Source organism: Burkholderia sp. E168m22 (assembly GCF_001319805.1).
In the GTDB taxonomy this organism is placed as follows: domain Bacteria; phylum Pseudomonadota; class Gammaproteobacteria; order Burkholderiales; family Burkholderiaceae; genus Burkholderia; species Burkholderia orbicola.
This window is the reverse complement of record NZ_BBSK01000107.1, coordinates 1-111,855: the sequence shown is the minus strand read 5'-3', so window position 1 is coordinate 111,855 and position 111,855 is coordinate 1. Positions and strand designations below refer to the sequence as shown.

The window sequence follows — 111,855 nt, the reverse complement described above, 5'->3', positions numbered from 1 at the left end:
GCCGCCGCTCGAATACGCGACGACGGCGATTCGCACGACCTTGGGCGCGTCTTGCGCGTGGGCGGCGGGCGTGACGAATGATGCGACGGCCAATGGCAGCGCGGCGAGCAGCGCGCGCAGCGGGCGATGCAGCGACGCGAGGGAGAGTGTGGGTTTCATGATGGTCCGGAGCAGTGAACGTGAAAGGGGCTCACGCGCGCTTCTGCAACGACGGCCGCAGCACGTCGGCGAGCGGGCGCGGATCGATCCAGTCGGCGACGTCGAAATCGGCTTCCAGAAAACCGTGGTCGTGCAGGAACGTCTTGAACTCGTCGAGCGCGGCGACCGATTCGTCGTCGAGATTGATGCCGAGATGCCGGTGCAACTGGTTGCCGTACGCGGCGCGTACCCAGTCGATCGACGACGCGGTTTCGCCGGCCACGTAGTGCGCGGTTTCGTCGGGATGCGTGCCGGCCCATTCGCCGGCGGCGACCACGAGTTTCAGGAAGCCGGCGACGATGTCGGGGTGGTTCGCGAGCACGTCCGCGTTGACGGTCAGCGGGCGCGGCGTGCCGTTGTTGTTGCGGATCGAGCGCTCCGGATGAAAGCCGATGTCGATCACGACGTGCGCGCCGATCAGTTGCGCGATCTCGAGGCCCGTCGAGCCCTTCACGTAGATCGCATCGACTTCGCCGCGCAGCAGCGCGCCGGCTTCGGCCGCATACAGCGCACGGCTCGAAAAGCCTTGCGGTGACGCGAACAGGCTCGCCGCGCGCGCCGGGCCGACGGCTTGCAGCGTGCGGGCGCGCACGTCGACGCGTTCGACGTCGCCGAGCGTCAGCCCGTCGAGGCTCAGCGCATTGACGAAGCCGCGCAGCGCCGACGCGCGAAAGATGTCGATGCGATCGTCGGGGCGGCTCGGAATCGCGATCCGGCGCCCGCGCAACGCCTTCACGGAGCGGATGCCCGACTCGGGGCGCGCGAGGATCAGCTGCGATTCGTCGACCCACGACAACCCGATCACGCGTGTGTTCGCGTCGTTCGAGCGCGCCCACATCGCGGGGATGCTGCCGCCCTGGCGAAACGACTGCGCGAGCGTGTGGTCGCTGATCGACGACACGTCGTGCCGCGTGGCGCCGCGTGGCGAGCGGATCGCGACGCCGTCGGCCGACGTCTCGCCGTTGAGCCAGCCGAGGTGCACGGCGATGCCGAGCGGCGTCGGCACCGGCGATCGGGCGTACCAGAACGTCTGCTGCTTGTCCGATGACGAATCGGGCCTGTCTGTCATGTGTGAGATTCCCCTGTCTGGGTAAGCGTGGTCGAGGCGCGGTGTCGCCCGCGCGGGCCGTTCCACGTTGCAAGTTCCGGGCCAGTGAACGGCAACCGCCGTGCGGCCGCTGCCGCGGGCCGCGCGGGCGATGCGCGGCATGGCGGCAGTTCCCTGCGTTGTTGCGTGAGCAACAGTCGGGTCGGGCGCTGTTGCGCGCGCAGCACCGGTGCGGCGGAAGCAGCAGCGGCACGGGTGCGTGTCGCGACATGTCCGGCGGCACCCGGCGCACATGATTCGAATCGTCGCGCACGCCCGACCCGCAAGGCGCCGCGCGCATTCGCCGGCGGCTTCGCGCATGTCGCGGCGAACCCGTTGGCACACCGCGTGCTTTACAGCGCTGCAAACGCGCGGCACGCCGGTGCCGCACGCAATCCGAACGGGCCGACAAGGAGAATCCCGATGGCTGTTGAATTTCTGTGGCGCCTGCCGATGCACGGCGACGGCCGGCGCGCACACGATCTGCATACGCGCGGCGAATGGAATCGCCAGCGCGCGTCGCGCGTCGCACCGAAAGTCGACGACGACGCGTTCGGCTACATCGACTATCTGTCGCAGGTCGCGCGCGCGGCCGATATCGCCGGCTTCCACGGCGCGCTGATTCCGATCTTCCGCTTCACCGAGGAACCGTGGGTCGTGGCGGCCGCGCTGGCGCGCGAGACGCGCCGGCTGCGCTTGCTGATCGCGCTGCAGCCGCATTTCGTGCATCCGGTCTATGCGGCGCAGATGGCCGCGAGCCTGCAGCGGATCAGCCGCGGCCGCGTCGAATGGAACGTCGTCACGGGCGGCGGCGGGCCGGACCAGCGTGCGTACGGCGACTTCATCGATCACGACAGCCGCTATGCGCGCACCGACGAATTCCTCGACGTCGTGAAGGGCGTCGCGGCCGGCGCGCCGTTCACGTTCGACGGCCGCTTCTATCGCGTCGAGGAGGGCGGCCTGCTGCCGCCGCTGAGCGGCCAGAAACCGCCGCGGATCTATCTGGCCGGCGCGAGCGACGCGGCGCTCGCGGTCGCCGCGAAGCACGGCGACGTGCACCTGAGCTGGGGCGAGCCGCTCGCGAAGCAGAAGGAAGTGATCGATGCGGCGCGCCGCGCGCTCGACCGGCAGAACGCCGAGCGCGATCTGCGCTTCGGCATGCGCATCGACATCCTGGCGCGCGAGACCGAGGAGCAGGCGTGGGCCGAGCTGCGGCAGATGTTCGCGACGGTGGGCGACACGACGCGCAACGGCTTCGGCGGGCGCGGCGCAGCGTCGGAATCGGTCGGCGCGAAACGCCAGTTCGCGCTGCACCAGGGCAACACGCAGCACTTCGACGACCTGATCGTCGGCCCGAACCTGTGGGCCGGGATGTCGCAGATCCGTGGCGGCCCCGGCTGCGTGATCGTCGGCAGCCACGAGCAGGTGGCCGAGCGGCTCGCGGAGTACGTCGAGATCGGCGTGTCGACGTTCATCCTCGCGAGCAACCCGCATCTCGAAGAAGCGTACCGCGTGGGCGAGGAAGTGCTGCCGCTCGTCGACGGCGCGCTGAACGCGCGCGGCACGCAGGCGGCGCTGCGCGTGGCCGGCGCCTGAGCGCGGCGGCCCGCCGCCACGCACCCATGACAACGACAAGGACACTCACCATGACGACACTCGCTGCGCAGGCCACGGCTTGCGACGCACTCTGGTACACGCGCTGCCCGGTGCCGACCGCGCTCGGCATCGCCGTGCATCGCGGCTGGTTCGACGAGGAGTTCGGGCCGGACGGCATCGCACTCCATTCGCTGCAGGAGACGGCCGACGCCGACAAGCGCGAATCGCACTTCGATCACAGCCTGCCGCACTCGTTCCGGCAGGGCGGCAACATTCCCGCGCTGTGGGCGCGGGCCCGCGGCGCCGATACGCGCGTGATCGGCCTGTCGTGGACCAACGAATTCCAGGCGATCGTCACGCTGCCCGAGCGCGGCATCCGCACCGCGCGCGACCTGCGCGGCCGGCGGCTCGGCTTGCCGCGCCATCCGATCAGCATCGACTTCTGGCGCGCGGCCGCGCTGAAGGGGTTCCTGAGCGCGCTCGAGCTGGAAGGGCTCGGCCACGGCGACGCCGAATGGGTCGACCTGCCCGACACGCGCGAGCGCCACACCGGGCCCGCGTCGTTCACGCGCGGCCCGCACGAATACGGGCTCGAAATCGCGGCGCTCGTGCGCGGCGACGTCGACGCGGTGTTCGTGAAGGGCGTGGCCGGGCTGGAAACCGTGCATCTGATCGACGCGCAGGTCGTCATCGATCTCGGCGCGCATCCCGATCCGCTGGTGCGGATCGGCAACGGCACGCCGCGCACGCTGACCGTCGACCGCGCGCTGATCGACGCGCGCCCCGATCTCGTGAGCCGCTTCCTGTCGGTCGTGGTCGGCGCGGGCGACTGGGCCGCGCGCCATCCGGCGGAGACGGTCGCGTATATCGGCCGTGAAACGCGTGCATCCGACGAGTGGGTGCGCTACGCGTATGGCGCGGACGTGCATCGCCATCTGGAAACCGGGCTCGCGCCGACGTCGATCGACGGGCTGGTCGCGTTCAAGGATTTTCTCGTCGAGTGGGGCTTTCTCGAACACGATTTCGACGCGCGCGCGTGGATCGATCCGGCGCCGTTCACGCAGATCGACCGGCACCGCCATGCGTGGGTCGCGTAGCGCGCCGCGGCGTGTCATTGCAAGGAGTCGAACATGACAGGGCTGACGATCGAATACGGCGTGCCGCCCGCGCGCCGGCATGCGGCACGTGCGGCGCCGCGCACGGTGGCGGCGGTTGCGCGTCCGCCGTCGCTGCCGCCGTCCGCGCAGGTCGACGCACGGGCCGCACCGGCGAACGGATGGCGTGGCGCGGCGGCGATTGCGCTGGCGATCGCGGCGCTGCATGCGGGCGTCGCGCTGCTGGCCGCGCGCGTGCCTGCCGCACCGCCCGTGCAGCCGCCGCGGCCGTTGCCGATGACGGTCGAGCTGACGCGGCCGCCCGAACCGCTGCCGCAGGCCGCGCACCCGCCGCCGCCGGTCGTGTCGCCGAAGCCGTTGAAGCAGGCGCCGACCCCGCCGAAGCCGCGCGCGGCCGTACCGCGTCCGGCGCCGGCTGCCACGCCGCAGGCGACGCGCGAAGCCGCACCTGCACCCGCGCCGGCGACGCCGGCCGTCGCCGCGCCCGCTGCCCCGGTTCAGGCGCCCGCGCCCGCACCCGCCGTACCCGTGCGCGAAACCGCGCCGATCGGCGACGCGGCGTACCTGCGCAACCCGGCGCCCGACTATCCGGCGTTCGCGCAGGACCAGGGCTGGGAAGGGCGCGTCGTGCTGCGCGTGCACGTGCTCGCGAGTGGCACGCCCGATTCGGTCGAGGTCCGCACGAGCAGCGGCCGCCGCCTGCTCGACAGCGCGGCGGTGGCTGCCGTGAAGCGCTGGACCTTCGTCCCCGCGAAGCGCGGCGACGAAGCGGTCGACGGCTGGGTGAACGTGCCGATCGATTTCAAGCTGGGCTGACCCGCCGGGCCGCCCGCCACATTTTTCAAGGAGCTCACATCATGAACGCTATCCCGACCACCTTCATCGTCCAGGGCGCGCTCTGGCTGCTCGTCGTTTTCTCCGTCGTCACGTGGACGCTGATCGTCGTGAAGGCCATCCAGAGCCTGCGCTCGAGCGCGCGCAACCGGCGTTACGTCAGCGCGTTCTGGGCCGCGAACAGCTTCCACGACGCGGCCACGCTCGACGGCGCGAACAGCCCGGTGGGCGAACTCGCCGCGACGGGCTTCGACGCACTGCGACGCGCCGACGAGAGCAGCGCGCACGATCTCGAACACAGCTGGAGCCGTCATGACCTGCTCGAACGCCATCTGCGCCAGCAGATCCACAACGCGCGCCGGCGCGAGGAAGCGGGGCTCGCGGTGCTCGCGTCGATCGGCAGCACCGCGCCGTTCGTCGGGCTGTTCGGCACCGTGTTCGGCATCATCCATGCGCTGACCGCGATCACGCACAGCGCGTCGGCGAGCATCGACGTCGTGGCCGGGCCGATCGGCGAGGCGCTGGTCGCGACCGGCATCGGCATCGCGGTCGCGGTGCCGGCCGTGCTCGCGTACAACTTCTTCGTGCGCCGCGTGAAGGCCGCGTCGGCCGATCTCGACGCGTTCGCGACCGACTTCGTCACGCTCGCGCAGAAAGCCGGCTTCCGCGTGCCGGCCGCCGTGCCCGCCGCCACGCCGGCGCGCCGTTCCGACGACACCCGCCAGGAGGCGTTCGCATAATGGCCTTCTCGTCCTCCTCCGACAACGACGACGTGCTCAGCGAAATCAACATCACGCCGCTCGTCGACGTGATGCTCGTGCTGCTGGTCGCCTTCATCGTCACCGCACCGCTGCTGAACAACGCGGTGCACGTGAATCTGCCGAACACCGTCGCCACCGCGCCGGCCGACCGCAAGCCGAACGTGACCGTGAGCGTCGACGGCAAGGGCGTCGTGTACCTCGACAAGCGCGCGGTCGCGCTCGACACGGTGCCGGCCGAGCTGGCCGCGCTGAAGGCCGGCCGGCCCGACGTCGCGCTCGACCTGCAGGCCGACGAGCACGTGCCGTACGGCACCGTCGCGAAGCTGATGGCCGCGATCGAGCACGCCGGTATCACGCGATTGTCGGTGCTCACCGCGCCGCGCGGCTGACGCGCGTTTCACGACTCCTTTTTTGCGAACGCATTCATGAGCACCACGGCTTCACACAACGTTCAGTCGATCTGGTACACGCGCTGTCCGGTGCCGACACCGCTCGGCATCGCCGCGCATCTCGGCTGGCTGGATCACGAATTCGCCGGCGACGGCATCACCGTGCGCGCGCTGCAGGAAAGCCAGCACGCGGCGCTGCATCACGCGCACGTCGACCATTCGCTCGACAACGCGTTCCGGCAGGGCGGCAGCATTCCGGCGCTGTGGGCGCGTGCGTCCGGCGCCGACACGCGCGTGGTCGCGCTGACCTGGGTCGACGAGGCCCAGGCGATCGTCGCGCTGCCGGAAGCCGGCCTCGCGCGGCCGAAGGACCTGCGTGGGCGCCGCATCGGCCTGCCGCGCCGCGACGGCGAGCGGATCGACATCTTCCGCGCGGCGGCGCTGCGCGGCTTCGTGAGTGCGCTGTCGCTCGACGGGCTCGGCCCCGGCGACGTCGAATGGGTCGACGTACCGGCATCGAACCTGCGCGCGCCGGTGGCGACGCCCGCGACCCGCGACGCGGCGTTCAGCCATCCGGCGAGCCTGTCGAGCCGGCGGCTCTATGCGGCCGAGGCGGCCGCGCTGGTGCGCGGCGACGTCGACGCGATCTACGTGAAGGGTTCGCTCGGGCTCGAAACCGCGCACCTGATCGGCGCGCAACCGGTGGTCGACATCGGCTTTCATCCCGATCCGCAGATCCGCATCAACAACGGCTCGCCGCGCCCGCTGACCGTCAATGCGTCGACGCTCGAACGCCATCCCGACATCGTCAGCCGCTTTCTCGCACGCGTGACCGACGTCGAAGGGTGGGCGCGCGAGCACGAGCACGAAGTGCTCGGCTATCTCGGCCGCGAGACGGGGTCGGGCCACGACTCGCTGCGGCTCGCGTACGGCGTGGACGTGCACCGGCGGCTGCGCACGGATCTCGACGAAGCGTCGATCGCCGCGCTCGATGATTTCAAGCGCTTTCTGGTCGACTGGCGGTTCCTGCCCGCCGACTTCGACGTGCGCGCGTGGATCGACCGGCGCGCGCTCGACGGCATCGCGACGCTGTCGCGGTGAGCACGCCGGCACGCGTCGCCGACGCATGGCGGCGCGAGCGCTTCACCGGCGGCTTCATGCTGCTCGCGCTCGCGAGCGGCACGACGATCAGCATGGCGCAGCTCGCGACGACGCTGTATGCGCTGGCGCTCGGCGTCGACGACGCGCGGCTCGGCATCATCGCCGCGATGGAGCCGCTCGGCATCGCGCTGATGACGTTGCCGGCCGGGCTGCTGGTCGCGCGCTACGGTGCGCGCCGCGTGTACTTCGCCGCCAGCATGGGGCCGATGCTGCTCAATCTCGTCGTGCCGTTCACGGGCGCGTGGCCGCTGATCGCGCTCACGCAGGGGCTGATCGGGCTGTGCATCCCGTTCCGGATCGTGTCGATCAACGGCGTGTTTCTCGCGCGGCTCGCGCAGATCGGCCTCGCCCGCGCGGGCTGGTATCGCGCGGCGATGTCGATCGGCACCGGGATGGTGGGGCCGTGGCTCGCGAGCGGGCTGATCGGCACGCACGGTGCGGTCGCGACGTTCTGCGTGGCGTCGGCGAGCTTCGCGGGGATGGCGCTGTTCAGCCGCGGGTTGCTCGGCGAGGCGGCGCCACCGTCTCCCGGCGCGTCACGTCGAACCGGCGGCCTGCGCGCGCTGTTCGCGCTCGCGTGGAGCCGCGGCATCCGCGAGCAGCTCGTCGTGGAAGCGGTGAACAGCGCGACGCGCGCGCTCGTCGGCACCTATACGGTGGTGCTCGCGATCCAGTCGCTCGGCCTCACGCAGACGCGTGCCGTCGCACTGCTGACATTGCAGGGCGCGGTCGCGGTGATCGCGCTGTTCGGGCTCGGGCACGTCGCGCAGCGCATGACCGAGCGCCGCTGTCATGCACTCGGCCTCGCGGGCGGCATGGCCGGGCTGCTCGCGCTCGGCCTCGGGCGCGATCCGTGGATCGTCGGTGCAGGGCTCGCCGCGCTGTGCGCCGGCTCGTCGCTGCTGCATCTCGTCAACATGCAGCATCTCGGCCGTCATCCGGCCGACAAGAGCCAGGTATCGAGCCTCTACAACCTCGCGTCGATGACCGGCGCGTTCTGCGGCCCGCTGGTCGGCAGCGCGCTCGCGCCGCTCGTCGGGTTGCGGGCCGTATTTCTGTGCTGGCTGCCGGTCGTCGTGCTGGTCGCACTCGCGCTGCGGCTCGCACATGGGCGTCGCGGCGCGACGCAAGCGCTGCCTGCGAAGCTGTCCTAACGAATTCGGCATCGTGCGGTGTTGCGTGACCAGCAATTTTCCGCTTACACAGATGCGCATGCAGCAACACGGGCGCAGCAGGCCCGCCGCGCGCCCCGTGCGACGGGCCTGTCGATGCTGGCATCCGAATTGCATGAGAGAACCCGTGCGTCGCGCACGCACTGCGTTCAACCGATCAAACAGGATGACTCATCGATGTTCAGGAAAAAACTAATCGTCACCGCGCTGGGGGGACTGCTGACGGGCGGCGTCGTATCGTCGCCCGCATGGGCGGAAGATGGCGCGGCGACGGCGGGGGCGCCGGACGCGAAGCCGGCGCAACAGGCATCGGACGATGCGGCCGCGGCCGCACCGAAGGCGGTGCGTGCGGACCGCGGTACGGCCGTACGCGAAACGAACCTCGGCACGGTGACCGTGACGGCGCGCCGGCGCAAGGAGCGCATCCAGGACGTGCCGGTCGCGGTCAGCGCGCTGAGCGGCGATGCGATCAAGAACAACGAGCTGCGCGTGATCAACGACGTGACGAAGTACGTGCCGAACTTCACCGGGCAATCGACCGAGGGCCGCGAACGGCCGCGCTGGTTCCTGCGCGGCGTCGGCAGCAACGATCCGTCGGACCTGTCGCTGAGCCCGATCGGCGTGTACTTCGACGACGTGTACATCAACAGCGTGTTCGGGCAGGGCTTTCCGCTGTTCGACCTCGACCACATCGAAGTGCTGCGCGGGCCGCAGGGCACGCTGTGGGGCAAGAATACGGTCGGCGGCGCGCTCAACATCACGTCGCAGAAGCCGACGTTCGACGTGAGCGGCTACGGCAAGCTCGGCTTCGGCCAGTACAACAGCCGGCTCGCGGAAGCGGCGATCGGCGGGCCGATCGGCAAGAACGACGTGCTGGCCGCGCGCGTGTCGGTGTATCACGAGAATGCCGACAGCTTCTACACGAACACGGTGCAGCAGGGGCGCTTCGGCGGCTTCCACGACAACGCGGTGCGCTTCCAGGTGCTCGCCGTGCCGACGTCGGACACCGATTTCCTGTTCAACATCCATGGCCGCAACTACACGGGCGGCGGCAACGCATGGCACGCGGAAGGCGCGGGGCGCGGCGGCACGAACCAGTTCGGCTTCGTCGGGTCGAGCGATCCGTATACGGTGTCGCTCAATGCGCCGTCGAGCGATCACATCTCGACGTGGGGCACGTCGCTGACCGCGCACTGGCGCATCAACCCGGCGGTGTCGCTGACGTCGATCACCGCGTTCGAAGGGCTGCACCGCTGGTACCAGGACGACGAGGACTATTCGCCGTTCGATGCGGCGCGCTCGCACGACCGCCTGTCGAGCCGGCAGTTTTCGCAGGAATTCCGGCTCGAATCGCCGCAGAGCGACCGCCTGAGCTGGATCGTCGGCACGCATCTGTTTACCGAGCAACTGGCCGAGCAGGGCGCCGGCGGCGGGCTGCCGGGCTCGCCGTCGCCCGCGTACTACCACCTGACGGATCTCACGCAGCACACGCAGAGCGCGGCGATCTTCGGCAGCGTCAAGTACCGGTTCACCGACCGCTTCAACGTGACGGGCGGGCTGCGTTACACGATCGAGCGCAAGACCATCAACCTGACCGGGCTGCAGGATACCGGCAACGTGACGTTCAGCGATCCGAACAGCTGGTGGTCGCCGTCGTCGGTGTCGTCGCCGCTCGCGGTCAGCGCGCGGCAGAACCAGACCAACACCTGGCGCGCGCCGACCTGGGACCTCACGCCCGAATATGCGCTCAGCAGCAACGTGCGCGCGTATTTCCGCTATGCGCGCGGCTTCCGCTCGGGCGGCTACAACGGCAACGCCTATACGCAGAGCACGGTGTCGACCGTGTCGCCGGAGTACCTGACCGATTACGAGGTCGGCATCAAGAGCGAATGGTTCGACAAGCGGCTGATCGTCAACGCGAGCGTGTTCCACTACGACTATCGCGACATCCAGGTGTTCGCGCTGGCGCCGAACCCGTTCGGCGGGCCGCCGGTGTCGACGCTGTCGAATGCGGGGCAGGGGCGCGCGGACGGCTTCGAGCTGGAGCTGAAGGCGCAGCCGGTCAACAGCCTGTACCTGTTCGCGAACCTCGGGATGCTGAACACGCGCTACACGGAATTCCGCAACGTGCCGACGGCCGTGGGCAACTCGTTCGCACGTTCGCCGCATACGACGCTGAACGCGGGCTTCGACTATCGCGTACCGGTGTCGTTCGGCACGCTGACGGCGGGCGGCGACGTGAACTACCGCAGCCGCGAGTACTTCAGCGCGACGCGGCAGACGATGCCGCAGCTGTGGCAGGGCGGCTATACGGTGCTGAACGCGCATGTGTCGTACACGACGCCGAACCAGAAGTACATCGTGACCGGCTACGTGACGAACCTGACGAACAAGGTCTACAAGAAGCTCGAGCTGTTGCCGTCGTATGGCGCGTATCCGACGCTGTACGGCGATCCGCGCACGGTCGGGATCACGCTGACCGCGAAGATCTGACGCTGACGGGAGACGCCTGCCGCGGCGCCGGCGCCTGGCGCGTCGAGCCGCGGTACGTCGTCCCTGCACGCATCACGACGCGACGCGAATCACCACCTTGCCGAAGTGCTGCCCCGATTGCAGGTGCGCATACGCTTGCGGCGCTTCGTCGAAGCCGAACACGCGATCGACCACCGGCTTGATCCGCTTCGCGTCGACGAGCCGGACGACGTCGTCGAGCATCGCGCGGCTGCCGACCATGAAGCCGTGCAGTTGCTTGACGCCGCCGATCAGCGGCAGCAGATCGAGTACCGGCCCGCCGAAGCTGCTGAGGCCCCCGATGATCGACACGATGCCGCCGAGCTTCGTCGCGGCGATCGAGCGCGGCAGCGTATCGCGGCCGCCGACTTCGACGACGAGATCCGCGCCCGCGCCGCCGGTGAGCCGCAATACTTCATGTTGCCATTCGGGCGTCGTCCGATAGTTGATCGTTGCGTCCGCACCGAGTGCGCGGGCGCGTTCGAGCTTCGCATCGCTCGACGACGTGACGATCGTGCGCAACCCCGTGGCCTGCGCGAGCTGCAGCGCGATGATCGATACGCCGCCCGTGCCGAGCAGCACGACGGTCGCGCCCGGCTTCAATCCGCCGCCGACGAACAGCGCGTTCCACGCGGTGATGCCCGCGCACGACAGCGTCGCCGCTTCGTCGTAGTCGAGATGCGGGGGAATCGCGACCAGCGCGGTTTCGTCGGCGACGAAGCGTTCGGCCAGCACGCCGTCGAATTGCGCGCCGGGCGAACCCGACACTTTGTGCGGCGTCGGCGGCCCGTCGATCCAGCGCGGGAAGTAGGTGTTGATCACGCGGTCGCCCGGCCTGAAGCGCGTGACGTCGCGGCCGGTCTCGACCACTTCGCCGGCGCCGTCGGCGACCGGGATCAGCGCTTCCTTGCCGATACCCAGATAGTCGCCGCGCGCGAACATCAGGTCGCGATAGTTCAGCGCGGCCGAGTGGATCTTCACGACGATGTCGGTCGGCCCGACCGCGCGCGGCGTCGCGTCGATACGCCCGAGCCCGGCAATGCCGTCGCCCGGTTTGAGGTGCCATGCATGCATGTCGACTCCTTTTCGAGATAGTCCGGACTATCATAGTGTTGCGCAGGTAGACGCATTGGCGAGAATTCGGCCAACGATTGTCGCCGGCATGGAAACAACCCTGTCATCGCACCGGAGCGGAGCGGCATGGATGAACGGCTGAGAGGTGTCGCCGAATTCGTCGACGTGGTGGAATCGGGCAGCTTCGCAGCGGCGGCGCTGCGCCTCGGCATGACGCGCTCGGCCGTCGCGAAGATCGTCGCGCGGCTCGAACTGCGTCTCGGCGCGCGGCTCCTGCAGCGCACGACACGCCAGCTCGGCCTGACCGACGAAGGGCTCGTCTATTACGAGCAGTGCCGGCGGCTGCTGGCCGAACTCGGCGAAACGGAAGCCGCGCTCGACGCGGGCCGTCGCGAGCCGGCCGGGCGCGTGCGCGTCAGCGTGCCCGTGCTGTTCGGGCGGCAGTGCGTGGCGCCCGTCGTGCGGCGTCTCGTCGAGCGCCATCCGCGGCTCGAAATCGACATGTCGTTCAGCGATCGCGTGGCCGACCTCGTCAACGACGGTTTCGACCTGGCCGTGCGCATCGGCGAGCTGGCCGATACGAGCGCGCTGGTCGGCCGCAAGCTCGGCGTGCAGCGCATGGGCATCTGCGCATCGCCCGCGTATCTCGCGCGTCACGGCCGGCCGTCGGGGCTCGACGAACTGGCGTCACACGTCGGCATCGCGTATTCGCGCGGCGGACAGCCGACACCATGGCGAGTCATCGGCGCGGACGGCGCGGTGCACGACCATCGCGCGGCCGGCCGCCTGCGGTTCGACGACCTGCAGGCGATCGCCGATGCGGCCGCCGCCGGCGCGGGCCTGGCGTGGCTGCCGTGCTGGCTGATGGCGCCGTACTTGCGCGACGGCCGTCTCGCGCTCGTGATGGACAGCAACAGCGTGTCGGGCGCCGAGGTGTTCGCGGTGCGGCCGGCGGCGCGCCACGTGCCGTCGAAGGTGCGGGCCGTCGTCGATGCGCTGGTCGACGAGATTCCGCACATGCTGGCGTCCGACGACGCAAACGGGGTACGCGCATGACGACGGCGCGACAACCCGGTTGGCCGCGCATCGCGCCCGCTCGTGTCTCATATATCGAGAACACATCCCGGTAATTGACGCGAATTTCACGGGGCTCCTAGACTGGCCTGCATGACGCCGCGCCTCACGCGAGACGATCCAGGAGACATGCCGATGACCGCCACCGCCCCGCAGTTGCACGCCGCGACGATGCGACGCCTGAACCTGCGCCTGATTCCGTTCCTGATGCTGCTGTACCTCGTCGCGTATATCGACCGCTCGAACATCTCGGTCGCGGCGTTGCAGATGAATGCCGACCTCGGTCTCAGCGCCGAAATGTACGGGCTCGGCGCGGGGTTGTTCTACGTGACCTACATCCTGTTCGAGGTGCCGAGCAACCTGTTCCTCGCGCGGGTCGGCGCACGCCGCTGGATCGCGCGGATCATGATCACGTGGGGCATCGTCGCGGCCGCGATGAGCGCGGTGCATACACCGGGGCAGCTCTACGCGATGCGCCTGCTGCTCGGCGCGGCCGAAGCCGGCTTCACGCCGGGCATCATCTACTACCTGTCCGCGTGGTATCCGCAGAGCGACCGGGCGCGTGCGATGTCGTTCTTCTACATCGGCGCGACGCTCGCGTCGGTGATCGGGCTGCCGCTGTCCGGCGCGCTGCTGAACCTGAACGGCGTGCTCGGCGTCGAGGGCTGGCGCTGGCTGTTCCTGCTCGAAGGCGTGCCCGCACTGCTGCTCGGGTTCGTCGTGCTGCGCCGCCTGCCCGATACGCCCGCGCACGCGCGCTGGCTGCCGGCCGACGAGCGCGCGTGGCTCGAAGCGACGCTGCGCGACGGCGCGCCGCGCGAGCATCTGTCGCATGGCGTCGCATTGCGGCGTGCGTTCGGCGACGGCAAGGTGTGGGCGCTCGCCGCGTTCTGGTTGTTGCAGGCGTTCGGCACGATCGGCCTGACGTTGTTCCTGCCGCTGCTCGTGAAGAGTCTGTCGGGGCAGTCGAGTTTCGCGGTCGGCAGCCTGTCCGCGCTGCCGTTCCTGTTCGCATGCGTCGCGATGTATCTAAATGGCCGGCATTCAGATCTCGGCGGAGAACGCGCGCTGCATCTCGGCGTGCCGATGCTGTTGGCCGGTGCGTTGCTGGTCGCGGCGATCTACACGCCGGTGCTGCCCGTCGCGTATGCGCTGCTGGTGTTCGCGGTCGGCTTGAATTGGGCCGCGACGCCGGTGTTCTGGGCCGTGACGACCGAATACGTGTCGGGCCTCACGGCGGCCGCGTCGATCGCGCTGATCAACGCGGTCGCGAACATCGCGGGGCTCGCGCTGCCGCCGGTGATGGGGCGGATCAAGGACGTCACGCATTCGTACGATCTCGCGCTGCTGCTCGTCGCGGTCGCGTTGCTGGCGGGCGGTGTGCTCGCATTGCGGATCGCGTCGCGGCGCGCGATGCCGGTGGCGGCGGGGCGGGTTGGGTGAGCGACTGGCGAGTGTGAGGGTGACGCATCGAACGCGACGAGAAGGCATCGACCGTACGCGTTTCTCGTCGCTGCGGCACAATCGGGCGGAGCACGCGCGCGCCGGGTGACCACAAGGCGCGTTGCGCCATTTCCTCCGGATTCCTTCCCAAGGGCACGCCCATGTCATCCCGCACTTATCTCGTCACCGGCGCATCACGCGGCATCGGCCTCGCGATCAGCACCACGCTCGCCCGACGCGGCCATCGCGTCGTCGGTCTCGCGCGGCACGCGCAGGGCATCGACTTCCCCGGCGAATTGCTCGCGTGCGATCTCGCCGATATCGAACAGACCGCCGCGACGCTCGCGCGGATCGGCGAACGCCACCATGTCGACGGCATCGTCAACAACGCGGGCATCGTGCTGCCGCAACCACTCGGAAAGATCGATTTCCAGTCGTTGCAGACCGTGTTCGATCTCAACGTGCGGGCCGCGATCCAGGTCACGCAGCATTTTGCCGATGCGATGAAGGCGCGCGGCTACGGGCGCATCGTCAACATCTGCAGCCGCGCGATCTTCGGCAGCCTCGACCGCACCGCGTATTCCGCCGCGAAGAACGCGCTGGTCGGCTGCACGCGCACGTGGGCGCTCGAACTCGCCGAACACGGCGTGACCGTCAACGCGGTGGCGCCGGGCCCGATCGAGACGGAACTGTTCCGCCAGACGCGGCCGGTCGGCAGCGAAGCCGAGCGCAAGGTGCTCGCGACGATTCCCGCGCGCCGGCTCGGCACGGCCGACGACGTCGCGGCCGCCACCGTGTTTTTCTTGTCGGACGAAGCCGGTTTCGTCACCGGGCAGGTGCTATCGGTGGACGGCGGCGGCAGCCTCGGCGGGCGCAGTTGATGCACGGCTGCGCGACGCGTGGCGGACGATACGCGCCGCATATTCCCCCACCCCGTTAGCATGTGACGAATCCGACTTTGGGCGCCGCACGAGCGACGCTAAGATCGCCGATCCCGTAGATCGAGCGTCAACAATAATGAAAAAGTCCGCGTCGCCGTTGCATGCTTTTCGTTTCCGTGTCGTCTGCGCCGCGATTGCCGGCGCGGTGTCGCTCGCGTCGTGCGGCGGCGTCGACAGCGACGCGCCGCCGTCGCAGGCCGGCGTCACGCCGACGCCCACCCCGACCCAGGCCGCGAAACGCCCGAACATCCTGTACATCATGGCCGACGATCTCGGCTATTCCGACATCCATGCGTTCGGCGGCGAGATCAACACGCCGAACCTCGACGCGCTCGTCGCATCGGGCCGCATCCTGTCGAACCATCACACGGGCACCGTCTGCGCGATCACGCGCGCGATGCTGGTGTCCGGCACCGATCACCATCTCGTCGGCGAAGGCACGATGGGCGTGCCGACCGACGAGCGGCGCGGGCTGCCCGGCTACGAGGGCTACCTGAACGATCGCGCGCTGTCGTTCGCGCAACTGCTGAAGGACGCCGGCTATCACACGTATATCGCGGGCAAGTGGCACATCGGCTCGGGCATCGTCGGCAGTGCGACGGGCAGCGGGCAGACGCCCGACCAGTGGGGCTTCGAGCGCAGCTACGTGCTGCTCGGCGGCGCGGCGACGAACCACTTCGCGCACGAGCCGGCCGGCTCGTCGAACTACACGGAAGACGGCCGCTACGTGCAGCCGGGCCAGCCCGGGCAGCCGGGCGGCACGGGCGGCAGCCCGGCCGTGTTCTATTCGACCGATTTCTATACGCAGAAGCTGATCTCGTACATCGATGCGAACAAGCAGGACGGCAAGCCGTTCTTCGCGTACGCGGCCTACACGTCGCCGCACTGGCCGCTGCAGGTGCCCGATCCGTGGCTGCACAAGTACGCGGGCGTGTACGACGCCGGCTACGATGCGATCCGCAACGCGCGGATCGCGCGGCAGAAGGCGCTCGGCCTGATTCCGGCCGATTTCAAGCCGTTCGACGGGCTGCCCGAGACGACGGTCGCCTCGCCCGCGACCGCGAACAACGGCACGGCCAGCGCGAAGTACATCAACGCGGTGCATTCGGCCGCCGACGGCTACAGCGACTACGGCCCCGGCAAGGTCGACAAGCTGTGGTCGAGCCTGTCGCCGGCCGAGCGCAAGGCGCAGGCGCGCTACATGGAGATCTACGCGGGGATGGTCGAGAACCTCGACTACAACATCGGCCTGCTGATCCAGCACCTGAAGGACATCGGCGAATACGACAACACGTTCATCATGTTCCAGTCGGACAACGGCGCGGAAGGCTGGCCGATCGATTCCGGCGCCGACCCGACCGCGACCGACACCGCGAACGCGCAGGAGCCGACCTATTCGGCGCTCGGCACCGACAACGGCAAGCAGAATGCGCAGCGCCTGCAGTACGGGCTGCGCTGGGCCGAAGTGAGCGCGGCGCCGTTCCGGCTCACGAAGGGCTATTCGGGCGAAGGCGGCGTATCGACGCCGACGATCGTGCACCTGCCGGGCCAGTCGCAATCGTTGCCGACGCTGCGCGCGTTCACGCACGTGACCGACAACACGGCGACGTTCCTCGCGGTCGCGGGCGTCACGCCGCCGTCGCAGCCGGCGCCGCCGCTGGTGAACACGCTGACGGGCGTCGATCAGAACAAGGGCAAGGTGATCTACAACAACCGCTATGTGTATCCGGTCACGGGCCAGTCGCTGCTGCCGGTGCTCACCGGTTCGGCGACGGGCGAAGTGCACACGACGCCGTTCGGCGACGAAGCGTACGGCCGCGCGTATCTGCGCAGCGCCGACGGCCGCTGGAAGGCATTGTGGACCGAGCCGCCGCTCGGCCCGCTCGACGGTCACTGGCAGCTGTACGACCTCGCGTCGGATCGCGGCGAGACGACCGACGTGTCCGCGCAGAACCCGTCGGTGATCGGCACGCTGGTCGACCAGTGGAAGACCTACATGGGCAACGTCGGCGGCGTCGAACCGCTGCGTCCGCGCGGCTACTACTGATCGCGGGGCGATACGATGCGGTTGCGTTTCTGGACGATCGGCGCGGCGCTGGCCGCCACGCTGTTCGCCGCCGCGTTCGCGGCGGGCTATGCGAATCCGGCGGCGCCGGCGGACGGCGCGTTCGACGACCTGAATCGCGGCCGCGCGCTCGCGCCACTCGGTTCGGAGCGCCAGTGCGAACGCTATTCGGGGCTGCCGTCGAAGTGGCGTGACGATCCGCAGGCCGGGATGGTGCACCTGCGCGGCGGCGCGTTCGTGTTCGGCAGCACGCGCGGCTATGCGGACGAGCGCCCGGTCGGCGACGGCAAGACGCGCGTCGGCGGCTTCTGGATCGACCAGACCGACGTGACGATCGCGCAGTTCGCCGCGTTCGTGCAGGCCACCGGATACGTGACCGAGGCCGAGCAGCAGGGCGGCGCGGCGGTGTTTCATGTGCCGACCCGCGACGAGTTGAACGCGCGCGACCTCGCATGGTGGTCGTGGGTGAAGGGCGCGTCGTGGCGACATCCGCACGGTCCGGGCAGCGACGTGGAAGGGCTCGGCAACCTGCCGGTGACGCTCGTCACGCAGCGCGATGCGCTCGCGTATGCGCGCTGGCTCGGCCGCGACCTGCCGACCGAGGCCGAATGGGAATACGCGGGCAAGGCGGGCCGCGACGACGCATCGCTCGATGCGGCGCCGCGCGATGCGCAGGGCAAGCCGGCCGCGAACTACTGGCAGGGCGCGTTTCCGGTGCTCGACTCGGCCGAGGATGGCCACGCCGGATTGGCGCCCGTCGGCTGCTATGCGGCGAACGGCTTTCGTCTTTACGACATGATCGGCAACGCATGGGAATGGACGAAGGACGCGTACACGGGCCCGCATCAGTCGCACACGAACGGCGATACGGCGGCCGTCGCACCGCCGACGCGCCGGCACGATACGCCGATGGTGATCAAGGGCGGTTCGTTCCTGTGCTCGCGAGACTACTGCGTGCGTTATCGCGCATCGTCGCGCGAACAGCAGGAAGCCGATCTCGGCGCGTCGCACATCGGATTTCGCACGATCCTGAGGGACGCGTCATGACGGCGCGCATCGGGCGTTTCATGGCGGCGTGGCTGCTGGCTGCATGCGGCGTCGTGCTTCACGGCGCGGCAGTGGCTGCCGAAGCCGCGGCGCCGGCCGTGCGCGTCGGCGTCACGCGTGGCGTGCATGCGCAGATCCTCGACGAAGTGAAGCGGGTGGCGGCCGCGCGCGGGCTGAGCGTCGACGTCGTCGAATTCGACAATGCGTCGCGCATCGACACGGCGCTGGCGGACGGGCGGATCGACGCGGCCAGCTTCGAGGATGCGCAACAGCTTGCCGCGACCCGTGCGCGCAAGCGTTACGCGCTGACCGAAGTCGCGCCGACCGTCACGCTGCCGATGGCGTTCTATTCGCGCCAGCTGAAGAACCTGAACGAACTGCAACCCGGCGCGACGGTTGCGCTTCCCGCCGATCCGCGCGGGATGGCGCGTGCGCTCGTGCTGTTGCAGAACGACACGCTGGTGACGTTGCGCGAAAAAGCCGGCCTGCATGCGACGCTGCGCGACGTGACGGGCAACCGGCTCGGGCTGAAATTCGTCGCGCTGCGCCGCGACCGGCTTTACGCGGCGCTCGATACGGCCGCGTTCGTCGCGATCGACAGCGACGACGCGGCTCGTTTCGGACTGCAGCCCGCGCGCGACAGCATCAGCCTCGAGGACGCCCGCTCGCCGTATGCGAACGTGCTCACGGTGCGCGACGCCGATCGCGCGAAGCCGTGGGTCGCGCAGCTCGTCGCCGCGTATCACTCGGATGACGTCGCGCGCTTCATCCTCACGCGCTACCAGGATTCGGTGCGGCGGCCGTGGTAGACACCTACTTGCTCGCGTGCAACGCGTGCGGCCGCTGCTGCAACAGCGCGCCGACGCTGTCGTTGCGCGAGCTGTTCCGGCATCGGCATCGCTTCGTCGGCGCGTTGACGATTCGCCGTGTGCCGAAGCGGCGGATCGGCGAACGCTGGCAGGCGGGCGGGCGCGAGCATGTGCTCGACGCGGACGACGTCGCCGCGATCGATGCGCTGGCGGACCGGCTGTTCCATCGCGGCGGCGGCGTGCAGGGCGAATGGCTCGCGCTGACGCTGCAAGGCTACGACTATCCGTCGCTGGGCCGTTGCGCGGCGCTGGCCGACGACGGCCGTTGCAGCGTGCATGCGAACAAGCCTTCGATCTGCGGTGCGGTGCCGCTCGATCCGATGCTGCCCGACCGGTTGCAGGCACGCGTGCTCGCGGCACGGCGCGACGATGCGGCGTGGCTGGGCGCGAACTGCATCGTCGAAGCGGGGCATGCGCGGTCTGCCGATGAATCGGTGTTCCCGATTCCGCTGGTGACGGCCGGGCAGGTCGCGGATCGCGCGGCGCTCGACGCGCATCGCGAGGCACTCGTGTTCGAGCGCGCGGTGTGGCGCGACGCCGTGTTCGCGTCGCTGGCCGACGGCGGGCCGGGCGTGAGCCGTGCGCTGTCGCGGCTGGCGCCCGGCGGCTACCTGACCGTGTCGATCGTGCCGGTCCTGCTGGCCGTCGCGCAGGTTTCCGCGCATTGCCGCGCGCTGTGCGTCGACTTCATCGACGCCCAACTGACCTTGATCGGCGCGAACGTCGAAGCGGCACTCGCGCGCCGACAGGCCGCCGACCGGCCCGCGACGCACGAATTGCGCGGCTTCGCGCAGGCGCTGGGACGGGCGCGACAAGCGCTCGCGGCGATGCCGGCACCGGCAGCCACCGCGCATGAAGATGCGTCGCGCATCGACGCGTGGCTCGACGATCGCGCCGACGCCGCGCCGCTCGCCGCCTGACGCTCGCGGTACGCCGCGTGTGCCGTACACTTGGCGCTCTTTCAATCGTGGCAGAGCGAGCAGGCATGTACGCATCGACCTTCATTTTTCGTGCCGGGCAGTACGACGACGAATTCCACCGGCTCGACCGGCAGATCGCCGACATGGCGCGCGCGACGCCCGGTTATCTCGGCGAGGAAACGTGGGAGAACGCGGAAGCTGGCCTGATTCAGAACGTCTACTACTGGGAATCCGAGGCGGCGCTGCGGCAGTTGATGCAGCATCCCGCGCATCTCGAGGCCAAGGCGAAGCAGGCGCGCTGGCTGGACGGGTATCGCGTCGTGATTTCGCAGGTGCTTCGCGAGTATGGCGACGGCAAGCTGACGCCGCCGCATGCGGGGCCATCCGCGTAACGGTTGCCGGTCGGTCAGGCGGTCGCGCCGGTTTCTCCCGGCGTGGCAGGTTCTCCCGCCGCGCGGGCCCAGATCGGGAACGTCGCGTTCTGGATCGACGTCTGCGCGTCGATGACCTTGCGGTGATCGATGCCGGGCAGGTCGAGCAGCCGGTCGACCGCCGCCTTCGCGCCTTCGGCATCCTGCGGAAAGGCACACGCGAACTGCTTGTTCGTATCGAACAGAATCCACCAGATATCCGACGCGAACGGCCCCTGGTCGTTGGTCTCGATCACGATCGCGCCGAGGTCGGACAGCGCGATGCCGCGCATCGCCCCGGTCCCGTCGGTCGCTTCGATGCGCGTATCGGTTGCCGTCACGGTCCAGCCGCTTTGCCGGGCAGGCGGTCGGGGCGATGACGGCGCGGCATGCGGTCGGGCCGGGCTGCCGGTGACTGCGCCGGTGCCGGTGCCGGTGCCGGTGCCGGTGCCGGTGCCGGTGCCGGTCGGCACGGCCCCAGCCGCGGTACCGACGCCGAGGCTCGGCGCACCGTCATCCTGCGAACCGCGCCCATCGATCCACGGCAGCGCGGCGGCGCCCACCATCACCGCCATCCATAAGTAGTACCCGGCCCCGAACGTACGGATCGTTTCGTAGTTCGCGTCGGTCGGGATCGTATGCCACCCGAGCGCGAAGACCACGACCACGGCCAGCAGCGCGGATACGGTACGGCTCGGCCTGAGCAGCGCGACGACGAGCAGCGGGTTGCCGAGCCATGCGAATTGCAGGTCGAGGATCGCGAGCGGGCCGAGCACGAGCACGGTGTAGCCATGCCACCAGCTCACCGCGCCGGCCGCGTTCGGCGGTTCGGCTGCGACGGGCAGCAGCAGCGACGCGACATACAGCGCGACGATCACGACGCGTGCGAGGTTCAGGCGGGGCGAAGCGGAACGAATCTGCATGTTGCCTTCTCGTGGTGCACGATCATGCGAAGCGACGAATGCCGGGCGGCCGGGCCGTCATTCACGGTGCGCGGCGCCGATGCGGCGACGCGTCGAACGCGATTGTGGGCGATTCATGCGGCGATGTCGAACGGGCGTCGTCCGCCGCTGCAAGGTCAAAGCGCTTCGACCAGCAACCGCGTGCTCTTCTCGCAATACTCGTGACATGCCGCGCGCGCCGCGATCGATGCGCCGTGCACGAACCGCGGCGCGTCCGCCCGCCGCGACATCGACACGACGATCGACGGCGGCGACGGCTGCAGCGGCAGCTCGACGACTTCGCCGCTTTCGATCAGCGCATCGACGAACAGCACCGGAATCGCGGCGACGCCGAAACCGTCACGCACCAGTTGCACGATCACCGAGATCGATGGCGAACCGGTGATGCGCGTCTCCGACAGCGGCACGCCGTGCGCATGCGCGAGCGTGCGGACGATGTCCTCCAGCGCGCGATGGGGCGCGGTGCCGCGGCCGTAGGTGAGGATCGGCTGGCGCAACACCTGCCGCGCGACGCCCGCGCGGGTATTCGGCAGCAGGCCGGCGCGCGCGATCCAGCGCACCGGGTAGTTCGCGAGCGCGTCGCACACGACCGACGCCTCGTCGCTGCCTTCCACACGGATGATCAGGTCGAGCTCGCCGGCCATCAGCCGGCGCTGCAGCACGACGCTGACGTCGACGGTCAGGTCGATCTCGAGCTCAGGATAGTCGGCCGCGAGCCGCCGCATGTAGTGCGGCAGCCAGCTGTGCACGACCGTCTCGATCACGCCGAGCCGCAGCTTGCCGCGCAGCGCACTCTCGCCGGACGCGGCGGCCTGCAGTTCCTGCGTTGCCTCGACCACGGCTTTCGCATAGCCGAGCAGGTATTCGCCGTTCGGCGTGAGCCGGAATTCGCGACTGTCGCGATCGACGAGTACCGTATGCAGTTCGTCCTCGAGCGCCTTCAGGCGCTGCGAGATCGCGGCCGGCGTCGCGTGCAGCGCCGCCGCGGTCGTGCGGAAGTTGCGCAGCTTCGCGAGCGTGACGAAAGTTTCGAGAAAACGCGTGTTCATGGCAGTCGGGCGAGGCAGTGGATGCGCAGCTTGCCGGCGACGAAAAGTGAACGGGACCGGGGAAAACCCGCAGGTCCGTTAAGAAATTCTATACAACAGGCGCAAAAAAACTCGTTGGCGACAAAATTTTTTCCTTTCTATTCTTCGCCCTATCCGATGACACATCACCGTCATCGCCACGCCATCCCGATCTGCGACCGACTCTCATGACGCCTTCCGAATTCCGTCAATCCGTGCGCCGCGGCGCGTTCCGCGGCCCGACCGCCGGCCATTGCGGCCCGTTTGCCCAGGCGAACCTGGCGATCCTGCCCGACGCGTACGCGCACGATTTCCTGCGCTTCTGCCAGGCGAACCCGAAGGCCTGCCCGCTGCTGGGCGTCGGCGAACCGGGCGCGTTCCGGATCGACGCGCTCGGCGACGATCTCGACATCCGCACCGACGTGCCGAGCTACAACGTCTATCGGGACGGCCGCCTGACCGAGCGCGTCGAGTCGCTCGACGCGCTGTGGCGCGACGATTTCGTCGTATTTGCGATCGGCTGCTCGTTCTCGTTCGAGGACATGCTCGCCCGCGAAGGGATCGGGCTGCGCCACGTCGAGGAGGGTTGCAACGTGCCGATGTACCGCACGTCGATCGCGAACCGCCGCGCGGGCATCTTCGGCGGCCAGCTGGTCGTGTCGATGCGGCCGCTGCGCGGCGCCGACGCGATCCGCGCGGTGCAGATCACGAGCCGGTTCCCGGGCGTGCACGGCGCGCCGATCCATATCGGCGATCCGCGGGCGCTCGGCATCGAGGATCTGAACGCGCCCGAATTCGGCGACGCGGTGACGATCCGCGACGGCGAGCTGCCGGTGTTCTGGGCATGCGGCGTGACGCCGCAAACCGCGCTGATGGACGCGAAGCTGCCGATCGCGATCGCGCATACGCCCGGCCACATGCTGATGACCGACATCACGAATGCCTCGCTGGCCGTGTTCTGACCCGGCCGGCCCACCCGTAAGCGACGTACAGACGACACACCGCACCCCACGCCATTGGATCGGCGCATAACGACAGGAGTACCACCATGGAAAGCAAGACCCTCGCGGCGCCCGCCGCCGAGCCCGCGAGCCGCGAGCGCACCGGCCTGTTCTCGTGGTACGCGGATGCGCAGCCGCGCGAGCGCCGCGCGTTCTGGAGCTGCAAGGTCGGCTACATGCTCGACGGGATGGACACACAGATGCTGTCGTTCGTGATCCCGACGCTCGTCGCGACCTGGGGCATCTCGCTCGCCGACGCGGGCTTCATCGGCACGATCACGCTGCTCGCGTCGGCGCTCGGCGGCTGGATCGCCGGCATCCTGTCCGACCGGATCGGCCGCGTGCGCACGCTGCAGCTCACGGTGCTGTGGTTCGCGGTGTTCACCGCGCTGTGCGGGCTCGCGCAGAACTACCACCAGCTGGTCGCGGCGCGCGCGCTGATGGGCTTCGGCTTCGGCGGCGAATGGACGGCCGGCGCGGTGCTGATCGGCGAAGTGATCCGCGCGCGCGACCGCGGCAGGGCGGTCGGCCTCGTGCAGTCGGGCTGGGCGATCGGCTGGGGGCTGTGCGCGCTGCTGTATGCGCTGCTGTTCTCGGTGCTGCCGGCCGAGCAGGCGTGGCGCGCGCTGTTCCTGGTCGGGCTCGCGCCCGCGCTGCTGGTCGTCGCGATCCGCCGCTACGTGAAGGAGCCGGACGTCTACGAGAAGGAGAAGGCCGCGCAGGCGAAAGTGGCCGATGCGCCGCGCCTCACCGAGATCTTCGCGCCGAAGCTGATCACGACGACGCTGCGCGCGGCGCTGCTGACGACCGGCGCGCAGGGCGGCTACTACGCGATCACGACGTGGCTGCCGACCTTCCTGAAGACCGAGCGGCACCTGACGGTGATGGGCACCGGCGGCTATCTCGCGATGATCATCTTCGGCTCGTGGGTCGGCTACCTGACGAGCGCGTACCTGACCGACCGCCTCGGCCGCAAGCCGAACTTCATCCTGTTCGCGGTCGGCTCGATGGTGATCGCGTTCGCGTACACGTCGCTGAACCTGACCAACGCGTCGATGCTGTGGCTCGGCTTCCCGCTCGGCTTCTTCGCATCGGGCATCTTCTCGGGGATGGGCGCGTTCCTCACCGAGCTGTTCCCGACCCGCGTGCGCGGTTCCGGCCAGGGCTTCTGCTACAACGTGGGCCGCGCGATCGGTGCGCTGTTCCCGTTCCTGATCGGCGCGCTGTCGAAGCAATACGGGCTCGGCACGAGCATCGGCATCTTCGCGGTCGCCGCCTACGGCGTGGTGATCGTCGCCGCGCTGACGCTGCCCGAGACCCGCGGCCGCGAACTCGACGCCGCCTGACCGGCGGCAGCGGCGGGGCCGCCGGCCCCGCGTGTTTCTTCCCCTTTCATCGACACCGTGACACGGCGCGCGACGCGCGCCGTGCGGCGGCGCTCGTCCTCGAATCAACGACGCATCGACCGACATCATGACTGACCGACACCTTTCTCCCGTTCCCTCCGACACCGCGCGCTGGCAATTCTGGATCGACCGCGGCGGCACGTTCACCGACATCGTCGCGCGGCGGCCCGACGGCACGCTCGTCACGCACAAGCTGCTGTCGGAGAACCCCGAGCAGTACCGCGACGCGGCCGTGGCCGGCATTCGCCACCTGCTCGGTCTCGCGGCCGACGAGCCGATCACGCCCGCGCAGGTCGACATGGTGAAGATGGGCACGACGGTCGCGACCAACGCGTTGCTCGAACGCAAGGGCGAACGTACCGCGCTGGCCACGACGCGCGGTTTTCGCGACGTGCTGCGCATCGCTTACCAGAACCGGCCGCGCCTGTTCGATCTCGACATCGTGCTGCCCGACGCGCTGTACGAGACGGTCGTCGAGATCGACGAGCGCGTCGGCGCGCATGGCGACGTGGTCGTGCCGCTCGACGTTCAGGGTGCCGAAGCGTCGTTGCGCCGCGTGTTCGACAGCGGGGTGCGTGCGCTCGCGATCGTGCTGATCCACGGCTACCGCTACACCGCGCACGAACGGATGCTGGCGGAACTCGCACGCCGCATCGGCTTCACGCAGGTATCGGTGTCGCACGAGGTGTCGCCGCTGATGAAGATGGTGTCGCGCGGCGATACGACCGTGGTCGACGCGTACCTGTCGCCGATCCTGCGCCGCTACGTCGAGCAGGTCGCGCACGAGATGCCGGGCGTGAACCTGCAGTTCATGCAGAGCAGCGGCGGCCTCACGCGCGCCGATGCGTTCCAGGGCAAGGACGCGATCCTGTCAGGCCCGGCCGGCGGCATCGTCGGGATGGTGCGTGCGGCGCGCGCGGCCGGCTTCGGCCAGGTGATCGGCTTCGACATGGGCGGCACGTCGACCGACGTGTCGCACTACAACGGCGAATTCGAGCGCGAGTTCGAGACGCAGGTGGCCGGCGTGCGGATGCGCGCGCCGATGATGAGCATCCACACGGTCGCGGCCGGCGGCGGCTCGGTGCTCGGCTTCGACGGCGCGCGGCTGCGCGTCGGGCCCGAATCGGCCGGCGCGAACCCGGGGCCGGCCGCGTACCGGCGCGGCGGCCCGCTGACGGTGACCGACTGCAACGTGATGCTCGGCAAGATCCAGCCCGATCATTTCCCGCGCGTGTTCGGCCCGCATGCGGACCAGCCGCTCGACCGCGACGGCGTGGTCGCGAAGTTCGCGGCGCTCGCCGACGAGATCCACGCGGCGACCGGCCGGCGCGAGACGCCCGAGGCGCTCGCCGAAGGGTTCCTGGAGATCGCGATCGGCAGCATGGCGAACGCGATCAAGAAGATTTCCGTGCAGCGCGGCCACGACGTGTCGCGCTACGTGCTGACGACGTTCGGCGGCGCGGGCGGCCAGCACGCGTGCGGCGTGGCCGATGCGCTCGGGATGACGCAGGTGTTCGCGCATCCGCTCGCGGGCGTGCTGTCCGCGTACGGGATGGGGCTGGCCGACCAGACCGCGATGCGCGAGCGCGCGGTGGAAGCCGTGTTGTCCGACGCATCGCTGCCGGCGCTGAACGCGGCGCTCGACCGGCTCGCCGACGAGGCCATCGGCGCGCTGCTCGAACAGGGCGTGCCGCCGGAGCGGATCGCGACCGAGCGGCGCGTGCACCTGCGCTACCAGGGCACCGATTCGGCGCTCGACGTGCCGGCCGGCAGCGTCGCCGCGATGCAGCAGGCGTTCGAGGCCGCGTACCGGCAGCGCTACGCGTTCCTGATGCCGGGCACGCCGCTGGTGGCCGAACTCGCGTCGGTCGAGGCGATCGGCCGCTCGGACGCGCCGGTCGACATCGCGCCGCTCGCGCCGCGCGAGGCGGGCGCGGCGCCGCAAGCGCACGCGGCCGTGCGCTTTTATTCCGGCGGCCAGTGGCACGATGCGGCGCTGGTCGTGCGCGACACGCTGCGCGCCGGCGACACGATCGACGGCCCGGCGATCGTCGCGGAGCAGAACGGCACGACCGTCGTCGAGCCCGGCTGGCGCGCCGCGATGACCGCCCAGGGCAACCTCGTGCTGACGCGCACGACGCCGCTGCCGACGCGCCGCTCGCTCGGCACCGATGCCGACCCGGTGCGGCTCGAGATCTTCAACAACCTGTTCATGTCGATCGCCGAGCAGATGGGGCTGCGGCTGCAGAACACCGCGTACTCGGTGAACATCAAGGAGCGGCTCGACTTCTCGTGCGCGATCTTCGACGGTGACGGCAACCTGATCGCGAACGCGCCGCACATGCCCGTGCACCTCGGCTCGATGGGCGAGAGCATCCGCACGGTGATCGAGCGCAACCGCGGCCGCATGCGCGACGGCGACGTGTTCATGCTGAACGATCCGTACCACGGCGGCACGCATCTGCCGGACGTGACCGTCATCACGCCGGTGTTCGCGGACGGCTCGGACGCGCCGCTGTTCTACGTCGGCTCGCGCGGCCACCACGCGGACATCGGCGGCACGACGCCGGGCTCGATGCCGCCCGACTCGACGCACATCGACGAGGAAGGCGTGCTGATCGACAACTGGCAGCTCGTGTCGGCCGGCGTGCTGCGCGACGCCGACACGCGCGCGCTGCTCGCATCGGGCCGCTACCCGGCGCGCAACGTCGAGCAGAACATGGCCGACCTGCGCGCGCAGGTCGCCGCGAACCAGAAGGGCGTCGACGAGCTGCGCCGGATGGTCGCGCAGTTCGGCCGCGACGTCGTGCTCGCGTTCATGGGGCACGTGCAGGACAACGCGGAAGAAGCCGTGCGGCGCGTGATCGGTGCACTGCAGGATGGCGCGTACCGCTATCCGCTCGACAACGGCGCGGAGATTCGCGTCGCGATCCGCGTGGATCGCGCGGCCCGCCGCGCGGAGATCGATTTCACCGGCACGTCCGCGCAGCTCGACAACAACTTCAACGCGCCGAAGGCCGTCTGCATGGCGGCGGTGCTGTACGTGTTCCGCACGCTGGTCGGCGACGACATCCCGCTGAACGCCGGCTGCCTGAAGCCGCTGACCGTGATCGTGCCGGCCCGCTCGATGCTGAATCCCGAGTACCCGGCGGCCGTCGTGTCGGGCAACGTCGAGACGTCGTCGGCGATCACCAACGCGCTGTACGGCGCGCTTGGCTGCGTCGCGTCGAGCCAGGGAACGATGAACAACTTCACATTCGGTAACGATCAATACCAGTACTACGAGACGATCGCCGGCGGCAGCGGCGCGGGCGACGGCTTCGCGGGCGTCGGCGCGGTGCAGACGCACATGACGAACTCGCGGCTCACCGATCCGGAGGTGCTCGAATGGCGCTACCCGGTGCGGCTCGATTCGCACGTGATCCGCGCCGGCTCGGGCGGCGGCGGGCGCTGGCGCGGCGGCGACGGCGCGGTGCGGCGGGTCCGCTTCCTCGAGCCGATGACGGCGTCGATCCTGTCGAACAACCGGATTCACGCGCCGTTCGGCGCGGCGGGCGGCGCGGCCGGCGCGCTCGGCCGCAACACGATCGAGCGGGCGGACGGCACGGTCGAGGTGCTCGACCATATCGGCCGCGCACAGATGGCGCCCGGTGACGTGTTCGTCGTCGAAACGCCGGGCGGCGGCGGCTACGGCGCGGCGGACTGAGCCGCGCATCCGGCTCCCGGCGCGGATGCCCCGCGCCGGGGCGGGCAGAGGATATTGCAACGAACTGTGGAATAAAGCCCGGCATTCACGCGCGAATGGAATCAAAAATGACAAAAAACCGGCGCGCGATCCGCAATTCGACCCCGCCGCGGCGACGCGTTCGAGTATCCGGCCCCTTATCCGTGGATCGGTCGTAAACGCCCGCCCGGCAGGGCTTCCGGGCCGTCTGGCCGCCCCGGATGCGCGCCGCGTCACCTGCGCATTCGCCGCTGCCAATCATGAAAAATCCGGCTTGCCAATCGAGTCCCGATTCCTTGACACTCTGCTCTAAATGTGAGTGCCAATCCTCATCGTCATTTGATAAGATGGCTCTCATCATTCGTAAGGTGGAACCTGCGCATCACGCGCGAACGCCGGTCGCATCAGCTGGAAACAAGTAACGGGACGAGGCCCGCCGTCACGGCAATCACGGCAGCCCTGCCGGGCACGCGCACTGCGTGGCCCGGGAAGGCGGTCGGCCCACTCGCCTCCGTCTACACTATGCGTTTTTTTCTGGATCGGGGCGTGTCCATGGATGACGAAAACGATAGCGCGGTGCTCGAGGCGCATGTCGGTACGCGCAGCCCCTGCTGGCGTCTCGGCAGCGACAGCAATGCGCTCGAACTGGCCGCGGTCCGCGGCCTGACCAACGTCGCGGTCGCGCTGACGGTCGAGCAGGCCGCGCGCATCCGCGCGCTGACCGGCGTCACGTCGCACCTCGTGCTCGACATCGTGCTGTTCGGCAACCCGGTCAGCCTCCATCTCGTCGGCAGGAAGGTCAATACGGTCGACTGGGCCGGCACGGCGTCCGCCTATTGCGATACCGAGTCCGTCGCCGGTGACCTGGCGCACGGGCTCGCGTTCGCCGAGCAGGTCGTGTCCGAAGTGAATTCACTCGTCGTGATCCTCGACCGCAACGGGATGGTGCAGCGCTTCAACCGCCTGTGCGAGGAAGTGACGGGCAAGCGCGAGGTCGACGTGATCGGCCGCAGCGCGTTCGAGCTGTTCATGAGCCCCGAGCAGGGCGCGCAGTCGCGCAGCAACATCACGGGCTTCTTCGCGAGCAACCAGTCGTTCGCGGTCGAGCGCTACATCAACACGGTCAACGGGCCGCGCCTGTTCCAGTTCCGCAACAAGTTCGTGCAGAGCGGCAGCGGCGTCGACGAGCAGTACCTGATCTGCTCGGGCATCGACATCACCGAGGAGCGCAACGCGCAGCAGCGGCTCACCGAGCTCGCGAACACCGACGTGCTCACCGGGCTGCCGAACCGCCATGCGATCAGCGAGCGCATCCACGCGGCGATCGCGGAGGAAGACGCCAATACGCGCGGCCACGTCGGCATCCTGTTCCTCGATCTCGACAACTTCAAGCGCGTCAACGATCACTACGGGCACATCACCGGCGACCGGCTGCTGCAGGACGTGTCGGCGATCATCAGCGGCTGCCTGCCGTCCGGCGCGACGCTCGCGCGGCTCGGCGGCGACGAATTCCTCGTGCTGTTCGAACACGCCACGCGGCCGCTGCTCGAAGCGACCGCGCAGATCATCCTCGAACGGCTGCGCACGCCGATCCATCTCGGACTGATGGAGGTCTACACGAGCTGTTCGATCGGCATCGCGATGCATCCGCAGCACGGCGATTCGCTCGAGACGCTGATCCGCAGCGCCGACACCGCGATGTACGTCGCGAAGGAAGAGGGCAAGCATACGTATCGCGTGTTCTCGCTGGAGATGAACCAGAAGGTCGCGAAGTACATGTGGCTCGACACGAACCTGCGCAAGGCGCTCGAGGAAGAGCAGTTCGTGCTGCACTACCAGCCGGTCGTCGACATCGCGACGGGCGACGTGCATGCCGTCGAGGCGCTGATCCGCTGGCAGTCGCCCGATCGCGGGCTCGTCGCGCCGGTCGAGTTCATCCGCTTCGCGGAAGAGTCGGGGCTGATCGCGCCGCTCGGGCGCTGGGTGATGCGCACCGCGGCCGCGCAGGCGGCCGCGTGGAAGGCGAAGGGGCTCGGCGTCCGGATCGCGGTGAACCTGTCCGCGCGGCAGTTGCAGGACATGAACATCGTGCACCAGTTCGCGTCGATTCTCGACGGCGCGGGGCTGAAGCCCGGCCTGCTCGACATCGAGCTGACCGAGAGCTGCTTCATCGAGGACGAGGAGGCGGCCAACGGGCTGATGCGGCAGTTCCGCCAGCTCGGCGCGGAGATCCATCTCGACGATTTCGGCACCGGCTATTCGTCGCTGTCGCAGTTGTCGCGCCTGCCGCTCGACGCGATCAAGCTCGACCGCACCTTCATCACGGCGATCGACCGCAATCCGCGCTCGCAGGCGCTGGTGCGCTCGGTCGTGTCGCTCGCGAAGGCGCTGAATTTCGCGGTGGTCGCGGAAGGCGTCGAAACGCATGCGGAAGCCGAATTCCTCAAGCAGCTCGACGTCGATCACGCGCAGGGCTACTACTACGCGCGGCCGATGCCGGCGCAGGCGTTCGAGGCGTGGCTCGCGGAGACGAGAAAGCTCAGGCTGATCGCCTGAGCATCGTTCCGGAAAAAGGCGCCGCCGGCCCCGGCGGCGCCCGTCGCATTACACCGTGCGCAGCTTCGACACGCGCCGGTTCTGCAGCATCACCAGGCGTTCCATGTACGCGAGATCCTTCGGCTCGATCGTGAACGCCGCATGCACCCACGCTTCCGTGATGTCCATCAGCTCCGAGCGCGACAGCTGGAACACGCGTTCGCGGGCGCGCAGCATCGCCCGGATGCCGTTCAGCTTGGGCTTCGTCACGTCGATGAAGGTGCGCGTCGCCAGATACGCGTCACCGGCGTCGAACGTCTCGTCGATCAGCCCCTGATCTTCGTACCATTCGGCCGCATGCGCTTCGCCGGTCGCGATCAGCGATTCCGCGAGGCCGCGGTTCGCCTTGCGTGCGACCAGCGAATAGCCGCCCATGCCCGGGAACAGATTGAACGCGATCTCGGGGAAGCCGAGTTTCACGCCCTTCTGCGCGAGCACGTAGTGATGCGCGAGCGCGGCCTCGAAGCCGCCGCCGAGCGCGCTGCCCTCGACCATCGCGATCGAGATCGCGCCGGTGCCGAAGCCCGTGTAGATCTCGTACACGCCGTCGATGCACGAGCGCGCGTACGCCATCAACTGGTCGCGCCGGCCGCTGCGGATCGCGTCGACGAAGAAGCTCAGGTCCCCGCCGACGTTGAACAGCTCGGGGACGAGCGAGCCCGTCACCCAGAAGTCGAACTTGAGGCCCGAGTCGCGTGCGACGCGCGCGAGATGGATGATGTCGGTGACGAGTTGTTGGTTGAAGCACGGTCGCGGCTCCGATCGCAGCATCATCCACATGACGTTACGGCCTTCTTCGTAGAAGGCCGTCAGTTGGGAGAGTTCGCCGGCTTCGTAAAACGGACGGCAAGCCGGATGGGATTGGAGTTGCATGGTATGTCCTCGTGAGATGTGGTTTTAAAGACCGCCGCGCCAGGCGCCAGGCGGGCATCGGGTTGCCCGTCTGGCGCCTGGCGCGAGGCATCGCCATTGTTGCGCGCGCACAAATGTCGAATTGCGGGGAACAACGCACGACCGGGACACCGGTGCGGCTTGCGTTCGGGCGAAAGGACGGGTGACGACGGACGGAGGGACGAGGGGCTGAGGTCGGTGGGTGGGGAGGGGACTCGAGTGGAGCGGGCGCACCGGCGGTGACGCAGCCTGCGTTGCCGCCGCTTACGCGCTGAAAGCGACGCTAGGACGCCGATCCGCTGTTGCGGGTCGGGCCGGCGTGCGGGCGGTTCACCTCACCTCACCGTGAGCGAGAGGGAATGCGCGGCGCGCATGGCCGCTCGGCGTCGATCGGTTTCGGATGCCGCCGTTCGAGATGCAGCACCGTCGGCAGCGTGCCTGACAGGATCACGCGCAGCCACGCGAACGCCATCACGCGGTCACCGGTTTCGAAAGCGTCGCCGATCGGCGTGAGGTGTCCTTCCCGCTGGCGCGGCTTGACGCTCGCCAGCCCGTCGCCCACACTGGGCCGCACGACGGCCACGCGTGCGGGTGCGCGCGAGCGGCCTGTCATGCGCGCGTCATGCGGTACGACTTCCGCTCCGGCGCGCGGCGCTGACGTCCGGTAACGAACGCGCGGAGAGCTTCGACGTGGTGCGTTTTCATTCCCGATGGACCGGCTGCCTGCTCGTGTGCGCCGTGGCGCTCGGCGCGGGTAGGGCCGTGGCCGATACGCGCGACTCACACGACACGCCAGACGCTCGCGACGCGGCCGATATGGCGCCCGTCACGCTCGTCAGCGACGTCCACGAATTCGTGATCCAGCACGACGGTTCGCTCGACGAGCACGACGATTCGACGCTGCGCGCGAACGACGCGAACGGCATCGATGCCGTTGCGCAGCGCTACGTATGGTTCGACAAGCATCTCGAGAAGGTGGAGCTGCTCGCGGCCGAGACGATCGACCGCGACGGCGTCGCGCATCCGGTCGGCGCGGACGGCATTCGCGACGTGCAGGAGCCGCGCTCGGCCGGCGCGCCGACGTTCCAGGACGGCCTGCTGCGCACCGTCGTGTTCCCCGGCGTCGAAGCCGGGTCAAGCACCCGCGTCGCGTTCCGCAAGACCCGCACGAAGCCGGTCAATCGCGGCTACTTCGGCTACACCGTCGAGCCGTCTCGCGAGCCGGTCGACAGCCAGCGGCTGATCTTCGACGTGCCGGCCGACATGCCGCTGTACGCGGACGCGCGCGGCTACGTCGCGCTGCCGCCCGTCACGGCGAACGGCCGCACGCGCTACGAATTCGACTACCGGCACGGCGCGTACGATCGCATCGAGAGCGGCTCGGTCGGCTATCCGACCTACGGCGACCGGCTCGTCGTGTCGACGCTGCCCGACTACGCGGCGTTCGCCGCGCGCTACCGCAACGCGGCCGTTGACCCGAGCGCGAACGATGCGGCCGTCGTGCAGCTGGCGCGTGCGCTCACGGCGAATGCCGCCGATCCGCGCGACAAGGCGCGCATCCTGTACGACTGGGTGCAGGCGAACGTGCGTTACGTCGGGTTGTTTCTCGGCGAGACGGCCGCCGCGCCGCATCGCGTGACCGACATCCTGCGCAACCGCTACGGCGACTGCAAGGATCATGTCGCGCTGTTCGGCGCGTTGCTCGCGGCGGTCGGCATTCGCAGCGAACCGGTGCTGATCAATCTCGGCGCCGTGTACACGCTGCCGTCGGTGCCCGGCTACGGCGCCGGCGCGATCAATCACGCGATCACGTGGCTGCCCGATCTCGCGCTCTACGCGGATACGACGACGGCCGGCATCGCGTTCGGCTACCTGCCGCCGATCGTGATGGATCGCCCGGCGCTGCTGGTCGATACGGGCGTGCTGTCGCGCACGCCGGCCACGCAGCCGCGCGCCCGCACCGCGCGGATCTCGATCGATGCCGCGCAGCCGGGCGCCGCGCGTGTTCAGGCTTATGTCGAGGACGACGGCTGGACGGCCGAACTCGAACGCAACCTGTTTCGCCGCGCGTCACGCGAGCGCATCGCGCAACTCGCGACCGAGCGCCTGCGGCAAAGCGGCCTGCGCGGCCGCGCGCAACTGTCGACCAGCGACCGGCGCGCGACGGACGGGCCGTTCGACGTGACCGTGACCGGCACGCTCGATCATTTCGTCTGGCCGGACGGCACGACCGCGTTGCCCGCGCTGTCGAGCGTCACGGGCGGTATCGCGACCCAGGTCGAAACCTGGCTGGCCGAGCCGGTGCGCACGCAGCCGTGGGGCTGCATCGGCGGCGCATTCGACGAGACCGGCCAGATCGCGCTGCCGACGGGCGTGGTCGTGACCGACCTGCCGGCCGATACGGCCGTGCACGACCGCTTCGTCGATTTCACGTCGCATTACGTGTTCGATGCGGCCGCGCGCGTCGTGCAGGTCACGCGGCGGATGAACGCGGATTTCGGGCGGCAGGTCTGCACGCCGGACGAATTCGCGGCGCTGCGCGCGTCGCTCGAGCGCATCGAGCGCGACACGCAGGCGCAGATCGTCGTGCGGGCGAAGCAGCGTTGAGCGGCGCGGGCACGGCATTCGCTCCGGACGGGCGAATCACCGCAATCGCCGACGCGCAGGAGGGACATCATGACGGAACGGGATCACGAGATCGCCGAACTCTCGAAGGAATTGCTGGGCCGGATCGTGCAGGGCACGGTCGCGACCGGCGCGGCCGTCGACGTGGAGCAGTGCGCGGCGCTCGCCGTGCAGTGCGCGACGGCGCTGATCGACCGGCTCGATGCATTGAAGTGACGGCCTGCGGGCCGGCACCGCCGCCAGCCCTGCGCGCCGCGCGTTACGCTTCGGCGGGCACGTCGCCGTCCGCACGCACGGCGCCCGGCGGCTTGCCGACCACGCGCTTGAACGCACGACTGAACGCCGCGAGCGAACCGTAGCCCAGCCGGTACGCGACCGCTTCGATCGTCTCGCGGTCGCGGGCGATCCATTGCGCGGCGAGCCGCATCCGCAGCTCGGTGAGGTAGCGCACGGGCGTCATCCCGGTGGCCGCGAGGAAGCGTTCGGCGAACACCGAGCGCGACACGCCTGCCTCGGTCGCGAGCTCCGCGACGCTCCAGTTGCGGCCCGGGTCGCGATGCAGTGCGACGATCGCGCGGCCGAGCTTCGGCTCGCGCAGCGCCTGCACCCAGCCGGTCGCATCGCCGCACCCGCACTCGACCCAGCCGCGCACGATGAACGCCGCGACCACGTCCGCGAGCCGCGCGAGGATGCCCGCGAAGCCCGCGCGCGCCGTGCACGCCTCGCGCTCCATCGCATCGAGCATCGGGCGGATTTCCGGGTAGCGCGCGAGCAGCGTGCCCACGTGCATGAACGCGGGCATCGTGCCGACCAGCGGCTGCATGCCGCCGAGGTCGAGTTCCATGCAGGCGCTGAAGATCAACGCATCGCCGGCGCCGGGTTCCTTCGTCGCGCAGCTCGTAGGCGACACGCCGGCCGACGCCACCGACGCGACCGTATCGCAGATCTTCGCGACCTCGAAGCCGTCGATCTCGCGGCACGGCACATCCGGATCGGACACCAGCGCGTGCATGCCGCCGTGCGGCAACAGGATCGCGTCGCCGGCCTCGAGCCGCATCGTCTCGCCCGTCGCGTCGCGCAGCAGCACGGGTCCGCGCACGATGAAATGGAACTGCGCGCGGCCCGTCCCGTGGCCGAAACTCAGTCCGAACGGCCGCGCGACCTGGATGCGGCGGTACTGGACGCCGCTCAGCCGCATCCCCAGCAGCAACTCGCTGACGAGGTCGTGCACATCGGGAATCGGGGGCAGAAGGGGCTCGGACATATCGAGATACGGACGTTCGATCAACAAGAACGGATTGTATGTCATAGACCGTCCTGTCGCTGTTCCTTACGATACGCCTTTATCAGTACTTTCCCTAACCGACACGGAACCCCCGCATGAATCCCGGAATCTCCTCGGCCGCCTCGACGGCGGCCCCCCGCGAACCGGCCTGGGGCGCGGTCTTCGCGATGACGCTCGGCGTGTTCGGGCTCGTCACGGCCGAATTCCTGCCGGCGAGCCTGTTGACGCCGATGGCCGACAGCCTCGGCGTGACCGAGGGCGTGGCCGGACAGGCCGTCACGGCCACCGCCACGGTCGCGCTCGTCACGAGCCTGCTGATTTCGGCGCTCACGCGCACGATCGATCGGCGGCGCGTGCTGCTCGTGTTCTCGGTGCTGCTCGTCGTATCGAACCTCACCGTGGCGTTCGCGCCGAACCTGGCCATGCTGCTGTTCGGCCGCGTCGTGCTCGGCATCGCGCTCGGCGGCTTCTGGACGATGGCGACCGCCACCGCGATGCGGCTCGTGCCGACGGCGATGGTGCCGCGCGCGCTGTCGATCATCTTCAGCGGCGTGGCGGTCGCGACCATCGCGTCCGCGCCGATGGGCAGCTACTTCGGTCACCTGATCGGCTGGCGCAACGTGTTCCTGATCGCGGCCGTGATCGGCGGCATCGCGTTCGTGTCGCAGATCGTCACGCTCCCGTCGATGCCGCCGAGCGGCACGACGCGGCTGCGCACGCTGATCGACGTGCTGCGCCGGCCGACCGTCGGCCTCGGAATGTTCGCGACGATCCTCGTGTTCACCGGCCATTTCGCGTTCTTCACGTATCTGCGGCCGTTCCTCGAACAGGTGGCGGGCGTCGGCGTGAACGGGCTGTCGGCGATCCTGCTCGGCTACGGCATCGCGAACTTCGTCGGCACGTCGCTCGCGGGCCGCGTGCTCGAACACCGGCTGAGGCCGATGCTGATCGGCATGCCCGCGCTGATGGTCGTGCTCGGCATCGCGCTCGTCGTGCTCGGCCGCGCGCCGATGATCGACGCGGTGCTGGTCGCGTTGTGGGGGATGGCGTTCGGCGGCGTGCCGGTCGCGTGGTCGACATGGGTCACGCGCACCGTGCCCGACGAGGCCGAGAGCGCGGGCGGGCTGATCGTCGCGGCGATCCAGCTCGCGATCGCGACGGGCGCGGCCGCCGGCGGCGTCGTGTTCGACGCGAACGGCGCGGCAGGCGTGTTCGTCGGCGCGGCGATCGTGCTGGCGGTGGCGGTCGCGACGATCGTGACCGGCGTGCCGAAGCGGGTCGGCGTGGTCGCGTCCTGACCGGCTCGGCGGCCCGCAGCCCGCGTGGCACGGGCCGCCAGGCGATCGTCCGCGCGTCAGGCGGCGCCGGCGCCCGCGATGCGGTCGAGTGCCGCGAGCGCGTCGGCCGGCAGATCGAGGTCGGCGGCCGCGAGATTCTCGCGCAGATGCGCGGCCGACGACGTGCCGGGAATCAGCAGGAGATTCGGCGCGCGGTGCAGCAGCCACGCCAGCGCGACCTGCATCGGCGTTGCGCCGAGGCGGGCCGCGACGCCGGACAGCGTCGACGACTGCAGCGGCGAGAAGCCGCCGAGCGGAAAGTACGGCACGTAGGCGATGCCGTCACGGGCCAGCGTGTCGATCAGCGCATCGTCGCCGCGATGCGCGATGTTGTAGTGGTTCTGCACGCAGACGATGTCGCAGATCCGCCGGCCTTGCGCGACCTGCGCGGGCGTGACGTTGCTCAGGCCGATGTGCCGCACGAGCCCGCGCCGCTGCAGTTCCGCGAGCGTGGCCAGCGGCGCCTCGATCGATCCTTCGGCCGGCCCGTGCGTATCGAACATGATGCGCAGGTTGACGACGTCGAGCACGTCGAGCCCCAGGTTGCGCAGGTTGTCGTGCACGGCCCGTTCGAGCTCGTCGGGCGCGAACGCGGGCAGCCATGATGCGTCGTCGCCGCGTCGCGCGCCGATCTTGGTGACGATCACGAGATCGTCGCGATACGGATGCAATGCGTCACGAATCAACTGGTTCGTGACGTGCGGGCCGTAGAAGTCGCTGGTGTCGAGATGGTCGACGCCGGATTCGACGGCTTCGCGCAACACGTTCAATGCGGCTTCGCGATCTTTCGGCGGGCCGAATACACCGGGGCCTGCGAGCTGCATCGCGCCGTAGCCGATCCGTCTGACGTGGCGATCGCCGAGCCTGAAGGTGGCGGTGTGGCGAATATCGGGCATGACCGTACTCCTGTCGAAGAGATGAATGCGTTCAGCATAAGGACGAGTCGCCTGCGCGATAAGCCGGCATAATTCGCACGGGTTGTACGAAAAGGCGAACAATGCAAACCGATCTGGGCGATCTGAACGCGTTCATGGCCGTGGCACGCGCCAGTGGATTCCGCGATGCCGCACGCGTGACGGGCCTCAGCGCGTCGGGGCTGAGCGAGGCCGTGCGCCGGCTGGAAGCGCGGCTCGGCGTGCGGCTGCTGCACCGCACGACGCGTAGCGTCGTGCCCACCGAAGCCGGCGAGCGCCTGCTCGCGCGCCTCGCGCCGGCCCTGACCGAAGTGGCGGCGGCGCTCGACGGTATCGACGAATTCCGCGGCCGACCGGCCGGCACGCTGAAGCTCAACGTGCCGGTCAGCGCCTCGCGGCTCGTGTTGCCGGCGATCGTGCCGCGCTTTCTCGATGCGTATCCGGACATCCGGCTGGAAGTGACCGCCGACGAAAGTTTCGTCGACGTGCTGGCGGCCGGCTGCGACGCGGGCATCCGCTACGACGAACGGCTCGAACAGGACATGATCGCGGTGCCGATCGGCCCGCGCATCCAGCGGTTCGCGACCGCGGCGGCGCCCGACTATCTCGACCGGCACGGCCGGCCCCGGCATCCGCGCGACCTGCTCGGCCATCGGTGCATGCGCGGACGCTTTGCCAGCGGCGCGATGCCGCCGTGGGAGTACGAGCGCGACGGCGAGGTCGTGCGGGTCGAGCCGGCCGCCGGGCCGCTGCTGGTCCAGATTGGCGGGGCGACGGAGCTGATGGTCGACGCGGCGATCGCCGGGACGGGGATCCTGTATCTGTTCGAAGACTGGGTGCGCCCGCATTTCGACAGCGGCGCGCTCGAACCAGTGCTCGAACCGTGGTGGCGACCGTTCTCGGGGCCCTTTCTGTATTACCCGGGGCGGCGTCTCGTGCCGCCCGCGCTGCGCGCGTTCATCGATTTCATCAAGGTCTCCTGAGCATCGGTCCGTACGCTGCGTGTGCGCGTCGAGCAGGTGCCGCGTGCCATCGTCGGTCATGGGGCCGATCGATGCGCGATGCAGGTGCCGCAGCAGACTGTGCGACACCCGAAGCGTAGGGGCGGGCGTGTCGCGCGCCAATGACATGCGATGTAATCGTTTGACGCGCGAGCGCCCGCCCGCTGCCTCTTGAATGCGTTTAGCCGCCTTGCTTGACCAGCGCCGCCAGCGCTTTCATCGCCTGCAGATACGGATACGGCCCGTGGCTGACACGCGCCACGCCGTACTCGGCGAGTTCCGCGAGCGTCGGCGTTTCCGCGACGCGCATCACGTTCACCGGCAGCGGCGACGCGGCCGTCAGCGCGCGAATCAGCGCGGGCGAGCGTAGGCCCGGCACGAACAGGCCGTCGGCGCCGGCCGCCGCATAAGCGCTGGCGCGCGCCAGCGTCGCGTCGAGCAATCGTTCGTCGTGCGTATCGGCTGCGGCCGTGAAGAACACGTCGGTGCGCGCGTTGATGAAGTAGTCGGCGCCCGCGCGATCGGCCGCCTGCCGGGCTGCTGCGACACGGGCCGCCGCGTCGTCGACGTCGCGCAGTTCGCCCGTCGACGGAAAACTGTCTTCGAGATTGCAGCCGATCGCACCGGCCCGGATGCTGAGTGCGATCGTCTCGGCGACCTCTTCCGGCCGCTCGCCGTAGCCGCTTTCGAGGTCGACGGTGACGGGCAGGTCCGTCGCGCGCACGATCCGCTCCAGCATCTCCATCATCAGCGCGCGCGGCATTTGCTCGCCGTCGCCGAAACCGTTGGCTGCCGCGACCGACCAGCTGCCGGTGGCCAGCGCAGCGGCGCCGGCGTCGGCCACCGCCCGCGCACTGCCGGCATCCCACACGTTGAACAGCGCCAGCGGCTGGCCTGCGCGGTGAAGCGACCGGAAAATCGCGCCTTTCTCGTTGTTGCCCATGCTCGTCTCCTCGTGAATACCGGATCGGTTGTCGTGTCGAGCGATATTGCCATCGAATCGGGCGGTGCGACCGGCGTATGCAATGTCTGCTGACAGCGTGTGACAGAACGTGCGCATGACGGCTGCAGCACGATCCGTGCGCCGCCTCAGTCGCGCGACCCCGGCTCGATCGACAGCGTGCGCAACTGGCCGCGCAACTGGTCGACTTCGCCCGGCGCGAACGGCCGCTCGATCTCGGCATGCGTCTGCTGCCACAGCGGGAAGGCTTCGGCCAGCAGCTCGTGCCCGGCTGGCGTGAGTTCCAGCAGGCGGCTGCGTCGGTCATCCGGGTCCTGCGTAATCGTGACGAGGCCGCGCCGTTCGAGCGGCTTGAGCGCCGCGGTGAGCGTGGTGCGGTCCATCGCGAGCAGCGACGCGACCGATTTCATCGGGGCCGGTTGCGGCCGGTTCAACGACATCAGCAGCGAAAACTGGCCGTTGGTGAGGTCGAGCGGGCGCAGCACATCGTCGAAGATGCGCGCCAGATTGCGCGCCGCGCGCTGCATGTGCAGGCACAGGCAGCAATCGCGCACCATCAGCGTCGTTTCGAAGGGAAGCTTTTCTTTTCGTGCCATGTTGCAATTGTGTTGATATCAACCTATCTTGTCAAGGTCGAGGCGCGGCAACCCGCCGTGCCCGTCATCGGAGGAGAAGGCATGAGTGCGCAACAACAGTTGTATCTCGCCGTATTTCTCGGGACCCGGGACAGCCCGGCGATGAAGGCATGGATGGCGCTGCCGGAGGACGAGCGGCGCACGCGCGAGCGCGATGGCATCGCCGCGTGGCATGCGTGGGTCGAGCGCCATCGCGACGCGATCGTCGAGCTGGGCGGGCCGCTTGGCAAGACCAAGCGCATCGACGCGAGCGGCATCCACGACACGACCAATGCGCTGAGCGGCTTCACCGTCGTGCGGGCGGCATCGCACGAGGCGGCCGCCGCGCTGTTCGAAGGTCATCCGCATTTCACGCTGTTCCCGGGCGTGTCGGTGGAGGTGATGCCGGTGCTGGCGATTCCCGGCGCATGAGCGACGCGCGCTGCGGGGCGCCGCGCGTCGCTTCGCGCGATGTGTCATGCCCGGCATGCGGCAGACATTTTTACGACGTTCTGGATGGAGACTGGCGATGAAGCTTTACGGATTTGCCGGCACCCGCTCGCAGCGGGCGCTGTGGGGGCTGAAGGAACTGGATGCGGATTTCGAATTCGTATCGGTCAACCTGCTCGAGGGCGAGCACAAGCGGCCCGATTTCCTGCGCCTGAATCCGGCCGGCAAGGTGCCGGTGCTGGTGGACGGCGACCTCGTGATTCCCGAATCGGCCGCGATCGTGCTGTATCTCGCGGACAAGTACCCGGAGAAGGCGCTGCTGCCCGTCGATCCGGCGCTGCGGGCGCAGCCTATCGATGGATCATGTTCGCGGTGACGGAGCTCGAGCAGCCGCTGTGGCGGATCACGCGGCATACGTTCCTCTATCCGCCGGAGAAGCGCTCGCCGGCCGATATCGAACTGGCCCGCGAGGATTTCATGACGATGGCCGCGATTCTCGACACGCATCTCGAAGGGCGCGAATTCATCGTCGGCGATTCGCTGACGGTGGCCGATTGCGTGACGGCCTACCTGATCGACTGGGCGAGCGAATGCCACTTGATCGAACCGTTCCCGCAATTGCGCGCGTATCTCGAACGGCTGTATGCACGGCCGAAGGCGCCGCAGCGGATCGCGGACGCGAGGAAGGCGGCGTGAAAGTGAAACGGGCGGCGGGTCATGTGCCGCATCGGCACGACCCGCCGCGTCCGCGTGCGATCACGACACCGTATCGGGTCCGCCGAGCGCACGACACAGCATCGCCAGATCGCGCAACGTGAGATGCGGTGTCGCCGCCTGCGGCGGAGCCGGTTCCCCGTCCGCCCGAGGCTCGCGCACGACCCACGCGGCCTGAAGCCCCGCATTCAGCGCGCCGACGATGTCGAGGTGGAAGTCGTCGCCCACATGCAGCAATTCGGCCGGCCGCACGCCGAGTGCGTCCGCCGCCGCATGGAAGATTTCGGGCTCCGGCTTGGCGAAGCCGAATGCACGCGCGCTGAGCGTCGTGCGGAAGAATTCGCCGCCGCCGGTCAGCCGGAGGTCGGCATTGCCGTTGGTGACCGCGATCAGCGGAAAGCGGGCGCTCAACCACGCCAGCGCCGGCAACGCGTCTTCGTAGAATTCGACGCGATTGCGCGCCGCGTAGAAGACGTCGTAGGCGGACTCGGTCAGCGAGACATCTTCGTTCGCGCGTTCCAGCGCAAGCCGGATCGAGCCGATTCGCATCGCGCGATAGTCGCTGGCGAGATCCGGGCGCAACCGTTCGTATTCCTCACGGAGCGCACTGAGTGCCTGTTGCGTCGGAAGCACGCTCGCGGTATTGGGCGCGTGCTCGATCAGCCATGTGCGCAGCGTCGCCTCGGCCCGGACGACGGACGGCCCGAACGGCCACAGGGTGTCGTCGAGGTCGAACGAGAGGGCGGAAACTTTGGCGAGACGCATGGCGGTTGAAAGCGGGAAGTCGTTTTACCAGGGCCACGGAACGGAGGTTCCGCTGCCGTTGTCGAGCGCGTGTCGATACAGGAAGCGCGCGACGGTCAGATCCTGCAGCGCGAGCCCCGTCATGTCGAAGACGGTGATCTCGTGCGCGGCGCGCTCGACCGATGTCGCACCCGCGAGGATGTCACCGATTTCCGTGCGCGGCAAATCCGGCGCCCACTGGCACTCGCCGATGCTGCGCGCCTGATCGTGATCGTCGACGACGATGCGCGCGCGTTCCAGCACGCCGGCCGGCAGTTCGCGCTTGCCGGCAGTATCGGCGCCTACGCAGGTCAGATGGGTGCCTGGCTGCACCGCATCCGCGTCGAACAAGGGGCCGCCGCCGGGCGTGGCCGTGATCACCACGTCGCTATCGGCGACCGCTTCGTTCCGGTCGCGCGCCACGCCGATCGTGCATCGTTCGACGAAGCGCGATTCGAATGCCGGGTCCGACTCGCCGCTCACGGTCACGTATTGCACCGTGCATCGCCGCGGCAGCAGCGCGAGTGCGTAGTCGAGCTGCACGCGCGCCTGCACGCCGGTGCCGAACACGCAGAGCCGCGTGCTGTCGCGCCGCGCGAGCTGTTGCAGCCCGAGGCCGCCGGCGGCGCCGGTCCGCGCGGTGGTGATCGCGTTGCCGTCCATGATGCACAGCGGGCGGCCCGTCGCCGGATCGAACAACGCGACGGTGGCCTGATGCGGCTCGCCGCCGACGGTTCGATTGGCCGGCCAGAATCCGGCCGCCTTGAAGCCGAGCAGGTCCTGGCCGGCGACGTCGCCCGACTTGATGCCGAACACGCCGCCGGTATGCAGCTTCTCGCGCACCACCGGGAATACGCGTCCGGCCCTTCGACTGTGCAGCACGAAGGCTTCGCGCACGGCCGCCATCACTTGCTCGGTCTGCAGGGCAGGCTCGACGGCATCGCGGTCGAGGAGAAGGAGGCGGGCGTCGGTCGGCATGGTCGGGGGCTGTTCGGTGCGGGACGAATCGAGAGTATTTAAAGTTTGTCCAGAATTGGACAAATAGTCAATGAATGGATGATCCGGCATGCACGCCGGACTTCACTTACCACCCGTAGAAGCGCGGCCACGTCTGCGCGGCGCCGTCGTCGCCCGCCTGGTAGTCGGGATGTTGCGCGCCGGTGGCGCACGCGTGATTCGGCAGGATGCGCAGCCGCGTGCCGATCGGGAACCGCTGCGCGATGCCCGTATCCGGCGTGCCCGCCCGCGACACGATCCCGTGCTCCTGGTTGGCGGCGCTCAGCAGGTAGTCGCCGAGCACGTCGCCGGCTTCGGTACAGACCTGCCCGTAGCCGAAATCGCGCGCCTGGCGTTGCGTGCCGCGGTCGCGGCTCATCGCCATCCAGCCCGCGTCGACGATCGCCCAGCCTTTCTCTTCCTGATGACCGATGACGGTGGTCAGCACCGACAGCGCGATGTCGGACAGTTCGCACACGCCGACGTTGTGCATCACGAGGTCGAACATCACGTACACGCCGGCGCGCACTTCGGTCACGCCGTCGAGCCGTTCCGCCGCGAGCGCGGTGGGCGTCGACCCGATGCTCACGACCGGGCACGGCAAGCCGGCGGTTCTCAGGCGCTCCGCGGCCCGCACGGTGCGGCTGCGCTCCTGTTCGGCGATCGCGGCCAGCGCCTCGGGCGCGTCGTATTCGTAGCTGGAGCCCGCGTGAGCGAGCACGCCGCCGAGCAGCATGCCGCCGTCGGTCAGCGCGCGGCCGACGTCGATCAGCAGGTCGGCGTCGGGCGGGATGCCCGAGCGGTGGCCGTCGACGTCGACCTCGATCCACACGTCGAAACGTTCGCCGTGCTCGCGCCCGAACGCGGCGATCGCGTGCGCGGCCGGCAGGCTGTCGGCGACGATCTTCAGGTCGCAGCCTTGGCGGCGCAGCGCAAGCGCCTGGCCGAGCTTGGCGGGCACCATGCCGACCGCGTAGACGATGTCGCGGATGCCGTGCGCGAAGAACTGCTCGGCTTCCTTGAGCGTCGACACCGTGATGCCCTGCGCGCCCGCCGCGATCTGCGCGTCGACGACGTGCCGGCATTTGGTGGTCTTCACATGCGGCCGGAACCGCACGCCGAGCGCGTCCAGATGCGTCTGCATGCGGGCGATGTTGCGCTGCATGCGGTCGATATCGATCAATGCGGCGGGGGTGTTGAGGGTGTGAAGGTCCACGATGCGTCCGAGGGCGGGGTTGTCGATGCGGACACTGTAGGGCGGTTGGCTCGCGTCGTGTTTAATGCGGGGCTAATCTGCCATTAAATCGAATTTAAGGCTCACGCCTTGCCGCGCCACGGCGGCGGATCGAGAAACTGCCGCGCGGCGTCGAGAAATACCCGCTGCCGCGCGGAGCGGCCGGTACGCGACGGCAACAGCGCCGTCACCGGCGCGGGCGGCAGGCTCCAGCCGGGCAGCAACCGCACGAGCTTGCCGTTCGCGAGCAGCGGCGCGACGTCCCACTCGGAGCGTTCGACGATGCCGAGCCCGGCCAGCGCCCATTCGGTGATGACGGTGCCGTCGTTGGAAGACAGCGCGCCCGTGACGCGGATGACGGTAGACCGCCGTGATTCGCCCTTGACGCCGCGGCCGGGCGAGAAGCGCCAGCGCGGGATGTCTTCGTCGTTCTCGCGCAGGCACAGGCAGTCGTAGCGGGTCAGGTCGGACGGATGATTCAGGTCCTTGAGGCGGCGCGCGTAGCCGGGGCTCGCACACAGGAAGCGCTCGTTGGGCGCGAGCGGATAGCCGATCCACGAAGACGACTTGAGGCTGCCGACATGCACGACCACGTCGGCCCCCGATGCGGTGGTCAATGGGCTCTCCGACAGGTGGAGCGAGATTTCGAGCTTCGGATGCGCGCGCTGCACGTCGCGCACGATCCGCGCGACGTACTTGCGGCCGAAACCGAGCGGGGCGACGACGCGCAGCGTGCCTTGCACGTCGCCGTGGTCGCCCGCGATGTTGATTGGCAGCGCCTCCACGCGCTCGAGGATGCCGACGGCTTCCTGGTACAGCCGCTGCCCTTCGTCGGTCAGCGCGATTCCTTTCGGCTGCCGTACGGCGAGCCTCGCGTTCAGCCGTGCCTCCATTCGTTGCAGGCGAATCGTGACCGCGGGCGGTGTGAGATCGAGCAGCCGGGCGGCAGCGGCCAGGGAGCGCGACGTGCCGATCGCGCGGACGAGTCGAAGGTCGTCGAGGTCGAGCATTTCTTGGCTCTTAATGCAGAGGGTGTCGAGCATTAAACCGCAGATTGCGCGGGGAAGCCATCGACGTGGCGTGGAGCGGCTGCGATGAGGATGACGGGAATGCACCCGCTTCCTTCGCCGGATACATCGACGATCGTGACGCCGGCTGTACGCCCGCCTACGCATCCAATCCGAAAATCAGCGACCGGTGTACGCCCACCCCCGCCGCGACGCCGGATGCCGAGGCGAACGTCGCATTCGTCATCAGGCTCGACGCGTCGCCGGCCGCGTACACGCCGGCGACGCTCGTCTGCTTCCATGTATCGACGCGAATCGCGGTGCCGAGCGGACCTTCGTCGAACGCGCAGCCGAGCTGCTGCGCGAGGTCGCTCGCCATGTCGGTGCGCGCGCCGATGAACAGTGCGTCGATCGGCACGGCTTGACCGTCGGCGAGCCGCAGCGCGTCGATACGCGGCGCATCGCCGAGAATCTCGACGACTGGCGAGCGCTCGATGCGTACGCCGCGTGCTGCGAGCAACGCGGCTTCCTCGTCGTTCGCTTCGACCACGCCCTGCGTGAACCACGTCGTCGGGCCCCAGTCCGGAATCAGGATCGCCTGATGGACCGACAGCGGATGCGTGGCGAGCACGCCGAGCCGCTGGCCGCTCACTTCATATCCATGGCAGTACGGACAATGCAGCACGCTGATGCCCCAGCGTTCCGCGAGCCCCGGCAGCGCGGGCAGTTCGTCGCGGATGCCGGTCGCGAGAATCAGCCGGTCGGCGCTCGCGCGGCTGCCGTCGGCCAGCGTCACGTGAAAGCGTCCGTGCGCGTCGCGCTCGGCCGTGCGCGCCTCGCCGTCGATGCGCTGCACGGTCGGATACGCGGCGAGTTGCGCGCTCGCTTCGGCGACGATCCGCGCGGGCGGCTTGCCGTCCTGCCCGAAGAAGCCGTGCGCGTGTTCGGCAAAACGGTTGCGCGGCCGGCCGGCATCGATCACGAGCACGCGGCGGCGTGCCCGCGCCAACTGCATCGCGGCCGACAGCCCCGCGAAGCTGCCGCCGATCACGATCACTTCATGATGGGTATCCATGCATCCACTCCTTTCTGAACCTGCGTGACGGACAGACGTGTTCCGCTGGCGGCCAACTCATGAAACACGAGCAGTTGCATGATAGGGCGGTGATATCATTCATGCAACTTCAGAAGTTTCGAGAGAGGGGAGCTCCGCCCGTGAGAACCGACAGCCGTTTGTCGCGCATGCTGCATGCGCTGATCCACATGGACCAGGCCGACGGCCCGCTGACGTCGGAGACGATCGCGACGATGCTGTGCACGAACCCGGTCGTCGTGCGGCGCCTGCTCGGCGGGTTACGCGATTGCGGTTACGTGCAATCGGAGAAGGGGCACGGCGGCGGCTGGGCGCTGAGCGTCGCGCTCGACGACATCACGCTGCTCGACGTCTATCGCGCGGTGGGCGAGCCGCCGCTGTTTTCCGACCTGGTGCCCGAGGACGAGCCCGAATGCCTGGTCGAACAGGCGGTCAACGCGCATCTGTCGGCGACGCTGAAGGAGGCCGAAGCGTCGCTCCTGGCACGCTTTGGCGAAGTCACGCTCGGCATGCTGTCGCGTGATTTCGAGGCGAAGGCGGCGCTGCGGGGGTACACGCGCTGACGTGGCGCAGCATCCCGATCGAGCGCGCCTGACATGCAATCTGGCACGATCCGGCGCGGCCGAAACCGCCGCGCCGCCATGTTCTGTCCCCCAACTTCTGCCCGGTTCGCCCGCCACAGGGCAAAATACGGGTTTTCCGCACCCGCGAGGGCGCGTTCGAATCACGCGCCGGGCGGCGCCAGTGCGCATGCCGCACGCCGCCGCCCGGCGCCCAGGCAAGAAACGCTCGCCGTGCTGCGAGCCCACAGGAGTCCAGACCCCATGCCCGAATCCAACCTGTCCTTCTTCGGCCGGCTGTCGCTGGCCGTCGGCACGTTCTTCTCCGTGCTCGGCAATCGCGAGTTCGCGGCCGACGTACTGCGCGTGCGCGATGGCGCGTCGGCACCCGTTGCACCCGTCCCGACCCCGGCACCCGCTGCCGCGCCCGTCGCACCCGCGCCGGTGAAGGCGCCGGCCCCCGAGCTGCGCGAAGCGAGCCCGCAGGCCGCCCTGCAACTGCTCGGCCTGCTGCAGCGCGATGCGCGCTTCATCGATTTCGTCGAGGAAGACATCGCCGGCTACGCGGACGCCGACATCGGCGCGGCCGCGCGCCTCGTGCACGACGGTTGCCGCGCCGCGCTGCGCGAACACTTCACGATCGTGCCGGTGCGCGATGAAGCCGAAGGCAGCCGCGTGACGCTGCCCGCCGGCTTCGACGCGACGGCCGTGCGCGTGACCGGCAACGTGGTCGGCTCCGCGCCGTTCACCGGCACCGTCAGCCATCGCGGCTGGCGCGTGTCCGACGTGCGCCTGCCGAAGCTGACGGGCAGCCACGACGCATCGGTGATCGCACCGGCGGAGGTGGAACTGTGAGCGATCCGCGCTATTCGATCGGTATCGATCTCGGGACGACCCATTGCGCGCTGTCGTACGTCGACAGCAGCACGAGCGACGGCGAAAAGATCGTGCAGCAGGTACTGCCGATCGCGCAACTGACCGCGCCCGGCGCGCTGGAATCGCGCGACCTGCTGCCGTCGTTCCTCTACCTGCCGCATGAAAGCGAACTGACCCAGGGCGACCTGACGCTGCCGTGGACGGCCTCGCGTGCGTTTGCGGTCGGTGAGATGGCGCGCACGCGCGGCGCCGGCACGCCGATTCGCCTCGTGTCGAGCGCGAAGAGCTGGCTGTGTCACCCGGGCGTCGACCGCCGCGCGGCGATCCTGCCGAGCGATGCGCCGCCGGAAGTGGCCCGCGTGTCGCCGCTGGAAAGCTCGATCCGTTATCTCACGCACCTGCGTGAAGCGTGGGACCACGCGCATCCCGACGCGCCGTTCGCCGACCAGGACGTGACGGTGACGATCCCCGCGTCGTTCGATCCGGCCGCGCGCGAGTTGACGGCCGAGGCCGCCCGCGCCGCAGGCTACACGCGGATGACGCTGCTTGAAGAGCCGCAGGCGGCGCTGTATAGCTGGATCCAGAAGAGCGAAGGCGGCTGGCGCAAGCAGGTGCAGGTCGGCGACCTGATCCTGTGCGTCGACGTCGGCGGCGGCACGACCGACCTGTCGCTGATCGCGGTGGTCGAGCGCGACGGCAATCTCGAACTGCATCGCGTGGCCGTCGGCGAGCACATCCTGCTCGGCGGCGACAACATGGACCTCGCGCTCGCGCACGTGGTCGCACGCAAGCTCGCGCAGCAGGGCACGCAGGCCGATCCGTGGCAACTGCGCGCGCTGACCTACGCGTGCCGCTCGGCGAAGGAAACGCTGCTGTCCGACCCGACCACCGATGCGGTGCCGCTCGTCGTGCCGAGCCGCGGCTCGAAGCTGATCGGCGGCTCGATCCGCACCGAGCTGACGCGCGCGGAACTCACGCAGACGATTCTCGAAGGCTTCTTCCCGCAGGTCGATGCGGCCGCGCGCCCGGTGAGCCGCGCGCGTGTCGGCCTGACGCAGCTCGGCCTGCCGTATGCGCAGGACGCCGGCATCACGCGCCATCTCGCGGCGTTCCTCGGTCGCCAGGTCGCGGCGCTCGACACGCTCGAAGGCGTGCAGCGCACGCTGCCGCAAGGCGCGACGTTCCTGCATCCGACCGCCGTGCTGTTCAACGGTGGCGTGTTCAAGTCGACGCTGCTCACGCAGCGCGTGCTCGATACGCTCAACAACTGGCTCGCCGCCGAAGGCGCGCCGCCCGCGCGCCTGCTCGAAGGCGCGGATCTCGATCTCGCGGTCGCGCGCGGCGCGGCGTACTACGGCTACGTGAAGCGCGGCCGTGGCGTGCGCATTCGCGGCGGCACGGCGCGTGCGTACTACGTCGCGATCGAATCGGCGATGCCCGCGGTGCCGGGGCTGGAGCCGCCGGTGCAGGCGCTGTGCGTCGCGCCGTTCGGGATGGAGGAAGGCTCGGACGCGGCGCTGCCGCCGCAGGAGTTCGGCCTCGTCGTCGGCGAACCGGTGCAGTTCCGCTTCTTCGGGTCGTCGGTGCGTCGTCAGGATCAGGTCGGCACGCTGCTCGACTACTGGTCGCCGGAAGAGCTGCAGGAGCTGGAGGAAATCCAGGCGACGCTGCCCGCCGAAGGGCGGACGGTCGGCGAAGTCGTGCCGGTGAAGCTGCATGCGCGCGTGACCGAAGCCGGCACGCTCGAACTCGAGGCGATCCCGAGCGGCACGAACGAGCGCTGGAAGGTCGAGTTCGACGTGCGCGGCGCCGCCTGAGCGCGATGAAGCGTTATACGGTCGGCATCGACCTCGGCACCAGTAATACGGTCGTCGCGTACGTCGAGGCCGGTTCCGACGCGATCCGCGTGTTCGACGTCGAGCAACTGGTCGGGCCCGGCGCGGTGGCCGCGCAGCCGCTGCTGCCGTCGGTGCGCTATCACCCGGCGGCGGGCGAGTTGCCGCCGGACGCGCTGCGGCTGCCGTGGGCGGCTGATCCGAAGGTAAACACGAAGGCGAACGCGGCCGATGCGCCGCCCGCCGTGATCGGCCGCTATGCGCGCACGCTCGGCGCGCAGGTACCGGGCCGGCTCGTGTCGAGCGCGAAGAGCTGGCTGTCGCACGCCGCGGTCGACCGGCTCGCGGCGATCCTGCCGTGGGGCGCGGCCGACGGCGTCGACAAGGTGTCGCCGGTCGACGCGAGCGCGAGCTATCTCGCGCATGTGCGTGACGCGTGGAACGCGCGTTTTCCCGATGCGCCGCTCGCGCAGCAGGACGTGATCCTGACGGTGCCCGCGTCGTTCGACGACGGCGCGCGCGCGTTGACCGTCGAGGCCGCGCGACGCGCGAAGCTGCCGGCGCTGCGGTTGCTGGAAGAGCCGCAAGCCGCGTTCTACGACTGGCTGTACGGCCAGCGCGACACGTTGCGCGAGACGTTCACCGTGGCGCGGCGCGTGCTGATCTGCGACGTCGGCGGCGGCACGACCGACCTCACGCTCGTCGACGTCGCGCCGGGCGACGACGGCGAACCGACCTTCACGCGCGTCGGCGTCGGCAATCACCTGATGCTCGGCGGCGACAACATGGACCTCGCGCTCGCGCGCCTGGTCGAGTCGCGGCTGACCGAGCCCGGTACGCGGCTGTCGGCCGCGAGCCTGTCGCAACTCGTCGAGCGCTGCCGCGCGGCGAAGGAGCGGCTGCTCGGCGACGACGCGCCCGCGTCCGTCACCGTCACGCTGCTCGGCGCGGGCAGCAAGCTCGTCGGCGGTGCGCGTTCGGCCGAGCTGACGCGACAGGAAGTCGAGCAGATCGTCGTCGACGGGTTCTTTCCGCAGGTCGAGGCCGGCGAATTGCCGCGCCGTGCGCGCGCGGCGATCGTCGAATTCGGCTTGCCGTATGCGAGCGACGCGGCCGTCACGCGCCACGTCGCCGCGTTCCTGAAGCGTCATGCGGAAGGCCCGCTGCCGGACACGCTGCTGCTCAACGGCGGCGTGTTCCGCGCGGGCGCGCTCGCCGGCCGTCTCGCGCAGACGCTCGGTACGTGGCGCGGCGCACCGCTCGACGTGCTGCACAACGCGCATCCGGACGTGGCCGTCGCGCGCGGCGCGGTGGCCTACGGGCTTGCGCGCGCCGGACATGCGCCGCGCATCGGCGGCGGCTCCGCGCGCAGCTATTTCCTCGTGCTCGACGATGGCGCCGAGGGTGCTGTCGCGCGCGGTGTTTGTCTGCTGCCGCGCGGCGCGGAAGAAGGCCGCGAGATCCATCTCGACGATCGCACGTTCGCGCTGCAGCTCGGGCAGCCGGTGCGCTTTCACCTCGTATCGACGGTGGCCGACACGAAGTACCAGCCCGGCGATCTCGTCGATCTCGACGGCGGCGATTTCGTGCGGCTGCCGCCGATCGCGACGGTCGTCGACGCGAAGGCGGGCGGCGACGCGCGCGAAACGCCGGTGAAGCTCACCGCGTCGCTGACCGAGGTCGGCACGCTCGAAATGCATTGCATCGCGACCGACGACGCGGCGCGCCGCTGGCGGCTCGAATTCCAGTTGCGCGGCGATGCGCCGGTGCAAGGTGACGATGTGGCGCTCGCGCGGCATCCGCGGCTCGACCAGGCGATCGAGCTGATCGAGCGCTCGTTCGGCAGCAAGGCCGCGGGCGTGACGCCGAAGGACACGCGCCGGTTGCGCGCGCAACTTGAACAGGTGCTCGGCGCGCGCGAAGACTGGGACGTCGCGCTTGCACGCGAACTGTTCGACGCATTGCTCGCGCGGGCGCGGCGGCGGCGCCGCTCGGCCGATCACGAGCGTGCGTGGCTGAATCTCGCCGGGTATTGCCTGCGTCCGGGTTTCGGTCATCCGCTCGACGCGTGGCGCATCGAGCAGCTGTGGCCGCTGTTCGACGACGGTATTCAGTACGTGACCGATGCACAGGTGTGGTCCGAGTGGTGGACGCTGTGGCGGCGCGTGGCCGGCGGCCTCGACGACGACGCGCAGACGCAGGTGCGCGACGCGATCGCGTTCCTCGAACCGTCCGACGACAAGCGGCGCAAGCTGCCGTTCGATCCGGCCAAGGTCGGTCCGGCCGACATGACGCGGTTGTCCGCGTCGCTCGAACGGCTGCCTGTCGCGCGCAAGGTCGAGCTCGCCGAGCGCTTGATCGCGCAATTGCAGAAGCCGGCCGACCGCGCGTTGTGTGCGTGGGCGCTCGGGCGGATTGGCGCAAGGCGGCCGTTCTATGGCAGCGCGCACAGCGTCGTGCCGGCGGAAATCGTCATCGGCTGGCTCGATGCGCTGTTCGCGCTCGACTGGAAGCAGGTCGAGCCGGCTGCATTCGCGGCTGCACAGATTGCGCGGATGACCGGCGACCGTTCGCGCGATCTGCCGGACGACACGCGCGAGGCCGTCATCAAGCGCCTGTCGGCCGCGAATGCATCGGTGGCGTGGATCGACATGGTTCGTGAAGCGATCGCGTTCGATGAAGCCGATACGGTGCGCGTGTTCGGCGAAACGCTGCCGGCCGGGTTGAAGCTGCTGGGCGATTGAGCGCAGCTTGGGATGCTTCGATCTCGTTCGCAGATCGAAGCATCCGGTCGACGTCGCACCAACCATGGCGCGACGTCGACGCCCGTTTCATTCAGGCGTGCGATACCGACACCGCATCGCGCCGTTTTTCCTCTGATTCGATTTCCACGCCGTCATGCGCCGCCGCCGAACGCCGCGCGAGATGAATCCCCGCGAGCATGCAGCGCACCGACCCGCCGGCCAGTTCGATCGTCGGCACGTCGAGCGGTAGCAGTCGCGCGGAGCGTTCGATCGTCACGCGCTGCTCGCCGGTCAGACAGTCGAACGCGCGCCGCGACAGCGCGAGCACGCGCCCATTCTTCCCCGACAATTCCAGCGTATTGCCCGCGAAATTCGCGATTTGCGATGCATCGAGCGCAATCACCGCGCGCCCCGTTTCGCTCAGGCGTTGCGCGATCTCGCCACGGCGGCGGCTGTCGGCGATCAGGTCGAGGCCGACCATCGCGAACTCGGTCGCGACGCTCATCATCACGTTCGTGTGATAGATCGGCCGCCCGTTCGCATCGGCCGTGTCGAAGCAGATCGGCTCGAAATTGAAGTGCGTGCAGAAGCGTTCGAGCGCGACCGGATCGGCTCGGCGCGAGCGCGCGGTGTACGCGATCCGTGCGACGTGATCGAACACCATCGCGCCGGTGCCTTCCAGGAACACGTCGTCGTATTCGAGGCCCGAGTAGTCGATCACGTCCTGCACGCGGTACTCGGCCTTCAGCATCTCGATCACGTCCGCACGCCGCTCGCGGCGGCGGTTCGAGCTGTGCATCGGATACAGCGCGACATGGCCGCCCGGATGCGTCGAGAACCAGTTGTTCGGGAACACGGAGTCGGGCGTGTCGCGCTCGCCGTGGTCGTCGAACACATGCACGCGCACGCCCGCATCGGCGAGCGTCTGCGCGGCGGCCGTGACTTCGTCGCGCGCGGCGGCCGATACCGACGACGTGTCGTGCGAATCGTCAGCGGCCGTGCGCTGGAACGCGTTGTCGGCCGCGGTCTGCGGGTTCGGCACGAAGCGGTGCGGCCGGATCATCACGACGGCGGACGGCGCCTGGATCGATACGAGATTCATGAAGGGCGGGAGCGAAGGGCAGGAAAACGGGCGGCGTACGGGCCGCCCGTGCATGACGGTCAGCGCGCGAACGCGGCGACGGCTTCGGTCACGAACGCCGCGTGGCCGTGCGCGATCGCGGCCGGGTCGTCGATCAGCGCGAACAGGTTCTTCGGATCGACGGCAGGCGGAATCAATGCGATCTCGACGCCCGCGTTGTGCTGCTGCGCGAGCGCGTACAGGTAGCGCAGCGCCGAGTAATCCTCGAGCGCGAAGCCGACCGAGTCGAACACCGTGACTTCATCCGCGCGTTGGCGGCCGGTCGTCTCGCGCTGCAGCACGCGCCACAGCTCGGTGACGGGGAAATCGGCCGGCATCTGCTGGATCTCGCCCTCGATGCGCGACTGCGGCTCGAATTCGACGAACACGCGGCCCGCGCGCAGCACGCCCGCTTCGAGTTCGGTCTTGCCCGGACAGTCGCCGCCGACCGCGTTCAGGTGCATGCCGGGCTCGATCATGTCGGCCGTGACGATCGTGGCAAACGCCTTGTCGGCGGTGACGGTCGTCACGATGTCGGCGCCGCGCACCGCGTCGGCGGTCGAAGCGGCGCGCACGATGCGCAAGCCGGGGTACGCGGCAAGGTTCCGCACGAGCTTGTCGGTCGCGTGCGAATCGACGTCGAACACGCGAATTTCGTCGATGCCGAGCAGCGTGTGGAATGCGATCGCCTGGAATTCACTTTGCGCGCCGTTGCCGATCAGCGCCATCGAGCGCGCATCGGGCCGCGCGAGCACCTGCGCGGCGAGGACCGACGTGGCGGCCGTGCGCAGCGCGGTGGTCAGCGTGAGTTCGGCGAGCAGCAGCGGGTAGCCGGTATCGACCTCGGCGAGCGCGCCGAACGCCATCACCGTGTGCATGCCGCGCGCCGCATTGACGGGGTGGCCGTTCACGTACTTGAACGCGAACAACGACGCGTTCGCCACAGGCATCAGCTCGATCACGCCGTCGCGCGAGTGGCACGCGACGCGCGGCGACTTGTCGAAATCGGCCCAGTGCAGGTAGTCGGCGCGCAGCGTGTCGACCAGTTCGCGCAGGAACGTCGTGACGCCGGTTTGGGCGATCAGGCGGGCGGTGGCGGGAACGTCGAGGAAGCGAGTCATCGGTCTGTCTCCATATTCGGTGCCGGTACGGGGGGCCGGCGTTCTGGTCGACCGGCCGGGGCTTCGGCGCGAATCCGGGCTTCCTGGAAAGGCAGCGGCGCGGCGGGTCGGCCGGTCGATGGAGTCATTATTTCCGCGAGTCGAGCCAACAAAAAGACGGCAAAAGTGGCAGATTTATCGATAGACTTGGCAAATTGCCAGCCCATTCCGGCAGTTTGATCAATTCAAGCTGGCCGGCATGCGCCGCCTCCGGCACGCTGGCGGCCGGTTCACGCTCAACAGGAAAGCCGTTCATGATCACGCTCGACGACGTCGACCGTCAGCTCATCGCGCTGCTGCGCGACAACGCGCGACTGCCTGTCGTCGCGTTGGCGAAAGAATTGCGCGTGGCGCGCGCGACCGTGCAAAACCGGCTCACGCGGCTCGAGAAGAACGGCGTGATCGTCGGCTATACGGTGCGGCTCAAGCCGGCCGCCGAACGGCACCGGATTCGCGCGCTGATGTCGATCGCGGTGCAGGGCAATCGCGGCGCGGAGGTGGTGAAGGTGCTGCGCGGGCATCCGAACGTCGCGTCGATCCACAGCACGAACGGGCGCTGGGATCTCGTCGCCGAACTGCATGCCGATTCGCTCGAGCACTTCGATCGTGTGCTCGGCGCGATCCGCTTGATCGACGGGATCGCCAATACCGAGACGAGCATCCTGTTGTCGACGCACAAGGCGTGACGCGGGCAGGGCCGCGCCACGTTCCTGCACGCGGTCAGGCGCCGGCCGCCGATTCCGGAAACACCGGCTCGCCGAGCGTCAGCATCAACCGGTTCGCCCACGCGAAAATCGCGATCGCGTGCGACAGGTCGAGAATCTCCTCATGCGTGAGCCCTTCGGCTTCGAGCGCGGCGATGTCGCTTTCGTTGATCGCGTCGGGCCGTTCGGTCAACGCGATCGCATAGCGGACGATCGCGCGTTCGCGCGCCGTCGTGCCGGCCGTCGCCGGATCGTCGAACACCTGCTCGATCGCATCGGTGCGTTTCGCGAGTTGCGCGAAGCGCTGCGCATGCACCGATGCGCAGTACACGCAGCCGTTCACGCGCGACACCGCCGTGCTCGCGAGTTCGCGCTCCGCGCGCGACAGCCCGCCGGGGCCGTACATGATCGCGTTGAACACGCCCGAGCGCTGCCGCAGGATCTCGGGAAGATGGACGAGCAGCAGGTAATAGTCGGACGTTTTCGCTTGCGGATGGCTCGCTTCGAGCACCGCGAGTTGTTCGGGCGTCGCGGCGTCGAGCGAGACCGTGTCGAGCCACGCGCGCCAGCCGAGCGTGTCGGATGTGAAGCCGTGAGTGGCCGTCGTCATGCGGCCTCCTTTGCGGCACGTGCCTGAAGTGCCCGCGCGGCGGCGGCGACACGCAACTGATACGCGACGAACGCGACGAGCTGCGACAGCGCGACGATCGCGGGGGTCGTGAGTCCGGCCGATTTCAGCGCGTCGAGATCGGATGCGCGCGCGTCGACCGGGGCGTGCGTCAGGCGCTTCGCGTGCAACAGGATCGCGCCGAGGCGGCGCGGCAGTGCGTCGAGCGCGTCGGCATCGGCTCGTTCGATGTCGGCAAGCGTGCCGCCTGCGTCGAGCAATCGGGCGCGATAGATGTCGGCCAGCGCGTGTGCATTCGACTGCTGCGCGACATACCGTGCCGCATGCAGCCGCTCGATCAGTGAAAGATCGGGCAGCGCGGGATCGAACAGCGCGGCTTCGCTCAGTCGCGTCGGAAGCAGCACCTTGTCGCGGGCGCGGCGCAGCGCGGCGACGGCGTCGCCTTCCCGCAGGCCGGCTGCCGCGTCGATCATATCCGGCGCGGCGGCCGGCGTGATGGAGTCAGTCATCGGTTCGGTGTTCCTTCATCGTCAAAGTGATCGAGGGCATCGGCGTCGCGCCATTCGTCGCCTTGCAGTTCGGCATTCGCGTAGGCGACGAGCGCGTCGTAGTGGCGGTCGCGATCGGCATCGAACAGTCGGCTCGCAATGCCGCGCGCGAGCCGCTGCGCGCCCGCGCTGATCGCCGGGATATCGCCGGACAGCTTGCCGTGGCTCAGGCTCGCCGCGTGGTTGAAGCAGTGGATGCGCGTGACGGCCGGGCACGCGCCGCGCTCGCGTTCCTGAAACGCGAACGCGGGGCCGAGATCGGGCGACTCGGCGAGCTCGTCGAGCCACAGCGCCGGTTCCGGCCGATAGCGATCCTTCCAGCGCCGCACGTGCGCGCCGAACGACGCGAATTCGTCGCGCGTCGTCCAGTCCGAATGAAAGCCCGTCGCGAAGATCAGGAAATCGACGGTGTAGCGGCCGCGCGGCGTCGTCACGTCGAGGCCGTCCGCATGGTCGGCGAGCGTCTCGATCGGGCTGCCCGCATGGAAATGCGCATGGTCGTGGCGCGAGACGCGCAGCACGCTGTCGCGCGGCGGCGGCGTCTGCGACGTGAGCGCGTAGTGCATGAAACGCCACTTCGTCGCGTCGTCGAGATCGGCGTAGCCGTGCACGAGGCCCGGGCTGCCGATGCCGGTCAGCTTGTTGATGCGCGGAATGTCCGCGCGACGGAAGAACAGGTCGACGCGCGCGGCGCCCGCTTCGAGCGCGGTGCCCGCGTTGTCGAACGCGGATGCGCCCGCGCCGACCACGCCGACACGCTTGCCCGCGAGCGCCGCGAAATCGATGGGCTCGGACGAATGGGCCCAGCGCGAGCGCGGCGCGCGCTGCGCGACGGGCGGCACGTACGGGCCGCCGAGACCGTCGCGGCCGGTCGCGAGCACGACGTGCCGCGCGAGCAGCGTCTGCGCTTCGCCGTTGCCGCGCACGTCGAGCGCGAGCAGCCCGTCGTCGCGCGGGCGCAGCGCGACGAGCGTCGTGTCGTTGCGCACCTGCAGGTCGAGCACGCGCCGATACCAGCGCAGGTAGTCCATCCATTGCGGGCGCGGGATCTTGTACAGCGCGTCCCACGCGTCGCGGCCGTATTGCGCTTCGAACCACGCGCGGAACGTCAGCGCGGGCAGCCCGAGCGCGGGGCCGGCAAGCTGCTTCGGCGAACGCAGCGTCTCCATCCGCGCGAACGTGACCCACGGGCCTTCGTAGCCGGCCGGCGCGCGGTCGATCACGCACTGGTTGTCGATGCCGAGCAGGCGCAGTTCGGCGGACGCCGCGAGCCCGGCCATGCCACCGCCGACGATCGCCACGTCGAGCACGCGCACGCCGTCCGCTTCGCGCGGCGGCACCCACGACGGCGCGGGCAGGTCGAGCCAGCGCAGGTCCTGCGCGAGCCGGGCTTCGAGTGCGTCGAGTTGGGCCGTCATGCGGCCTCCGGGCGCGCGCGGCGGGTGCGTGTCGGGCGAGGCGGGCGCGCGGTGCGGTCGGTGCGCAGCCGGTCGCCGCGCAGCAGCGCGTCGTGCGCGGCGGCGTCGTGAAAGATCACGTCGTCGAGCAGCGTGCGCGTCGTGCGATGCAGCGCGTCGAGCAGCGCATCGACGGCCTCCGTGCGCGCCTTGCCGGCCGGCGTCGCGACGCCGAACGCGAACGGAATGTCGACGTCGAGCGCGCGCGCGACGACACCCTCCACCGGCAGCGCGACGCCGGTGGCCGGATCGACGATGCCGATCCCGATGCCCGCGCGCGCGGCCATCACCGCATTCAGTGACGCATTGGTTTCGATGAACACGCGCGCGTCGACCCGTGCGGCCGCGAATGCGGCATCGATCCGCTGGCGCAGCCGGTGCCGGTTCGCGACCGTCACGATGCGGCGTCGCGCGAGGTCGCGCAGCGCGATACGCGGCTGCGCCGCGAGCGGATCGTCGGCCGGCAATACGGCGACGCAGGGCGTCTGCGCGATCCAGTGCACGTCGAGCCCGGCATGCGCCATCGGCAGCGTGACGACGCCGACATCGGCCGTGCCGGCCAGCACCTCGTGCACGACATGCTCGGCCGATTCGCTGCGCAACTGGTAGTGCGGCGCGTGCGCGTCGTCCGGCAGCGCGGCGAGCGCGGCCGGCACGAGCGTGGCCGCGAGCGACGGCGTGGCCGCGATGCGCACGGGTTCGGCGGTTTCATCGCCGAGCGCGCGGGCCCGCGCCTCGATCGCGCGCAGGCCGACCAGCGAGCGCTCGACTTCCTCGTACAGCAGGAACGCGCGGCGCGTCGGCGTGACGCGCGGGCCGTGCCGGTCGAACAGCGCGTAGCCGAGATCGGCTTCGAGTTCCTGGATCTGCCGCGTGACGGCCGGCTGCGAGCGGCCGAGCAGTTCGCCCGCGCCGGTCACGCTGCCGGCCGACATGACCGCGGAAAAGGCTTCGAGTTGATGCAGCTCCATGACGCGTTCCGATGATGCAATTTGCGCATTGTAGGAGCGTGAGCATGCACGATTCATATAATGATTTTTGCTATCGACAGCGGGAAAACTGCGAAGGGCGCGACCGACGCGGCGGCCGGCCCTGCGCGCATGCGCGCCGGTTGTGCGGGGTGACGAGAACGAAACGCCAATCGAATCAACGCGATGCGATGCATGCCCGCATGTCGGTGGATGCAGCGGGCATTCACGTCGATCGCGAACGTCATCCGCTTCGCGCCGCCTGCGATATCGATATGCACAAAACTTCGTTGGAACGCTATGACCCGGATGGTTACATGCCCTCACTCTTTTCGATTGACTGAAGCTGGGGGACGCATGAACGTTTCGGGGAACGACGCACGCGGCGCATGGCGGCGCGTGCTGGGCACGGTGGCGGCGCTCGCTGCCGCATGGGGTTTGTCGACGGGCGGCGCGCTAGCGGCCGGCGTGTCGGGCGAGCCGGTGGTGATCGGTGTGAGCGGGCCGCTCACGGGCCAGGACGCGCAGTACGGCGAGCAGTGGAAGCGCGGCTTCGATCTCGCGCTCGACGAGATCAACGGCAGCGGCGGCATTCACGGCCGGCCGCTCGCGATCGACTTCCAGGACAGCCGCAGCGATCCGCGCCAGGCGGTGGCGATCGCGCAGAAGTTCGTCGCCGATCCGCGCATCGCGATCGAGCTCGGCGATTTCTCGAGCGCGACGTCGATGGCCGCGTCGCCGATCTATCAGCGCGGGCAACTGATCCAGTTCGGCTTCACGAATTCGCATCCGGATTTCACGAAGGGCGGCGACTATCTGTGGAGCACGGCGCTGAGCCAGGCCGAGGAACAGCCGCTGCTCGCGCGCTACGCGGTGAAGGAACTCGGCTTCAAGCGGATCGCGGTGCTGTACCTGAATACCGACTGGGGGCGCACCAGCAAGGACATCTTCGCGAAGGCGGTGACGGGGCTCGGCGCGCAGGTCGTCGCGGCCGAAGGCTACCAGCCGGCGGAGAAGGATTTCCGTTCGACGCTCGTGCGCATCGGTGAATCGAAGCCCGATTCGATCGTGCTGATCTCCTATTACGCCGACGGCGCGCAGATCGTGCGCCAGGCGCGCACGTCGGGCGTTGCACTGCCGATCGCGGCGGTGGGCTCCGTGTATTCGCCGAAGTTCCTCGAACTGGGCGGCACGGCCGTCGAAGGCGTCTATACGGAGTCGAACTTCTTCCCGGCCGAACCGCGCCCCGAGGTGCAGGCGTTCGTGCAGCGCTATCGCGCGAAATTCCACGCCGATCCCGATTCGTTCGTCGCGCGTGCTTACGATGCGCTGATCCTGTCGGCCGAGGTGCTGCGCCGCTACGGCACGACGCGCCAGGCCGCGCACGACGGCTTCGCGAAAGTGAGCGACGTGCCGAGCGTGATCTTCGGCAAGGTGCGTTTCGATCCGCAGACGCGCCGCGTCGCCGGCGCGCGCACGGTCTATCTGGTCGTGAAGCAGGGGCAGTGGGCGCTGTGGGACGGCGCGAAGCCGCAGCTCGCGGCGCGCTGAACCCGACATGAACCGCCTGCACCTGACGGACGCATCGTGATGGCTTCCTGGCTCGACTACACGCTCAACGGCCTCATCGTCGGCAACATCTACGCGCTGCTCGCAGTCGGGCTCGCGCTGATCTTCGGCGTGTCGCACCTGATCAACTTCGCGCACGGCTCGGTGTACATGGTCGGCGCGTTCATCGGCTGGCTGTGCCTGACGCGCTTCGGGCTGCCGCTGCCCGTCGCGCTCGCGGCGGTCGTGGTCGGCTGCGGCGCGCTCGGCATCGCAATCGAACGGATCGGGCTGCGGCCGCTGCGCCATGCCGCGCGCATCGCGCCGTTGCTCGCGACGATCGGCATCAGCTTCATCCTCGACCAGCTCGCGCAGCTCGCGTTCGGCGCGGACCCGCGCGCGGTGCCGACGCCGCTACCCGACTGGCACGTGCGGATCGCCGGCGCGACGCTCGGCTCGCTCGACTTGCTGATCGCGGGCATCGGCATCGCGGCGGCCGCGCTGCTGTACGGCTTCCTGCGCTTCACGCGCCTCGGCTGGGCCGTGCGCGCGACCGCGCAGGATCGCGACGCGGCGCTGCAGATGGGTGTCGACGTCGATCGCGTGAACCAGACCGTGTTCGCAATTGCGTGCGCGCTCGGCGGCGTGAGCGGGCTGCTGGTCGGCATGTACTACAACAGCATCGATCCGGCGATGGGTTTCCAGGCGACGCTGAAGGGCGTGGTCGCGCTGCTGATCGGCGGCCTCGGCAACGTGCCGGGCGCGATCGCGGGCAGCCTGCTGCTCGGTCTCGTCGAAAGCTACGGCGTCGCGCTGTTCGGCACCAGCTATCGCGACCTGTTCGCGTTCGGGCTGCTGATCGTATTCCTCGTGTGGCGGCCGAACGGCTTGTTCAGCGCGAATCGCGCGCTGCCGCCCGAGCCGATGACGGGTACGTTCCTCGCCGCCGCGAAAGCCGTTCGCGTGCCGCGCCCGCTGCTCGTCGCGCTGATCGCGGCGGCGGCCGTGCTGCCCTGGCTCGGTGCATCACCTTACGTGTTGCAGACGCTCACCAACGCGTGGCTGTACGGGCTGCTCGCGCTGAGCCTCACGCTCGTCGCGGGCACGGTCGGGCAGATCTCGCTCGGCCACGCCGCACTGCTCGTGATCGGCGCGTATGCGTCGGCGCTGCTGTCGTCGGATCTCGGCTGGTCGCCGGCCGTGACGATTCCGTGCGCGGGCGCGATCACCGCCGTGCTCGGCACGCTGCTCGTCTATCCGGCGTTCCGGCTGCGCGGGCACTACGTGTCGATCGCGACGCTCGGCATCGGCGAAGTGGTGAGCCTCGTGATCCTGAACTGGGACGGCCTGACGCGCGGCCCGCTCGGCATCACCGGCATCGCGCCGCTGCCGTGGGCGACGACCGCGCGCGCCGCGTACTGGTTCACGTTCGCGGTGCTCGTCGTGTTCGCGCTCGTGCAGGTGCGGCTGCTGCGTTCGCATCTGGGCCGCACGCTGCGCGCGGTGCGCGAGGACGACGTCGCCGCGCGTGCGCACGGCATCGCGCCGAACCGCTACAAGGCGATCGCGTTCGCGGTCGGCGGCGTCGCGGCCGGCGTGAGCGGCGGCATCGCCGCGCATCTGTACAGCTACATCAATCACCAGACCTTCGATTCGCAGGTGTCGATCCTCGCGCTGACGATGGTGATCCTCGGCGGGCTCGGCAACGTGCTCGGCGGCATCGTCGGCGCGATCGCGCTGATCGGGCTGCCCGAGTTGTTCCGCTGGGCGGCCGATTACCGGATGCTGATCTACGGCCTCGTGCTGCTGCTGCTCGTCCGGTTCCGGCCGCAGGGCCTGCTCGGCACGGTGTGAGGAGGAATGCGATGACCACCACTCGACCCCTGCTCGACGTGCAGGGTTTGACGCGCCGCTTCGACGGCGTGACCGCGCTCGACGGCGCGAGCCTGACGCTGGCCGACGGCGAACTGCTGAGCGTGATCGGCCCGAATGGCGCGGGCAAGTCGACGCTGTTCAACCTGATCGCGGGCGCCGACCGGCCCGACGCCGGCCGCGTGACGTTCGACGGCCGCGACATCACCGGCACCGCGCCGGAACGGCTCGCGGCGCTCGGCATTGCACGCACGTTCCAGCACGGCCGTGTGTTCGGCAACCTGAGCGTGCTCGACAACGTGCTGATCGGCGCGCATGCGCGGCTGCGTGCGGCACGGCCAGGCTGGCCGGCGCTCGGCGCGGCCGCCGAAGTGCTGCGCGCGCTCGTGCGGCCCGCGTCGGTGCGGCGCGAGGAAGCCGAACTGCGCGAAGAAGCGCGCGCGATCGTCGCCGGGTTCGGCGAACGGCTCACGCCGCGCATCGATCATCCGGCGCACAGCCTGTCGTATGCGAACCGGCGGCGCGTGGAGATCGGCCGCGCGCTCGCGCTGCATCCGCGTCTGCTGCTGCTCGACGAGCCGACGGCCGGGATGAACGAGACGGAGACGGCCGAGATGCTGCAACTGATCCAGTCGCTGAAGGCGCGCGGGCTGACGATCCTGTTGATCGAGCACAAGCTCGAACTCGTGATGCGCGTGTCCGACCGCGTGATGGTGCTCGACAACGGCGTGAAGATCGCCGAAGGCGCGCCGCGCGACGTGCGGCACGATCCGCGCGTGATCGAGGCCTATCTCGGCCGCCGCCACGCGGGCGGCGCGGCCACCGAGCATTCCGCGCAGGCGGCCGCATGACCGTGCAATCTTCCGTGCCTGATACGACCATGACCGACGCGCTGCTGAAACTCGAACATCTCGACACGTTCTACGGACCGGTGCAGGTGCACTTCGACGTGAACTTCGAGGTCGGCCGCGGGCAGATCGTCAGCCTGCTCGGCGGTAACGCGAGCGGCAAATCGACGACGATGAAGCTGATTCTCGGGCTGATGCGGCCGAAGCGCGGCGTCGTGCGTTTCGACGGCGACGACGTGACGGCGCTCGCGACGCCGCAGCGCGTGCGGCGCGGGATCGCGGCCGTGCCCGAGGCGCGGCGGCTGTTCGGCGACATGAGCGTGCGCGAGAATTTGCTGATGGGCGCGTACACGCGCGGCGATCGTGCGGCGGTGAGCGAAGACTACGAACGCGTGCTCGACCTGTTTCCGCGTGTGCGCGAACGGCTCGCGCAGCGCGCGGGCACGCTGTCGGGCGGCGAGCAGCAGATGCTTGCGATGGCGCGTGCGCTGATGGCGCGGCCGAAACTGATCTGCATGGACGAGCCGACGATGGGGCTGTCGCCGCTCTACGTCGACAAGGTGCTCGAACTGATCGACGCGATCAACAAGCAGGGCGTGACGGTGTTCATGGTCGAGCAGAACGCGAGCCTCGCGCTGGAGATTGCACACTACGGGTACGTGCTGCAGACGGGGCGCGTCGTGCTCGAAGGGCCCGCGAAAACGCTGCTCGACGATGAGCGCGTGCGCGATGCGTATCTCGGCGGGGAGGCGGTGGCGGTGTAGGCGGCGCAAGCAGGCGCTGCCAGGCGCCGTGAAATGTGGAGTAGATTGGCGTTCTGTTGCGATCGACACCACGGAGAGCACCGCGCCATGTTGACCTATTCAATCCAGAAAGTCGGCTACGACTTCAATCAGCTCGATCAGCAGGGCGCGGCCGACTACGCGTCGTTCGTTCATGCGTTCGATGCGTTCCCTTGGGGGGCGCAGCACGTCGAATGGAACGAGACGCAGGACGGCCCGCTGCCGGCGCTCGTGCTGCAGCATGCCGACGATCAGCGTGAGCTGTGGGTGACTGCGTTGACAGATGCGCATTCGGACGGCTTCCAGCTGAATGCGGTGTCCATGCGGATCAAGAAGGGGCTCTTCGGCATCGGCAAGGGCAAGCTGGAGCAGCACGTCGACACGATCGACGTCAGGAAGCGCGTCGACGTCGATGCGTTGTGCCGGTTGTTCTGCGACCGCCAGTATGACGAACTGGATCAACGGGTGGCGCGGTATGCGCAGCGCAACGCCGACGACGATCGGGACAGCGACGACTGAACGCGTGTCGCCGCGGTGGCGTTCGATCGAGCCGTGCGTGCGCCGGATCTGAGGTTGCTTAAGCGTCGCTTGCAGCGTGCTTCGCCGCCGCACGCGGAAACGTCAACACCACCGCGAACCCGCCCGCATCGGGAAACGAGAACCCCACGCGCCCGCCGTGCGCCTTCATCACTTCCTGCACGATCGCGAGCCCGAGGCCCGACCCTGTGCGCCGCTCGCTGCCGTCCGGCGCGATCCGCACGAACGGTTGCAACGCCGCGTCCCAGTGCTCACGCGGTATCCCGCGCCCGTTGTCGGTGACGGTCAGCGTCACCGCTCGATCCACGTTGCCTTGAGTCGCGACCGCCACGACGATGTCATCCGCATGCCCATGCAGCAGCGCGTTGTGCAGCACGTTCGATAGCGCTTCCTGAAGACTGATCGCATCGCCGTCGATCCACGCATGCGGCGCGTCGCTCGCGAACGCAACGGCCACATCGCGTTCGCCCGCGAGCGGAATCGTGCGGCCCAGGACCTCTTTCGCGAGCGCGACGAGGTCGACCGGTTGCAGCGGCACGGCCTCGGTGCGATGAATCACCATCGCATGATTGAGCAACTGCCCGGTGAGCCGGCCGACGTCCGACGAGGTCGCACGCAGCGCATCGAGCCGCGCCGCGTGACGCGCGGGATCGGATTCGCCGTCGAGCAGCTCGATCTGCGCGTCGAGCCGCGCGAGCGGCGTGCGCATCTGGTGCGCGGCGTCAGCGATGAAGCGCTGCATCGCGTTGATCCGCTCGGCGAGGCGGTGCATCAAGCCATTGATCGACCCGATGATCGCGTCGATCTCGCTCGGCGTATCGACGGCCACGGGCCGCAGGTCGGCCGGGTCACGCGCGGCGATGATCGCGCCGATCTGCGCGAGCGGGCGCAGGCCGCGCCGGATCGCGAGGCCGCTCGCACCGATCGCGAGCACGCTCATCAGCAGGATCAATGTCCACACCTTGAAGCTCATGTCGTTCGTCAGTTGCTGGCGCGCGTTGGTTGTCTGCGCAACCGTCACGAGCGCCCAGCCCGGCGTACTTTCCTCGGGCATGAAGCGCGCGATCGTCGCGGTGCGCACCCGATGCCCCTGGTAAACGGCGTTCGCGAACGCCGGGCCCTGCTTCGCGGCGGCGAGCGTCGCGGGGCTCGCGAGATCGTGGTAGCCGGCAACGACCACGCCGCGCGAATCGACCACCTTGTAGTAGACGAGGTCGTAGCGCGACAGCGTCGACAGCGCGGCCACCGGCGGGTTCAGCGCGAGCACGCCGCCTTGCACGTACAGGTTTTCCGCGACCTGGATCGAGGCGCCGGCGAGCAATTGATCGTATGCACGTTCGGCGGCGACGCCCGCGTAGTAGCGCGCGATCGCCGCGAGCGCGAGCGCGCCGGTCGCGACGACGAGCGCGATGAACAGCAGCGTGCGGCCGAACAGCGTCTTCGGGAACCAGTCAATGCGCGGCAATCTGATACCCCATTCCGCGTGCGGTGCGGATCTCGACCGAGCTGCCCTGCAGCTTCTTGCGCACGCGCGTCACGTATTGCTCGACCGCGTTCGCGGTCGGCTCGTTGCCGAAGCTGAACAACTGGTTCAGCAGTTCTTCCTTCGAGAAGATGCGCTGCGGGCGGCTCGCGAGGATTTCGAGCAGCGCGAATTCCTGGCGGGACAGCGACAGCGGCTGGCTGTCGAGCTCCGCGAGGCGGCTGCTGCGATCGATCACGAGTCCGCCGAGCGTCAGCACGTCGTTCGCGTGGCCGCTGTTGCGGCGCAGCAGCGCCTGCACGCGCGCGTCGAGTTCGCGGTAGTCGAACGGCTTCACGAGGTAGTCGTCGGCGCCGAGGCCGAGGCCGCTCACGCGGTCGTCGATCGCCGAGCGCGCGGTGACGAGCAGCACGGGCGTCGTGCTGCCCGACGCGCGCAGGTGGCGCAGTACCGTGAAGCCGTCCATGCCGGGCAGGTTCGCATCGAGCACGACGAGATCGAAGCGCTCGACGCGCAGCAGCCCGTTCGCGGTCGCGCCGTCGGTTTCGAGATCGACGGCGTGGCCGAGCCGGGCCAGCCGGCTGCGGATCGCCGCGCCGATTTCGGCATCGTCCTCCACGACGAGAATGCGCATGGTGCCGTTTGCAGGTAGGTGAATTAGGGGTTTTCCCGGGGCCGGGATGTCAGCATTTTCTCAGACTCGGCCGATAACCTGTGTCGAGCCGGAAGCAGGATGCAAGGACGGCATTAATACCAGAAATATTCAAGGAGACGGCAACATGCAGCATGTCACGGGCACGACGAACGCGCGCCACGGCGCCACGCCGGCTTGCGCGTGGCCGCCGGCCGTCGGCCGCACGGCGGCACGCGCATGACGACGTCGCCGCGCCGCCGCGCGTTGATCGCAGCCGGGCTCGGCGTGCTGGGCGGGCTCGGGGCGCCGGCGCTGGTGCGCGCGAAGCCGCGCACGGTGCGGATCTCCAAAGGCTATGGCGTGCTGTACCTGCCGTTGCTCGTGATGGAGAAGCAGCGGCTCTTCGAGCGGCACGCGGCGCGTCACGGCGTGCGCGACGTCGCGGTCGAATGGGTGCTGCTCGACGGCGGCAATTCCGTCAACGACGCGATGATGGCCGGCACGCTCGATTTCGCGGGCGCCGGCGCGCCGGGTTTCATCGAGCTGTGGGCGCGGGCGCGCGGCATTCCGAACGTCGAGGTGATCGGCATCAGCGGGCTGTCGACCACGTCGCTGTCGCTGAACGCGAACCGCGCGGGCCTCGCATCGCTGCGCGACTTCACGTCGTCCGACCGGATCGCGGTGCCGGGCATCCGCACGTCGCTGTCGGCGGTCGTGCTGCAGATGGTCGCGAGCCGGCAGCTCGGCCCGACGCATTTCGCGCAGCTCGATTCGATCACCGTGAACCTGCCGCATCCGCAGGCGATGCAGGCGCTGATCCGCCGCGAGAACGGCGTGACCGCGCACTTCACGTCGCCGCCGTTCTCGACGCTCGAATTGCGGCAGCCGGGCATTCATCGCGTGGTGAGCTCGGTCGACGTGCTCGGCCCGATGACGCTCGACGTCGTGTTCGCGCCGAAGCGGCTCGTCGATGCGGAGCCGGCGCTCGCCGTCGCGTTTCTCGGCGCGCTCGACGAAGCGAACCGCCTGATCGCGCAGGACCCGCGTGCGGCGGCGGCGCTCTATGCGGCGTCGTCGGGCGTCGGCGTGTCGCACGACGACGTGATGCGGATGCTCGCCGCGCCCGACACGCGCTTCTCGGTGTTGCCGAACCAGCTGATGGACTACGTCGAATTCCTGTACCTGGCCGGCACGATCAAGGCGAAGCCGCGCGCGTGGCGCGAGATGTTCGCGCCGATGCTCGACGACTACCGGTCGGGTTGAGCTACGCCCGTCGCGATCCGGTTCCGTTCATCGAAACACCTCGCGCCGGCGCGTTCGTCACGCGCGGCGCAGATTCAACCGATTCACCGATTCAACCGATATGCAATCGATTCACCCAAGGAGCCTGAAGTGAACGCTACCGACACCCTGGACCCCGCGTCCGCCGAAGAACAGCGCATCATGTCGAAGATGGCGCGGCGCCTGCTGCCCATCCTCGTCGTGATGTTCCTGATCGCGTTCATCGACCGGCAGAACGTCGGTTTCGCGAAACTGCAGATGGTGCACAGCCTCGGCATGACGGAAGCCGCGTTCGGGCTCGCGTCGTCGCTGTTCTTCATCGGCTACCTGCTGTTCGAGGTGCCGAGCACGCTCGCGCTGCATCGCTACGGCGCGCGCGTGTGGCTTGCACGGATCATGCTGACGTGGGGGCTCATCACGGTGCTGATGGGTTTCACGACGTCGATGCCCGCGTTCTGTTCGCTGCGCTTCGTGCTCGGCATCGCCGAGGCCGGCTTCTATCCGGGTGTGATCTATTACCTGACGCTGTGGTTTCCGCAGAGCTACCGCGCGAAGGTGCTCGGCATCTTCACGCTGGGCAGCGCGCTCGCGAACATGCTCGGCTCGCTGGTCGGCGGCCTGCTGCTGAGCCTGAACGGCGTGTGGGGGCTGGCGGGCTGGCAGTGGGTGTTCGTCGCGACGGGCATTCCGGCCGTGGTCGTCGCGATCGTCGTGTTCCGCGTGCTGCCCGCATCGTTTCGCGAAGCGCGGTTCCTCGACGAGCGCGAGAAGCAGATCGTCGCGGCCGCGCTGGAGCGCGAGAAGCCGGCGCAGGCCGAGCACGGTCAGCCGTGGAAGGCGCTGCTCGATCCGCGCGTGATGCTGTTCGCGGCAACCTACATGCTGATGTCGACGTCGTTGTACGGCGTCACGTACTGGTTGCCGACGATCGTGAAATCGTTCGGCGTGTCGAGCACGATGAACGGGTTCCTGAGCATGCTGCCGTGGGCGCTCGCGGTGGTGCTGCTGGTGTGGCTGCCGTCGAAGCTGCGCCGTGCGAAGAGCATCCTGCGCACGATCGCGATCGTCGCGGCGCTCGGCGCGCTCGGCTTCCTGCTGAGCCTCGTGCTGCCGTCGACGCCGCTGCGCTTCATCGCGCTCGTGCTCGGCGGCGCGTGCATCCCGCTGCTGTATCCGTGCTTCTGGTCGATGCCGCCGCGCTATTTCACCGGCGCGCGGGCGGCCGCGAGCGTCGCGGCGATCAACTCGATCGGCAACCTCGGCGGCTTCTTCAGCCAGAACCTGATGCCGTTCGCGGGCAAGGTGACAGGCACCGCGTTCGGGCCGATGATCGTGCCGATCGTGTGCCTCGCGCTGCTCGGCGTCGGCGCGCTGGTCGCGTGGACGCGCTCGGAGCGGGGGATGGTGGCGGCGCGGGCGTGATGGACGGCCGGGGTTGTGGCCCCGGGATACTTGGATTAGGCCGAACGGCCGACTGCACGCGAAAAAGCGGGTGTGCTACCATGCATTACATATGTAATGCATGGAGTGTGCGATGAAAACCGCGACCATGCCGGCGCTGCGTGTCGATCCGCAATTGCGGGAGGAGGCAGAGTCGGTCCTTGAGGAAAACGAGACGTTGTCTGCGTTCATGGAGTCGGCGCTGCGCGACGGGATCGCGCGTCGCCGTCTGCAACGCGAGTTTGTAACCCGTGGCCTCGCATCACGCGACGAGGCGCGTCGTACCGGTGAATACGTCGATGCCGCCGACGTGCAGGCCGAACTCGAGGGCATGCTGAAGGCTGCGCGTGCAGCGAAGGCGGCTGATTGATCTATCGGGTCCGATATACACGTGCGGCCCGTGAGGATCTGGTACGGATGTATCGATACTTGCTCGAACGTGATGTGGATGCGGCGGCGCGGGCTGTGGACGCGATCGAACAAGGTGTCGCCATGCTCCGCATGTTTCCGTTCACATGCCGCAAGGTCGATCACGGAAATCCATTTTTGCGCGAGCTGATCATGTCCTTCGGCACGTCGGGCTATGTCCTGCTGTTCGAGATTGAAGCAGCCGAGCAAGTTACGATTTTAGCCGTACGACACCAACGGGAAGATGATTACCACTGATACGTGACGATGCGGTGGTTGTCGTTGCCGCGTTGGTCAGCGATTGATTCGCGAATCCCTGTCCCCGCCATGCGCGACCGCGACGGGCGCCGGCGACAGCGGAATCTCGACCTCGACCGTTGTCCCCTCGCCGAGCGTCGTCGCGATCCGCAGCGTGCCGCCGACCAGATACGCACGCTCGCGTAACCCCACCAGCCCGAACGACGCCGACTTGCGCGGCACCGCGGGATCGAATCCCGCGCCGTCGTCGCGTATCGTCAGCGCGATCGCTTCGCCGCCGCACACGAGTTCGACGTCCGCATGCGACGCTGCCGCGTGCCGGGCGACATTCGCGAGCGCTTCCTGCGCGATGCGGAACACGGCCGTCGCATACGGCTCGTCGAGTTGCAGCTCCGGCGGCTCGACGCGCAGCGAACAGGCAATCCCGTGACGATGCCGGAAATCCTCCACGAGCCATTGCATCGCGGCCGCGAAGCCGAGATCGTCGAGCATCAGCGGGCGCAAGTCCGACGCGATGCGGCGGGTCGCGGCCACCGCGCCGCGCGCGAGCGCATGCATCGCCGCGATCTTGCGTGCCAGCGATGCGTCGTCCTGCGGCACGTGGTCGATCAGCCATTCGAGATCGTTCTTCAGCGTCGCTAGCGTCTGCGCCAATTCGTCGTGCAGTTCGCGCGCGATGCGGCGCTGCTCCGCTTCGCGCGCGCTGGCGCTGATCGCGGCGATCTCGCGCAGCTCCTCGCGCGAGGCCTGTAGCGCCCGCTCCGCACGTACGCGCTCCTCGACTTCGCGCCGCAGGTCGCGGTTCGACGCGCTCAGTTGCGCGGTGCGCGCGGCGACGCGCTGTTCGAGCCGTTCGTTCGCATCGTTCAACTGCGCGCTTTTCTGCACGACGAGCAGATGCTGGTAGCGCGCGCCGGCCAGCGCGCGCACCGTCTGCGCATGCAGCCGGCCGTTCTCGAACAGCATCGCGAACAGCACGACGCCCGACGCGACGAGACCATACGCGCGCCCCGCATAGAAGCCGAGATCGAAGCGCCCGTGATTGAGCATCGACGACAGCGCGATGTCGAACAGCCACGCGACGAGCACCGTCATTACCCACAGGTCGAGCACGGAATGGCGGCGCCGCTGCCGCCACATCAGCATCAGCGCGACGAGGTTCAGGCCCCAGACGACCGTGATCGCGTTCGTCATCGTCGAGGTCATCCGGTTGCCGCTCATGATGTGCGGCAGCAGCGCGTGGCCGACGGTCGCGAGCAGCGCGAGCGCGGCCGTCGCGCCGCCGGCGGCCACGAGGCAGAGGACGACCGGAATCGCCGCACGCCGCTGCGGGGCCGGAGCCGGGCGCCCGCGCGACGTCGCGCGCAGCAGTGCGTACGCGGCGACCGACAACGGAAAGCCGCCATGCCAGAACAGGTACAGCCATGCGGTGGTCTGTTCGCCGGCGCCGAGCAGGCCGGTCGGCGTGAACAGCCCGGGGAAGGTCAGCATGTGCGTGCCGGCCATGAACGCCGTGAACAGGTAGCCGCCCGCCAGCACGAGCAGCGGCTTCTCGCGCAGGATCGCGTACTGGCCGAGCAGCAGGCCGGCCGTCACCATGTCGTTGATCACGATCGCCGACTGGTACACGGGAATGAACGCCCAGCCCGGCGTGAGCGGCATGGCCGCGAACGGTGCGAGCGCGGCGAAAATCACGGCCGATACGAGTACCGTCGCGAGCGCGAGCCGCTGCTCGCGCCGGCCCGGCGGCAGCGACGACATGAACAGACGCGACGTGTCCGGATCGTCGTCGTCCGGCGGCGACGTGGGCGGGAAGCGGAAGGCGGCCGTCATGCGTCGTCGTCCCCGAGGTCGAGATCGTGGCGCACCGTGTAGCGGACCAGTGCGGCTTCGTGCGGGAGCCCCATCTTCTCGAGGATGCGCGTCTTGTACGTGCTGACCGTCTTCGCGCTCAGCGCGAGTTCGGACGCGATCCGCGTGACGGTCTGACCCGCGACGATGCGGCGCATCACGTCGAACTCGCGCGCCGACAGCCGTTCGTGCGGCAGCGCCTGAGCCGGCGCGCGCAGCGTGTGAGCGAGGCTTTCGGCCGCGGACGGGCTCACGTAGACGCCGCCTGCCGCCACCTTGCCGACGGCTTCGACGAGTTCGGCCGTCGCACTGTCCTTCGTCAGGTAGCCGGTGGCGCCGGCCTTGAACGCGCGTGCCGCGTACTGGGTTTCCGCGTGCATCGTCAGCACCAGCGTGCGCAGCGACGGCGCCTGGCGCTTGACCAGCCGGATCAGCTCGATGCCGGTCGGCGCGGGCATCGACAGGTCGAGCAGCAGCACGTCGGCGGCCGCGCGCTCGGCCAGCGCGAGCGTGCCCGAGCCGTCGCTCGCCTCGCCGACGATCTCGAAACCGCCGGCCCGCTCCAGGATGTGACGCAGTCCGTCCCGCATGACTGCGTGATCGTCAGCCAGAATTACCCTGATCATCTTCCAGCGATCCTCTTCGGGATGACGCCGCGCGTTGCTGTCCGGGTGTCGCCGCGGCCGTTCTTCTGATCAATATATGCCCCCGATCCCGAAAAAGGTACTCGTTCGCGAAATTTTCGGGAGGGTTGAGTGCGGAATGTGCGCTGAAACGAAATAATTCGCGGGAAAGGGTATGGCGCGGCGCGCATGTGGATCAGGGTATTCCCGGGCGACCGTTGCGGCCGCCGCGAGCCGGTGCGGCCTCGCCGGAACCGCACCACGAACCGTTCCGATTCGGGACTAAACTGGTGCCCGATGCCACCACTCGAACCAGGAGCCCTGCAATGATCGACCTTGCCGATATCCTGCCGTCCGCACTGCCCGCCGCGGTCGCCTGGGCCGAAGCGGAGGCCGCGCGCGGGCTCGCGCAGGGCGCGCCGCTGACGCCGGCGCAAGCCGACGACGCGCGCACGGTGGGCGTCGCGCAGCCGGACCGGATTCGCGTGATGGCGGTCGACCGCATGCCGTTTCCCGACACGCCGACGTTGGCCGCGATCGCCCGCGACTCCGGGCTGCTGGCGCCCGGGACGATCGGCCTCACGCTCGGTCATGCGGTGTACGTGCTGCGCGGGCACGACACGCGCCGCTTGCTGACCCACGAATTCAGGCATGTCCATCAATACGAGGCTGCCGGCTCGATCGGCGCGTTTCTTGCGCGCTATCTACGGGAGATCGCGACGGTCGGCTATCACGACGCGCCGCTCGAAGCCGACGCGCGGCAGCACGAGTTCGACTGACCCCGCCTGCTGACCTTCGACGCCGGCGCGAGCGCGCGCATGTTGCGATGAACGTATCCAATGCCCTTGCCGGCCCGGTAGTCGCGCACCGGGCCGCACCGTCCGGGAGGGTGCAATGAGCGACACGATCCATGCGTGGATCGGCGCGATCGGCGCGCATCCGCTGCTCGTGCTGGCGATCGTGTTCGTGGCCGCGTGCGCCGAGGCGATCGCGCTGGTCGGCACGATCGTGCCGGCCGGCGCCGTGATGTTCGCGGCCGGCGCGCTGATCGGCGCGGGCGCGCTCGACGCATGGGCGACGATCGGCGTCGCGGCCGTCGGCGCGGTGATCGGCGACGGGATCAGCTACGAACTCGGCCGGCATTACCGCGGGATGATCCGCAACGCGTGGGCGCGCTTCGGCTATGCGAGCGCCTACGCGCGCGGCGAGGAATTCGTGCTGCGTCACGGCATGAAGAGCATCGTGCTCGCGCGCTTTCTCGCGCCGGTGCGGGCGGTCGTGCCGGTCATCGTCGGCTGCGCGACGCTGCCGCGCCGGTCGTTCTATCCAGTCAACGTGATCTCCGCGCTCGTGTGGGCGCCCGTGCACGTCGCGCCCGGCATCCTGTTCGGCGCGTCGGCTGCGCTGGCCGCGGCGATCAGCGTGCGGGTCGCCGCGATCCTGCTGGTCGTGGCCGGGCTGGTCGCGCTCGTGTGGATCGGTGTGCGCGTCGCGCTGCGGCGCGGCTGGCCGTTGCTGCGCCGCGCGCTCGTCCAAACCGTGCATGCATGCGCGCGCCGCTGGCCGCGATTCGGCGCGCGGCTGCACGACGGGATCGCGTACTTGCGCGGGCTGCCCGGCGCGGTGCCCGTGCTCGCGCTGCTGTTCATCGGCTGCGTATGGCTGTTCGCGGGGATCGTGCAGGACGTCGTCGCGAACGATCCGCTGATGCATGTGGACATTGCGCTGTATGCGTTCCTGCAGAACCTGCGCACGCCACCCGGCGACGCCGTGATGAGTGCGCTCGCCGTGCTGCATGGGCACGACACGGGGCTGATCGTCGCGGCCGCGTTCCTCGTGTGGCTGATGATCCATCGCTGCTGGCTGACGGCGGCCTGGTGGCTCGCGACGATCGGTGTCGCCGTTGCGCTCGTGCCGGTGTTCGGCGCGAGCGTGCCCGGCGCGACGCCCGCGAGCCTGCCGCCCGGCGCGCTGCACGTGGCGCTGCCCGACGCCGACGCCGCGTTCGCGATCCTCGCGAGCAGCGGCCTCGGCTGGGCGCTCACGCGCGACCGGCCCGCGCTGTGGCGCATACCGGTCGTGACGGCGGTCGTGCTGTGGATCGTGCTCGGCGGCTTCGCGCGACTGTATGTCGGCGATACCTGGTTGTCGGGTCTGCTGGGCGGATGGAGCCTCGGGCTCGCGTGGTTCGCGCTGCTCGCCGGCGCCTATGCGTACTGGCGTGTGCGCGAGCACGTACAGCCCAGAGGCGCGCTCGTCGCGGTCGTCGTCGTGCTCGCGACGGCCGGTGTATGGACAGTTCCCGCGCAGTGGCAGCTCGATCGCGCGGCGCGTCCGCATGTCGGCGACGTGGTCGCGATGACCGTCGACCAGTGGCTGCGCGGCGGGTGGCAGCGCGTGCCGACGCGGCGCACCGAGATCGGCGGCGACCGCGAGGAATTTCTGCCGCTGCAATGGAGCGCGACGTCGGACACGCTCGACCGTCATCTCGCGCAGGCCGGCTGGCAGCGCGCGACGCCGTGGACGCCGGCCACCGCGCTGCGCTGGCTGTTGCCGCAGGCGGCCGCCGATACGCTGCCCGTGCTGCCGCGCTACACGCATGGCGAAAGCACGCGGCGTGTGTTCGTTCGCGTCGATCCGGCCCACCCGGAAAGCCGCTTCGTGCTGCGGTTGTGGCGCTATCCGTACGTGTTGCAGGATGCGCTCGGCATGCGGCCGCTGTGGTACGGCGCGCTGTATCGCGAGACGCTGCGCCGGCCGGCGCGGCTGATGACGTTCGTGCGCTCGACGACGATCGACGATGCGGTGGCGATCGCGCACGCGCTGGCGGTCGAGCCGACGATCGTGCATCGGCCGGCGGGGATGGCGGCCGCGCCGGACGCGATGCTGCTCGTGTGGATGGTCCAGCCGTGAGGGAGCCCGCGCGCTGTGCGCCCGTTACGCGTGCGACGGCTGCGCGGGAACGACGGACAGGCGCAGGCCGACGGTCTTGAGCACCGCGAGCAGGGTCTTCAGCGTCGGGTTGCCGTTCGGGGACAGCGTGCGATACAGCGATTCGCGGCTGATGCCGGCTTCGGCCGCGACCGCGCCGAGCCCGCCATACGCTTCCGCGACCGTGCGCAGCGCGAGCAGGCCGGCCGCACGGTTGTCGGGATCGTCGAGCGATTCCATCGCGACGCGCAAATAGGCGACCGCGAGCTCGCGGTCGGCGCCGAGTTCGGCGACTTCCGCATCGTGGTGCGATACCGCGCCTTTGAGCTTGTTCATGTTTGCCTCCGTTTCCAGTTCGACCAGTGTTCCCTGGCGCGCCTGATGTCGTCGGGTTGACTCGCCTTGTCGCCGCCGGACAGCAGCAGCACCAACGCGCTGCCGTGCCGGCCGAAGTACACGCGGTAGCCGGCGCCGACGTGGACGCGCAGTTCGATCACACCTTCGCCGACCGGCTCGCAATCGCCGAAGTTGCCGGTCTGCACGCGGCGCAGGCGCTCGCGAATCCGCGCCTGCGCGGGCTTGTCACGGACGGCGTTCAGCCATTCGGTGAAAGGCTCGCGACCGTCGTCGCGCTGATAGCGAAGGAGTTCGAACTTGGCGAGCATTGTAACTTATAAGCTACAAAAGAGGTAGTGGGAACGAAGCGGTTGGCATCGCAATGGTTTAGAGGCCGACACGCATACGGCGTCTTCATGGTCGGGATATCAGGGCGTGGTGCGGGCTTCCCGAACGACGATCATTCTTTCATCCGGGATGGCGCATGACGATTCGGCCAAATGGCCGGCTGTCGATGGCGTGAGGAGAGGAGACGCACCCCGAGACGGGGAGCGTGAGGGAATGAATGATGGGCGGAAAATCCGCCGGCAGACTGTGTAATTACTGCTTCGCCGACGCGGCCGTCGCGATCTTGGGTGGTTGTCGCCCCGGCGGCGCTCCGTTGCAAGCGGACACGACGATCGGACATGCGCTGATCGTCGTGCGTCCTCGTTTCATCGTCATGCCGTCGTGGCGACACGTTCCGCCGCAAACCCCGCCAACGTCCGCAACGCGTCCCGCGCCGAGCGCAAGTAAAACGCCTGCAGATGGAACACATGCCAGCGCGCCGCATGGATTTCCAGCCGGCACGGCACACCGCACGCGTGTGCATGCTCGGCCAGCCGCTGCGCATCGGACAGCAGTACTTCCTGGTCGCCGGCCTGGATCAGTATCGGCGGCAAGCCATGCAGATCGGTGTCGAGCGGCCCGCGCGCCGCGGCGGAGCCCGTGCCGTGATACCAGCGCAGCCCCTGTTCGAGCCAGCCGCGCCGGATCATCGGATCGTCGTGGCGACGCGAGGCCAGCGTCGCGCCGCCGAGCGTCGAGTCGGTCACGGGCGAGATCAGCAGCAGTGCGGCGGCGGTCGGCTCGCCGCGCTCGCGCAGCGCGATGGCGAGCGCCAGCGCCAGCGCGCCGCCGGCCGAGTCGCCGGCAATCACGATCCGGTGCGGCGCGTAACCCTGCGTTCGCATCGCGTCGTAGGCGGCCAGTGCGTCGTCGAGCGCGGCCGGGCTCGGATGCTCGGGCGCGAGCCGGTAATCGGGCACCCACACCGGCAGGCCCGCATCGTTCGCGAGGCGCGTCGTCACGCCGCGATGCGTATGCGGCCCGCCGAGACAAAACGCGCCGCCGTGCAGATAGAGAATCGCGCCACCCGTGTCGCCGCGTTTCGGCGCGACCACTTCGATCGGCACATGCTGCGCCGACGTGCGGTAGCGCAGCGTGCCGCCCGCACCGGGCATCAGCGGCGACAGCAGCGCGACGACGCGGCGCTGCATGCGCGCGCCGAACGGCGGCCCGATCAGCGGCCGGAACGCGACACGCAGGAACCCGCGCAACGAAGCGGCCGTGAAGGCTTCGAATCTGCCGGCGGGCGGCGCGACCACCATGCCGTGCATCGGAGCGGCCGCCCCGGGCAGCGGCTGCGACAAGCGGTACGCGGACATGCCGGTGAAGCGCGTGATCCACCGGTAGGTCAGCGTGAAGCCCGGCCAGTTCGTGCTGTTGTGCCCCGATGCATCGACGTACCAGCTCTTGCAACTGCTCCAGACCGACCCTGCGAGCCTCTGCTGCACGTGCACGTTGAAACACCGGTAGCGGCGCGCGTCGACGTCGATCTCGCGCGCGCCGTCGCGACGCATCGCCTGTATGCAGCGCATCACGTGCGCGATCTGGCTCTCGAGCATGTAGACGATCGAGTTGTGACCGAGGTTGGTGTTCGGGCCGTACAGCATGAAGAAGTTCGGAAAGCCGGGCACGGTGAGCCCGAGATACGCCTGCGCGCCTCGTCGCCACGCATCGTTCAGGTCGAGGCCGCCGCGGCCCGTGATGCGCATCGGCGACAGGAATTCCGTTGCCGCGAACCCCGTGCCGTAGACGATCGCGTCGACGGGATGATGCACGCCGTCGATGGTCTCGATCCCGTCCTCGGTCACGCGCCGGATCGGCTGCGTGACGAGTTCCACATGGTCGCGGCTCATCGCGGCGAGATAGTCGCTCGACAGCAGGATGCGCTTGCAGCCGACCGGATAATCGGGCGTGAGCCGTGCGCGCAACGCGGGGTCCGGCACGTCGCGCGCGAGCAACTTGCGAAACGGCCGGCCGACCGCGACCTTCATCAACCCGTGCAGGCGCGTGAACGCGATCGCACGCGCTTCATAGCGCAGGTAGATCGATGCGCGATGCAGTTTCATCGCCGCCGGCAGCCGACGAAACAGCGCCTTTTCCCACGGGCGATACGCGCGGTCGGGGCGCGGCATCACATAGGCCGGCGAGCGCTGGAATACGGTCAGGCGCCGCACGTCGCCGGCGATCGCCGGAACGAACTGGATCGCCGATGCACCGGTGCCGACCACGGCCACCCGTTTGCCGGCGAGTGCGTAATCGCGATCCCAGTGCGCGGAGTGGAACGCACGGCCGCGAAACGTGTCGATGCCCGGCAGGTTCGGCATGGCGGGGCGGCTCAACTGGCCGGTGCCGCTGACGAGCAGCGCGGCGCTCAGCGTCGTGCCGTCGCGCAGCGTGACGTGCCACAGCGCATCGGCTTCGTCGTAGCGCGCGTGTTCGACTTCGGCGCCGAAGCGCAGATGGCGGGCGAGACCGTACTTGCGCGCGCAGTGTTGCAGGTACGCATGAATCTCGGGCTGCGGCGCGAACACGCGCGACCACGCGGGATTGGGTTCGAACGAGAACGAGTACAAGTGCGAAGGCACGTCGCACGCGGCGCCCGGATAACGGTTGTCGCGCCACACGCCGCCGACGTCGTGCGAGCGTTCGACGATCACGAAATCGCGAATGCCGGCGCGTTGCAGCGCAATTGCCATGCCGATGCCGGCGAAGCCGGCGCCGATGATGATCGCCGCAAGCGGCGTGGTGGAGCCGGCGGAACGGGAGGGATCAGGCGACAGCATGGCGGGTTTCCTCGGGCTGGTCGCCGGCGTGTGCGGCGCGGGTTGCAAGGGTAGGGTCACGATCCGTCGTCCTCCTGACGGTTGCGTCGGCATGCGGCTGCGCCGGCACGCGGCATATGCCGCGCATCAGGTCGACGGCCTTCTCGGCGATCATGATCGTCGGCGCGTTGGTGTTGCCGCCGATGAGCGTCGGCATCACCGATGCATCGACGATGCGCAGCCCTTGCAGGCCATGCACGCGCAGTTGCGGATCGACGACGGCGAGCGCGTCGCGCCCCATCCGGCAGGTGCCGACCGGGTGATAGACGGTGTCGGCGCGCCGCCGCAGCACGTCGCGAATCTCGTCGTCGGTCGTCACGTTCGCGGTGAACAGGTCGCGCGTGGTCCAGCTGGCGAGCGCCGGCGCATCCATCAGGCGACGTGTGAGGCGGAAGCCCGCGACCATGTCGTCGAGATCGCGCGGATCGTCGAAGAACGCGGGATCGATGCGGGGCGCCGCGAGCGGGTCGGCGCCGTTCAGCGTGACCGAGCCGCGGCTGCGCGGCCGCAACAGGCACACGTGGCACGACAGCCCGTGACCGGCATGCAGCTTGCGCGCATGGTCGTCGACGAGCGCGACGACGAAATGTAGCTGGATGTCCGGTGCCGCCAGATCGGCACGCGTTTTCAGGAAACCGCCGCCTTCCGCGAAGTTCGACGTCAGCATCCCGCGCCGTTCGCGGCGAAAGCGGGCGAATTCGCGCAGCATGCGCAGCCCGCCGCGGACGGACACGCCCATCGTGTCGACGCTGCGCGTGCGGTAGCCGAAGATGAAATCCGGATGATCCTGCAGGTTGCTGCCGACGCCCGGCAGATCGGCCTGTACGGCGATGCCGAACTGCTGGAGTTCGCGGCCCGGGCCGACGCCCGACAGCATCAGCAACTGCGGCGTCTGCAGCGCGCCGGCCGCGAGCACGACTTCGCGCCGCGCGCGCAGCGTGCGGATTTCACCGTGCTGCCGCACCTCGACGCCGGTCGCGCGCGTGCCGTCGAACAGGATGCGCAGCACCTGCGCGTGCGTCTCGACCGTCAGGTTGTCGCGGCGGCCGACGTGCGGCAGCAGGTACGCGCGCGCCGCGCTCCATCGTTCGCCGTGCTTCTGCGTGACCTGGTAGATCCCGATGCCTTCCTGTTGCGCGCCGTTGAAATCGTCGGTGAGCGGCAGGCCGGCCTGTTGCGCGGCTTCCAGATAGCGCGCATGAAACGGGTTGCCGGTGCGCAGGTCGCTGACCCACAGCGGGCCGTCGCGGCCGTGCCAGGCATCGTCGAAGCGCTCGTTGTGCTCGCTCAGGCGGAAGTACGGCAGCACGTCGTCGTACGCCCAGCCTTCGTTGCCGAGCGCGGCCCAGCCGTCGTAGTCGACGCGATGACCGCGGATATAGACCATCGCGTTGATCGCCGACGAACCGCCAAGCGCCCTGCCGCGCGGCTGATAGCCGATGCGCCCGCCGAGCCCCGGCTGCGGCACCGTGTCGAACGCCCAGTTGTTCAGGCGGGTCGGCATCATCGCGACCGCGCCGGTCGGCACGTTGACGACCGCGCTGTCGCCGCGGCCGCCGGCCTCGAGCACGCAGACGGTCACGGCCGGGTCCTCGGTCAGCCGGCCCGCGACGACGCAACCGCCCGACCCGCCACCGACCACGATGTAGTCGAAAGTCTTGCTCATGGAATCGTCTCCTTGCTTCGGTGATCGGTGGGTCATGCGACGCGTGTCGGCATGCGGGCGCGGGCGGCGCGCCGACGGGCGAAGTGGGTGAAGTGGGCGGCGGGATCGGTCGGGCGACTCGGTCGCATGGTGTCTCCTCCTGGGGTGATGGCGTCGTTCGGACGACGACTGGATGACGCCGATGGTGCGGGCCGCATGGGAAAACACCAATGCTGGTTGGGGACAATTGTTTTAGTATTTGGGCCAAATCGGCGCTTCGAGGGTTTCTCCGCATGAGCTTCTGGGATTTCACCCGGAGTCCGGCCAGCGCCCGGTTGCTGGTCGATTTCGGCGACGAACGCGGTGTGCCGCATGCCACGCTGCTGGCCGGCACGGGCCTCGCGAGCGCGCAGCTCGACGACCCGAAAGTCGAGGTGACGGCCGCGCAGGAACTGCGGCTGACCGGCAACCTGCTGCGTGCGCTCGGCCGGGCACAGGGCCTCGGGTTCGAGGTCGGCCGGCGTTACCACTTCTCCGCGTACGGCGTGTGGGGCTACGGGCTGATCGCGAGCGCGACCGGGCGCGATGCGCTCGCGCTCGCGATGCGTTTTTTGCCGCTCACGTATGCGTACACCGTCATCACGTACCGCGAGGCGGCTGACACTGGCGTGCTCAGCTTCGGCGCGCCGGAACTCGACGCCGACCTGAGCCGGTTCCTCGTCGAGCGCGACATGACGGCCGCGGCCGTGCTGCTGCACGAAATCGCCAGCGGCGATTTCGCGTTGTCGCGCTTCACGCTGCAGGCCGCGCGTTCGCCGGCGCTCGCGGCGCCGCGCATCGCCGGCATCGAGCCGACGTTCTCGGCGCGGGCGAACAGCCTCGCGTTCGACCGTGCGTTCCTCGACCGGCCGTTGCCGCATGCGAATCCGCTGACGGTGTCGATGTGCGAGCAGATGTGCGGGCAACTCGTCGAAGCACGGCGTGCGCGCGTGGGCACATCGGAGATGGTGCGCCAATACCTGAACGCGACGCCCGGCAGCGCGCCGTTCTCGCTCGACGACATGGCGCGCCTGATGAACACGAGCCCGCGCACGCTCAAGCGGCGATTGCAGGAGGAAGGCACGACGTTTCGCGCGCTGCTCGCGCAGACGCGCGGGGCGATGGCCGAGACGCTGCTCGGCGATGCGCGGCTGTCGCTCGCGGACGTGGCCGAGCGGCTCGGCTTCAGCGATCTGTCCAGTTTCTCGCAAGCGTTCAAGCGCTGGTACGGCGTGCCGCCGGGCGCGTATCGCAGCGCGGCGCGACGATCAGGCGACCCGCAATGAATCGCGGTACGATCGCTCGCTCGCTTGCCCGTCCTGCCTGTCGACATCACATTCACGAGAGACCCCGCATGATCACGATCCGCCCGATGACCGACGACGATTTCGCGCGTTTCTGGCCGACCTACCGCGCCATCGTCGCTGCTCAGGAAACCTATGCATTCGATCCCGAACCGACCCAGGAAGCGGCACGCGCACTGTGGCTCGACGCGCCGCTCTGTACGTGGATCGCGGAGGAGGACGGCGTGGTGCTCGGCTCGTACTTCCTGAAGGCGAACGCCGCCGGGCCCGGCAAGCACGTGAGCAACTGCGGCTACATGGTGAGCGAGGCCGCGCGCGGCCGCGGCGTCGCGCGCCTGATGTGCGAGCACTCGCAGCAGGTGGCGCGCGAGCGCGGTTTCCTCGCGATGCAGTTCAATTCGGTGGTCGCGACGAACGCAGTCGCGGTCGCGCTGTGGCAGAAGCTGGGATTCGAGATCGTCGGCCGGCTGCCGCGCGCATACCGTCACGCGCGGCTCGGCTTCGTCGACTGCTTCGTGATGTTCAAGTGGCTCGGCGACGCGGCGGCCGCCGAAGCCTGAGCAACGCGCCGCTGCGTCAGACGGCGAACGCGCCGTCGAACACGATCCGCTCGTCGAGCGCGAGCGTGCCGCGCGCGAAGATCAGGTCGAGATGGTGGCTGCCGTTTTCGCCGCCGCCGAGCCCGAGATGCAGGCCCGGATGGCGTTCCTCGAACCCCGCGTTGCGGCCGTACAGGCCGCGGATGCCGAGGTTCGTGCCGATGCCGAATTCCTCGATCCGCCGGTGATTCGCGTGCCGGTCGAGATAGGTCGTGAAATCGCGCCGGAAGCCCGCATCGTCGGTGTCGAAATCGACGATCGTGCTGTGCTCGACATGCAGCGTCGCGAGCCGCTCGGCCACCTTGTACTTGATCGCGAACGGCACGGTGCCGAGAAAGGTGCCGCTGAACACGACCGAGCCGTTGAGGTCGGTCACGTGCGTCGCGATCTCGCCGGGCACGACGTCGAGGTTGCCCATGCCGTCCACGCTCGTCCATTTCTGGTCCGGCGCAAGCGAGCCCGTCAGCGTGTTGCCGGCTTCGTCGATGAAGCGGATCTGCGACGCGCGTGCGGCCGCGTCGATCAGCCGGCCATTGCGCGCGGCGATGTCGTCGAGCGATTCGGCGAACGCCTCGTCGAGGTGCGGGCCGTAATCCTTGAATAAAACCGATTTGCTCCAGTGTTCGACGATCGCGGGGCGGATCGCGGCGAGGAATGGCGGCCCGCTCGGCGACGGCGTCGGCAGGCACGACGAGTCGTACAGCAGCACGAACAGGTCGGCGGCGTCGAGCGCGGCGGCGATGTCGGCGGGCGGGGTGCTTTCGAGGCAGAGGGTGGTCGCGTCGAGCGAATCGGGCAGGGCGGAAAAGGCGCGCAACGCGATGTCGCGGTTGCGGGTGTCATGGCCGACCAGCAGTTTTCCCGATTCGCCGCGGGCCAGCTTGTCGCGCAACGCGGGGTGAAAGCCGAGCGCGCGGTGCAGGTTCAGCATGCGTATCTCCGGAAGCGGCGGAAGGGCCGCGGCCCTTCCGCGAGAACGGGTGGCCCGCTCAGACCGGCCAGAGCGCGGTGCCGAACGGCACCACGGCGTCCTCGACCATCATGTCGACGGCCTCGGGGTGCGTGTCTTCCTGCATCCAGTCAAGCAATTCGATCTGCTGGGTTTCCTGCATGTCAATTCTCCTGTGGTGAACATGAGTGATTCAACATGAAAGCGCGGAAAAAACATGACCGCTCCTCGTTCGATATTTTGTGAATGCCGGACGAGTGGCGTCGATATTAGTCTGACGAATTTTCGAATGCAATGCGTTGCAGTGTTTTTAGCCGTGACGTGCTAAACACGAGGCATTCGCGATCCACATATTGGAAAAACAGGATAAAACGAGCGACAGATCGAGCATCATTTTTTATCGGAAGGAATCCGGATAGGCGAAATGAATTCGGTTATTTTTAATTTGAATTCAATTGCCCGGATTGCTGCGTTTTATGTCATTCACGAGAACCACAAGCGCGATCGCCTGGTGCTCGAACCGGTCCGCATGATTCCATGCGTCACGCAGTCAATCAGCATCCGCACGTCATCCAAGCAACGCCTTTCCGATCGTCTTGGTCGGTTCGGAGCGCAGCACCAGCGATGTCGTGACCGCGCCGAAGCGGGCAATCGCGTCGATGAGCGTTTCGAGCTGGCCCGGTGTCGGCACCAGCACCTTCAGCAGAAAGCAGTCCTCGCCGGTCATGCGGTGGACTTCGATGACATGCGGCATCTCGGCGAACGCGCGCAGCGCCGGCTTGATGTGCTCGTGAGTCGTTTTTAGTCGGATGATGGCCATCATGCCCAACCCGAGCGCCGCCGGATCGATGCGTGCGCCGTAGCCGGCGATGATGCCGCGTTCTTCCAGCCGCTTGACGCGCTCCGAGGTGGCGGGTTGCGACAGGCCGATGCGCCTGCCGACTTCCGATAGCGGCGTCCGCGCGTTCTCCTGCAGCGCTTCGAGGATCGCAAGATCCAGGCGATCCAGTGCTTCGTCCGGCATGACGGTCCTCCGGTACCGTTGATTCATCGGCATTTTGTCTCAATAACCGATGACTTGCCATTCCATGCCGACCGGCGCGTGGCCACACTCCGGGTTTCAGTTGATGGAGGGCGTGATGGATCAGGCGATCGTGATCGTGCCGGGTATCGGCAATTCGGGACCGGATCATTGGCAGAGTCATTGGGAGACGGCGTTTCCCGGCGCCGCGCGCATCGCGCCGGCTTCGTGGGAGGCGCCCGACCTCGCCGACTGGACGGCGGCGCTGGACACGGCTGTCGCGAACGCCGGGGCGCCCCCGCTCGTGATTTGTCATTCGCTGGGCTGTTTGTTGTTCGCGCATTGGCGTGCCGGGTCGGCGCGCGCGGTGCGCGGCGCGTTTCTCGTGGCCGTGCCCGATCCGGCAGGGCCGCGTTTTCCGGTTGCCGCCGCCGCGTTCGCGAACCTGCCGGGCGGTCGGTTCGGGCGCGTGCCGGTGCTGGCGATCGCGAGCGCGGACGATCCGTACGATCCGGCGGGGCGAGCGCTCGAATGGGCCACGGAACACGGCGCGACGCCGCTTCTGCTCGGCGCACGCGGCCATCTGAACGCGGCGTCCGGGTTGGGCGGATGGCCCGAAGGGCGCGCGCTGCTTGCGGCGTTTGCGGCCGGACTCGGGCGGTAGTGCGTGCCGGCGCCGGCCGGCATTCCGCGTTTTCCAGCCGTCGCGCGCGTCCCGCCGTGGAGCGGAACCTGGGCGCGACGGCCGGCGGGTGTTTGCCGCCGGCGCGCGCCGGTTTCACGGCTCCAGTATGATCGACCGACGGCGGCGAACGCCCCGGAATCGAACAACGAAGGAGACACCCCGATGCGTGCAGTGCCGCAACCGGAGCGTGCCGGCCGCTCGCGGCCGGACGCCGGCGCAACCGATCCCGGCCGCATGGCCGCGTGGCGGCTCGCGATCTGCCTGTCGCTGGGCAGCGCGATCGCGCTTGGCCTCGCCCGCTTTTCGTATGCGCTGCTGCTGCCGCCGATGAAGGCCGACCTCGGCTGGACGTTCGCGCAGGCCGGCGCGCTGAACACGGCGAACGCGGCCGGTTACCTGATCGGTGCGCTGGCCTTTCCGTTGCTGTCGCGGCGCTGGCGCGCGGGCACGCTGCTCGCGGCCGGCTGTGTGCTGACCGCCGTGCTGATGGCCGCGGGCGGGCTCACGTCGGACATGCACGTGCTGCTCGCGCAGCGGCTCGCAACGGGTGTCGGCAGCGCGCTGATCTTCATCAGTGGCGGCGTGCTGGCCGCGCGGCTCGCGTCCGCGTCGCCGCGCGACGCAGGGCTGCTGCTCGGCCTCTATTACGGCGGCACCGGATGGGGCATCGTCGCGTCGTCGCTGCTCGTGCCGGCGACGCTCGTGCACCGTGTACACGGCTGGCAGCCGGCATGGTTCGCACTCGCGACGGCGTGCGTGCTGTTCTCGGCGGTGGCCGTGTCGGCTGCGCGCCGCATCGAGCATGCGCATGCGGCACCGGCCAGGGAGGCCGACGGCGCGAAACCGGCCGCGACCGCGAGCCCGGCCCGCTTCGCACTCGCGCTGGCCGGCTACGGCCTGTTCGGCGTCGGCTATATCGGCTACATGACGTTCATCGTCGCGCTGCTGCGCGGCGCGGGGATGAGCGGCACGGTGGTCGCCGCGTTCTACGTGATGCTCGGCGTCGCGACCGTCGTGTCGGCGCGGTTGTGGTCGGGGCTGCTCGATCGGATGCGCGGCGGCCAGGCGCTCGCCGTGCTCAACGCGCTGCTCGGCGTCGCGACGCTGATGCCCGCGCTGTTCGTGCATCCGGCTGCCGCGTTCGCATCGGGCTTGCTGTTCGGCGCGACGTTCCTGTCGGCGGTGGCCTCCACGACCGCCTTCGTGCGGCACAACCTGCCGCCCGATGGTTGGGCGAAGGGCATCAGCGCATTCACGACGGTCTTCGCCTTCGGGCAGATCGCGGGGCCGGTCGCGATCGGCTGGGTGTCGGACAGCGCGGGGCTCGCGCGCGGGCTCGTGTATTCGGCGCTGACGCTGTTCGCGGGCGCGGCACTTGCGGTCGGGCAGCGTGCGCTGCGGGCGCCTGCGTAGTCCGCCCGAACGCGCACGCCGCGCCACATGCCGGCATCGTTACCGCACGCACGCGGTGCGCGACACGCGATGAAACGCGCGGCTGAAGTAGATCAGGCTGTCGCCGTCGTCGCGCACGCGAATCGACGTCGCCTCGATGAACATCACCGAATGCGAGCCGACTTCCTTCATCTCGGCGATCGTGCCTTGCAGGCTCGCGAGCGCATCGCGCAGCACCGGCACGTCCTGTTCGCCGCGATCCCACACGGGCAGTTCGAAGCGCTGTTCCATCGGCAGGTCGGTGAGTCCTGCGAAGTGTCGCGCGAGCAACTCGTGCTCGGCCGGCAGCACGTTGATGCAGACCTGGCGATTGCGCTCGAAGGTCGCATGCATCGCGCTCGACCGGTTCAGGCACACGAGCAGCGTCGGCGGCGCGTCGGTGACCGAGCACACGGCGCTCGCGGTGATCCCGCAGCGGCCGTGCGGCCCGGCGGTGGTGATCACGTTGACGGCCGCGCCGAGGTGGGCCATCGCCTGGCGGAAGGCCTTCTGCGCATCGGTCGGTTCGACGCGCGCCGGTCGCTGGATATCGGTCGTGGAAGACATGGGCGCTCCTGATTGGACGAAAGCGGCGAACCGCGCAGCGCTGCAAGGGCAGCGCCGGATCGCCGACGATGACCCAAGCGTACGTCGCGAAAATGCGGCCGACCATTCGCACGATTGGCGATCGGGATGGCGTTCCTGCCGACGCGTCTAAAGGTTCTACCTAGATGCGTGCCGCCGCGTGCGAAAAAAACCGCGGTTGCGCGTTCGTACGGCACGTGCAGGGGTTTGCAGCGGATTTTCGGCTCGTTATGATGTGCCGCACATCCCCAGCGAACGACGCGCGCGATACGCCAGCCACCGGCGTTGCGCGCGGCGCGTGCGACCCCGATACCGATATTCAGCGAGACACCCGCGATGACGTCACCCGCACCGATCGTATACATCGTCGACGACGACAGCGGCATGCGGACGTCGCTCGCGTGGCTGCTCGAATCGGTCGGCATCGCGTCCGAAGGGTTCGCGAACGCCGCCGACTTTCTCGCACGTTTCGACGTGAACCTGCCCGCGTGCCTCGTGCTCGACGTGCGGATGCCGGAGAAAAGCGGCTTCGACGTGCAGGCCGAACTGAATGCGCGCGGCGCGACGCTGCCGGTGATCTTCGTCAGCGGGCACGGCGACATTCCGATGTCGGTGCGCGCGCTGCAGAACGGCGCGATCGATTTCGTCGAGAAGCCGTACAACTCGCAGCAGATGCTCGAGCGCGTGCAGCGTGCGCTGCGGCTCGCGCAGCAGCGGCATGCGGTGAGCCAGCGCCACCGCGAGCTGCGCCAGCGGCTCGATGCGCTGACCGCGCGCGAGAAGGAAGTGCTGCGCGGCGTCGTGGACGGCAAGGGCAGCAAGCAGATCGCGTCCGATCTGTCGATCAGCGTGAAGACCGTCGACGTGCATCGCGCGAGCATCAAGGAGAAGCTCGGCGCGACGTCGATCGCCGCGCTGGTGCGCGACGTGATGGTCGTGTGGGGCGACGACGGAGAGTCGTCGCGCTAGCGGTCGGGGCTGCTTGCGGACGGGCTTGCGCAGGCACGCCACGGCACACGAAGCACGTGAAGCAGGCGAGGCACGCGCCACGCGTGCCCTATACGCCACACGTATTGCGCACGGCACCACACGCCCGATGCGTGCCGCCGTTCAACGCATGTATAGCCCGCCATTGATGTCCCAGCACGCACCGTTCGCGAAATGCGCGTCGCCCGACGCGAGCAGCACGGCCGCATCGGCGACGAAGCCGGCCGATCCGAGCTTGCCGCCCGGCAGGCTCGCGAGCACCTGACGCAGTTTTTCGGGCGCGACGCTTTCGTACACGATCGGCAGATCGAGCGGGCCCGGCGAGATCGCGTTGACGGTCACGCCCTGCGCGGCGAGATCGCGCGCGAACACCTTGGTCAGCGTCAGCGTGCCGCCTTTCGCGGCCGCGTAGTGCGCGCCCGTGGCCGAGCCGCCGTTCTGCCCGGCGAGCGACGCGATGTTGACGATGCGGCCCGCGCCGCGCTGCGCGAAGTACTGGCCGAACACCTGGCAGCCGAACAGCACGCTGCGCAGGTTTACGTCGATCACCTGGTCGAACTGCTCGGCCGTGATTTCCATCGCCGGCACCACCTTCGAGGCCCCCGCGTTGTTGACGAGCACGTCGATCGTGCCCCAGCGCGCGACGAGCGCATCGCGTGCCGCTTCGAAATCGCGTTTCGACGTGACGTCGAGCGGCAGCGCGAGCGCGCGTTCGCCGCTCGGGTCGAGGTCGCGCGCATGCGCGTGAATCGCGTCGGCGGCGATGTCGGCCAGCGCGACGCGATAGCCGGCCGCATGGAAGCGTTCGGCGATGACGGCGCCGAGCCCGCGCGCGGCGCCGGTGACGAGGACGACTCGATCTGACATGGTCTGGAATTCCGTGGTTCGCGGGCGCACGCCGGTGGCAGCGGCGCCCGCATCGTGGTTCATGCGGCGAGTGCCGCCTCGAAGTGTGCCGCGATCGCGCAGACCTGTTCGTCCGCGCCCTTGCGTCCGACGATCTGCAAGCCGGCCTTCAACGGCGAACCGGCGAGCGGCAACGGCAGGCTGAGCGCCGGATGACCGCTCAGGTTGAATGGCCGGATCAGCGACGACATCGCGATCACCGATACGCCGTCGCGTGCCTGCTGCAGCGTGATCGGCAACGCGGGCAGCGTCGGCAGCACCAGCACGTCCGCGTGTTCGAGCGCGGCATCGACCTGCGCGGTGAAGCGTGCGCGCACGGCTTCGGCTTCCTTCAATGCCGCAGGCGCGGTCGTTGCGGCCGCACGCAATCGCGCATCGAGGTCGGCGCCGAGCTTGCCGGTCGCGACCAGATGACCGAACGCGCGCGACGTTTCCGCGTTGATCACGGTGAGCCCCGCCGCGAACGCGGCCGGCATGGCGTCGAGCACGATCGTGTGCGAACGCAGCCCCGATGCGCGAACGGCCGCATCGAGTGCGGCGGCGATCGCCGGATCGGCTTCGACGGTGAGTTGCGCAACCGTGCAGCCTGCCGCGGAAGCCGTCGCCCGCGCACGGTCGAAGCCCGGTGCGATCGCGGCCATCACCGCGACGAGCGTGCGGATTTCGCGGGCGAACGGCCCGACGCAATCGAGCGTGGTATCGGTAGGCGCGACACCGCGGCGCGACACGCGGCCGAACGTCGGTTTCAGCCCGGCCACGCTGCAGCACGCGGCCGGCCCGCGAATCGAGCCGCCGGTATCGGTGCCGAGCGCCGCGTCGACGGTGCCGAGCCCGACGAGCGATGCGGAGCCGCTCGACGAGCCGCCGGGAATGCGCGTGGCATCCTGCGGATTGACGGGCGTGCCCGTGTAGTCGTTGATGCCGGTCATGCCGAACGCGAGTTCGTGCATGTTCGCCTTGCCGGCGATCTGCCAGCCGGCGTCGAGCAGCAGGCGGACCACGTCCGCGTGGTGTTCGGCGGGCGGCGCATCGGCGAGCGCGCGGCTCGCCGCGCGGGTTGGATGGCCCGCGATGTCGATCGTGTCCTTGATCGCGATCGTCGGGCCGGGGCCGCCGAGCGTGAAGGTGTCGATGAAGCCTGTCATGGTCGGTATCGTGCGAAAGCAGCGGAAAACGTCAGGGCCGTGACGCGGCGGCGAGCGGCCACGGGCCGTCGAGCACGCGTTCGGTGCGGAAATGGCGGATCAGCCACGCGGCGCCGTCGGCGGCCGGCGCGAAATCGATCGTGAGCCGCGCGGCGATCAGTTCGGCCGCGCCGTCCGCGTAGCGCGACGCCTGCAGCATGATCCAGCGGCCGCGCGCACTTGCAAGATCGGAGGCGACCTCGATCGACTCCGACGTCAGGAAATGCAGGTTCGCCGAGAAATGCGGATCGGGCGGCAGATAGCGGCCGAGCATCGCGACGATCGCGGCGGTGCCTTCGAGGCGGCCGAACTTCTTCGTGTACTGCGGGCCGATGCCTTCCCATACGGCGTCGGGCGTGAACAGTTCGGCGAGCGACGGGCCGTCGCCCGCATTTTCGGGTACGTCGCACAGCGCCATGTAGCGCGTGATCGTCGCGCGCACCGCGCGCTCGGCGTCGAGCGCCGCGACGCGCCGTGCGAGCGCGTCGATCGCGGCGGGTGACAGCTCGGTCATCGCGCGCCTCACGCCGCGGGCTTCGCGGCCGGCGGCACGGTCAGCGCGCGGCCCACGCGCGCCTCGATCTTGCCGTAGCGCCACAGGTTGTATTCGCCGACGGGCGTCGTGCGGTACAGGTTGCACACGGCGACCGTCGTGTCGAAATCGGCGACGTCGGCCATGATGTAGAAGGTCCACGGCGCGCCGTCGGCCTGGCCGACCACGAGGCGGTCGTCGTCCATCACGCCGAGCACGCGCACGCCGGGCATCGCCTCGACGGCCGCGAGCATCGCGCCGTACGCCTGCCACACTTCACCGATCTGCTCGCGCGGCAGGTCGAAGAAATTCTGCGACACGCCGCAGCAGAACAGCACGCGCAGCGGCAGCGGATTCGAATCGGACATATCGGGTTCTCCAGGGGAATCGGTCGGGTGCATGAACCGGCCGGCGATGCTCCGTCGGGTTCGGCTTCATGCGCGTTCGTCAAAAGCGTCGGTCGACGCGGGTTACAGATAACCGGGAAACGGCGTGACGCCGGTGAACACCGCGCCCGCGCCGTCGAAGTTGCCCTCGGCGAGGAACGCGTGCTGCGTGACGACCATCGCATCGCGCAGCAGCCGCTGCAGCGGATGCGACCGATAGATCGCCGCCGTGCCGCCGAGGCGATACGCGCGTTCGACGACGCTCGCGCCTTCGCGGGCGATCTGCGTGGCCGCGAGCCGCAGCAGGCTGACCTGATCGGGCGTGACCGGATTGCCGGCGAGGATCGATTGCCAGACCGTGTCGGTCGCGTCGTAGAAGAACGCGCGTGCCGAGCGCAGTTGCGCTTCGGCCTTCGCGAGCTCGATGCGGAAATACGCGCGATCGGCGAGGCGCGGCGCGCCGGTCGTCGTCTGGCGGCCGCCCGACATGCGGTTCACGACGTCGAGTGCCGCACGTGCGAGGCCGAGGTTGACGACGGCCAGCACCTGCGCCGCATACGCGACGGTCGGGTAGCGGTACAGCGGCTCGTCGACGGTCGGTTCGCCGCCGCGCACGAAGGTCCACGCCTCCGGCACGAAGCGGTCGTTCACGCGCAAATCGTGGCTGCCGGTGCCCTGCATGCCGACCACGCTCCAGTTCTCGACGATCTCGACGTCGGCGGCGCGGAACACGGCCGTGCGCGGCTTGTTCGGCGCGGCGTCCTGCGCGCCCGGCACGGCGATGCCGACGCCGAGCCAGTCGGCGCCCTTGCAGCCGCTCGCGAATTTCCACGTGCCGTTCACCCGCCAGCCGCCCGGCGCGTCCTGCGCGGGCTGCACCGGGAACAGGCCGCCCGCGAACACCTGGTCGGGGCCGCTCGCGTACAGCTCGGCCTGCGTGTCGAGCGGCAGCGCGGCGAGGTAGACGTTCGCGGAGCCGAAGCTCGCGACCCACGCGGCCGAGCCGTCGGCGGTCGCGATCCGTTCGATCATGTCGAGGAACGCGGTCGGCGCGAGCGCATCGCCGCCGAAGCGGCGCGGCGTGCCCGCGCGATAGATGCCGGCCTGCTTGAACAGCGCGATCACGTCGCGCGGCACGTGCGACAGCCGGTCGAATTCCTCGCGGCGCGCGGCGACGGTTTCGATCACCGCGTCGAGCGGCGACAACGGCGCGGCCGCGGGACGCGCCGCGGGCGGCGAGGTCGGCGCGGATTCGATGGCGAGAGCGGCTTGCGGCATGAAAGTCTCCTGGGGATGGGGGCGATTCCGGTGTCGGTTGCGGGGGGCAAGACGATGTAACCAGTCTAGAAACGCCGAAAACACGCAGCAATTGGTGCGTTGGGCCGCGCGACTGGTGACGCTCCGTGCCGGCCTAAAGAAATCTTCAGATGCGATCGGCGCGTGCCGGTGCTATGTTGGGTTTCCGGCCGCGCGATGCCGCGCGCCTTCCTCCGAATCCGATCATGAGTTTTCCCGACGAAGACGATTTCCACCGGCTGCTCGACGCGCTGACCACGTGCGTGCTGCTGCATGACGCGCACACCCGGGCGATCGTGTGGGCGAATCGCGCCGCGTGCATCGCGCTCGGCTTTTCCGTCGAGGAATTGCTGCCGCTGAAGGCGCCGGACATGACGCGTCCCGAGCCGAAGTACCAGCGCGAGATCGCGGTGAGCGCCTGGGATCGTGCGCGCGTCGACGGGCCGCAGGTGTACGAATGGTGCTATCGATCGCGCACGGGCGTCGACATGCTGTCCGAGGCCACCGCGACCTACGTGCCGCTGCGCGGGCGCGACGTCGTGATGGTGCAGTTCCGCGACATCAGCGCGGAAGAGGCGGTCCGCCAGCAGTTGCGCCGCTATGAGGCGCGGCTGCGCGAGTTCATGCAGGATCTCGACGAAGGCATCGCGGTCGTGACGCCGCGCGGCGGCGTGCAGTTCATCAGCGAGTCGGGCCGCCGCGTGCTCGGGCTCGCGCCCGACGAACCGCTCGGCGAGGTGCTCGACTACTGCTCCGCGGCCGATCGCGATCGGCTCATTGCGCAGTTGCGCGATGCGCCGTCCGCATGCCCGTCCGCGCCGCAGCGCTACCGGATCGTGCGGCGCGACGGCTCGGCATGCTGGCTGCGCATCCTGTGCCGGCAGGTCGAGATCGAAGGCGATCTCGACGGGCTGCTCGTGCAATTCCGCGACGTGAGCGACGAAGTCGCGATCGAGGAGGCCCGGCGTGCGGAGGCGCGGATGCTCGAATACGCGGGCCGCTACAACGCGATGGGCGAGATGGCGACCGTGATCGCGCACGAGTTGAGCCAGCCGCTCGCCGCGGTGCGCAATTTCATCGAAGGCGCGGTGCGGCGGCTGAACGGCAACGGCGCCGTCGACGACGCGATCTGGGGGCTGCGCAGCGCGGACCGGCAGGCCGAGCATGCGGCGCTGATCATCAAGAGCGTGCGCGAATTCATCGTGAAGCGCGAGCCGGTCGTCGCGCGCGCCGACCTGCGCGACATCCTCGCGGACGTCGCGTACTTCATCGAGCTGCGCGCGAAGGAGGCCGGCGTGACGGTCGCGATCGTGCAGGCCGACGCGCCGCTGCCGATCCGCTGCGAACGCGTGCTGATCGGGCAGGTGATCCTGAATCTCGCGTTCAATGCGATCGAGGCATTCGCCGGCTGCGAGCGCCTGCCGCGCACGCTGACGCTCGGCACCGCGAACGTGGCCGGCCATGCGGAGTTGCGTGCGCTCGACAATGGCCCGGGGATCGAGGCGGGCGCGCACGACCGGCTGTTCGACGGCTTTTCGTCGTCGAAGGCCGGCGGCAACGGGATCGGGTTGTCGCTGTGCAAGAGCATCGTCACGCGCCACGGCGGGCGGATCGCCGCGACGCCGGCCGCGGGCGGCGGGCTCGACTGCCGCGTGACGCTGCCGCTCGCCGACGGTTGAGCGCAACCGCGTCGGCGCGTCATGGCGGGGCAGCGACGCGCGGCGCATGGTCAGCGCCCCAGCGCCCGCGCGGTCTGGCCGCCGATGCCGAAATCCGTGTTCGGAATGTCCTTGATGATTACGCGCGTGGCTTGCAGCGGCGCGTCGAGCACGTTCGCGCCCGCGTCGGACAGCGCGGCGATCAGCGCGCGCTTCTGTTCATCGGTGCGGCCGGCGATCAGGATCGCGACGATCACCGGCAGCGACGGCGGCGCGCCGTCCGCGGCGCTGCGGCCGCCGAGGCCGATATGCGTCGCGGGCAGTTCGGTGAGCAGCACGCGCACCGAATCGATCGATGCGCCGATCGCGTCGACGGTCGCGTGGCTGAGCCGGGCGATCAGCTCGGCCTTGCGCGCGTCGTCGTGGCCGGCCGGCAGGAAAACTTCGAGTGTGGGCATGGTCGTCCGGAAAGGTGAAGGTGACCGGCTCACCTTTGCGCTGGCGATCGCGAGCCGGCAGCCGCTCACAGGTGAAGGTGGCTGGCTCACCATTGCGTTGGCGACGGTGAACCGGCCACGGCTTACAGCAGGAAGCCGATCGCGCTGAGCGCTTCGGTCGAGTCGATCAGGCGCACGACTTTTTCGGCAATGCGTATCTCGCCGTCGGCATCGACGTGCAGCTTGTGCGTGACGTCGGCCGCGAACAGCGTCGCGACGCCGCGCTTGTACGCGACCACGACCTGCGCCGATTTCAGCTCGACGGTATCGGCGCCGCTGCTCTCCAGCGTGAAACGCGACACGGTGCGCACCGTGCGTGCAGCGTCGGTGGCCGATGCCGAATAGCCGGACACCATCCGCTGCACGCGCTTCTCGCGCATGTCCTGGTCGTCGAACACGTAGTTCAGCGTCGCCGCGAAATCGGTCGTGTCCGGATCGATCGGCACCACGTAGTGGCCGGCCGGGGCCCACAGGTCGAGCCACGCGCGATAGTCGCGGCGGTCGAGCATCTCGGCTTCGCGCCACACGAATTCGACCGCGCGGGCGAAGGTCTGCTCGGAAAAGAGGGCGTTGCGGTCGTCCATCACTGTTGCTCCATCATCTTGCGCCATTGCTGGTAGGCCTCGCGCATGCCGGTTTCGTCGGTCGCATGCGCGGTCTTTTCGCCGTTCGCGGCGGTCGTCTCGCGGTTCAGCCCGCGATTCACGAGGATCGGCACGTCGGGGCCCGCGTGCGCGCCGCGCTGCACGCGCTCCCAGGCTTCCGCGTCGTCGGGGCTGCCGAAGCCGAACGGGCCCTGGAAGTGCTCGTGGATGCGCAGCCGCTCGCGGTTCGCTTCGTCGGGGCCGCCGTCCATCGCGAGCGCGACGTGGCGGATCTCGGTTTCGTTCGCGGAGATCGGCCGCAGCACGCGGAAGAACGCCATCGACAGCGCGAGGTTCGGGAACAGGTTCAGGTTGAAGCCGACGCCCATCAGCGAGCGCACGATGCGGCGCACTTCGTCCGGCGCATGGCGCTCGGCGAGCTTCGCCGCGAGCGGCGCGAAGCGTTCGGGCAGCGGTGCGCCGTCGTCCTCGTCGAGATCGATCAGCTCCGGCATCAGCACCGCAAGGCTGTGGCCGTTGCCGAGCCCGCGGCAGAACGCATGCTCGCTCGTCATGAAGCTCGTGATCGCGGCGGCCGTCTCGTCGTCGATCGACTTCATCCACGACTTGTGCACGACCGGGAAGTGGTAGAGGTCGGTGGTGTTCTCGAGCTGGATCTTCCAGTTGCCCTTGAACTTGAACTTGTGTTCGCCGTTCGCCTTGATCGGGTAGCCGGCGCCCTGTTTCATGAACAGGTCGATCCACGGCTTCGCGCCGCCGAGGAAATCTTCCAGCGGCTCGATCGCGTCGTTGAAGCTCGCGAAGATCAGCCCCTGGTACACGCCGACGCGCAGCTTCACGAGCGGCAGGTCGCCTTTGTCGCACACGCCTTCGTAGCCGTCGCCGTACGGCAGCGCGCGCAACGTGCCGTCGAGCGCATACGACCAGCTGTGATACGGGCACGTGAAGCCCTTCGCGTTGCCCTTGTGCGCTTCGCACACGGTCGCGCCGCGATGGCGGCAGCGGTTCTGCAGCACGTTGATCTCGCCGGTCTTGTCGCGCACGACGATCACCGGCTGGCGGCCGATCGTCGTCGTGACGAAGTCGCCCGGGTTCGGCAGTTCGCTGTCGTGCGCGACCCAGATCCAGGTGCGGTAGAAAATGCGGTCGAGCTCGGCTTCGAACAGCGCGGGGTCGTGATACATCGCGGGCGCGATGCGGTCGGGCTGCGCGAGGCCATGCAACGCGCGGGTGTCGATCGTCTGGTAGGCAATGTCGCTCATCGTCGTCGTGGGGAAAGAGTCGCGAAAATCGGGCCGCGCTGGGCGCAGCGTCCGGAGACCAGTCTCGTCTTCTGCTACATATTGGTCAAATTGATCTAAAATTGATGATCAAATAAATGCGGCAAATGATGGAGGTCACGATGACATCGGTCGATCATCTCGATCTGAACCTGTTGCGCGTATTCCAGGCGATCGTCGAGGAACGCAGCCTGACGAAGGCCGGCGAGCGGCTCGCGCTGTCGCAGCCGGCCGTGAGCTATTCGCTCGGCCGGCTGCGCACGCTGTTCGACGATCCGCTGTTCGTGCGGACGCGCTCGGGCATGCAGCCGACGCCCGTCGCGCTCGAACTCGCGGGCATCGTCGGCAAGGCGCTCGACATGGTGCGCGTGGCGCTGCGCTACGCGGAGCGCTTCGATCCGGCCACCAGCGCGCGCACGTTCCGGGTGTCGCTGTCGGATGCGGGCGAGATGGCGTACCTGCCGGCGATCTGCCAGGCGCTGCGCGAGCGTGCGCCGCGCGTGACGTTGAGCGTGCAGCCGCTGCCGGTGGAGGAGATCGAGGAAGCGCTGCGCGCGAGCCGGCTCGATTTCGCGATCGGCAACCTGCCGGAGCTGATGCCGCGCACGCGCCACCAGGTGCTGTTCGAGGAAACCTACGTGTGCATGACGGGGCGCCGGCGCGGGCTGCCGACGGCCGCTGTGCTGAGTCTCGAGCAGTTCGTGCGCGCCGCGCACGTCAACGTGAAATCGGTCGAGCACAGCCACCACGCGCTCGACGACGCGTTGCGCGCGCAGGGCGTGGGCCGCAACATCGCGCTCGAGGTGCCGCACTTCGTCGCGCTGCCGAGCGTGCTGTCGGTCACCGATCTGTATGCGACGCTGCCGAGGCGGCTCGCGCAGATCCTGAACCGCGACAACGCATTCCGCCTGTATGAACTGCCGGTCACGCTGCCGCCCGCGCCGGTGACGATGCACTGGCACGAGCACTTCCACGAGGACGAGGGCAACGCGTGGATGCGCGCGCTGCTCGCGGAGATCGTCGAGCGTTTCGACGAATGACGATCGGGCGGTGCGCGATGGCGCGCCGTGCGTGTCGCCGGCGATGGTCGGCATCGGCCTTCAGTGCGCCGGTGCATCGGTGCCTCGGTGCCTCGATCAAGCGCTAGATCGGCGCCGCAGCATGGCGGGGCGCTCGGCGCATCAGAGATCGAGCACGAGCACCGCCGAGCGCGCACGCGACACGCAGCAGCAGATCACCGTATTGCTCGCGCGCTCGGCCTTGCTCAGGCAGTGGTCGCGGTGATCGGGCTCGCCGTCGAGCACCGGCACCATGCAGGTGCCGCATACGCCTTCGCCGCATGACGTATCGACCTCGATGCCGATCTGCGCGAGTGCGTCGACGATCGACGTATCGGGGGCGACGCGCACCGACTGGCCGCTGCGTTGCAGGCGCACTTCGAAGCCTTCCGCCGGAGCGGCATGCGCGGCGGTGACGGTCTCGGACGGTTCCGCCGCGAAGCGTTCGAGATGAATCGCGTCTTCCGGGATGCGCCGGGCCGCGGCCGCGACGACGGCATCCATGAACGGCCCGGGACCGCACGTGTAGACATGCGCTGTCGGGTCGATCGACTCGACGCAGCGGCCCAGTTCGGCCGCGAGCGCATCGGGCTCGACGCCGTAATGGAACGTCACGTGCGATGCGAACGGTTCGACCGACAATGCGTCTACGAACGCGGCATGCGCGCGGCTGCGTGCGAAGTAATGCAACCGGTAGCGCGCGCCGCGCTTGTGCAGCGCATACGCCATCGACAGCAGCGGCGTGATGCCGATACCGGCCGCGACCAGCACGTGCTCGCTCGCGTCATCGGTCAGACGAAACAGGTTGCGCGGTGTGCCGATCGACAACTCGGCGCCGACGCTCACGTCGTCGTGCAGCGAACGCGAGCCGCCGCGCGACTGCGCTTCCTTCTTCACCGCGAACAGATAGCTGCCGCGCTCGTCGGGGTTGCCGCATAGCGAGTACTGCCGCGTGACGCCGGATGGCGCGGTGACGTCGATATGGGCGCCCGGTTCGTACGCGTCGAACGGCTGGCCGTCGACGCGCGAGACCCGGAAACAGCGGATGTCCTGCGCCGCGTCGATCAGCGCGTCGATCCGGACCTGGTGGCGGTTCGCTTGCATGGGAAATTCCGTGGGGTAGAGGAAAGCGGCGCGGCAGAGCCCCGCGCCGTCATGCGATCGAGAATAGGGACGCGCATCACATAAATCAAATCGATTAAAAAGCGATGCTGGAATAAGCGGGATGGATGATGGTGGCGTGCCGATTGTCGCCGGTCAGCGTGGCGGCGATCGCGCGGCCGGTGCGCCGACCACGCGATCGGTGAACCGCGCGACTTCAGCGCGCGGCAATGGCGTTGCCGCCGTCGACGGCCGCGTCAGCCGAAGCCGATGCCGCCGCATGACCGCGTTCGCGCTCGAGGCTGCGGCGATAGTGGCGGCAGCCGGCGGCGAGCAGCAGCGCGGCGAGCGTGGCCGCCGCGACGTTGACGATCGACATCGAATGGCCGACCGCGGCCGGCGCGCCGAACACGCGATCGGTGAACAGCGCGACGACGGTCGTGCCGATCCCGAGCGCGATCAGGTTCGACACGAGCAGGAACAGCGCGGAGATCTGCGCGCGCATCTGGTTCGGCGCGAGCGTCTGCATCGCGGCGGTCGACGTCGGCATCGGGAACGACGCGAAGAACATCGCGACGACCAGCATCGCGAGCGACGCCGGCAGGCTGTCGAGCTGCGTGAACAGCGTCGCGGGGATTACCATGCACGCGGCGCCGATCGCGCCGGCACGCATCGGTGCATCGCTACGGCCGCGCCGCAGCAGCCAGTCGTTGAGCCAGCCGCCGCAGAACACGCCGGCCGTGTTCGCGACCAGCAGCACGATGCCGAGCGTGTAGCCGGCTTCGACGGCCGTCATCCCGAAGCGGCGGATATAGAACGCGGGCGTCCAGCTCAGCAGGCAGTACAGCGCCATCGCGTAGAACGAGAAACCGAGGTAATGGCACGCGAAGGTCGCGCGGTGCGTGCCGACGAAGCGCAGCGAATCTCGCATCGACACGCGCCGCACGGCGCCCGAGCGGTCCTGCGCGAGCCCCTTGCGCTGCGGGTCGCGCACGGTCGCGGCGAACAGCAGCGCGACGAGGATGCCCGGCAGCCCCACGATCAGGAACGTGACCTGCCACGCATGCACCTGTCCGACCACCGGCAGCGTGAATGCGCTCGCATGCTTGAGCAGCGCGATCACGTAGCCGCCGATCAGGAACGCGATGCCGCCGCCGATGAACGAGCCGAGCGAATACACGGCGACCGCGCGCCCGAGCTTCTCCTTCGGGAAGTAGTCGGCGAGCATCGAATACGCGCCGGGCGACAGCGCGGCCTCGCCGACGCCGACCCCCATCCGCGCGACGAACATGTGCACGAAGTGCTGGCTCATCCCGCACGCGGCGGTCGCGACGCTCCACAGCGCGATGCCGAGCGAGATGATGCGCGGGCGCGCATAGCGGTCGGCGAGATACGCGACGGGCAGCCCCATCACCGCGTAGAACAGCGAAAACGCGAAGCCGTTGAGCAGGCTGAACTGCGTGTCGGACAGATGCAGGTCGCGCTTGATCGGTTCGATCATCAGCACGAGGACTTGCCGGTCGACGAACGAGAAGATGTACGCGAGCATGCAGATGACGACGACATACCATTCGTACGTATAGCGCTTGCCGTCGGCAGCGCGGGCCGTGGATGCGGACATGCGGGTTCTCCAGGAGCGGGCGGTGGAAAAGCGCGGCATCGGCCTGGCGGGCCGGGCGCCGTCGCGGCGCGAAAGCGTGCGGATGACACGATCGGAAACGCAGCGTAGTCGGCCAAATTCGGCGGCCATAGCCGGAGTGACAGCCGCGCCACACGGACATTTACCGACCCGGATAAAGAAAACACCGAGACCGTGCGCGCGGGCCGCCGCGCAGCGCGCGTGCGGCGGGGCCCGCATGCCTCATGCGGCACATCTATAAGCGTTATAGAGCGCATTGCGTCGACGTCCGAAATTGTCGTTCCTAGACTCGGCCCGGTTTTGATCGGCAGCGTTCGCCTCTGGAAGCGAACGCGCTTCACATCAAGCGGCGCGATGCCGACAGGCGCCGCAACTTCTACGGGACGACGCAGATGAACCATCCGAACGGGCGAGCCCTCCGGCTTGCCGTACCGCTTGCCGCGCTGTTGGCGTGCATGACGCTGCCGGCCGCCGCGCAATCGAGCGTGACGCTCTACGGCCGCATCGACACCGCGATCGAATACGCGAACGCCGGGCCGAACCACGTGACGCGCATGGGCAGCGGCAACCTGTGGGCGTCGCAATGGGGGCTGAAGGGCGTCGAGGATCTCGGCGGCGGCTATGCGACGATCTTCAAGCTCGAGGACGGTTTCAACGCGGCGAGCGGCGCGCTGTCGAACAGCAGCGCGCTGTTCGGCCGCGAAGCGTGGGTCGGCATCACGGGGCCGTTCGGCGGCGTGCAGTTCGGCGAGCTCTACACGATCCTGCATACGACGCTCGTCACGTACAGCCTGCCCGGGCTCGGCGCGGGGCTCGCCTGGGGCAATGCGACCAACAACTTCGTCGGGCCCGCGTTCCTGCGCGTACGCAACTCGATGCGCTACACGTCGCCGCGCTACGCGGGCTTCCTGCTGCGCGCGATGGCCGCGCGCGGCACCAACGGCGCGGCCGGGCAGCCGGCGACGCTCGGCGATACGTACGGCGCCGGCCTCAACTACGTGCGTGGAGGGCTGTCGGTCGACGTCGACTACATGCAGCAGAAGTTCAGTCCGGTTGCGGCGCCCACGCTCGGCGCCACGAGCGCGGCCGCGAACGGCAACTACACGCTCGGCGCGATTTCGTACGACTTCAACGTCGTGAAGGTGGCCGCGCTGTACCTGCGCCATCGCGGCGGCCCCGATGTCGCGACCGCGATCGACAGCCAGAGCGCGTATCCGCACAGCGACATCATGGAGCTCAGCGCGACGGTGCCGATCGGGCGTGCGTCGCTGCTGCTGAGCGTCGGCCATTACCGGAAGGTGGCCGACAGCGACGGCAATGCCGATTCGTACGGCATTCGTTTCGACTATCCGCTGTCGAAGCGCACGGTGCTGTACACGGGCGCCGCGATGGTACGCAACGGCGCGCATGCCCGCTTCGTCGTCAACGGCGCGGCCGGCGGCGGCGTCGCCGTGGCCAAGCCGGGCGCGACCGCGAGTTCGCTCGTCGCGGGCATCCTCACGTCGTTCTGAGCGTCTCGGCGGGCCCGTGCTCGTGTCCGCTCGCGCCGCTACGCGCAGGCGGGCGGCTGCGGCGCGAGCCATGCGTCGAACGGCGCCTGCTCGCCGATATTGAACAGTTCGAGCAGCAGCGCGCGCAGCCAGCAATGACCCGGGTCCGCATCGAAGCGGCGGTGCCAGTACGCGTTGACGGCCCATTCGCCGGCGCCGGCGATCTCGTACAGCACGCACGGCTGGCGTGCCGCGAACGTGATCGCGATCGTCTCCGGCAGGATCAGCGCGTAGTCGCCGTCCTGCAGCAACGCCGGCACCACCAGAAAATCCGGCAGCGCCGCGCGCACTCGCGGCATCAGTTCGTGTCGTTCGAGCAGTTGCATCGACTGCGGATGCGACGTGACGGCGACGAAGCGCAGCGTGTCGGGCGCCGCGCCGTCGAGCACGAAATCGTCGGGCAGCCCGACGCGCTGCGCGGTGCGGCGCGGCATCAGCAGCACGCAGCGCTCGTGCAGCAGCGCGGTGCGCTGGAAGTGGCTCGACGCATCGGCGAAATGCCCGAGCGCGAAGTCGATGCGCCCCGATTCGAGCGCGACGTTGAGCTGGCATTCGTCGACGTGCAGCGTCTCGATCACGGCGCCCGGCGCGCGCCGGTCGAACGCGGCGAGCAGCGTCGGCAGGAACGCGCTCGCCGCGAAATCGCTCATGTGCAGGCGGAACACGCGCTGCGTGCTGTCGGGCGCGAAGCGCGAGCCTTCGTCGAGCACGTCCTGCAGGATCGCGAGTGCCTTGTCGACCGAGATCGCGAGCCGCTGCGCGCGCGGCGTCGGCTCGACGCCGGTGCCGGTGCGCACGAACAGCGCGTCGCGGAACATCAGCCGCAGCCGGCCGAGCGCGTAGCTGACGGACGGCTGCGTGACGCCGAGCCGCAGCGCCGCGCGGCCGACGTGCCGGGCTTCATACACCGCGCGAAACGTCTTCAACAGGTTGAGATCGAGATCCTGCACGCGCAGGCCGTCGGACGCGTCGCCGTCGTGCGGCACGGGTTCGGGGCGGGTTGGTGCCGCGGGGCGGCCGGGAGCGGAGAGCGTCATCGTGTCTGCCTCGCAGTGACGGAAGGCGCGTGGCCGTAACGCCGTGCATACGCCTTCGCGAAATGGCCGAAGCCATGGATGCCGTGCGCGATCAATACGTCGGTCACGCTGCGCGCGTCGCCGCGCTGTAGCGCCGCGTGTACGGCGGCGAGCCGGCGCTCGCGCACGTACGCGGCCGGCGAAGTGTGCAGGAATGCGCGGAACGCATGTTGCAGCGTGCGCGGCGCGACCCCGGCGACGGCCGCCAGCGCGGCGAGCGCGAGCGGTTCGCCGAGGTGCGCATCGACGTGAGCGCACGCACGGCGCACGTGCGCGGGCAGTGGCGGCGTGCCGCGTCGCAGCGCGTCGCTGTACGAATGCGGCAGGTGCGTGAGCAGCAGCGACATCAGCCACGCGGTGAGGTCGGCGCCGAACACCGGCGACGCCGCACCGATGCCCGGCTGTGCGCCGAGCCGGCACAGGTATTCGAAGGTCGGCCGTACGAGCGCGGCTCCCGCGCCGGCACCGCCGGCCGCGAGATCGAATTGCAGCGGCCGCGTGAGCGTTGCCTGCAGCATGTCCTGCAACTTGCGCTCGAGCGCGCCGCGTTCGAGCCGCAGCACGAGGTTGCGGCAATCGGGGCTCGTGCGCAGACGGCTCGGAAGCGCGGGCGACGATACGGTCAGCGCGCCGGGGCCGGCGCGCGCGACGACGTTGCCGGCCTGCAGTTCGCACGCACCGGCGAGCGTCAGCCGGAACAGGAAGTGATCGGCGTCGTCGCCGAACTCGATGCGCGTTTCGCGGCCGTAGCAGAGTTCGAGCAGCGCGCCGTGATGCAGCGGCACCTCGTACAGCTCCGCGTGAAACGGATCGCGGCCGGACGCGGCCATCCGGTGCGGCCCGAGCCGGTGCGCGACCGCGCGTTCGACTTCGTCGGGCGCCTGCAGCGTGCCGAGCCGGTTCGGCGCATGGCGGGAAAGGGCGATGTCCATTCGTAGACCTCGTGGCGGATGCAGGGGCGCGGCGGCATCCGCCGCACCGCGATTGCGTTGCGCGAACGGGCGCGTCGTTGCGCGTTTTGAAGCGACGCGGTGCAAGTGCCCGCGTAGTCTCGGACATACTCGATCACCGGGAGAAAACGATGAAGGTATGTGTTCTGGGCGGCGGCCACGGCTGCCATGCGGCGGCCATCGACCTGCTCGAAAAAGGCCACGACGTGACGTGGTGGCGGCGCGATCGCGAGCCGCATGCGCGGCTGCGCGCGCTTGGCGTACTGAACGTCACCGACTATCGCGGCAAGCGCGCGGTGCCGCTCGGCGACGCGCCGGGCGCGATCCGCCTGACCGACGATCTGGCCGCCGCGCTGCGCGGCGCGCGGCTCGTCGTGGTGCCGCTGCCGGCCACGTCGCACGACGCGCTCGCCGCGCAGGTCGCGCCGCTGCTGGAGGATGGCCAGGTCGTGTTCCTGCCGCCCGGCACGTTCGGCAGCGTCGTGTTTGCCCGCGCGGCCGCCGACGCCGGCAACCGTGCGCGCGTCGCGTTCGCCGAAACCGGCACGCTGCCGTACCTGGTGCGCAAGCATGGCGACAACGAGGTCGTGATCAGCGCGTACGCGACGCGTCTGCCGACCGGCGTGTGGCCGGCGAACGCGGCCGGCTGGGCGTTCGACGTGCTGCGCGCGGGCTATCCGTCGGTCGAGCCGGTCGAGGATGCGTTGTCCGGTGCACTGATGAACGCGGGCCCCGTGATCCATCCGCCGCTGATCCTGATGAACGCCGGGCCGCTCGAACACTTCGACGCGTGGGACATCCACAACGAAGGCACGCAGCCGTCGATCCGCCGCGTGACGAACGCGCTCGACGCCGAACGCATCGCGGTGCGCGAAGCGCTCGGCTACCGTGCGCCGCATTTCCCGCTCGCCGATCACTACGCGACCGACGGCGACGAGTGGATGTACGGGCGCGGCGCGCACGGCAAGCTGACCGATAGCGGCGACTGGCGCGAGAAGATCGATCTGCGCACGCATCGCTACATGCTCGAGGACACCCGGCTCGGGCTGTCGTTCATCGTGTCGTGCGGGCGCTGGGCCGGCGTGCCGACGCCCGTCGCGCAGGGGCTGCTGAGCATCGCGAGCGCGGTCGCCGTGCGCGACCTGTATGCGGAAGGGCGCACGCTGGAGCGGCTCGGGTTCGCGGCGCTGTCGAAGGATGCGCTGCGCGCGCTGCTCGACGCGGGGTATTCGGCATGAAGGCGGCCGCCGATGTGACGCGCATCCACGTGCTCGGCGCGGGACGCATGGGGCAGGGCATCGCGCTCGTGTTCGCGTTCGCGGGCCTCGACGTGACGCTGATCGACTTCAAGCCGCGCGATGCGGCCGGCTGGCGCGCGTTCGACGATCGCACGCGCAACGAGATCACCCGGCCGTTGCATGCGCAGATCGCGCTGGGCCGCATCGACAACGCGCAGGCGGATGCCGTCGCCGCGCGAATCACGCTGGTGGCGCGGGACGGCGCGGCCGATGCGGTGTGCGATGCCGACATCGTGTTCGAGGCGCTGCCCGAAGTGCTCGAAGCAAAGGCCGACGCGTTGCGCTGGCTTGGTCGACACGTCGATGCGCATGCAACGATCGCGTCGACCACGTCGACGTTCGTCGTCACCGAATTGCAGCGCCACGTCGCGCACCCGGCGCGGATGCTGAACGCGCACTGGCTGAACCCCGCGCTGCTGATGCCGCTCGTCGAGGTGAGCCGCAGCGACGCAACGGATCAAACCGTCGTCGACGTGCTCGCGGCGCTGCTCGAGCGCGTGGGCAAGAAGCCGGTGATCTGCGGGCCGGCGCCCGGCTATATCGTCCCGCGCATCCAGGCGCTCGCGATGAACGAGGCCGCGCGGATGGTCGAGGAAGGCGTGGCCAGCGCCGAGGACATCGACACCGCAATCCGCACCGGCTTCGGCCCGCGCTTCGCGGTGCTCGGGCTGCTCGAATTCATCGACTGGGGCGGCTGCGACATCCTGTACTACGCGTCGCGGTACCTGGCCGGCGAGATCGGCCCGCGCTTCGCGCCGGCCGCGAGCGTTGTGCGCAACATGGAAGCCGGGCGCGACGGCGTGCGCACGGGTGCCGGCTTCCACGACTATGCGGCGGTCGACGTGCCCGCGTACATGCGGCAGCGGCTCGGCGAATTCGCGCGGCTGCTCGACCATCTCGGGCTGGCGCCGGCGTTCGACAGCGCGCGGCGCGACGCCGGGCGCTGAGCGGCGCGCGCTCATGCCGGGTCGCCGCGCGAACCGTCGGCGGGCGGGGTGCGCGTCTCGCGCATCACGCACAGCGTCGCGACCGTGACGAGGCCGAGCGCAATCAGGAACAGCGACACCGGCCACGACGCGTGATAGCGCGCGAGCAATGCGGTCGCGATCAGCGGCGACATCCCGCCCGCGAAGATCGACGCGACTTCGTGGCCGAGCGCGACGCCCGAATAGCGCACTTCGGTGCTGAACAGCTCGCCGACGAGCGCGGGCAGCGTGCCGATCATCGCGCCGTGGCTCACCGCCGTGCCGATCGTCAACGCGAGCCATACGAGCGGCGTCACGCGCGTGTCGAGCAGCCAGAAGAACGGAAACGCGCACGCGACGAGGCTCAGCGCGCCGATCAGGTACACGGGCTTGCGGCCGATCCGGTCGGACAGCCGGCCCCAGGCGAGCATCGCGCCCATCTCGACGATCATCGCGATCATCACGCCGGTCAGCATCGTGCCGTTCGGAATCCCCAGGTATTTGCCGTAGACGAGCGAGAACGCGAGGAAGATGTACGCACCGCCGTTCTCGGCCACGCGCAGCCCCATCGCGAGCAGGATTTCCTTCGGGTGACGGCGGATGCACTCGACGATCGGCAAATGCGCGTGTGCGCCGCGCTTGCCGGCCTGCTCGAAGTCGCGGCTTTCCGGCAGATGACGGCGGATATAGATGCCGATCGCAAAGATCGCGACGCTCGCGAGGAACGGCAGCCGCCAGCCCCACGTGCGGAACGCGTCGTCCGGCAGCGCCTGCGCGGCGAGAAACGCGGCCGACGACAGCACGAAGCCGCCGCCCACGCCGAGCTGGCTCCACGCCGCGTAGTAGCCGCGCTGCTCGGGCGGCGCGTTCTCGCTGATCATCAGCACGCCGCCGCCCCATTCGCCGCCGGACGCGATGCCCTGCAGCAGGCGCAGCACGACGAGCGCGGCCGGCGCCCACAGGCCGACCTGCGCATAGGTCGGCAGCAGGCCGATCGCGAAGGTCGACGCGCCCATGATCAGCAGCGTCCAGACGAGCGACGCCTTGCGTCCGTAGCGATCGCCGACGTGGCCGAACACGATCCCACCGAGCGGCCGCGCGACGAAGCCGAGCGCGAACGCCGCGAATGCGGCGAGGCTGCCGGCGAGCGGCGATGCGCCGGGCGGGAAGAACACGTGGCCGAACACCAGCGCCGCGGCCGTGCCGTATACGAAGAAGTCGTACCACTCCATCGCGTTGCCGGCGACGGAGGCGATGACGATCCGGCGCAGTTGCCGGTCGGCGAGCGGCCGGACGGCGCTCGGGGATTGCACGGTGTCGGTCGGGTACATGGCGGAACTCTGAAGGGGGAGGCGGGCGCGTGCCGTCTCGTGCGGCACTGCGGGCTAGTGTTGTCGGCCCGCCGCTCCCCGGTCAAATCCGCAGAAAAAGGGAAGTGTCATCACTCCCGCAAATGATGGTCGGGGCGCGCGGGGCCGTGCCAGCGCGCGCCGGGGCCCGTCACCGCTCGATCTGCCGGTTCCACCGCGTATCCCACTGCGCGCGGCGCGCATTGATCGCGGTCCAGTCGACCACCGTCACCTTGCGCACCAGGTCGTCGACGTTGCCGAGGCTCTGCTGCATCGGGGCCGGCATCTTCGCGAGGCGGTTGGTCGGAATCTGCTTGCCGGCCTCGGCCGCCTTCGTCTGCGCGGGCGCGGACAGCAGGAACTGCGCGAGCTTCTGCGCGAGTTGCGGATCGGGATTGTTCGCGACCACGCACAGGTCGACGAGCAGCAGCACCGGGCCTTCCTTCGGGTTCGCATACGCGACGGGGATGCCCTTGTCCTGAAGGTCGCCGACGCCGGTCGGCGTGAGCGGGAACAGGCCGGCCTCGCCGGTCTGCACCATCTCTGAGATCTTCGCCGAGTTCGGGATGTACTCGACGACGTTCGGCCCGACCGTGCTCGCCCACTTGCCGAAGCCGGGCTCGACGTTCTGCTCGTTGCCGCCGAGCAGCCGGTTGATCGCGAGGAAGCCGTGCAGCCCGAACGTGCTGCTCGACGCCGACTGGAACACGACCTTGCCCTTGTATTTCGGATCGGCGAAATCCATCCACGAGGTCGGCGGCGCCCAGCCTTTCTCGGCGAACAGCTTCTTGTTGTACGCGATGCCGGTCATCCCGAGCTGCACGCCCGCGCCGACGTCGTCCTTCATCCGCGCGAACGGGTACAGCTCCTTGAGCACCGGCGAATCGTCGAGCTTCTGGCACACGCCGAGGCTCACCGCGCGCGCCATCACGCCGTCGTCGAGGAACGCGACGTGGATCTGCGGCTTGTTGCGGTTCGCGAGCAGCTTCGCGAGCACGTCCGACGACGTGCCGGGCACGATCACCACCTTGACGTTGTTCGCCTTCTCGAAGTCGGGCAGCACCTGGCTCGTATAGGCCTTCTCCATCGGCCCGCCGTTCATGCCGACGTAGATCGTCTTCGTTTGCGCGAACGCGGGCGCGCCGGCGCCTGCGATGCAGAGGGCGGCGGCCGCCGCGATCGTTCCGAGCAGTTTCATCTTTGGGTTTCCTCTTGACGGAAAGGGGCGGTCGGCACGGCTTGCGGGAAGAAGCGGCCGATCGAGAATGCATCGAGTGGCGTCGCGGTTTCGCCGGTGGTGATGAGATCGGCGAGCACGTCGCCGACGCCCGGCGCGAGCAGGAAGCCGCCGCCGGAAAAGCCGAACGCATGCAGCAGATTCGGCGTGGTGCGGCTCGCGCCGATGATCGGGTTGTGGTCGGGTGTGCAGCCCTCGACGCCGCTCCACGTGCGGATCAGCAGTGCGTCGCGCAGCGCGGGCAACAGCGCGCACGCATCGCGCATCACCACGCGCGTCGTATCGACCGACGGCTGGCCGAACTCGCCGTCGCCGCGGCCCCGGCCGCCGCCGATCACGCAGTTGCCGCGCGCGACCTGCCGCGCGTACACGCCGCCGCCATACACGCCGAGGTTGTGCGCGATGAACGGCGGCAGCGGCTCGGTCACCCACATGTTCGGGTAGATCGGCTCCATCGGTACGGCTTCGCCGAAGCGTTCGGCGATCGTGTTCGCCCATGCGCCCGCCGAATTGATCAGCCACGTCGCGGTGTGCGCGCGGCCACCCGCTTGCAAGTGAAAACGCGTGCCGTCGTGATGAACCTCATCGACGGCGGTGTGCTCGAACACGTCCGCGCCCGCTGTGCGGGCCGCGCGCGCGAACGCGGGCGACACGACGCGCGGGTTCGCATGGCCGTCGGTCTCGCACAGCGAGCCGCCGAGCGCCGCGCGGCCGAGCCACGGGTAGCGGCGGCGGAACGCGTCGCCGCGCATCACCTGCAGCGGCAAGCCGTGTTCGCTGGCGAGCACGGCGTACGCGTCGAGCGCATCGAGATCGGCGTCGCTGCGTGCGAGTCGCAAGTGGCCGGACACGACGAATTCGCCATCGATGCGGATCAGCTCGGGCAGGCGATCCCAGATGCGCCGCGCCCGCAGTGCAAGCGGCAATTGCTCGACCGGCCGGCCCTGGCAGCGCACGCCGCCGTAGTTCACGCCGCTCGCCTGCGCGCCGCAGTCGCGCCGTTCGAACAGCCCGACGCGCAGCCCGCGTCGCGTGAGCGCAAGCGCGGCCGACGCGCCGACGAGGCCGCCGCCGACGATCGCGACGTCGTAATGCCGGATCTCACTCATCGCGCGCCTCGTCGGGAATCGCCGCGACGTCGTCGCCCGCGAGCGCGGCCGAGATCGGGAACGGCTTCACGGGTGGTTGCGCACGCAACCGGCCGACGTCGGCGAGCGGCTGACCGGTTTCGGCGGCCAGCACGAGCGCGGCCGCGTCGCCGCACATGCGGCCCTGGCAGCGGCCCATGCCGACGCGGGTCAGCGCCTTCAGCCGATTCAATTCGGTCGCCGCGCCTTCGCGCACGCAGCGGCGCAGCGTGCCCGCGTCGATCTCTTCGCAGCGGCACACGATCGTGTCGTCGGGGCAGCGGGCAGCCTGTTCGACCGGCGGCGCGAACGCGGCTTCGAGGCCCGCGCGGAATGCGCCGATGCGGGCGAGCGTGCGTTCGAGTGCCGCCGCGTCGGGTTGGCCGGACGGCGAGCGCGATGCGATGCCGGCATCGTCGAGCAGCGCGAGCGCCGCACGCCGGCCCGACGCTTCGGCCGCGTCGGCGCCCGCGATACCCGCGCCGTCGCCGGCGACGTAGAGGCCGCGCACCGACGTGCGCCCGGCCGCGTCGCGTTCGGGCAGCCACGCGCGGTTGAGCGGGTCGAAACCGAACCGGCAGCCGGCGAGATCGGCAAGCTGCGTTTCGGAACGCAGGCCGAAGCCGAGGCCGAGCGCATCGCAATCGAGCACGCGCGGCGGCGCGGGCTGCGCCGAGTCGCCGGCGGCGCGCCATGCGAGCCCCGTCACATGTTGATCGCCGAGCACGCGCTCGAGCGTGACGCCCGTTTCGATCGCGACGCCATGCGCGCGCAGCCAGCCGTGGTAGTAGAGCCCTTTCGCGAAGATCGACGGCATGCGCAGCAGCGCGGGCGCGGCGCCGGCCTGGCGGCGCAGCGGGCTCGTGTCGAGCACGGCCGCGACGTGTGCGCCCGCCTTCGCATACTGGTAGGCGACGAGGTAAAGCAGCGGCCCCGTGCCCGCGAACA

General features: G+C 69.2%; 103 protein-coding genes and 1 pseudogene (1 of these 104 only partly in view). 53 read left to right on the top strand and 51 right to left on the bottom strand.

Going from position 1 to position 111,855, the window contains the following annotated elements; all coding sequences use genetic code 11:
* Both AP428_RS24475 and AP428_RS24470 read right to left on the bottom strand, forming a co-directional pair.
* Positions 1-159, bottom strand: the beginning of a protein-coding gene (locus AP428_RS24475; protein WP_011694570.1) for a PhnD/SsuA/transferrin family substrate-binding protein. The gene continues 948 nt to the left of window position 1, outside the view; only the first 159 of its 1,107 coding nucleotides appear in the window; it begins with the start codon at positions 157-159; the stop codon falls past the left edge of the window.
* 31 nt (positions 160-190) lie between these two features.
* Complete coding sequence (locus AP428_RS24470; RefSeq protein ID WP_011694571.1) at positions 191-1,267, bottom strand: ABC transporter substrate-binding protein; 1,077 nt, start codon at positions 1,265-1,267, stop codon at positions 191-193.
* 441 nt (positions 1,268-1,708) lie between these two features.
* Here AP428_RS24470 and AP428_RS24465 point away from each other — a divergent pair, with 441 nt between their 5' ends.
* The 8 genes from AP428_RS24465 (at position 1,709) to AP428_RS24430 (ending at position 10,806) form a co-directional block, all read left to right on the top strand.
* The gene (locus tag AP428_RS24465; protein WP_011694572.1) at positions 1,709-2,881 is read left to right on the top strand and encodes an LLM class flavin-dependent oxidoreductase; all 1,173 of its coding nucleotides are present in this window, start codon (positions 1,709-1,711) and stop codon (positions 2,879-2,881) included.
* A gap of 50 nt (positions 2,882-2,931) precedes the next feature.
* Complete coding sequence (locus AP428_RS24460; RefSeq protein WP_011694573.1) at positions 2,932-3,978, top strand: ABC transporter substrate-binding protein; 1,047 nt, start codon at positions 2,932-2,934, stop codon at positions 3,976-3,978.
* 33 nt (positions 3,979-4,011) lie between these two features.
* Complete coding sequence (locus tag AP428_RS24455) at positions 4,012-4,812, top strand: energy transducer TonB (protein WP_011694574.1); 801 nt, start codon at positions 4,012-4,014, stop codon at positions 4,810-4,812.
* Between the two features lie 41 nt (positions 4,813-4,853).
* Positions 4,854-5,570: a MotA/TolQ/ExbB proton channel family protein gene (locus AP428_RS24450; protein ID WP_011694575.1), complete on the top strand. Its 717-nt coding sequence runs from the start codon at positions 4,854-4,856 to the stop codon at positions 5,568-5,570.
* Complete coding sequence (locus tag AP428_RS24445) at positions 5,570-5,980, top strand: biopolymer transporter ExbD (RefSeq protein ID WP_006484323.1); 411 nt, start codon at positions 5,570-5,572, stop codon at positions 5,978-5,980. The genes AP428_RS24450 and AP428_RS24445 overlap by 1 nt, the downstream gene beginning before the upstream one ends.
* 36 nt (positions 5,981-6,016) lie before the next feature.
* The gene (locus AP428_RS24440) at positions 6,017-7,081 is read left to right on the top strand and encodes an ABC transporter substrate-binding protein (protein ID WP_011694576.1); all 1,065 of its coding nucleotides are present in this window, start codon (positions 6,017-6,019) and stop codon (positions 7,079-7,081) included.
* Complete coding sequence (locus AP428_RS24435; protein ID WP_011694577.1) at positions 7,078-8,295, top strand: MFS transporter; 1,218 nt, start codon at positions 7,078-7,080, stop codon at positions 8,293-8,295. Before AP428_RS24440 ends, AP428_RS24435 begins: the two co-directional genes overlap by 4 nt.
* Before the next feature lie 195 nt (positions 8,296-8,490).
* Positions 8,491-10,806, top strand: coding sequence for a TonB-dependent receptor (locus tag AP428_RS24430; RefSeq protein WP_011694578.1), 2,316 nt, complete (start codon positions 8,491-8,493; stop codon positions 10,804-10,806).
* Positions 10,807-10,878: 72 nt separating this feature from the next.
* Here the strand turns inward: AP428_RS24430 and AP428_RS24425 are convergent, their stop codons facing one another.
* Positions 10,879-11,898: an NAD(P)-dependent alcohol dehydrogenase gene (locus tag AP428_RS24425; RefSeq protein ID WP_011694579.1), complete on the bottom strand. Its 1,020-nt coding sequence runs from the start codon at positions 11,896-11,898 to the stop codon at positions 10,879-10,881.
* A gap of 126 nt (positions 11,899-12,024) precedes the next feature.
* Here AP428_RS24425 and AP428_RS24420 point away from each other — a divergent pair, with 126 nt between their 5' ends.
* The 8 genes from AP428_RS24420 to AP428_RS24385 all read left to right on the top strand — a co-directional run bounded on the left by AP428_RS24420 (position 12,025) and on the right by AP428_RS24385 (position 20,649).
* The gene (locus tag AP428_RS24420) at positions 12,025-12,954 is read left to right on the top strand and encodes a LysR substrate-binding domain-containing protein (RefSeq protein ID WP_011694580.1); all 930 of its coding nucleotides are present in this window, start codon (positions 12,025-12,027) and stop codon (positions 12,952-12,954) included.
* Between the two features lie 153 nt (positions 12,955-13,107).
* Positions 13,108-14,415 carry an MFS transporter gene (locus AP428_RS24415; RefSeq protein ID WP_011694581.1) on the top strand — a complete coding sequence of 436 codons (1,308 nt, stop codon included), beginning with the start codon at positions 13,108-13,110 and terminating at the stop codon, positions 14,413-14,415.
* Between the two features lie 161 nt (positions 14,416-14,576).
* Positions 14,577-15,296, top strand: a complete 720-nt coding sequence (locus AP428_RS24410; protein WP_011694582.1) for an SDR family oxidoreductase — start codon at positions 14,577-14,579, stop codon at positions 15,294-15,296.
* A gap of 136 nt (positions 15,297-15,432) precedes the next feature.
* Positions 15,433-17,403, top strand: a complete 1,971-nt coding sequence (locus tag AP428_RS24405; RefSeq protein WP_011694583.1) for an arylsulfatase — start codon at positions 15,433-15,435, stop codon at positions 17,401-17,403.
* A gap of 15 nt (positions 17,404-17,418) precedes the next feature.
* Positions 17,419-18,468: a formylglycine-generating enzyme family protein gene (locus AP428_RS24400; protein ID WP_011694584.1), complete on the top strand. Its 1,050-nt coding sequence runs from the start codon at positions 17,419-17,421 to the stop codon at positions 18,466-18,468.
* On the top strand, positions 18,465-19,277 hold the full coding sequence (locus AP428_RS24395) for a MetQ/NlpA family lipoprotein (RefSeq protein WP_011694585.1): 813 nt from the start codon (positions 18,465-18,467) through the stop codon (positions 19,275-19,277). Before AP428_RS24400 ends, AP428_RS24395 begins: the two co-directional genes overlap by 4 nt.
* Positions 19,271-20,257: a YkgJ family cysteine cluster protein gene (locus AP428_RS24390; RefSeq protein ID WP_011694586.1), complete on the top strand. Its 987-nt coding sequence runs from the start codon at positions 19,271-19,273 to the stop codon at positions 20,255-20,257. The genes AP428_RS24395 and AP428_RS24390 overlap by 7 nt, the downstream gene beginning before the upstream one ends.
* Before the next feature lie 65 nt (positions 20,258-20,322).
* Entirely contained in the window at positions 20,323-20,649 is a 327-nt protein-coding gene (locus AP428_RS24385) for an antibiotic biosynthesis monooxygenase (RefSeq protein ID WP_011694587.1), read from the top strand.
* Positions 20,650-20,663: 14 nt separating this feature from the next.
* Here AP428_RS24385 and AP428_RS36850 read toward each other — a convergent pair whose 3' ends face one another.
* Together AP428_RS36850 and AP428_RS24375 are read right to left on the bottom strand one after the other, a co-directional pair.
* Positions 20,664-21,590 carry a hypothetical protein gene (locus AP428_RS36850; RefSeq protein WP_054928393.1) on the bottom strand — a complete coding sequence of 309 codons (927 nt, stop codon included), beginning with the start codon at positions 21,588-21,590 and terminating at the stop codon, positions 20,664-20,666.
* 155 nt (positions 21,591-21,745) lie between these two features.
* On the bottom strand, positions 21,746-22,678 hold the full coding sequence (locus tag AP428_RS24375) for a LysR family transcriptional regulator (RefSeq protein WP_011694589.1): 933 nt from the start codon (positions 22,676-22,678) through the stop codon (positions 21,746-21,748).
* A gap of 206 nt (positions 22,679-22,884) precedes the next feature.
* Here AP428_RS24375 and AP428_RS24370 point away from each other — a divergent pair, with 206 nt between their 5' ends.
* From AP428_RS24370 to pdeR, 4 genes are all read left to right on the top strand, one after another.
* A complete protein-coding gene (locus AP428_RS24370) occupies positions 22,885-23,658 on the top strand; it encodes a putative hydro-lyase (protein WP_011694590.1) in 774 nt (257 codons plus the stop codon).
* 86 nt (positions 23,659-23,744) lie between these two features.
* The gene (locus AP428_RS24365) at positions 23,745-25,043 is read left to right on the top strand and encodes an MFS transporter (RefSeq protein ID WP_006479741.1); all 1,299 of its coding nucleotides are present in this window, start codon (positions 23,745-23,747) and stop codon (positions 25,041-25,043) included.
* Positions 25,044-25,170: 127 nt separating this feature from the next.
* Entirely contained in the window at positions 25,171-28,809 is a 3,639-nt protein-coding gene (locus AP428_RS24360) for a hydantoinase B/oxoprolinase family protein (RefSeq protein WP_011694591.1), read from the top strand.
* Between the two features lie 570 nt (positions 28,810-29,379).
* On the top strand, positions 29,380-31,383 hold the full coding sequence (gene pdeR / locus AP428_RS24355) for a cyclic di-GMP phosphodiesterase (RefSeq protein ID WP_011694593.1): 2,004 nt from the start codon (positions 29,380-29,382) through the stop codon (positions 31,381-31,383).
* A 48-nt stretch (positions 31,384-31,431) separates the two neighbouring features.
* Here the strand turns inward: pdeR and AP428_RS24350 are convergent, their stop codons facing one another.
* A complete protein-coding gene (locus AP428_RS24350) occupies positions 31,432-32,295 on the bottom strand; it encodes a crotonase/enoyl-CoA hydratase family protein (protein ID WP_006479738.1) in 864 nt (287 codons plus the stop codon).
* A 358-nt stretch (positions 32,296-32,653) separates the two neighbouring features.
* A complete protein-coding gene (locus AP428_RS24345) occupies positions 32,654-32,926 on the bottom strand; it encodes a hypothetical protein (protein ID WP_011694594.1) in 273 nt (90 codons plus the stop codon).
* Positions 32,927-33,003: 77 nt separating this feature from the next.
* Here AP428_RS24345 and AP428_RS24340 point away from each other — a divergent pair, with 77 nt between their 5' ends.
* Positions 33,004-34,920: a DUF3857 and transglutaminase domain-containing protein gene (locus AP428_RS24340; protein ID WP_011694595.1), complete on the top strand. Its 1,917-nt coding sequence runs from the start codon at positions 33,004-33,006 to the stop codon at positions 34,918-34,920.
* Positions 34,921-34,989: 69 nt separating this feature from the next.
* Positions 34,990-35,154 carry a hypothetical protein gene (locus AP428_RS37255; protein ID WP_011694596.1) on the top strand — a complete coding sequence of 55 codons (165 nt, stop codon included), beginning with the start codon at positions 34,990-34,992 and terminating at the stop codon, positions 35,152-35,154.
* A 43-nt stretch (positions 35,155-35,197) separates the two neighbouring features.
* On the opposite strand, the gene AP428_RS24335 is transcribed toward AP428_RS37255, so the two are convergent.
* Positions 35,198-36,247: an AraC family transcriptional regulator gene (locus tag AP428_RS24335; protein ID WP_011694597.1), complete on the bottom strand. Its 1,050-nt coding sequence runs from the start codon at positions 36,245-36,247 to the stop codon at positions 35,198-35,200.
* A gap of 71 nt (positions 36,248-36,318) precedes the next feature.
* On the opposite strand from AP428_RS24335, the gene AP428_RS24330 reads away from it, so the two are divergent.
* A complete protein-coding gene (locus AP428_RS24330) occupies positions 36,319-37,521 on the top strand; it encodes an MFS transporter (RefSeq protein WP_011694598.1) in 1,203 nt (400 codons plus the stop codon).
* Between the two features lie 56 nt (positions 37,522-37,577).
* On the opposite strand, the gene AP428_RS24325 is transcribed toward AP428_RS24330, so the two are convergent.
* Positions 37,578-38,456: an aldo/keto reductase family oxidoreductase gene (locus AP428_RS24325; protein ID WP_011694599.1), complete on the bottom strand. Its 879-nt coding sequence runs from the start codon at positions 38,454-38,456 to the stop codon at positions 37,578-37,580.
* 101 nt (positions 38,457-38,557) lie between these two features.
* On the opposite strand from AP428_RS24325, the gene AP428_RS24320 reads away from it, so the two are divergent.
* Entirely contained in the window at positions 38,558-39,457 is a 900-nt protein-coding gene (locus tag AP428_RS24320; RefSeq protein WP_011694600.1) for a LysR family transcriptional regulator, read from the top strand.
* A 199-nt stretch (positions 39,458-39,656) separates the two neighbouring features.
* On the opposite strand, the gene AP428_RS24315 is transcribed toward AP428_RS24320, so the two are convergent.
* Both AP428_RS24315 and AP428_RS24310 read right to left on the bottom strand, forming a co-directional pair.
* The gene (locus AP428_RS24315) at positions 39,657-40,418 is read right to left on the bottom strand and encodes an isocitrate lyase/phosphoenolpyruvate mutase family protein (protein ID WP_041489634.1); all 762 of its coding nucleotides are present in this window, start codon (positions 40,416-40,418) and stop codon (positions 39,657-39,659) included.
* A 146-nt stretch (positions 40,419-40,564) separates the two neighbouring features.
* Positions 40,565-41,032 carry a MarR family winged helix-turn-helix transcriptional regulator gene (locus AP428_RS24310; RefSeq protein ID WP_011694602.1) on the bottom strand — a complete coding sequence of 156 codons (468 nt, stop codon included), beginning with the start codon at positions 41,030-41,032 and terminating at the stop codon, positions 40,565-40,567.
* 81 nt (positions 41,033-41,113) lie between these two features.
* Here AP428_RS24310 and AP428_RS24305 point away from each other — a divergent pair, with 81 nt between their 5' ends.
* On the top strand, positions 41,114-41,482 hold the full coding sequence (locus AP428_RS24305; protein WP_011694603.1) for a hypothetical protein: 369 nt from the start codon (positions 41,114-41,116) through the stop codon (positions 41,480-41,482).
* A 97-nt stretch (positions 41,483-41,579) separates the two neighbouring features.
* Positions 41,580-42,196, top strand: a pseudogene (locus tag AP428_RS24300) (glutathione S-transferase family protein).
* Positions 42,197-42,256: 60 nt separating this feature from the next.
* On the opposite strand, the gene AP428_RS24295 reads toward AP428_RS24300, so the two are convergent.
* The 5 genes from AP428_RS24295 to AP428_RS24275 form a co-directional block, all read right to left on the bottom strand.
* A complete protein-coding gene (locus tag AP428_RS24295) occupies positions 42,257-42,979 on the bottom strand; it encodes an HAD family hydrolase (RefSeq protein WP_011694605.1) in 723 nt (240 codons plus the stop codon).
* A 24-nt stretch (positions 42,980-43,003) separates the two neighbouring features.
* Entirely contained in the window at positions 43,004-43,975 is a 972-nt protein-coding gene (locus AP428_RS24290) for an ornithine cyclodeaminase family protein (protein ID WP_011694606.1), read from the bottom strand.
* 106 nt (positions 43,976-44,081) lie between these two features.
* A complete protein-coding gene (locus AP428_RS24285) occupies positions 44,082-45,209 on the bottom strand; it encodes a DSD1 family PLP-dependent enzyme (RefSeq protein ID WP_011694607.1) in 1,128 nt (375 codons plus the stop codon).
* A gap of 101 nt (positions 45,210-45,310) precedes the next feature.
* Positions 45,311-46,270: a LysR substrate-binding domain-containing protein gene (locus tag AP428_RS24280; RefSeq protein WP_011694608.1), complete on the bottom strand. Its 960-nt coding sequence runs from the start codon at positions 46,268-46,270 to the stop codon at positions 45,311-45,313.
* A gap of 124 nt (positions 46,271-46,394) precedes the next feature.
* Positions 46,395-47,309, bottom strand: coding sequence for an NAD(P)/FAD-dependent oxidoreductase (locus tag AP428_RS24275; RefSeq protein ID WP_011694609.1), 915 nt, complete (start codon positions 47,307-47,309; stop codon positions 46,395-46,397).
* Between the two features lie 140 nt (positions 47,310-47,449).
* Here AP428_RS24275 and AP428_RS24270 point away from each other — a divergent pair, with 140 nt between their 5' ends.
* From AP428_RS24270 to AP428_RS24255, 4 genes are all read left to right on the top strand, one after another.
* A complete protein-coding gene (locus tag AP428_RS24270) occupies positions 47,450-47,890 on the top strand; it encodes an Rrf2 family transcriptional regulator (RefSeq protein WP_006479723.1) in 441 nt (146 codons plus the stop codon).
* 261 nt (positions 47,891-48,151) lie between these two features.
* Positions 48,152-48,742 (top strand): DUF2760 domain-containing protein, encoded by a 591-nt coding sequence (locus AP428_RS24265; protein ID WP_011694611.1) that lies wholly within the window; start codon positions 48,152-48,154, stop codon positions 48,740-48,742.
* Positions 48,739-50,580 carry an Hsp70 family protein gene (locus AP428_RS24260; RefSeq protein WP_011694612.1) on the top strand — a complete coding sequence of 614 codons (1,842 nt, stop codon included), beginning with the start codon at positions 48,739-48,741 and terminating at the stop codon, positions 50,578-50,580. Before AP428_RS24265 ends, AP428_RS24260 begins: the two co-directional genes overlap by 4 nt.
* A 5-nt stretch (positions 50,581-50,585) precedes the next feature.
* The gene (locus tag AP428_RS24255) at positions 50,586-53,342 is read left to right on the top strand and encodes an Hsp70 family protein (protein WP_011694613.1); all 2,757 of its coding nucleotides are present in this window, start codon (positions 50,586-50,588) and stop codon (positions 53,340-53,342) included.
* Between the two features lie 91 nt (positions 53,343-53,433).
* On the opposite strand, the gene ctlX is transcribed toward AP428_RS24255, so the two are convergent.
* The 3 genes from ctlX to AP428_RS36845 form a co-directional block, all read right to left on the bottom strand.
* Complete coding sequence (gene ctlX / locus AP428_RS24250) at positions 53,434-54,444, bottom strand: citrulline utilization hydrolase CtlX (protein WP_041489635.1); 1,011 nt, start codon at positions 54,442-54,444, stop codon at positions 53,434-53,436.
* Between the two features lie 59 nt (positions 54,445-54,503).
* Complete coding sequence (locus AP428_RS24245) at positions 54,504-55,583, bottom strand: ornithine cyclodeaminase (RefSeq protein ID WP_011694615.1); 1,080 nt, start codon at positions 55,581-55,583, stop codon at positions 54,504-54,506.
* Between the two features lie 127 nt (positions 55,584-55,710).
* Complete coding sequence (locus AP428_RS36845; protein WP_154234412.1) at positions 55,711-55,878, bottom strand: hypothetical protein; 168 nt, start codon at positions 55,876-55,878, stop codon at positions 55,711-55,713.
* On the opposite strand from AP428_RS36845, the gene AP428_RS24240 reads away from it, so the two are divergent.
* The gene (locus AP428_RS24240; protein ID WP_006479718.1) at positions 55,877-56,308 is read left to right on the top strand and encodes an Lrp/AsnC family transcriptional regulator; all 432 of its coding nucleotides are present in this window, start codon (positions 55,877-55,879) and stop codon (positions 56,306-56,308) included. The two genes, AP428_RS36845 and AP428_RS24240, sit on opposite strands and share 2 nt — an antisense overlap.
* 34 nt (positions 56,309-56,342) lie before the next feature.
* Here the strand turns inward: AP428_RS24240 and AP428_RS24235 are convergent, their stop codons facing one another.
* From AP428_RS24235 to AP428_RS24220, 4 genes are read right to left on the bottom strand one after another with little or no spacing between them, the layout of a single operon-like run.
* Positions 56,343-56,936, bottom strand: coding sequence for a peroxidase-related enzyme (locus AP428_RS24235; RefSeq protein ID WP_011694616.1), 594 nt, complete (start codon positions 56,934-56,936; stop codon positions 56,343-56,345).
* On the bottom strand, positions 56,933-57,463 hold the full coding sequence (locus AP428_RS24230) for a CMD domain-containing protein (RefSeq protein WP_011694617.1): 531 nt from the start codon (positions 57,461-57,463) through the stop codon (positions 56,933-56,935). The genes AP428_RS24235 and AP428_RS24230 overlap by 4 nt, the downstream gene beginning before the upstream one ends.
* On the bottom strand, positions 57,460-58,920 hold the full coding sequence (locus AP428_RS24225) for an NAD(P)-binding domain-containing protein (protein WP_011694618.1): 1,461 nt from the start codon (positions 58,918-58,920) through the stop codon (positions 57,460-57,462). Before AP428_RS24225 ends, AP428_RS24230 begins: the two co-directional genes overlap by 4 nt.
* The gene (locus AP428_RS24220; RefSeq protein ID WP_041489636.1) at positions 58,917-59,930 is read right to left on the bottom strand and encodes a LysR family transcriptional regulator; all 1,014 of its coding nucleotides are present in this window, start codon (positions 59,928-59,930) and stop codon (positions 58,917-58,919) included. The genes AP428_RS24225 and AP428_RS24220 overlap by 4 nt, the downstream gene beginning before the upstream one ends.
* Positions 59,931-59,974: 44 nt before the next feature.
* Between AP428_RS24220 and AP428_RS35775 the strand changes: the two genes are divergently transcribed.
* The 6 genes from AP428_RS35775 (at position 59,975) to AP428_RS24195 (ending at position 65,496) form a co-directional block, all read left to right on the top strand.
* The gene (locus tag AP428_RS35775; RefSeq protein ID WP_175804006.1) at positions 59,975-60,271 is read left to right on the top strand and encodes a hypothetical protein; all 297 of its coding nucleotides are present in this window, start codon (positions 59,975-59,977) and stop codon (positions 60,269-60,271) included.
* A gap of 13 nt (positions 60,272-60,284) precedes the next feature.
* On the top strand, positions 60,285-61,478 hold the full coding sequence (locus tag AP428_RS24215) for an ABC transporter substrate-binding protein (RefSeq protein WP_011694620.1): 1,194 nt from the start codon (positions 60,285-60,287) through the stop codon (positions 61,476-61,478).
* 39 nt (positions 61,479-61,517) lie between these two features.
* Entirely contained in the window at positions 61,518-63,329 is a 1,812-nt protein-coding gene (locus AP428_RS24210; RefSeq protein ID WP_011694621.1) for an ABC transporter permease, read from the top strand.
* A gap of 11 nt (positions 63,330-63,340) precedes the next feature.
* Complete coding sequence (locus tag AP428_RS24205) at positions 63,341-64,198, top strand: ABC transporter ATP-binding protein (RefSeq protein ID WP_011694622.1); 858 nt, start codon at positions 63,341-63,343, stop codon at positions 64,196-64,198.
* Entirely contained in the window at positions 64,195-64,959 is a 765-nt protein-coding gene (locus AP428_RS24200) for an ABC transporter ATP-binding protein (RefSeq protein WP_011694623.1), read from the top strand. Before AP428_RS24205 ends, AP428_RS24200 begins: the two co-directional genes overlap by 4 nt.
* A gap of 87 nt (positions 64,960-65,046) precedes the next feature.
* On the top strand, positions 65,047-65,496 hold the full coding sequence (locus tag AP428_RS24195; RefSeq protein WP_011694624.1) for a hypothetical protein: 450 nt from the start codon (positions 65,047-65,049) through the stop codon (positions 65,494-65,496).
* Positions 65,497-65,554: 58 nt separating this feature from the next.
* On the opposite strand, the gene AP428_RS24190 is transcribed toward AP428_RS24195, so the two are convergent.
* Both AP428_RS24190 and AP428_RS24185 read right to left on the bottom strand, forming a co-directional pair.
* Positions 65,555-66,979 (bottom strand): sensor histidine kinase, encoded by a 1,425-nt coding sequence (locus AP428_RS24190; protein ID WP_011694625.1) that lies wholly within the window; start codon positions 66,977-66,979, stop codon positions 65,555-65,557.
* Positions 66,966-67,631, bottom strand: coding sequence for a response regulator transcription factor (locus tag AP428_RS24185; protein WP_011694626.1), 666 nt, complete (start codon positions 67,629-67,631; stop codon positions 66,966-66,968). Before AP428_RS24185 ends, AP428_RS24190 begins: the two co-directional genes overlap by 14 nt.
* Positions 67,632-67,868: 237 nt before the next feature.
* On the opposite strand from AP428_RS24185, the gene AP428_RS24180 reads away from it, so the two are divergent.
* From AP428_RS24180 to AP428_RS24165, 4 genes are all read left to right on the top strand, one after another.
* A complete protein-coding gene (locus tag AP428_RS24180) occupies positions 67,869-68,894 on the top strand; it encodes an ABC transporter substrate-binding protein (protein ID WP_011694627.1) in 1,026 nt (341 codons plus the stop codon).
* Between the two features lie 129 nt (positions 68,895-69,023).
* Entirely contained in the window at positions 69,024-70,334 is a 1,311-nt protein-coding gene (locus AP428_RS24175; RefSeq protein ID WP_011694628.1) for an MFS transporter, read from the top strand.
* 112 nt (positions 70,335-70,446) lie between these two features.
* A complete protein-coding gene (locus AP428_RS24170) occupies positions 70,447-70,722 on the top strand; it encodes a YlcI/YnfO family protein (RefSeq protein ID WP_006482105.1) in 276 nt (91 codons plus the stop codon).
* Positions 70,719-71,018: a type II toxin-antitoxin system RelE/ParE family toxin gene (locus AP428_RS24165; RefSeq protein WP_027808612.1), complete on the top strand. Its 300-nt coding sequence runs from the start codon at positions 70,719-70,721 to the stop codon at positions 71,016-71,018. The genes AP428_RS24170 and AP428_RS24165 overlap by 4 nt, the downstream gene beginning before the upstream one ends.
* 36 nt (positions 71,019-71,054) lie before the next feature.
* On the opposite strand, the gene AP428_RS24160 is transcribed toward AP428_RS24165, so the two are convergent.
* Together AP428_RS24160 and AP428_RS24155 are read right to left on the bottom strand one after the other, a co-directional pair.
* Entirely contained in the window at positions 71,055-72,851 is a 1,797-nt protein-coding gene (locus AP428_RS24160; RefSeq protein WP_011694630.1) for a sensor histidine kinase, read from the bottom strand.
* The gene (locus AP428_RS24155) at positions 72,848-73,495 is read right to left on the bottom strand and encodes a response regulator transcription factor (protein WP_011694631.1); all 648 of its coding nucleotides are present in this window, start codon (positions 73,493-73,495) and stop codon (positions 72,848-72,850) included. The genes AP428_RS24160 and AP428_RS24155 overlap by 4 nt, the downstream gene beginning before the upstream one ends.
* Positions 73,496-73,818: 323 nt before the next feature.
* Here AP428_RS24155 and AP428_RS24150 point away from each other — a divergent pair, with 323 nt between their 5' ends.
* Both AP428_RS24150 and AP428_RS24145 read left to right on the top strand, forming a co-directional pair.
* The gene (locus tag AP428_RS24150; protein WP_011694632.1) at positions 73,819-74,271 is read left to right on the top strand and encodes a hypothetical protein; all 453 of its coding nucleotides are present in this window, start codon (positions 73,819-73,821) and stop codon (positions 74,269-74,271) included.
* Between the two features lie 115 nt (positions 74,272-74,386).
* A complete protein-coding gene (locus tag AP428_RS24145; RefSeq protein WP_011694633.1) occupies positions 74,387-76,405 on the top strand; it encodes a VTT domain-containing protein in 2,019 nt (672 codons plus the stop codon).
* A gap of 24 nt (positions 76,406-76,429) precedes the next feature.
* Here the strand turns inward: AP428_RS24145 and AP428_RS24140 are convergent, their stop codons facing one another.
* The 4 genes from AP428_RS24140 to AP428_RS24125 all read right to left on the bottom strand — a co-directional run bounded on the left by AP428_RS24140 (position 76,430) and on the right by AP428_RS24125 (position 81,634).
* Complete coding sequence (locus tag AP428_RS24140) at positions 76,430-76,759, bottom strand: DNA-binding protein (RefSeq protein ID WP_006479699.1); 330 nt, start codon at positions 76,757-76,759, stop codon at positions 76,430-76,432.
* Positions 76,756-77,088, bottom strand: coding sequence for a type II toxin-antitoxin system RelE/ParE family toxin (locus tag AP428_RS24135; RefSeq protein WP_011694634.1), 333 nt, complete (start codon positions 77,086-77,088; stop codon positions 76,756-76,758). The genes AP428_RS24140 and AP428_RS24135 overlap by 4 nt, the downstream gene beginning before the upstream one ends.
* Positions 77,089-77,478: 390 nt before the next feature.
* Positions 77,479-79,929 carry an alpha/beta hydrolase fold domain-containing protein gene (locus AP428_RS24130; RefSeq protein ID WP_011694635.1) on the bottom strand — a complete coding sequence of 817 codons (2,451 nt, stop codon included), beginning with the start codon at positions 79,927-79,929 and terminating at the stop codon, positions 77,479-77,481.
* Positions 79,916-81,634 carry a GMC family oxidoreductase gene (locus AP428_RS24125; protein ID WP_011694636.1) on the bottom strand — a complete coding sequence of 573 codons (1,719 nt, stop codon included), beginning with the start codon at positions 81,632-81,634 and terminating at the stop codon, positions 79,916-79,918. Before AP428_RS24125 ends, AP428_RS24130 begins: the two co-directional genes overlap by 14 nt.
* A 272-nt stretch (positions 81,635-81,906) precedes the next feature.
* Between AP428_RS24125 and AP428_RS24120 the strand changes: the two genes are divergently transcribed.
* Together AP428_RS24120 and AP428_RS24115 are read left to right on the top strand one after the other, a co-directional pair.
* On the top strand, positions 81,907-82,938 hold the full coding sequence (locus AP428_RS24120) for an AraC family transcriptional regulator (RefSeq protein ID WP_041489637.1): 1,032 nt from the start codon (positions 81,907-81,909) through the stop codon (positions 82,936-82,938).
* A gap of 68 nt (positions 82,939-83,006) precedes the next feature.
* Positions 83,007-83,516: a GNAT family N-acetyltransferase gene (locus AP428_RS24115; protein WP_041489638.1), complete on the top strand. Its 510-nt coding sequence runs from the start codon at positions 83,007-83,009 to the stop codon at positions 83,514-83,516.
* A gap of 16 nt (positions 83,517-83,532) precedes the next feature.
* On the opposite strand, the gene AP428_RS24110 is transcribed toward AP428_RS24115, so the two are convergent.
* The 3 genes from AP428_RS24110 to AP428_RS24100 form a co-directional block, all read right to left on the bottom strand.
* Positions 83,533-84,486, bottom strand: coding sequence for a hypothetical protein (locus AP428_RS24110; RefSeq protein WP_011694639.1), 954 nt, complete (start codon positions 84,484-84,486; stop codon positions 83,533-83,535).
* Between the two features lie 58 nt (positions 84,487-84,544).
* A complete protein-coding gene (locus AP428_RS37705; protein WP_006479692.1) occupies positions 84,545-84,667 on the bottom strand; it encodes a hypothetical protein in 123 nt (40 codons plus the stop codon).
* A gap of 405 nt (positions 84,668-85,072) precedes the next feature.
* Complete coding sequence (locus AP428_RS24100; RefSeq protein WP_011694640.1) at positions 85,073-85,528, bottom strand: Lrp/AsnC family transcriptional regulator; 456 nt, start codon at positions 85,526-85,528, stop codon at positions 85,073-85,075.
* A 115-nt stretch (positions 85,529-85,643) separates the two neighbouring features.
* Between AP428_RS24100 and AP428_RS24095 the strand changes: the two genes are divergently transcribed.
* Positions 85,644-86,189 (top strand): alpha/beta hydrolase, encoded by a 546-nt coding sequence (locus tag AP428_RS24095; protein ID WP_041489664.1) that lies wholly within the window; start codon positions 85,644-85,646, stop codon positions 86,187-86,189.
* Between the two features lie 183 nt (positions 86,190-86,372).
* On the top strand, positions 86,373-87,623 hold the full coding sequence (locus AP428_RS24090) for a YbfB/YjiJ family MFS transporter (protein ID WP_011694642.1): 1,251 nt from the start codon (positions 86,373-86,375) through the stop codon (positions 87,621-87,623).
* Positions 87,624-87,662: 39 nt separating this feature from the next.
* Here AP428_RS24090 and hpaC read toward each other — a convergent pair whose 3' ends face one another.
* On the bottom strand, positions 87,663-88,208 hold the full coding sequence (hpaC, locus tag AP428_RS24085; protein WP_006479688.1) for a 4-hydroxyphenylacetate 3-monooxygenase, reductase component: 546 nt from the start codon (positions 88,206-88,208) through the stop codon (positions 87,663-87,665).
* Between the two features lie 354 nt (positions 88,209-88,562).
* Between hpaC and AP428_RS24080 the strand changes: the two genes are divergently transcribed.
* The gene (locus AP428_RS24080; RefSeq protein ID WP_006479687.1) at positions 88,563-89,195 is read left to right on the top strand and encodes a response regulator transcription factor; all 633 of its coding nucleotides are present in this window, start codon (positions 88,563-88,565) and stop codon (positions 89,193-89,195) included.
* Between the two features lie 141 nt (positions 89,196-89,336).
* On the opposite strand, the gene AP428_RS24075 is transcribed toward AP428_RS24080, so the two are convergent.
* The 5 genes from AP428_RS24075 to AP428_RS24055 all read right to left on the bottom strand — a co-directional run bounded on the left by AP428_RS24075 (position 89,337) and on the right by AP428_RS24055 (position 93,499).
* Positions 89,337-90,080 carry an SDR family NAD(P)-dependent oxidoreductase gene (locus AP428_RS24075; protein WP_027812267.1) on the bottom strand — a complete coding sequence of 248 codons (744 nt, stop codon included), beginning with the start codon at positions 90,078-90,080 and terminating at the stop codon, positions 89,337-89,339.
* Between the two features lie 59 nt (positions 90,081-90,139).
* Positions 90,140-91,264: an amidase gene (locus AP428_RS24070; protein WP_011694644.1), complete on the bottom strand. Its 1,125-nt coding sequence runs from the start codon at positions 91,262-91,264 to the stop codon at positions 90,140-90,142.
* 31 nt (positions 91,265-91,295) lie between these two features.
* Complete coding sequence (locus AP428_RS24065) at positions 91,296-91,817, bottom strand: nuclear transport factor 2 family protein (RefSeq protein WP_011694645.1); 522 nt, start codon at positions 91,815-91,817, stop codon at positions 91,296-91,298.
* An 8-nt stretch (positions 91,818-91,825) separates the two neighbouring features.
* Complete coding sequence (locus tag AP428_RS24060) at positions 91,826-92,203, bottom strand: hypothetical protein (RefSeq protein ID WP_006490490.1); 378 nt, start codon at positions 92,201-92,203, stop codon at positions 91,826-91,828.
* 102 nt (positions 92,204-92,305) lie between these two features.
* Entirely contained in the window at positions 92,306-93,499 is a 1,194-nt protein-coding gene (locus AP428_RS24055; RefSeq protein ID WP_011694646.1) for an acyl-CoA dehydrogenase family protein, read from the bottom strand.
* Positions 93,500-93,648: 149 nt separating this feature from the next.
* Between AP428_RS24055 and AP428_RS24050 the strand changes: the two genes are divergently transcribed.
* The gene (locus tag AP428_RS24050) at positions 93,649-95,196 is read left to right on the top strand and encodes an ATP-binding protein (RefSeq protein ID WP_011694647.1); all 1,548 of its coding nucleotides are present in this window, start codon (positions 93,649-93,651) and stop codon (positions 95,194-95,196) included.
* Positions 95,197-95,246: 50 nt separating this feature from the next.
* On the opposite strand, the gene AP428_RS24045 is transcribed toward AP428_RS24050, so the two are convergent.
* The 3 genes from AP428_RS24045 to AP428_RS24035 all read right to left on the bottom strand — a co-directional run bounded on the left by AP428_RS24045 (position 95,247) and on the right by AP428_RS24035 (position 97,539).
* On the bottom strand, positions 95,247-95,633 hold the full coding sequence (locus AP428_RS24045) for a 2-hydroxymuconate tautomerase family protein (protein ID WP_011694648.1): 387 nt from the start codon (positions 95,631-95,633) through the stop codon (positions 95,247-95,249).
* Positions 95,634-95,755: 122 nt separating this feature from the next.
* Positions 95,756-96,259 carry an aromatic-ring-hydroxylating dioxygenase subunit beta gene (locus AP428_RS24040; protein ID WP_041489639.1) on the bottom strand — a complete coding sequence of 168 codons (504 nt, stop codon included), beginning with the start codon at positions 96,257-96,259 and terminating at the stop codon, positions 95,756-95,758.
* On the bottom strand, positions 96,256-97,539 hold the full coding sequence (locus AP428_RS24035; RefSeq protein ID WP_011694650.1) for a Rieske 2Fe-2S domain-containing protein: 1,284 nt from the start codon (positions 97,537-97,539) through the stop codon (positions 96,256-96,258). The genes AP428_RS24040 and AP428_RS24035 overlap by 4 nt, the downstream gene beginning before the upstream one ends.
* Positions 97,540-97,679: 140 nt before the next feature.
* Here AP428_RS24035 and AP428_RS24030 point away from each other — a divergent pair, with 140 nt between their 5' ends.
* Positions 97,680-98,597, top strand: coding sequence for a LysR family transcriptional regulator (locus tag AP428_RS24030; protein WP_011694651.1), 918 nt, complete (start codon positions 97,680-97,682; stop codon positions 98,595-98,597).
* Positions 98,598-98,738: 141 nt separating this feature from the next.
* Here the strand turns inward: AP428_RS24030 and AP428_RS24025 are convergent, their stop codons facing one another.
* Positions 98,739-99,719, bottom strand: coding sequence for a PDR/VanB family oxidoreductase (locus AP428_RS24025; RefSeq protein ID WP_011694652.1), 981 nt, complete (start codon positions 99,717-99,719; stop codon positions 98,739-98,741).
* Between the two features lie 214 nt (positions 99,720-99,933).
* Positions 99,934-101,337 (bottom strand): MFS transporter, encoded by a 1,404-nt coding sequence (locus AP428_RS24020; protein WP_011694653.1) that lies wholly within the window; start codon positions 101,335-101,337, stop codon positions 99,934-99,936.
* Positions 101,338-101,747: 410 nt separating this feature from the next.
* On the opposite strand from AP428_RS24020, the gene AP428_RS24015 reads away from it, so the two are divergent.
* Positions 101,748-102,866 (top strand): porin, encoded by a 1,119-nt coding sequence (locus tag AP428_RS24015; protein ID WP_011694654.1) that lies wholly within the window; start codon positions 101,748-101,750, stop codon positions 102,864-102,866.
* Between the two features lie 38 nt (positions 102,867-102,904).
* Here the strand turns inward: AP428_RS24015 and AP428_RS24010 are convergent, their stop codons facing one another.
* Both AP428_RS24010 and AP428_RS24005 read right to left on the bottom strand, forming a co-directional pair.
* Positions 102,905-103,942: a LysR family transcriptional regulator gene (locus AP428_RS24010; RefSeq protein ID WP_011694655.1), complete on the bottom strand. Its 1,038-nt coding sequence runs from the start codon at positions 103,940-103,942 to the stop codon at positions 102,905-102,907.
* The gene (locus AP428_RS24005; protein ID WP_011694656.1) at positions 103,939-104,913 is read right to left on the bottom strand and encodes an AraC family transcriptional regulator; all 975 of its coding nucleotides are present in this window, start codon (positions 104,911-104,913) and stop codon (positions 103,939-103,941) included. The genes AP428_RS24010 and AP428_RS24005 overlap by 4 nt, the downstream gene beginning before the upstream one ends.
* 149 nt (positions 104,914-105,062) lie before the next feature.
* On the opposite strand from AP428_RS24005, the gene AP428_RS24000 reads away from it, so the two are divergent.
* Positions 105,063-106,169 carry an NAD/NADP-dependent octopine/nopaline dehydrogenase family protein gene (locus AP428_RS24000; RefSeq protein WP_011548371.1) on the top strand — a complete coding sequence of 369 codons (1,107 nt, stop codon included), beginning with the start codon at positions 105,063-105,065 and terminating at the stop codon, positions 106,167-106,169.
* Positions 106,166-107,176, top strand: a complete 1,011-nt coding sequence (locus AP428_RS23995) for a 3-hydroxybutyryl-CoA dehydrogenase (protein WP_011548370.1) — start codon at positions 106,166-106,168, stop codon at positions 107,174-107,176. The genes AP428_RS24000 and AP428_RS23995 overlap by 4 nt, the downstream gene beginning before the upstream one ends.
* A gap of 11 nt (positions 107,177-107,187) precedes the next feature.
* Here the strand turns inward: AP428_RS23995 and AP428_RS23990 are convergent, their stop codons facing one another.
* From AP428_RS23990 to AP428_RS23975, 4 genes are all read right to left on the bottom strand, one after another.
* Complete coding sequence (locus AP428_RS23990; RefSeq protein WP_011548369.1) at positions 107,188-108,525, bottom strand: MFS transporter; 1,338 nt, start codon at positions 108,523-108,525, stop codon at positions 107,188-107,190.
* A gap of 169 nt (positions 108,526-108,694) precedes the next feature.
* Positions 108,695-109,741, bottom strand: a complete 1,047-nt coding sequence (locus AP428_RS23985) for an ABC transporter substrate-binding protein (RefSeq protein WP_011548368.1) — start codon at positions 109,739-109,741, stop codon at positions 108,695-108,697.
* A complete protein-coding gene (locus tag AP428_RS23980) occupies positions 109,738-110,889 on the bottom strand; it encodes an FAD-binding oxidoreductase (protein WP_011548367.1) in 1,152 nt (383 codons plus the stop codon). Before AP428_RS23980 ends, AP428_RS23985 begins: the two co-directional genes overlap by 4 nt.
* Positions 110,882-111,855: NAD(P)/FAD-dependent oxidoreductase (locus AP428_RS23975; protein ID WP_197285608.1), on the bottom strand; the 974-nt coding region annotated here is incomplete at its 5' end. The genes AP428_RS23980 and AP428_RS23975, both read right to left, overlap by 8 nt.

What these genes read in the sequence shown, in the direction of transcription:
- AP428_RS24275 (WP_011694609.1), bottom strand. Translation starts at nt 47,309, where the DNA reads ATGGATACCCATCATGAAGTGATCGTGATCGGCGGCAGCTTCGCGGGG.
- AP428_RS24450 (WP_011694575.1), top strand. Translation starts at nt 4,854, where the DNA reads ATGAACGCTATCCCGACCACCTTCATCGTCCAGGGCGCGCTCTGGCTG.
- AP428_RS24045 (WP_011694648.1), bottom strand. Translation starts at nt 95,633, where the DNA reads ATGCCCACACTCGAAGTTTTCCTGCCGGCCGGCCACGACGACGCGCGC.
- AP428_RS24470 (WP_011694571.1), bottom strand. Translation starts at nt 1,267, where the DNA reads ATGACAGACAGGCCCGATTCGTCATCGGACAAGCAGCAGACGTTCTGG.
- AP428_RS24350 (WP_006479738.1), bottom strand. Translation starts at nt 32,295, where the DNA reads ATGCAACTCCAATCCCATCCGGCTTGCCGTCCGTTTTACGAAGCCGGC.
- AP428_RS24200 (WP_011694623.1), top strand. Translation starts at nt 64,195, where the DNA reads ATGACCGTGCAATCTTCCGTGCCTGATACGACCATGACCGACGCGCTG.
- AP428_RS24000 (WP_011548371.1), top strand. Translation starts at nt 105,063, where the DNA reads ATGAAGGTATGTGTTCTGGGCGGCGGCCACGGCTGCCATGCGGCGGCC.
- AP428_RS24195 (WP_011694624.1), top strand. Translation starts at nt 65,047, where the DNA reads ATGTTGACCTATTCAATCCAGAAAGTCGGCTACGACTTCAATCAGCTC.
- AP428_RS24010 (WP_011694655.1), bottom strand. Translation starts at nt 103,942, where the DNA reads ATGACGCTCTCCGCTCCCGGCCGCCCCGCGGCACCAACCCGCCCCGAA.
- AP428_RS24020 (WP_011694653.1), bottom strand. Translation starts at nt 101,337, where the DNA reads ATGTCCGCATCCACGGCCCGCGCTGCCGACGGCAAGCGCTATACGTAC.
- hpaC (WP_006479688.1), bottom strand. Translation starts at nt 88,208, where the DNA reads ATGTCTTCCACGACCGATATCCAGCGACCGGCGCGCGTCGAACCGACC.
- AP428_RS24145 (WP_011694633.1), top strand. Translation starts at nt 74,387, where the DNA reads ATGAGCGACACGATCCATGCGTGGATCGGCGCGATCGGCGCGCATCCG.
- AP428_RS24090 (WP_011694642.1), top strand. Translation starts at nt 86,373, where the DNA reads ATGCGTGCAGTGCCGCAACCGGAGCGTGCCGGCCGCTCGCGGCCGGAC.
- AP428_RS24245 (WP_011694615.1), bottom strand. Translation starts at nt 55,583, where the DNA reads ATGACTCGCTTCCTCGACGTTCCCGCCACCGCCCGCCTGATCGCCCAA.
- AP428_RS36845 (WP_154234412.1), bottom strand. Translation starts at nt 55,878, where the DNA reads ATGAACGGCTTTCCTGTTGAGCGTGAACCGGCCGCCAGCGTGCCGGAG.
- AP428_RS24445 (WP_006484323.1), top strand. Translation starts at nt 5,570, where the DNA reads ATGGCCTTCTCGTCCTCCTCCGACAACGACGACGTGCTCAGCGAAATC.
- AP428_RS24395 (WP_011694585.1), top strand. Translation starts at nt 18,465, where the DNA reads ATGACGGCGCGCATCGGGCGTTTCATGGCGGCGTGGCTGCTGGCTGCA.
- AP428_RS24110 (WP_011694639.1), bottom strand. Translation starts at nt 84,486, where the DNA reads ATGCTGAACCTGCACCGCGCGCTCGGCTTTCACCCCGCGTTGCGCGAC.
- AP428_RS24430 (WP_011694578.1), top strand. Translation starts at nt 8,491, where the DNA reads ATGTTCAGGAAAAAACTAATCGTCACCGCGCTGGGGGGACTGCTGACG.
- AP428_RS24305 (WP_011694603.1), top strand. Translation starts at nt 41,114, where the DNA reads ATGAGTGCGCAACAACAGTTGTATCTCGCCGTATTTCTCGGGACCCGG.
- pdeR (WP_011694593.1), top strand. Translation starts at nt 29,380, where the DNA reads ATGGATGACGAAAACGATAGCGCGGTGCTCGAGGCGCATGTCGGTACG.
- AP428_RS24160 (WP_011694630.1), bottom strand. Translation starts at nt 72,851, where the DNA reads ATGACGGCCGCCTTCCGCTTCCCGCCCACGTCGCCGCCGGACGACGAC.
- AP428_RS23995 (WP_011548370.1), top strand. Translation starts at nt 106,166, where the DNA reads ATGAAGGCGGCCGCCGATGTGACGCGCATCCACGTGCTCGGCGCGGGA.
- AP428_RS24280 (WP_011694608.1), bottom strand. Translation starts at nt 46,270, where the DNA reads ATGCTCGACACCCTCTGCATTAAGAGCCAAGAAATGCTCGACCTCGAC.
- AP428_RS37705 (WP_006479692.1), bottom strand. Translation starts at nt 84,667, where the DNA reads ATGCAGGAAACCCAGCAGATCGAATTGCTTGACTGGATGCAGGAAGAC.
- AP428_RS24075 (WP_027812267.1), bottom strand. Translation starts at nt 90,080, where the DNA reads ATGTCAGATCGAGTCGTCCTCGTCACCGGCGCCGCGCGCGGGCTCGGC.
- AP428_RS24360 (WP_011694591.1), top strand. Translation starts at nt 25,171, where the DNA reads ATGACTGACCGACACCTTTCTCCCGTTCCCTCCGACACCGCGCGCTGG.
- AP428_RS23980 (WP_011548367.1), bottom strand. Translation starts at nt 110,889, where the DNA reads ATGAGTGAGATCCGGCATTACGACGTCGCGATCGTCGGCGGCGGCCTC.
- AP428_RS24185 (WP_011694626.1), bottom strand. Translation starts at nt 67,631, where the DNA reads ATGCGCATTCTCGTCGTGGAGGACGATGCCGAAATCGGCGCGGCGATC.
- AP428_RS24405 (WP_011694583.1), top strand. Translation starts at nt 15,433, where the DNA reads ATGAAAAAGTCCGCGTCGCCGTTGCATGCTTTTCGTTTCCGTGTCGTC.
- AP428_RS24415 (WP_011694581.1), top strand. Translation starts at nt 13,108, where the DNA reads ATGACCGCCACCGCCCCGCAGTTGCACGCCGCGACGATGCGACGCCTG.
- AP428_RS24225 (WP_011694618.1), bottom strand. Translation starts at nt 58,920, where the DNA reads ATGACGGCCCAACTCGACGCACTCGAAGCCCGGCTCGCGCAGGACCTG.
- AP428_RS24230 (WP_011694617.1), bottom strand. Translation starts at nt 57,463, where the DNA reads ATGACTGACTCCATCACGCCGGCCGCCGCGCCGGATATGATCGACGCG.
- AP428_RS24255 (WP_011694613.1), top strand. Translation starts at nt 50,586, where the DNA reads ATGAAGCGTTATACGGTCGGCATCGACCTCGGCACCAGTAATACGGTC.
- AP428_RS24345 (WP_011694594.1), bottom strand. Translation starts at nt 32,926, where the DNA reads ATGACAGGCCGCTCGCGCGCACCCGCACGCGTGGCCGTCGTGCGGCCC.
- AP428_RS24060 (WP_006490490.1), bottom strand. Translation starts at nt 92,203, where the DNA reads ATGTCCGATTCGAATCCGCTGCCGCTGCGCGTGCTGTTCTGCTGCGGC.
- AP428_RS24065 (WP_011694645.1), bottom strand. Translation starts at nt 91,817, where the DNA reads ATGACCGAGCTGTCACCCGCCGCGATCGACGCGCTCGCACGGCGCGTC.
- AP428_RS24410 (WP_011694582.1), top strand. Translation starts at nt 14,577, where the DNA reads ATGTCATCCCGCACTTATCTCGTCACCGGCGCATCACGCGGCATCGGC.
- AP428_RS24210 (WP_011694621.1), top strand. Translation starts at nt 61,518, where the DNA reads ATGGCTTCCTGGCTCGACTACACGCTCAACGGCCTCATCGTCGGCAAC.
- AP428_RS24335 (WP_011694597.1), bottom strand. Translation starts at nt 36,247, where the DNA reads ATGACATACAATCCGTTCTTGTTGATCGAACGTCCGTATCTCGATATG.
- AP428_RS24330 (WP_011694598.1), top strand. Translation starts at nt 36,319, where the DNA reads ATGAATCCCGGAATCTCCTCGGCCGCCTCGACGGCGGCCCCCCGCGAA.
- AP428_RS24070 (WP_011694644.1), bottom strand. Translation starts at nt 91,264, where the DNA reads ATGACAGGCTTCATCGACACCTTCACGCTCGGCGGCCCCGGCCCGACG.
- AP428_RS24365 (WP_006479741.1), top strand. Translation starts at nt 23,745, where the DNA reads ATGGAAAGCAAGACCCTCGCGGCGCCCGCCGCCGAGCCCGCGAGCCGC.
- AP428_RS24235 (WP_011694616.1), bottom strand. Translation starts at nt 56,936, where the DNA reads ATGACGACGGCCACTCACGGCTTCACATCCGACACGCTCGGCTGGCGC.
- AP428_RS24080 (WP_006479687.1), top strand. Translation starts at nt 88,563, where the DNA reads ATGACGTCACCCGCACCGATCGTATACATCGTCGACGACGACAGCGGC.
- AP428_RS23990 (WP_011548369.1), bottom strand. Translation starts at nt 108,525, where the DNA reads ATGTACCCGACCGACACCGTGCAATCCCCGAGCGCCGTCCGGCCGCTC.
- AP428_RS24420 (WP_011694580.1), top strand. Translation starts at nt 12,025, where the DNA reads ATGGATGAACGGCTGAGAGGTGTCGCCGAATTCGTCGACGTGGTGGAA.
- AP428_RS24095 (WP_041489664.1), top strand. Translation starts at nt 85,644, where the DNA reads ATGGATCAGGCGATCGTGATCGTGCCGGGTATCGGCAATTCGGGACCG.
- AP428_RS24325 (WP_011694599.1), bottom strand. Translation starts at nt 38,456, where the DNA reads ATGCCCGATATTCGCCACACCGCCACCTTCAGGCTCGGCGATCGCCAC.
- AP428_RS24180 (WP_011694627.1), top strand. Translation starts at nt 67,869, where the DNA reads ATGACGACGTCGCCGCGCCGCCGCGCGTTGATCGCAGCCGGGCTCGGC.
- AP428_RS24025 (WP_011694652.1), bottom strand. Translation starts at nt 99,719, where the DNA reads ATGCAAGCGAACCGCCACCAGGTCCGGATCGACGCGCTGATCGACGCG.
- AP428_RS24055 (WP_011694646.1), bottom strand. Translation starts at nt 93,499, where the DNA reads ATGCCGCAAGCCGCTCTCGCCATCGAATCCGCGCCGACCTCGCCGCCC.
- AP428_RS24140 (WP_006479699.1), bottom strand. Translation starts at nt 76,759, where the DNA reads ATGAACAAGCTCAAAGGCGCGGTATCGCACCACGATGCGGAAGTCGCC.
- AP428_RS24320 (WP_011694600.1), top strand. Translation starts at nt 38,558, where the DNA reads ATGCAAACCGATCTGGGCGATCTGAACGCGTTCATGGCCGTGGCACGC.
- AP428_RS24295 (WP_011694605.1), bottom strand. Translation starts at nt 42,979, where the DNA reads ATGCGTCTCGCCAAAGTTTCCGCCCTCTCGTTCGACCTCGACGACACC.
- AP428_RS24220 (WP_041489636.1), bottom strand. Translation starts at nt 59,930, where the DNA reads ATGGAGCTGCATCAACTCGAAGCCTTTTCCGCGGTCATGTCGGCCGGC.
- AP428_RS24400 (WP_011694584.1), top strand. Translation starts at nt 17,419, where the DNA reads ATGCGGTTGCGTTTCTGGACGATCGGCGCGGCGCTGGCCGCCACGCTG.
- AP428_RS35775 (WP_175804006.1), top strand. Translation starts at nt 59,975, where the DNA reads ATGCACGATTCATATAATGATTTTTGCTATCGACAGCGGGAAAACTGC.
- AP428_RS24375 (WP_011694589.1), bottom strand. Translation starts at nt 22,678, where the DNA reads ATGAACACGCGTTTTCTCGAAACTTTCGTCACGCTCGCGAAGCTGCGC.
- AP428_RS24120 (WP_041489637.1), top strand. Translation starts at nt 81,907, where the DNA reads ATGAGCTTCTGGGATTTCACCCGGAGTCCGGCCAGCGCCCGGTTGCTG.
- AP428_RS24440 (WP_011694576.1), top strand. Translation starts at nt 6,017, where the DNA reads ATGAGCACCACGGCTTCACACAACGTTCAGTCGATCTGGTACACGCGC.
- AP428_RS23985 (WP_011548368.1), bottom strand. Translation starts at nt 109,741, where the DNA reads ATGAAACTGCTCGGAACGATCGCGGCGGCCGCCGCCCTCTGCATCGCA.
- AP428_RS24455 (WP_011694574.1), top strand. Translation starts at nt 4,012, where the DNA reads ATGACAGGGCTGACGATCGAATACGGCGTGCCGCCCGCGCGCCGGCAT.
- AP428_RS24100 (WP_011694640.1), bottom strand. Translation starts at nt 85,528, where the DNA reads ATGCCGGACGAAGCACTGGATCGCCTGGATCTTGCGATCCTCGAAGCG.
- AP428_RS24150 (WP_011694632.1), top strand. Translation starts at nt 73,819, where the DNA reads ATGATCGACCTTGCCGATATCCTGCCGTCCGCACTGCCCGCCGCGGTC.
- AP428_RS24315 (WP_041489634.1), bottom strand. Translation starts at nt 40,418, where the DNA reads ATGGGCAACAACGAGAAAGGCGCGATTTTCCGGTCGCTTCACCGCGCA.
- AP428_RS24215 (WP_011694620.1), top strand. Translation starts at nt 60,285, where the DNA reads ATGAACGTTTCGGGGAACGACGCACGCGGCGCATGGCGGCGCGTGCTG.
- AP428_RS37255 (WP_011694596.1), top strand. Translation starts at nt 34,990, where the DNA reads ATGACGGAACGGGATCACGAGATCGCCGAACTCTCGAAGGAATTGCTG.
- AP428_RS24370 (WP_011694590.1), top strand. Translation starts at nt 22,885, where the DNA reads ATGACGCCTTCCGAATTCCGTCAATCCGTGCGCCGCGGCGCGTTCCGC.
- AP428_RS24170 (WP_006482105.1), top strand. Translation starts at nt 70,447, where the DNA reads ATGAAAACCGCGACCATGCCGGCGCTGCGTGTCGATCCGCAATTGCGG.
- AP428_RS24425 (WP_011694579.1), bottom strand. Translation starts at nt 11,898, where the DNA reads ATGCATGCATGGCACCTCAAACCGGGCGACGGCATTGCCGGGCTCGGG.
- AP428_RS24125 (WP_011694636.1), bottom strand. Translation starts at nt 81,634, where the DNA reads ATGAGCAAGACTTTCGACTACATCGTGGTCGGTGGCGGGTCGGGCGGT.
- AP428_RS24385 (WP_011694587.1), top strand. Translation starts at nt 20,323, where the DNA reads ATGTACGCATCGACCTTCATTTTTCGTGCCGGGCAGTACGACGACGAA.
- AP428_RS24265 (WP_011694611.1), top strand. Translation starts at nt 48,152, where the DNA reads ATGCCCGAATCCAACCTGTCCTTCTTCGGCCGGCTGTCGCTGGCCGTC.
- AP428_RS24135 (WP_011694634.1), bottom strand. Translation starts at nt 77,088, where the DNA reads ATGCTCGCCAAGTTCGAACTCCTTCGCTATCAGCGCGACGACGGTCGC.
- AP428_RS24030 (WP_011694651.1), top strand. Translation starts at nt 97,680, where the DNA reads ATGACATCGGTCGATCATCTCGATCTGAACCTGTTGCGCGTATTCCAG.
- AP428_RS24130 (WP_011694635.1), bottom strand. Translation starts at nt 79,929, where the DNA reads ATGCTGTCGCCTGATCCCTCCCGTTCCGCCGGCTCCACCACGCCGCTT.
- AP428_RS24205 (WP_011694622.1), top strand. Translation starts at nt 63,341, where the DNA reads ATGACCACCACTCGACCCCTGCTCGACGTGCAGGGTTTGACGCGCCGC.
- AP428_RS24290 (WP_011694606.1), bottom strand. Translation starts at nt 43,975, where the DNA reads ATGCCGACCGACGCCCGCCTCCTTCTCCTCGACCGCGATGCCGTCGAG.
- AP428_RS24050 (WP_011694647.1), top strand. Translation starts at nt 93,649, where the DNA reads ATGCGATCGGCGCGTGCCGGTGCTATGTTGGGTTTCCGGCCGCGCGAT.
- AP428_RS24465 (WP_011694572.1), top strand. Translation starts at nt 1,709, where the DNA reads ATGGCTGTTGAATTTCTGTGGCGCCTGCCGATGCACGGCGACGGCCGG.
- AP428_RS24005 (WP_011694656.1), bottom strand. Translation starts at nt 104,913, where the DNA reads ATGGACATCGCCCTTTCCCGCCATGCGCCGAACCGGCTCGGCACGCTG.
- AP428_RS24015 (WP_011694654.1), top strand. Translation starts at nt 101,748, where the DNA reads ATGAACCATCCGAACGGGCGAGCCCTCCGGCTTGCCGTACCGCTTGCC.
- AP428_RS24155 (WP_011694631.1), bottom strand. Translation starts at nt 73,495, where the DNA reads ATGATCAGGGTAATTCTGGCTGACGATCACGCAGTCATGCGGGACGGA.
- AP428_RS36850 (WP_054928393.1), bottom strand. Translation starts at nt 21,590, where the DNA reads ATGCAGATTCGTTCCGCTTCGCCCCGCCTGAACCTCGCACGCGTCGTG.
- AP428_RS24240 (WP_006479718.1), top strand. Translation starts at nt 55,877, where the DNA reads ATGATCACGCTCGACGACGTCGACCGTCAGCTCATCGCGCTGCTGCGC.
- AP428_RS24460 (WP_011694573.1), top strand. Translation starts at nt 2,932, where the DNA reads ATGACGACACTCGCTGCGCAGGCCACGGCTTGCGACGCACTCTGGTAC.
- AP428_RS24310 (WP_011694602.1), bottom strand. Translation starts at nt 41,032, where the DNA reads ATGGCACGAAAAGAAAAGCTTCCCTTCGAAACGACGCTGATGGTGCGC.
- ctlX (WP_041489635.1), bottom strand. Translation starts at nt 54,444, where the DNA reads ATGAATCTCGTATCGATCCAGGCGCCGTCCGCCGTCGTGATGATCCGG.
- AP428_RS24035 (WP_011694650.1), bottom strand. Translation starts at nt 97,539, where the DNA reads ATGAGCGACATTGCCTACCAGACGATCGACACCCGCGCGTTGCATGGC.
- AP428_RS24115 (WP_041489638.1), top strand. Translation starts at nt 83,007, where the DNA reads ATGATCACGATCCGCCCGATGACCGACGACGATTTCGCGCGTTTCTGG.